This window comes from Ottowia thiooxydans (assembly GCF_040548795.1).
Classification (GTDB): Bacteria; Pseudomonadota; Gammaproteobacteria; order Burkholderiales; family Burkholderiaceae_C; genus Ottowia; species Ottowia thiooxydans_A.
Map to the genome: position 1 here is coordinate 340909 of NZ_JBEPSH010000006.1, position 115343 is coordinate 456251.

At 59.1% G+C, this 115343-nt stretch carries 97 protein-coding genes (2 of these 97 only partly in view); 52 read left to right on the forward strand and 45 right to left on the reverse strand.

Annotated features, from left to right (window positions below; all coding sequences use genetic code 11):
- From ABIE13_RS16310 to ABIE13_RS16345, 8 genes are all read left to right on the forward strand, one after another.
- Nucleotides 1-73, forward strand: partial view of a multicopper oxidase family protein gene (locus ABIE13_RS16310; protein ID WP_354445299.1) — the 3' portion only. It extends 1340 nt beyond the left edge of the window; the window shows 73 of its 1413 coding nt (coding positions 1341-1413); its start codon lies off the left edge, out of view; the stop codon is at nt 71-73.
- 34 nt (nt 74-107) lie between these two features.
- Nucleotides 108-599 (forward strand): cupredoxin domain-containing protein, encoded by a 492-nt coding sequence (locus tag ABIE13_RS16315; protein ID WP_354445301.1) that lies wholly within the window; start codon nt 108-110, stop codon nt 597-599.
- A gap of 90 nt (nt 600-689) precedes the next feature.
- The gene (locus tag ABIE13_RS16320) at nt 690-1031 is read left to right on the forward strand and encodes a copper-binding protein (RefSeq protein WP_354445615.1); all 342 of its coding nucleotides are present in this window, start codon (nt 690-692) and stop codon (nt 1029-1031) included.
- A 137-nt stretch (nt 1032-1168) separates the two neighbouring features.
- Nucleotides 1169-3586 carry a heavy metal translocating P-type ATPase gene (locus ABIE13_RS16325; protein WP_436278427.1) on the forward strand — a complete coding sequence of 806 codons (2418 nt, stop codon included), beginning with the start codon at nt 1169-1171 and terminating at the stop codon, nt 3584-3586.
- A gap of 138 nt (nt 3587-3724) precedes the next feature.
- Nucleotides 3725-4306: a TetR/AcrR family transcriptional regulator gene (locus ABIE13_RS16330; protein ID WP_354445303.1), complete on the forward strand. Its 582-nt coding sequence runs from the start codon at nt 3725-3727 to the stop codon at nt 4304-4306.
- A gap of 90 nt (nt 4307-4396) precedes the next feature.
- Nucleotides 4397-5104 (forward strand): SDR family oxidoreductase, encoded by a 708-nt coding sequence (locus tag ABIE13_RS16335; protein ID WP_354445305.1) that lies wholly within the window; start codon nt 4397-4399, stop codon nt 5102-5104.
- 7 nt (nt 5105-5111) lie between these two features.
- Nucleotides 5112-6521, forward strand: a complete 1410-nt coding sequence (locus ABIE13_RS16340; protein WP_354445307.1) for a DHA2 family efflux MFS transporter permease subunit — start codon at nt 5112-5114, stop codon at nt 6519-6521.
- Between the two features lie 63 nt (nt 6522-6584).
- A complete protein-coding gene (locus ABIE13_RS16345; RefSeq protein ID WP_354445309.1) occupies nt 6585-7718 on the forward strand; it encodes a thiolase family protein in 1134 nt (377 codons plus the stop codon).
- Between the two features lie 208 nt (nt 7719-7926).
- Here the strand turns inward: ABIE13_RS16345 and ABIE13_RS16350 are convergent, their stop codons facing one another.
- The 9 genes from ABIE13_RS16350 to ABIE13_RS16390 all read right to left on the reverse strand — a co-directional run bounded on the left by ABIE13_RS16350 (nt 7927) and on the right by ABIE13_RS16390 (nt 16220).
- A complete protein-coding gene (locus ABIE13_RS16350) occupies nt 7927-8109 on the reverse strand; it encodes a hypothetical protein (protein WP_354445311.1) in 183 nt (60 codons plus the stop codon).
- A gap of 208 nt (nt 8110-8317) precedes the next feature.
- Nucleotides 8318-9319 carry an ABC transporter ATP-binding protein gene (locus ABIE13_RS16355; protein WP_354445313.1) on the reverse strand — a complete coding sequence of 334 codons (1002 nt, stop codon included), beginning with the start codon at nt 9317-9319 and terminating at the stop codon, nt 8318-8320.
- The gene (locus tag ABIE13_RS16360) at nt 9316-10311 is read right to left on the reverse strand and encodes an ABC transporter ATP-binding protein (protein ID WP_354445315.1); all 996 of its coding nucleotides are present in this window, start codon (nt 10309-10311) and stop codon (nt 9316-9318) included. The genes ABIE13_RS16355 and ABIE13_RS16360 overlap by 4 nt, the downstream gene beginning before the upstream one ends.
- Nucleotides 10308-11207 carry an ABC transporter permease gene (locus ABIE13_RS16365; protein WP_354445317.1) on the reverse strand — a complete coding sequence of 300 codons (900 nt, stop codon included), beginning with the start codon at nt 11205-11207 and terminating at the stop codon, nt 10308-10310. The genes ABIE13_RS16360 and ABIE13_RS16365 overlap by 4 nt, the downstream gene beginning before the upstream one ends.
- Nucleotides 11207-12181: an ABC transporter permease gene (locus ABIE13_RS16370; RefSeq protein WP_354445319.1), complete on the reverse strand. Its 975-nt coding sequence runs from the start codon at nt 12179-12181 to the stop codon at nt 11207-11209. Before ABIE13_RS16370 ends, ABIE13_RS16365 begins: the two co-directional genes overlap by 1 nt.
- Nucleotides 12178-12666 carry a RidA family protein gene (locus ABIE13_RS16375; RefSeq protein ID WP_354445321.1) on the reverse strand — a complete coding sequence of 163 codons (489 nt, stop codon included), beginning with the start codon at nt 12664-12666 and terminating at the stop codon, nt 12178-12180. The genes ABIE13_RS16370 and ABIE13_RS16375 overlap by 4 nt, the downstream gene beginning before the upstream one ends.
- Nucleotides 12663-13160, reverse strand: a complete 498-nt coding sequence (locus ABIE13_RS16380; RefSeq protein WP_354445323.1) for an Lrp/AsnC family transcriptional regulator — start codon at nt 13158-13160, stop codon at nt 12663-12665. Before ABIE13_RS16380 ends, ABIE13_RS16375 begins: the two co-directional genes overlap by 4 nt.
- 54 nt (nt 13161-13214) lie before the next feature.
- Entirely contained in the window at nt 13215-14801 is a 1587-nt protein-coding gene (locus ABIE13_RS16385; RefSeq protein WP_354445325.1) for an ABC transporter substrate-binding protein, read from the reverse strand.
- A 168-nt stretch (nt 14802-14969) separates the two neighbouring features.
- On the reverse strand, nt 14970-16220 hold the full coding sequence (locus tag ABIE13_RS16390) for a Zn-dependent hydrolase (protein ID WP_354445327.1): 1251 nt from the start codon (nt 16218-16220) through the stop codon (nt 14970-14972).
- Nucleotides 16221-16418: 198 nt separating this feature from the next.
- Here ABIE13_RS16390 and ABIE13_RS16395 point away from each other — a divergent pair, with 198 nt between their 5' ends.
- From ABIE13_RS16395 to ABIE13_RS16415, 5 genes are all read left to right on the forward strand, one after another.
- Nucleotides 16419-17381, forward strand: coding sequence for a threonine/serine dehydratase (locus ABIE13_RS16395; protein WP_354445329.1), 963 nt, complete (start codon nt 16419-16421; stop codon nt 17379-17381).
- A gap of 24 nt (nt 17382-17405) precedes the next feature.
- Nucleotides 17406-18428 carry a succinylglutamate desuccinylase/aspartoacylase family protein gene (locus tag ABIE13_RS16400; RefSeq protein WP_354445331.1) on the forward strand — a complete coding sequence of 341 codons (1023 nt, stop codon included), beginning with the start codon at nt 17406-17408 and terminating at the stop codon, nt 18426-18428.
- Nucleotides 18429-18450: 22 nt separating this feature from the next.
- A complete protein-coding gene (locus ABIE13_RS16405) occupies nt 18451-19215 on the forward strand; it encodes a 2-keto-4-pentenoate hydratase (protein WP_354445332.1) in 765 nt (254 codons plus the stop codon).
- Between the two features lie 568 nt (nt 19216-19783).
- Nucleotides 19784-20668 carry a metallophosphoesterase gene (locus ABIE13_RS16410; RefSeq protein ID WP_354445334.1) on the forward strand — a complete coding sequence of 295 codons (885 nt, stop codon included), beginning with the start codon at nt 19784-19786 and terminating at the stop codon, nt 20666-20668.
- A gap of 118 nt (nt 20669-20786) precedes the next feature.
- On the forward strand, nt 20787-21212 hold the full coding sequence (locus ABIE13_RS16415) for a universal stress protein (RefSeq protein ID WP_354445336.1): 426 nt from the start codon (nt 20787-20789) through the stop codon (nt 21210-21212).
- A gap of 111 nt (nt 21213-21323) precedes the next feature.
- Here the strand turns inward: ABIE13_RS16415 and ABIE13_RS16420 are convergent, their stop codons facing one another.
- From ABIE13_RS16420 to ABIE13_RS16430, 3 genes are all read right to left on the reverse strand, one after another.
- Nucleotides 21324-23444, reverse strand: coding sequence for a two-component system sensor histidine kinase NtrB (locus tag ABIE13_RS16420; RefSeq protein ID WP_436278428.1), 2121 nt, complete (start codon nt 23442-23444; stop codon nt 21324-21326).
- Between the two features lie 74 nt (nt 23445-23518).
- Complete coding sequence (locus tag ABIE13_RS16425) at nt 23519-24340, reverse strand: carbon-nitrogen hydrolase family protein (protein ID WP_354445338.1); 822 nt, start codon at nt 24338-24340, stop codon at nt 23519-23521.
- Nucleotides 24337-28386 (reverse strand): YhdP family protein, encoded by a 4050-nt coding sequence (locus ABIE13_RS16430; protein ID WP_354445340.1) that lies wholly within the window; start codon nt 28384-28386, stop codon nt 24337-24339. Before ABIE13_RS16430 ends, ABIE13_RS16425 begins: the two co-directional genes overlap by 4 nt.
- Before the next feature lie 132 nt (nt 28387-28518).
- On the opposite strand from ABIE13_RS16430, the gene glnE reads away from it, so the two are divergent.
- Nucleotides 28519-31302 (forward strand): bifunctional [glutamate--ammonia ligase]-adenylyl-L-tyrosine phosphorylase/[glutamate--ammonia-ligase] adenylyltransferase, encoded by a 2784-nt coding sequence (gene glnE, locus ABIE13_RS16435; protein WP_354445342.1) that lies wholly within the window; start codon nt 28519-28521, stop codon nt 31300-31302.
- 69 nt (nt 31303-31371) lie between these two features.
- On the opposite strand, the gene ABIE13_RS16440 is transcribed toward glnE, so the two are convergent.
- Nucleotides 31372-32004, reverse strand: coding sequence for a response regulator transcription factor (locus ABIE13_RS16440; RefSeq protein ID WP_354445344.1), 633 nt, complete (start codon nt 32002-32004; stop codon nt 31372-31374).
- Nucleotides 32001-33647: a PAS domain-containing sensor histidine kinase gene (locus ABIE13_RS16445; protein WP_354445346.1), complete on the reverse strand. Its 1647-nt coding sequence runs from the start codon at nt 33645-33647 to the stop codon at nt 32001-32003. Before ABIE13_RS16445 ends, ABIE13_RS16440 begins: the two co-directional genes overlap by 4 nt.
- A gap of 177 nt (nt 33648-33824) precedes the next feature.
- Here ABIE13_RS16445 and ABIE13_RS16450 point away from each other — a divergent pair, with 177 nt between their 5' ends.
- The 7 genes from ABIE13_RS16450 to ABIE13_RS16480 all read left to right on the forward strand — a co-directional run bounded on the left by ABIE13_RS16450 (nt 33825) and on the right by ABIE13_RS16480 (nt 44619).
- Nucleotides 33825-35201 carry a phenylacetate--CoA ligase family protein gene (locus ABIE13_RS16450; RefSeq protein WP_354445348.1) on the forward strand — a complete coding sequence of 459 codons (1377 nt, stop codon included), beginning with the start codon at nt 33825-33827 and terminating at the stop codon, nt 35199-35201.
- Nucleotides 35198-36385, forward strand: coding sequence for a thiolase family protein (locus tag ABIE13_RS16455; RefSeq protein WP_354445350.1), 1188 nt, complete (start codon nt 35198-35200; stop codon nt 36383-36385). The genes ABIE13_RS16450 and ABIE13_RS16455 overlap by 4 nt, the downstream gene beginning before the upstream one ends.
- A gap of 58 nt (nt 36386-36443) precedes the next feature.
- Nucleotides 36444-37427 (forward strand): Bug family tripartite tricarboxylate transporter substrate binding protein, encoded by a 984-nt coding sequence (locus ABIE13_RS16460; protein ID WP_354445352.1) that lies wholly within the window; start codon nt 36444-36446, stop codon nt 37425-37427.
- Nucleotides 37428-38182: 755 nt separating this feature from the next.
- Complete coding sequence (locus ABIE13_RS16465; RefSeq protein WP_354445354.1) at nt 38183-39613, forward strand: efflux transporter outer membrane subunit; 1431 nt, start codon at nt 38183-38185, stop codon at nt 39611-39613.
- A 61-nt stretch (nt 39614-39674) separates the two neighbouring features.
- Nucleotides 39675-40874, forward strand: a complete 1200-nt coding sequence (locus ABIE13_RS16470; protein ID WP_354445356.1) for an efflux RND transporter periplasmic adaptor subunit — start codon at nt 39675-39677, stop codon at nt 40872-40874.
- Nucleotides 40875-40897: 23 nt separating this feature from the next.
- The gene (locus tag ABIE13_RS16475; protein ID WP_354445358.1) at nt 40898-43993 is read left to right on the forward strand and encodes an efflux RND transporter permease subunit; all 3096 of its coding nucleotides are present in this window, start codon (nt 40898-40900) and stop codon (nt 43991-43993) included.
- Complete coding sequence (locus ABIE13_RS16480; RefSeq protein WP_354445360.1) at nt 43990-44619, forward strand: rhomboid family intramembrane serine protease; 630 nt, start codon at nt 43990-43992, stop codon at nt 44617-44619. Before ABIE13_RS16475 ends, ABIE13_RS16480 begins: the two co-directional genes overlap by 4 nt.
- A 39-nt stretch (nt 44620-44658) precedes the next feature.
- Here ABIE13_RS16480 and ABIE13_RS16485 read toward each other — a convergent pair whose 3' ends face one another.
- The 5 genes from ABIE13_RS16485 to ABIE13_RS16505 all read right to left on the reverse strand — a co-directional run bounded on the left by ABIE13_RS16485 (nt 44659) and on the right by ABIE13_RS16505 (nt 50087).
- The gene (locus ABIE13_RS16485; protein ID WP_354445362.1) at nt 44659-45663 is read right to left on the reverse strand and encodes a D-2-hydroxyacid dehydrogenase family protein; all 1005 of its coding nucleotides are present in this window, start codon (nt 45661-45663) and stop codon (nt 44659-44661) included.
- Nucleotides 45660-47081 carry an MmgE/PrpD family protein gene (locus tag ABIE13_RS16490; RefSeq protein ID WP_354445364.1) on the reverse strand — a complete coding sequence of 474 codons (1422 nt, stop codon included), beginning with the start codon at nt 47079-47081 and terminating at the stop codon, nt 45660-45662. The genes ABIE13_RS16485 and ABIE13_RS16490 overlap by 4 nt, the downstream gene beginning before the upstream one ends.
- 75 nt (nt 47082-47156) lie before the next feature.
- Entirely contained in the window at nt 47157-48137 is a 981-nt protein-coding gene (locus ABIE13_RS16495) for a Bug family tripartite tricarboxylate transporter substrate binding protein (RefSeq protein WP_354445366.1), read from the reverse strand.
- A gap of 117 nt (nt 48138-48254) precedes the next feature.
- Nucleotides 48255-48950: a GntR family transcriptional regulator gene (locus ABIE13_RS16500; protein WP_354445368.1), complete on the reverse strand. Its 696-nt coding sequence runs from the start codon at nt 48948-48950 to the stop codon at nt 48255-48257.
- Between the two features lie 237 nt (nt 48951-49187).
- A complete protein-coding gene (locus ABIE13_RS16505; RefSeq protein ID WP_354445370.1) occupies nt 49188-50087 on the reverse strand; it encodes a LysR family transcriptional regulator in 900 nt (299 codons plus the stop codon).
- 133 nt (nt 50088-50220) lie between these two features.
- On the opposite strand from ABIE13_RS16505, the gene ABIE13_RS16510 reads away from it, so the two are divergent.
- From ABIE13_RS16510 to ABIE13_RS16545, 8 genes are all read left to right on the forward strand, one after another.
- Nucleotides 50221-51810, forward strand: coding sequence for an acyl-CoA carboxylase subunit beta (locus ABIE13_RS16510; protein WP_354445372.1), 1590 nt, complete (start codon nt 50221-50223; stop codon nt 51808-51810).
- 10 nt (nt 51811-51820) lie between these two features.
- Nucleotides 51821-52819 carry a tripartite tricarboxylate transporter substrate binding protein gene (locus tag ABIE13_RS16515; protein WP_354445374.1) on the forward strand — a complete coding sequence of 333 codons (999 nt, stop codon included), beginning with the start codon at nt 51821-51823 and terminating at the stop codon, nt 52817-52819.
- A 5-nt stretch (nt 52820-52824) separates the two neighbouring features.
- On the forward strand, nt 52825-54087 hold the full coding sequence (locus ABIE13_RS16520; protein ID WP_354445376.1) for a CaiB/BaiF CoA transferase family protein: 1263 nt from the start codon (nt 52825-52827) through the stop codon (nt 54085-54087).
- 94 nt (nt 54088-54181) lie between these two features.
- Nucleotides 54182-55657 (forward strand): PglL family O-oligosaccharyltransferase, encoded by a 1476-nt coding sequence (locus ABIE13_RS16525; protein WP_354445378.1) that lies wholly within the window; start codon nt 54182-54184, stop codon nt 55655-55657.
- 1408 nt (nt 55658-57065) lie between these two features.
- Nucleotides 57066-59237 (forward strand): TonB-dependent receptor, encoded by a 2172-nt coding sequence (locus ABIE13_RS16530; protein ID WP_354445380.1) that lies wholly within the window; start codon nt 57066-57068, stop codon nt 59235-59237.
- Nucleotides 59238-59358: 121 nt separating this feature from the next.
- On the forward strand, nt 59359-59625 hold the full coding sequence (locus tag ABIE13_RS16535) for a hypothetical protein (RefSeq protein WP_354445382.1): 267 nt from the start codon (nt 59359-59361) through the stop codon (nt 59623-59625).
- A 152-nt stretch (nt 59626-59777) separates the two neighbouring features.
- Nucleotides 59778-60086 carry a hypothetical protein gene (locus tag ABIE13_RS16540; protein ID WP_354445384.1) on the forward strand — a complete coding sequence of 103 codons (309 nt, stop codon included), beginning with the start codon at nt 59778-59780 and terminating at the stop codon, nt 60084-60086.
- Nucleotides 60083-61720, forward strand: coding sequence for a PepSY-associated TM helix domain-containing protein (locus ABIE13_RS16545; RefSeq protein ID WP_354445386.1), 1638 nt, complete (start codon nt 60083-60085; stop codon nt 61718-61720). Before ABIE13_RS16540 ends, ABIE13_RS16545 begins: the two co-directional genes overlap by 4 nt.
- Here ABIE13_RS16545 and moaC read toward each other — a convergent pair.
- Nucleotides 61687-62205, reverse strand: coding sequence for a cyclic pyranopterin monophosphate synthase MoaC (gene moaC / locus ABIE13_RS16550; RefSeq protein WP_354445388.1), 519 nt, complete (start codon nt 62203-62205; stop codon nt 61687-61689). The genes ABIE13_RS16545 and moaC overlap by 34 nt on opposite strands.
- Before the next feature lie 174 nt (nt 62206-62379).
- Between moaC and ABIE13_RS16555 the strand changes: the two genes are divergently transcribed.
- Complete coding sequence (locus ABIE13_RS16555) at nt 62380-63921, forward strand: M48 family metalloprotease (protein ID WP_436278436.1); 1542 nt, start codon at nt 62380-62382, stop codon at nt 63919-63921.
- A gap of 106 nt (nt 63922-64027) precedes the next feature.
- Here the strand turns inward: ABIE13_RS16555 and ABIE13_RS16560 are convergent, their stop codons facing one another.
- The 3 genes from ABIE13_RS16560 to ABIE13_RS16570 all read right to left on the reverse strand — a co-directional run bounded on the left by ABIE13_RS16560 (nt 64028) and on the right by ABIE13_RS16570 (nt 66046).
- Nucleotides 64028-64369 (reverse strand): phage holin family protein, encoded by a 342-nt coding sequence (locus ABIE13_RS16560; protein WP_354445391.1) that lies wholly within the window; start codon nt 64367-64369, stop codon nt 64028-64030.
- A gap of 31 nt (nt 64370-64400) precedes the next feature.
- Nucleotides 64401-65114 (reverse strand): TerC family protein, encoded by a 714-nt coding sequence (locus tag ABIE13_RS16565; RefSeq protein ID WP_354445393.1) that lies wholly within the window; start codon nt 65112-65114, stop codon nt 64401-64403.
- A gap of 515 nt (nt 65115-65629) precedes the next feature.
- Nucleotides 65630-66046, reverse strand: a complete 417-nt coding sequence (locus tag ABIE13_RS16570; RefSeq protein WP_354445621.1) for a DUF3717 domain-containing protein — start codon at nt 66044-66046, stop codon at nt 65630-65632.
- A gap of 44 nt (nt 66047-66090) precedes the next feature.
- Between ABIE13_RS16570 and ABIE13_RS16575 the strand changes: the two genes are divergently transcribed.
- Nucleotides 66091-66804 (forward strand): hypothetical protein, encoded by a 714-nt coding sequence (locus ABIE13_RS16575; RefSeq protein ID WP_354445395.1) that lies wholly within the window; start codon nt 66091-66093, stop codon nt 66802-66804.
- Nucleotides 66805-67015: 211 nt separating this feature from the next.
- Here the strand turns inward: ABIE13_RS16575 and gap are convergent, their stop codons facing one another.
- The gene (gene gap / locus ABIE13_RS16580; RefSeq protein WP_354445397.1) at nt 67016-68017 is read right to left on the reverse strand and encodes a type I glyceraldehyde-3-phosphate dehydrogenase; all 1002 of its coding nucleotides are present in this window, start codon (nt 68015-68017) and stop codon (nt 67016-67018) included.
- Nucleotides 68018-68223: 206 nt separating this feature from the next.
- Nucleotides 68224-70293, reverse strand: coding sequence for a transketolase (gene tkt, locus ABIE13_RS16585; RefSeq protein WP_354445399.1), 2070 nt, complete (start codon nt 70291-70293; stop codon nt 68224-68226).
- A gap of 225 nt (nt 70294-70518) precedes the next feature.
- Here tkt and murU point away from each other — a divergent pair, with 225 nt between their 5' ends.
- The 19 genes from murU to ABIE13_RS16680 all read left to right on the forward strand — a co-directional run bounded on the left by murU (nt 70519) and on the right by ABIE13_RS16680 (nt 90299).
- Nucleotides 70519-71289, forward strand: a complete 771-nt coding sequence (murU, locus tag ABIE13_RS16590; protein WP_354445401.1) for an N-acetylmuramate alpha-1-phosphate uridylyltransferase MurU — start codon at nt 70519-70521, stop codon at nt 71287-71289.
- Between the two features lie 151 nt (nt 71290-71440).
- A complete protein-coding gene (locus ABIE13_RS16595) occupies nt 71441-72841 on the forward strand; it encodes an aminopeptidase P N-terminal domain-containing protein (protein WP_354445403.1) in 1401 nt (466 codons plus the stop codon).
- A gap of 156 nt (nt 72842-72997) precedes the next feature.
- Nucleotides 72998-74029 carry a UDP-glucose 4-epimerase GalE gene (galE, locus tag ABIE13_RS16600; protein ID WP_354445405.1) on the forward strand — a complete coding sequence of 344 codons (1032 nt, stop codon included), beginning with the start codon at nt 72998-73000 and terminating at the stop codon, nt 74027-74029.
- A gap of 53 nt (nt 74030-74082) precedes the next feature.
- Entirely contained in the window at nt 74083-75414 is a 1332-nt protein-coding gene (locus tag ABIE13_RS16605) for a nucleotide sugar dehydrogenase (RefSeq protein WP_354445407.1), read from the forward strand.
- Entirely contained in the window at nt 75398-75613 is a 216-nt protein-coding gene (locus ABIE13_RS16610; protein ID WP_354445409.1) for a hypothetical protein, read from the forward strand. The genes ABIE13_RS16605 and ABIE13_RS16610 overlap by 17 nt, the downstream gene beginning before the upstream one ends.
- Nucleotides 75598-76338 carry a class I SAM-dependent methyltransferase gene (locus ABIE13_RS16615; protein ID WP_354445411.1) on the forward strand — a complete coding sequence of 247 codons (741 nt, stop codon included), beginning with the start codon at nt 75598-75600 and terminating at the stop codon, nt 76336-76338. Before ABIE13_RS16610 ends, ABIE13_RS16615 begins: the two co-directional genes overlap by 16 nt.
- 70 nt (nt 76339-76408) lie before the next feature.
- Nucleotides 76409-78160: an ABC transporter ATP-binding protein gene (locus ABIE13_RS16620; RefSeq protein WP_354445413.1), complete on the forward strand. Its 1752-nt coding sequence runs from the start codon at nt 76409-76411 to the stop codon at nt 78158-78160.
- On the forward strand, nt 78150-79151 hold the full coding sequence (gene pseB, locus ABIE13_RS16625; protein WP_354445415.1) for a UDP-N-acetylglucosamine 4,6-dehydratase (inverting): 1002 nt from the start codon (nt 78150-78152) through the stop codon (nt 79149-79151). Before ABIE13_RS16620 ends, pseB begins: the two co-directional genes overlap by 11 nt.
- A 3-nt stretch (nt 79152-79154) precedes the next feature.
- On the forward strand, nt 79155-80315 hold the full coding sequence (pseC, locus tag ABIE13_RS16630; protein ID WP_354445417.1) for a UDP-4-amino-4,6-dideoxy-N-acetyl-beta-L-altrosamine transaminase: 1161 nt from the start codon (nt 79155-79157) through the stop codon (nt 80313-80315).
- Nucleotides 80312-81010 carry a pseudaminic acid cytidylyltransferase gene (gene pseF, locus ABIE13_RS16635; RefSeq protein ID WP_354445419.1) on the forward strand — a complete coding sequence of 233 codons (699 nt, stop codon included), beginning with the start codon at nt 80312-80314 and terminating at the stop codon, nt 81008-81010. The genes pseC and pseF overlap by 4 nt, the downstream gene beginning before the upstream one ends.
- The gene (locus tag ABIE13_RS16640) at nt 81007-82347 is read left to right on the forward strand and encodes an NAD(P)-binding protein (protein WP_354445421.1); all 1341 of its coding nucleotides are present in this window, start codon (nt 81007-81009) and stop codon (nt 82345-82347) included. The genes pseF and ABIE13_RS16640 overlap by 4 nt, the downstream gene beginning before the upstream one ends.
- A 225-nt stretch (nt 82348-82572) precedes the next feature.
- Nucleotides 82573-83367, forward strand: a complete 795-nt coding sequence (locus ABIE13_RS16645; RefSeq protein ID WP_354445423.1) for a hypothetical protein — start codon at nt 82573-82575, stop codon at nt 83365-83367.
- A complete protein-coding gene (locus ABIE13_RS16650) occupies nt 83364-83975 on the forward strand; it encodes a class I SAM-dependent methyltransferase (protein ID WP_354445425.1) in 612 nt (203 codons plus the stop codon). Before ABIE13_RS16645 ends, ABIE13_RS16650 begins: the two co-directional genes overlap by 4 nt.
- Before the next feature lie 7 nt (nt 83976-83982).
- On the forward strand, nt 83983-85044 hold the full coding sequence (locus ABIE13_RS16655) for a putative sugar O-methyltransferase (protein WP_354445427.1): 1062 nt from the start codon (nt 83983-83985) through the stop codon (nt 85042-85044).
- Between the two features lie 18 nt (nt 85045-85062).
- Nucleotides 85063-85830 (forward strand): WbqC family protein, encoded by a 768-nt coding sequence (locus ABIE13_RS16660; protein ID WP_354445429.1) that lies wholly within the window; start codon nt 85063-85065, stop codon nt 85828-85830.
- Complete coding sequence (gene pseI / locus ABIE13_RS16665; protein WP_354445431.1) at nt 85817-86887, forward strand: pseudaminic acid synthase; 1071 nt, start codon at nt 85817-85819, stop codon at nt 86885-86887. Before ABIE13_RS16660 ends, pseI begins: the two co-directional genes overlap by 14 nt.
- A gap of 18 nt (nt 86888-86905) precedes the next feature.
- Entirely contained in the window at nt 86906-87952 is a 1047-nt protein-coding gene (locus ABIE13_RS16670; RefSeq protein WP_354445433.1) for a hypothetical protein, read from the forward strand.
- A 93-nt stretch (nt 87953-88045) separates the two neighbouring features.
- Nucleotides 88046-89152 (forward strand): UDP-galactopyranose mutase, encoded by a 1107-nt coding sequence (gene glf / locus ABIE13_RS16675; protein ID WP_436278429.1) that lies wholly within the window; start codon nt 88046-88048, stop codon nt 89150-89152.
- A gap of 19 nt (nt 89153-89171) precedes the next feature.
- A complete protein-coding gene (locus ABIE13_RS16680) occupies nt 89172-90299 on the forward strand; it encodes a glycosyltransferase family 4 protein (RefSeq protein WP_354445437.1) in 1128 nt (375 codons plus the stop codon).
- Nucleotides 90300-90312: 13 nt separating this feature from the next.
- On the opposite strand, the gene ABIE13_RS16685 is transcribed toward ABIE13_RS16680, so the two are convergent.
- The 11 genes from ABIE13_RS16685 to cyoA form a co-directional block, all read right to left on the reverse strand.
- Complete coding sequence (locus ABIE13_RS16685) at nt 90313-91542, reverse strand: glycosyltransferase (protein WP_354445439.1); 1230 nt, start codon at nt 91540-91542, stop codon at nt 90313-90315.
- A 34-nt stretch (nt 91543-91576) separates the two neighbouring features.
- A complete protein-coding gene (locus ABIE13_RS16690; protein WP_354445441.1) occupies nt 91577-92440 on the reverse strand; it encodes a glycosyltransferase family 2 protein in 864 nt (287 codons plus the stop codon).
- A gap of 54 nt (nt 92441-92494) precedes the next feature.
- Nucleotides 92495-94405 carry a hypothetical protein gene (locus ABIE13_RS16695; protein WP_354445443.1) on the reverse strand — a complete coding sequence of 637 codons (1911 nt, stop codon included), beginning with the start codon at nt 94403-94405 and terminating at the stop codon, nt 92495-92497.
- A gap of 60 nt (nt 94406-94465) precedes the next feature.
- On the reverse strand, nt 94466-94888 hold the full coding sequence (locus tag ABIE13_RS16700) for a pilin (protein WP_354445445.1): 423 nt from the start codon (nt 94886-94888) through the stop codon (nt 94466-94468).
- 278 nt (nt 94889-95166) lie between these two features.
- Entirely contained in the window at nt 95167-95715 is a 549-nt protein-coding gene (locus tag ABIE13_RS16705; RefSeq protein WP_436278430.1) for a response regulator transcription factor, read from the reverse strand.
- A complete protein-coding gene (locus ABIE13_RS16710; RefSeq protein ID WP_354445449.1) occupies nt 95699-97057 on the reverse strand; it encodes an ATP-binding protein in 1359 nt (452 codons plus the stop codon). The genes ABIE13_RS16705 and ABIE13_RS16710 overlap by 17 nt, the downstream gene beginning before the upstream one ends.
- A gap of 260 nt (nt 97058-97317) precedes the next feature.
- Nucleotides 97318-98094, reverse strand: a complete 777-nt coding sequence (locus ABIE13_RS16715; protein WP_354445451.1) for an SURF1 family protein — start codon at nt 98092-98094, stop codon at nt 97318-97320.
- Between the two features lie 39 nt (nt 98095-98133).
- Nucleotides 98134-98559: a cytochrome o ubiquinol oxidase subunit IV gene (gene cyoD, locus ABIE13_RS16720; RefSeq protein WP_354445453.1), complete on the reverse strand. Its 426-nt coding sequence runs from the start codon at nt 98557-98559 to the stop codon at nt 98134-98136.
- Nucleotides 98559-99176 (reverse strand): cytochrome o ubiquinol oxidase subunit III, encoded by a 618-nt coding sequence (cyoC, locus tag ABIE13_RS16725; RefSeq protein WP_354445455.1) that lies wholly within the window; start codon nt 99174-99176, stop codon nt 98559-98561. The genes cyoD and cyoC overlap by 1 nt, the downstream gene beginning before the upstream one ends.
- Nucleotides 99169-101178: a cytochrome o ubiquinol oxidase subunit I gene (gene cyoB / locus ABIE13_RS16730; protein WP_354445457.1), complete on the reverse strand. Its 2010-nt coding sequence runs from the start codon at nt 101176-101178 to the stop codon at nt 99169-99171. The genes cyoC and cyoB overlap by 8 nt, the downstream gene beginning before the upstream one ends.
- Nucleotides 101179-101184: 6 nt before the next feature.
- Nucleotides 101185-102186: a ubiquinol oxidase subunit II gene (cyoA, locus tag ABIE13_RS16735; protein WP_354445459.1), complete on the reverse strand. Its 1002-nt coding sequence runs from the start codon at nt 102184-102186 to the stop codon at nt 101185-101187.
- A 261-nt stretch (nt 102187-102447) separates the two neighbouring features.
- Between cyoA and ABIE13_RS16740 the strand changes: the two genes are divergently transcribed.
- Nucleotides 102448-103779 carry an MFS transporter gene (locus ABIE13_RS16740; RefSeq protein WP_354445461.1) on the forward strand — a complete coding sequence of 444 codons (1332 nt, stop codon included), beginning with the start codon at nt 102448-102450 and terminating at the stop codon, nt 103777-103779.
- A gap of 40 nt (nt 103780-103819) precedes the next feature.
- Here the strand turns inward: ABIE13_RS16740 and ABIE13_RS16745 are convergent, their stop codons facing one another.
- From ABIE13_RS16745 to sucC, 7 genes are all read right to left on the reverse strand, one after another.
- Nucleotides 103820-106063, reverse strand: coding sequence for a CHASE2 domain-containing protein (locus ABIE13_RS16745; protein ID WP_354445463.1), 2244 nt, complete (start codon nt 106061-106063; stop codon nt 103820-103822).
- A gap of 105 nt (nt 106064-106168) precedes the next feature.
- Nucleotides 106169-106750 (reverse strand): FHA domain-containing protein, encoded by a 582-nt coding sequence (locus ABIE13_RS16750; RefSeq protein ID WP_354445465.1) that lies wholly within the window; start codon nt 106748-106750, stop codon nt 106169-106171.
- Nucleotides 106751-106811: 61 nt separating this feature from the next.
- Nucleotides 106812-107597 carry a Stp1/IreP family PP2C-type Ser/Thr phosphatase gene (locus ABIE13_RS16755; protein WP_354445467.1) on the reverse strand — a complete coding sequence of 262 codons (786 nt, stop codon included), beginning with the start codon at nt 107595-107597 and terminating at the stop codon, nt 106812-106814.
- A 234-nt stretch (nt 107598-107831) separates the two neighbouring features.
- The gene (locus ABIE13_RS16760; RefSeq protein ID WP_354445469.1) at nt 107832-108512 is read right to left on the reverse strand and encodes a TerC family protein; all 681 of its coding nucleotides are present in this window, start codon (nt 108510-108512) and stop codon (nt 107832-107834) included.
- Nucleotides 108513-108705: 193 nt separating this feature from the next.
- Nucleotides 108706-110088, reverse strand: coding sequence for a D-serine ammonia-lyase (locus tag ABIE13_RS16765; protein ID WP_354445470.1), 1383 nt, complete (start codon nt 110086-110088; stop codon nt 108706-108708).
- Nucleotides 110089-110254: 166 nt separating this feature from the next.
- Entirely contained in the window at nt 110255-111148 is an 894-nt protein-coding gene (gene sucD, locus ABIE13_RS16770) for a succinate--CoA ligase subunit alpha (RefSeq protein ID WP_354445472.1), read from the reverse strand.
- A 41-nt stretch (nt 111149-111189) separates the two neighbouring features.
- The gene (gene sucC / locus ABIE13_RS16775) at nt 111190-112350 is read right to left on the reverse strand and encodes an ADP-forming succinate--CoA ligase subunit beta (protein ID WP_354445474.1); all 1161 of its coding nucleotides are present in this window, start codon (nt 112348-112350) and stop codon (nt 111190-111192) included.
- Nucleotides 112351-112557: 207 nt separating this feature from the next.
- Between sucC and argC the strand changes: the two genes are divergently transcribed.
- Entirely contained in the window at nt 112558-113469 is a 912-nt protein-coding gene (gene argC / locus ABIE13_RS16780; RefSeq protein WP_354445476.1) for an N-acetyl-gamma-glutamyl-phosphate reductase, read from the forward strand.
- 508 nt (nt 113470-113977) lie between these two features.
- Here the strand turns inward: argC and recX are convergent.
- Together recX and recA are read right to left on the reverse strand one after the other, a co-directional pair.
- Nucleotides 113978-114448, reverse strand: a complete 471-nt coding sequence (recX, locus tag ABIE13_RS16785; RefSeq protein WP_436278437.1) for a recombination regulator RecX — start codon at nt 114446-114448, stop codon at nt 113978-113980.
- Between the two features lie 52 nt (nt 114449-114500).
- A protein-coding gene (gene recA / locus ABIE13_RS16790) for a recombinase RecA (RefSeq protein ID WP_354445480.1) crosses the window boundary here: on the reverse strand, nt 114501-115343 show its 3' portion. The gene runs 279 nt beyond the window's last position; the window shows 843 of its 1122 coding nt (coding positions 280-1122); the start codon falls outside the window, past its right edge; its stop codon occupies nt 114501-114503.

Genomic DNA, 115343 nt, shown 5'->3' on the forward strand with positions numbered 1-115343 from the left:
GCCGCGCATGCACAAACCTTCTACGCCGACTGAAGTCAGGGCGCGCAAGCCCGTGCCACACGGCGAGCATTGACTTTTTCCCTTCAATTTTCAACTGGAGATCATCCATGAAGTTCGCGCCATCCATCAACCACCGCTTGCTCGGCGCAGCCTTGTTCGTCGCTTCCGGAGCCGTGGTAGCCAGCGGCAACCATGCAGGAGGTCACGGTGCCGTGGAAGAGACAGCCATCGGTAAACCCGGCATTGCCGCCAAGGTCAGTCGCAGCATCACCATCGAAATGAACGACAACATGCGCTACACGCCATCGAACATTCAGGTCAAACAAGGGGAGACGGTGCGCTTTATTGTCAAGAACGCCGGACAGGTCAAGCACGAACTCAGCCTTGGCACCGAGAAGGAGCTGCTGGAACATCTGGAGCAGATGAAAAAGTTCCCCGACATGGAACACGACGAACCAGGCAAAGTGACCCTACAGCCTGGCAAACAGGGCGAAATCATCTGGCAGTTCACCAAGGCGGGAGGCGTGAACTTTGCCTGCCTGATACCCGGTCACTACGAGGCCGGCATGAAGGGCGTCGTCCAGGTCGGCAAGCAGTAATACGCCCGTCAGAAGCCAACACCCCAAAAATCGTGCTGATCCAGAAGAACGGATCAGCAGATGTTTTCAATTCCTCGACGTGAGGCCATCATGAGCAACTTCAAGCAATTTCTTTCCATTTCCGCTTTCGCCCTGGGCATCTCGCTACCTATGAGCGGCTTTGCCCAGGCAACCACGGAATCAACCAAGGCGGAAGCATCTCAACATGCGTCCCTGACCGAAGGTGAAGTCAAGAAAGTCGATCTCGACAACGACAAGGTCACCATTAAACATGGAGACATCAGGCACTTGGACATGCCTGGAATGACCATGGTCTTTACCGCCAAGGACAAAAACCTGTTGACCAACCTGAAGCCGGGCGATAAGGTGAAGTTCATGGTCATCCATGAAGGCGGAAAAATGATGGTCACTGACATTCAGCCTGCCCGATAAAAGCCCACATGGCATCCCAGCCAGGGAGGCGACGGAAGCTGGTCAAGCGCTGCGATGAGTCCACAACGGTATCAGAAGCTTGACGTTGCCACTATGGGAAGGTCAAGAACTGAATCGACATTTCTAAAGGCAGTGACATGAACCACGATCGGCATCACCCAGGCGAACACGCGGGCTCGGGAAATGAAGCGTCCATGCAGCAGGACACGCTAAAAGATCCCGTATGCGGCATGCAAGTGAGCACCGAATCGCCCCATCATGCAACGCATGATGGCAGGCACTATTGGTTTTGTAGCACGCGTTGCCGAGACAAGTTCACCGCGGATCCCGTGCGCTTTACCGTGAGTGATCCGCAGGCCGAGAATGGTTCTGGCAGCGCCCATCATCCGGCACATTCTGTGCATCATCCGGATCGCCCGACCCACTCAGTACAAACGGCCACGTCGTCGGAAATGCCTGCTGACACGATCTATACCTGCCCCATGCACCCCGAAGTGCGGCAGGGCTTTCCAGGCCATTGCCCTAAGTGCGGCATGGCGCTGGAGCCCATCATTCCGCTGGAGGAGGAAGATGATAGCGAGTTGAAGGATTTTCAGCGGCGCTTTTGGTGGACGCTGCCGCTCACGCTGATCGTTTCCATTCTGGCTATGGCGGGTCATCGTCTAGGCTGGTTCTCCATGGCAACGCAAACCTGGGTCGAGTTGGTGCTTTCGCTTCCCGTGGTGCTGTGGACTGGCTGGCCCTTTTTCGTGCGAGGCTGGCAATCAATCGTACATCGCAGTCCGAACATGTGGACCTTGATTGGCTTAGGCTCAGGTGCGGCCTTCATCTACAGCATTGTTGCCACGGTGGCGCCGGGCGTATTTCCCGACTCGTTCATGTCGATGGGCCGTGTGGCCGTTTACTTTGAAGCGGCAGTGGTCATCATTTCCCTGACCATGCTGGGCCAGATCATCGAGCTGAAGGCGCGTTCCCAGACCTCAGCGGCTATCAAGTCCCTTCTAGGCCTTGTGCCTAAAACCGCGCGTCGCATCAATGCTGACGGCGGCGAAGAGGATGTGCCACTCAATCACGTGCACGTCGGCGACCTGCTGCGCGTGCGCCCGGGCGAGAAAATTCCCGTCGATGGCATCGTCACCGAAGGCGGCAGTGCAGTGGATGAATCCATGCTGACCGGCGAGCCTGTGCCCGTGACCAAGCGTGTCGGTGACCCGGTGATTGGGGCCACGTTGAACACCAGCGGCGCGCTGATCATGCAGTCCGAAAAAGTCGGTGCAGCCACGATGCTTTCGCAGATCGTGCAGATGGTTGCCTCGGCACAGCGATCCAAGGCCCCCATGCAGCGCATGGCCGATGTCGTGGCCGGCAAGTTCGTCATCGTGGTGGTGCTGATCGCCATCGCCACCTTCCTGGTTTGGGGCCTGGTCGGGCCGGAGCCGAGTTGGGTGTTCGGACTGATCAACGCAGTGGCAGTGCTGATCATTGCGTGTCCGTGTGCTCTGGGTCTGGCCACTCCTATGTCGGTCATGGTGGCCACCGGCCGGGCTGCCACGCAGGGTGTCCTGTTCCGCGATGCTGGCGCGATCGAGAAGATGCGCGAAGTGGATACCCTGATTGTGGACAAGACGGGCACGCTCACTGAAGGCAGGCCGGCGTTCGACACGGCCATTGCAGCCGCAGGCTTTACACCCGATGAAGTGCTGCGGCTGGCGGCGAGTCTTGATCAAGGCAGCGAGCACCCGCTGGCCGACGCCATCGTCAGTGCAGCGCGTGCCAAGGGGTTGCCACTGGTGAAGCCCGCCGATTTCGAGTCGGGCAGTGGTATTGGCGTGCGCGGAACGGTGGAGGGGCAGCGCCTGGCATTAGGCAACACGGCATTGATGGATCAGGAAGGTGTAGAGGTTTCGTCACTTCGAGCCGACGGGGAACGCCTGCGCAGCGAGGGGGCTAGCATCATGCACCTAGCCGTCGATGGCCGCTTTGCGGGAATTCTGGTGGTGACCGACCCCATCAAGGCAAGTACTCCGGAGGCTATCCGGACGCTGCACGCCAGCGGTTTGCGGATCGTGATGGCAACCGGCGATGGCCTCACGACCGCCAAGGCCGTGAGCGCCAAGCTGGGTATCGAAGAAGTGTATGGCGAGGTGAAGCCCGCCGACAAACTGGCACTGGTGGACAGGCTTCAAAAGGAAGGCCATGTGGTGGCCATGGCGGGAGACGGCATCAACGACGCTCCTGCATTGGCCAAGGCCGACGTGGGGGTTGCGATGGGAACCGGTACAGATGTGGCCATGAACAGTGGTCAAATCACCCTGATCAAAGGCGACCTGCGCGGCATCGCAGCAGCGCGCGAGGTCTCCATCGATACGGTGCGCAACATGCGGCAGAACCTGTTGTTCGCCTTTGTCTACAACGGCATTGGCATACCGATCGCGGCGGGTGTGCTCTACCCGTTCACCGGCTGGCTGCTGTCGCCCATGATCGCCGCGCTGGCGATGAGCTTGAGTTCAGCGTCAGTCATATTCAATGCGTTGCGCCTGCGTAGTTTGAAGTAAGTCCAGGGCGTGTTAACACGCCGTATTGACGCAGATGGCTGGCACCGTGACCTCAGCCACCCATTTGCCCATGACTCGCGAGTGGTTTATGGCCAATCCAGAAATATGATGGCGATCATAAACTGCTAAAGTTGCGACATGGCCTCCAAACAGTCTCGCAGCGAAACCAGCCACGAACGCATCGTGGAGGTGGCTGCACGTACGCTGCGGCGCAATGGCTACAGCGGGGTGGGCGTCGCTGATGTGATGAAACAGGCAGGCCTGACGCACGGGGGTTTCTATGCCCACTTCAAATCTCGCGACGCCCTCCTGGCAGAGGCGCTCGAACGCGCCGGGCGTGACAGCGCCGCAGTGATGAACAGGCGCATCGATACCAGCCGCGAGCGTGGTCAAAGTCCATTTCGAGCGCTTGTTGAAGGCTATCTTTCCGAGAACCATCTCAGTCGCGTTGAAGAGGGGTGCGTGGTAGCAGCCTTGGGTTCGGAGATGCCTCGCCAATCGCCTGAATTGCTCGCCCTATCGACACGCCGGGTGCACAGTCTTATTGAAATGATCCAGCGCGCGTTGCCAGAAGGCAGCGCACCTGAGCAAGGCATGGTCATAGCCGCCACCATGGTCGGCACCTTGCAGTTGGCACGCACGATGGGGGCCAACGAGCAAGGCAAGGCCATGCTTGCCACCACCCGCCATGCGCTGCTGTCGCAGTACGACTCTGCTTGAGCCCTTGTCACATGTCGCACATGTCCCTTTTTTTTCCCATAAATATGATCACCATCATATTTATGACCCTTTCTCTCAAAGAAGAAACCCATGAAACTAGCTAACGCCACCGTTCTCATTACCGGCGCCAACCGCGGCCTCGGTCTGGCTTTCGCCCGCGAGGCACTGGCTCGCGGCGCTCGCAAGGTCTATGCCGCAGCGCGGGATCCTTCGAGTGTGACGCTGCCCGGCGTGGTGCCCATCCGACTTGATGTGACGAATCCTGAGGACGTTGCCGCTGCTGCGCGCGACTATCCCGACGTGACGCTGCTTATCAACAACGCCGGCATCGCAGCCACCGGTGGATTTCTGGAGGACAGCAGCGTGGAGTCGGCCCAGCGCCACTTCGACACCAACGTCTTCGGCCCCATGCGCCTGACCCAAGCCTTTGCGCCCGTGCTTGCCGCGCATGGTGGTGGTGCCATCCTGAATGTGCTGTCGATCGCCAGCTGGATCAACGCGCCCATGTTGGGCGTCTACGGCATGAGCAAGTCGGCGGCGTGGGCGATGACCAACGGCACACGCATCGAGTTGCAAGACCAGCACACGCAGGTGATGGCACTGCACGTCGGCTTCATAGACACCGATCTGACGCGCGGCATGGATGTTCCCAAACTGGCACCCGATGACGTGGTCCGATCGGCGCTGGATGCGCTGGAAGCTGGTGCCAGCGAAGTGCTTGCCGACGAATTGACGCGGCGCGTTCATGCGGGGCTCTCGGCCAATCCAGCGGTTTACTTGCAAGCGGTGAAACGGTAGGCACGCCATGTCCGCTACGACTGCACCTGGGACGGTAACCCCCAGCACCAGACCACATGCTTCTGCCTGGCCGGTCTTCTGGATCGCAAGCATTGCTGTGTTTCTGGTGTCGCTGGACACCACGATGCTGTTCGCTGCGTTTCGGGCCCTGCAAGCAGGATTTCCCGGGACGTCTGCGGCAGACATGTCATGGGTTCTGAATGCGTATACCGTCGTTTATGCGGCCATGCTGATCCCCGCCGGCGGATTGGCGGATAGCTATGGCCGCAAAAAGGTGTTCATGCTCGGCGTCACGCTGTTTCTCGCAGCATCAGCTGCCTGCGGGCTATCGGGTACCGTGGAGTGGTTGATTGCAGCACGCGTAGCGCAGGCGATTGGCGCTGCGATGTTGACGCCCGCCTCGCTGTCCATCGTGCTCGATGCTTTTCCGGACAGCAAACGTGCCGTTGCAGTCAGTATGTGGGGCGCTGTCGGCGGCCTTGCGGCGGCGATCGGGCCAAGCGTGGGCTCGTTTATTGTCGACGCGATAGGCTGGCAGTGGGCCTTCTACCTGAACCTGCCGCTAGGGGCACTATCCCTCTGGCGTGGTGCTGCGCTGTTGCGGGAAGCAAAGAAACCTGAGAGCCGACGTACTGTCGATACCGTCGGGATGGGTTTGCTGATCGTCGGCGTCGGTGCGCTCGCACTGAGCATCGTGCAGTCGGAATCTCCGCATTGGAGCTCGACCGAGTTGCTGGCCGCTGCCAGCACAGGTGTCATGGCACTGATCGCCTTCGTGCTGTGGGCTCGCGTGGCGCCCGCGCCGCTCGTTGACCTGCGGCTCTTCAAGAACCGTACCTACACCTTCGTGAATCTGGCAACCCTCGCCTTCGGCATCGCCTTCTCGATGATGTTCTTCGGGTTCTTTTTCTATATGACCGAAGTCTGGCACTACACGCTGCCGCAAGCTGGCCTGGCCATTACACCGGGGCCTTTGCTGGTCATTCCGTTTGCGATCATCACCGGCCGCTTGGCGAGCCGGTTCGGGCACAGGCCCTTCCTGGTTGGCGGCGGGTTTATTTATGCCTGCAGCGGGCTGTGGTTTTTGCTCGTTCCGGGCGAACAACCGGCGTACTTGACGCATTGGTTACCTGGATTGTTCCTGTCCGGCATTGGCGTAGGCATGGTGTTGCCATCGCTATCGGCCGCTGCCGTGAACCGCTTGCCAGCTGACCAGTACGCCGTGGGCAGTGCTGTGAACCAGGCGACACGTCAGATTGGCTCGGTCATGGGCGTGGCGATCACTGTGCTGATGCTCGGTCACGCAGGGTTGACCCACCAGAGCTTCGTGCCGCTCTATGTCTGTCACGCATCGCTGGCGCTGTTGACCGCCCTTCTGTGCTTGCCGGTCAATACCAAGCCACAAAAAATCACTTAAGGCGCTGCTCGCCATTCGCCTACGGAAGCCGAGCTTCCCCAGGTTTACCTCCAGGAGTTTTTCATGAAAGCCGTCATCTCCGCCTACGCCCGTTCGCCCTTTCACTTCGCCAAGAAAGGCCGCCTCACTGAAGTACGCCCGGACACCCTGGCCGCCGGGGTCGTTCGCGGCCTCTTACAGCGCGCTCAGCTGGACCCCGCACTGCTCGAGGACCTGATTCTGGGCTGCGCATACCCCGAGGCCTCTCAGGGCAATAACCTGGCGCGCATCGTGGGACTCCTGGCAGGATTGCCACATGAAGTGGGCGGCATGACGGTCAATCGTTTCTGCGGCTCCTCAATGCAGGCGGTGCACATCGCGGCGGCGCAGATCGAAGCCGGTATGGGAGAGGCCTTCCTTTGCGTGGGCGTGGAGTCCATGACCATGGTGCCGCAAGGGGGGTTCAATTTCTCACCGAATCCCGAGCTGCAAAGCCAAACGGACGCCTATATTTCGATGGGCGAGACCGCTGAAAATGTGGCGCAACGCTGGAACGTGAGCCGCGCCGACCAGGAAGCGTTCGCGGTTGATTCGCACCGCAAAGCCGCGCAAGCGCGCGCTGAAGGTCGTCTCGTAGACGAAATCGTGCCAGTGCGCCTGGCGTCGGGTGAAGTGGTGGACGCCGATGGTTGCATTCGGCCGACGACGTCGGCCGAAGCGCTGGCGGGCCTCAAGCCGGCCTTCCGCCCTGACGGCGTGGTAACGGCTGGCACTTCTTCGCCTCTTACCGATGGCGCTGCTGCAGTTCTTGTCACCAGCGATGCCTTTGCCACGAAGTACAAGTTGCAGGCGCTCGCACGCATCCGCTCCTTCGCGACCGTGGGGGTGGATCCGGCCATCATGGGCATAGGCCCCATCCCCGCAACGCGCAAGGCGCTTGCACGTGCCGGGCTGAGCGCAGCAGATCTTGATGTGATCGAGATCAACGAGGCGTTTTCATCGCAGGCCTTGGCCAGTATCCGCGATCTGGGTCTGGACCCTGCCAAAGTCAATCTCGACGGTGGTGGCCTTGCCATTGGTCATCCGCTGGGCGCGACCGGCGCGCGAATAACGGGGAAGGCAGCGTCATTGCTGGCACGCGAGAAAGGCCGCTACGCACTGGCCACTCAATGCATTGGCGGCGGGCAAGGGATCGCGACTATTCTCGAGCGCGTCTGAAACAGACCAAGCTTAGCGAAGGTCGCGCGGCATGGCCCGAGACCGAAGTTTCAAGAAACAAGGCGGCGTCTTCCCGGGCCCAATTGGAGATCCACAACCGGGAATACCGCTCTGCCAGCCCCATGTAAAAAGCCCCCTAGAAGGGGGCTCGTGGACCACACACGGTGGAAGCGCGTAGGCGCTTAGGCCTCTACCGCGTGGACACTCTTTAGCGTACGACGCCGAGCGTCGCCAATGCAGCGCGGCGAAGCTCAAGCGCTTGCACGGGGTCCGATCCAGCAGCAGCGTCAGCGCGCTCCATCAACTGGGCGGTCACACCGTTGGAAGAAACACCGTCCGTGCGCGGTGTGCGCATGACAGCACGCAAGAAATCGGTAACAGAATTAAACATGATGACTTGCCCTATCTAAGGGCACCTTGAAAAGTCGGCTAGGCCGAGGAAACTCTATTGTAAGTATCCAGCAAGGGTTTACCCTAGGGGCGGCACTCTAACCGAGATATCTGATGGCTTTTGGCCACAGGTTTGCTTTTAAGGCAGGCCTGACGAATGCAACATTGAGGAAAGCACCTGCGGGGAACGCTGGTGAAGGGCTCAGTCACTAGATTCCGTTCAGGTGGCATGCCGACACCCGGCCGGGTGCGACGGTCTTCAAGGTCGGAGTCTGCTCGCTACAGACAGGCATCGCATGAGGGCATCTCGGATGGAAATGGCAGCCGGAGGGTGGGTTCAGTGGTGAGGGGATTTCGCCGCGGATAGGCTCAAAAGTCCGCTTTTTCGGCTCCAGCTTGCCCACGTCGGCCAGCAGCGCCCGTGTATAGGGGTGATTCGGCCCCGCAAACAGCTCGTCGACAGGTCCACTCTCGACCACCCGGCCAAGGTACATGATCACGATACGGTCGCTGATGTGCTCGACAACGCTCAGGTCGTGGCTGATGAACAGGTAAGTCAGGTTGAGCGCGTGCCGCAGTTCCATGAAAAGGTTGAGAACCTGCGCCTGGATGGAAACATCCAGTGCTGCAACCGACTCATCACAGACCAGGAACTCGGGCTGCACCGCCAGCGCACGCGCTATCCCCACCCGGGCCCGTTGGCCGCCGGAGAACTGGTGCGGAAAGCGCCGCATCACCGCAGGGTCCAAGCCCACGCGGGCCAGCTGCTCGCTCACGTAGTCAACTTTATCTGCCTTGGGCACCAGGCCATGCACGACAGGCGCCTCCCCGACGATATCCGCCACCCGCATGCGAGGGTTGAGCGACGCATAGGGGTCCTGAAACACCAGCTGCATCTTCAACTGCTGCCGGCGTGCCTCGGCTGAGTCCAGGCCGGCCAGGGATCGCCCCTGCCATAGCCGCTCGCCCTGCGTCAGCGGCAGCAAACCGACGGCCATGCGTCCGAGCGTGGATTTGCCGCAGCCCGACTCGCCAACCAGCCCCACGACTTCCCCGCGGTGGATTTGCAGATCGACCGAATCAACCGCATGCACCACTTCTTCTCGCGCGCGAGCACCCAGCCTGATAGCGATCTTCGCAGCGGTGTCCAGTGTTTTGACAAACCGTTTGGAAACTGACCTCAGCTCCAGCAGGGGCACGGACTCATTCATGCTGGCTCCCCCGGGTGCAGCGGACGGTGGCAACGCACTGATTGCGGATGAACCTCCGCATCGCTGCCAACAATCTGGGTTTCTGGGAGGGTGGCGCAGCGGTCAAAGGCTTGAGAGCAACGGTCTCGAAACGCACAGCCCGGAGAAAGGTTCAATAGTGAGGGCGTCATTCCTGGGATTTGCCGCAACGGTTGGCCTCGCACGTTGCGTGAAGGCACCGAGTCCAGCAGGCCTTGGGTGTAAGGGTGGGCGGAATGGTTCAGCACGGCTTCGGTGGTGCCCTGCTCCACAATGCGGCCCGCATACATCACGCAAATACGGTCCGCCAGGCCAGCCACGACCGACAGGTCGTGCGTGATCCAGATCAGGGCGGTGCCCGAGTCGCGTGCCAGTCGCTGCACCTCCGACAGGATCTGCCCCTGAATCGTGACGTCCAGCGCCGTTGTCGGTTCGTCGGCGATGATCAAATCAGGCCCATTCAACAGAGCGATCGCAATCGCCACGCGTTGCCGCATGCCACCGGAAAACTGATGGGGATAGGAGCGCAGTCGTTCGTCTGGTGAGGCGATCCCCACCTTGGTCAGCACCTCCCTCGCGCGCGCCAGCGCAGCCTGGCGGCTGACCTTCTCGTGCGCGAGCACCGCCTCGATCATCTGCACATCCACTCGCAGCACGGGATTGAGTGTCATCATGGGGTCCTGAAAGACCATGGCGATGCGCCCGCCCCGCAACCGGCGCATCGCCTCAGGCGCCAGCGTCCGCAGGTCACGCCCGTCAAACATGATCCGGCCCGATACGATCCGCCCTGGCGGATCAATCAGGCCCATGATGGAATAGCCGGTCATCGACTTGCCCGAGCCCGATTCGCCCACCAGACCCAGTACTTCGCCCCGGTCAAGACTGAAGGACACATCTTCCACCGCCTTGACCACCCCGGCTTTGGTGAAGAAGTGGGTCGACAGACCCGCAATGTCCAGAAGAGGTGTGCTCATTTCAGCAGGCGCGGGTTAAGCACATCGCGCAGCTGGTCCGCCACGAGATTAATGCTGAAGATGGTCAGCAGCAGGGCGATGCCAGGAAAAAAACTGATCCAGTAGGTACCCGAGAGCAGGTATTGGTATCCGTTGGCTATAAGCAGGCCGAGCGAAGGTTCCGTGATCGGCAGGCCGAGGCCAAGAAACGACAGTGTCGCCTCCAGTGCGATGGCAGCGGCGATCTGCACCGTGGCCACTACCATCATCGGCGGCAGGCAGTTAGGCAGCAGGTGGCGAAGCACGATGCGCCAGGCGGGGAGCGCCAGGCAACGTGCCGCCTCCACATACTCCTTGTCTTTCTCCACCAGCGCCGCGCCGCGTACGGTGCGGGCATAGTAAGCCCATTGCACGATCACCAGCGCGGCGATCACCTTGCCCGTACCCTGCCCCAGCATGGCGATCAGGATCAACGCGATCAAGATGGCGGGGAAGGACAGCTGCATATCCACCAGCCGCATCAGCAGCATGTCGGTGCGACCGCCCACGTAGGCGGCAAGCATGCCAAGCACCAAGCCGATCAGCAACGCCAGCGCCGTGCTGATCACCCCCACGGCCAGGCTGATGCGCAGGCCGTAGAGAATGCCCGAGAGCATGTCGCGGCCTTGATCGTCGGTGCCTAGCCAAAACGTACCACCAGCGGGGTTGGGCGTGCCCGGCGCGAGCCGGCTGGACATCACGTCCAACTGCGCCAGGTCATACGGGTTTTGAGGTGATATGAGGGGCGCGAGCAGCGCCGCAACAATCAACAAAAGCAACAGGCCAGCCCCGAAGAGCGCCAGTCGATTGCCGCAGAAGTCCTGAACGACGCGCATGAATGGCGTTTGCGCGGGAGCAAGTTGGACGGGCGCGTTCATCAGCGGGCCTGTGCCAGGCGAACGCGAGGGTCCAGTGCTGAATAGAGCACGTCCACAAGCAGATTGATCAGGATGAACAGCGCGACAATCACCATCAGGTAGGCCACGATCACCGGCCGGTCCAGTTGGCCGATGGAGTCCAGCAGCAGCTTGCCCATGCCGGGCCAGGCAAAAACGCTCTCAGTGACAATGGCAAACGCGATGACCGAGCCGAACTCCAGTCCGATGACGGTCACGATGGGAATTAGGATGTTGCGCAGTACATGAACGCCTATGACCCGCGTGTTGCGCAAGCCCTTGGCTCTTGCGAACTTCACATAGTCTTGCAACAAGGCCTCGCGTGCCCCGCTGCGTGTGAGGCGAATCAGCAAGGCAATCTTGAAGATGGCCAGATTCAAGGCTGGCAGCAACAGGTGGCTCCACCCCTCCACGGACAGGAAGGAAACCGGCACTCCAAACAGGAGCGTGGTCGGTCCTCTGCCGCTGGAGGGCAGCCAGCCGAGCATCACAGAGAACAGCATGATCAGCATCAGCCCCACCCAGAAAGTAGGTAGCGAGAACCCGAGGATGGAGCCAGCCATGATGCCGCGCCCACTTACGCTGTCTGGCTTCAACCCGGCCCACAGTCCCAGCGGAATCCCGATCACCACGGCAATCAGCATCGCTACCGAGGCCAACTCCAGCGTTGCCGGCAGGCGCTCGAGAATCAGTTGCAGCGCGGGTGATCCGTAGACGAAGGAGTTGCCGAGGTCAGCGCGCCAGATCCCGGACAGGAATGCTCCGTACTGCTCCGGCAGCGACTTGTCAAGGCCAAGCGCTGTGATGGCCAGCTCTCGCTCATTCTGAGTGGCCAGAGGGCTGATCAATGTGTCGATGGGGTTGCCAATGGCATACACGCCCACAAACACGACGAGGGACATGAAGAACAGAACAAAGACGCTCTGGCCTGCGCGCCGCAGGATCAAGGCGATCATGGGAGCGCAGTAGCGGGTGTGATCTCAAAAATGGCATCGACTTCCACCACCGCGTCGAAAGCCAGCGAGGCCACGCCGACGGTCGCCCGGGTATGGCGGCCTTGCTCTCCGAACACTTCGTGCATCAGCTCCGAGCACCCGTTCATGGCGGTCGCATGGTCATAACAATCAGGGACGGTGCTGACAAAACCCGTCATGCGCAGGCAGCGCACCACGCGGTTGAGCGTACCGCCGCAGGCTTGGTGAACATGAGCCAAAACGTTCAGCCCGCACAGACGAGCGGCCGTCTTGCCGTCGTCCAGGCTGGCCGCGCCACCCAGCTTACCCTTGTGCAACAGTTGCCCTTTCCAGAAACCCAGTTGGCCGGAAATAAAAAGCTGATTGCCGGAGATCAGGGTGGGTACGTAACTGAACGAAGGCGCGGCAGGAGCGGGCAGTTCGATCCCCAGTTCAATGAGGCGGCGGTCAAAATCGGTAGTGTTCATCTGTCATCAAGGTGGTAGAGAGGCACGGAGGTGTTCCGTACTACACGCCGAACGGCGAAGCTGGTTTTGATTCGCATCACCCCGGGAATCTGGCTGAGGTTGTCCTGCAAGAACTGTTGGATCGCATCCATGTCTTGCGCCACGACGTGGAGCAGGTAGTCCCAGTCGCCGGTCATGACGTAGCACGCCAGAACTTCAGGAAAACACCTGATGGTGGCTTCCACGGGATCCATCACACTCTTGCCCTGTGCGCTAAGCTGCACGTTGATGAACGCCTCCACGCCGAGGTTGACCTTTCTCTTGTCAACCAGTGCGACGTAGGCCTCAATCACGCCCGCTTTTTCCAGAGCCTGGACCCGACGCAGGCACGGCGCAGGCGACAGGCCGACGGCCTGCGCAAGCTCCACATTGGAGATACGAGAGTTCTTCTGCAATGCCTCCAGGATGTGACGGTCGATCCGGTCGAATATGAGGCGCTTGGCGTTATCCATCATTGGCAGTAGGTACTAATAACAGCCAATCAGCATACCTCGCGCGCCATCAAACACCTATTTAGGCATGAACTGTTGGCTCAGGGTGTACTCGTCCGTTCGAGCAACATAGGCAACGCCCTTGCGAGTAGCCCAACTCGTCGCCTGTTGATGAATCGGCACCACGGCCGTGTCCTTGCGCACCGTCCGGATCATGTCCTTGAGCAGGTCTTCGCGCTTTTTCTCGTCCAGAGTGCGCAGCGCTTCTTCCAGCGCGTTGTCCAGTTGTGCATTGGAGTAGCGGCCCCAGTTGAAAGCGCCCATGCCCTTGTCCTTGTTAAAGGTCGTGATGAGCGCGCGCATAGGTGATGACGCTTCGGCACTGCTGGCGCCCCACCCGAGCATCACCATGCTGAACTCAAGTTTGCTGGCGCGGCCAACATACACCGAGAAGGGCATGGCCTCCACCTTCGACTGGATACCGATCTGCGTGAGCATCTGTGCAACGGCCTGCGTGATTCGCGAGTCATTCACGAATCGGTTGTTGGGCGCGTGCAGTGTGATGCCAAAGCCGTTCGGATAGCCTGCTTCCGCCAGCAGCTTTTTCGCGCCAGCTGGATCATAGGGTTCCACCTGAACGTCGGCTGCGTGGCCGAAGATCGAGGGCGGCACCAGGTTGCCAGTAGGTAAAGAAAGTCCCTCCATCACGCGATCGGAGATAGCCTGACGATTGATTGCCTTGGAGATGGCCAGCCTCACGCGTGCATCCTTCAGGGGATTCTTGGCCAGCGGCTTGCCTGCCTTGTCCGTGACGAAAGGCGAGACATCGCGCTCCTGGTCGAGCAGGAACATGATCGTGCGGTGTGACACCTTGTGGAACACTTCGAAGCTCTTGTTCTGATTCAGCTTGCCATAGTCGGCAGAAGGCACGTTCTCGATCGCATCCACTTCACCCGAAAGCAGTGCGGCCATGCGCGATGCGTCGTTCGTGATGATGCGAATAGTGGCCTTCTCCCAGGCAGGCTTGGTGCCCCAGTAGGCATCATTGCGAGCAAGCATCACTCGGTCACCGCGAGCGAAGCTGACAAACTTGAAGGGGCCCGTTCCAATCATGCCCTTGCCCTGGTCAAAATCCGGCGTCTTGAAGTCGGCTGTAGCTTTCTGCGAAACGATGTAGACAGCGCTCAGGTCGTTCGGCAACAACGGATAGGGGCTCGCGGTCTTGATGCGCACCTTGTCGGCGCCCACTGCCACGGCTTCGGTGATGGCTTTGGTGTAGGTCGTGAACGGGGCCGGGCTGGTGGTCAGCGTAGCAGGCCGTTGCAGAGAGTACACCACGTCCGCAGCGGTGAAGTCGCTGCCGTTATGGAACTTCACACCAGGGCGCAGCGTGAATTCCCAAGTGGTGGCATCCACCGGCTTCCAGGCAGTGGCCAGACCAGGGACCAGCCGAGAATCGGAGTCCTTGGCCACCAGGGTCTCAAACACGTGCTCCATCACGTTGTTGTTCGGAAAGATGTTCCCATAGTGAGGATCCATCGATGTCACCTCCCCACTGACAGCGACCTTGAACTCGGCAGCCTGGCTAGCCAGTGGGCCATAGGCAAGCCCCACCACCACCAACGCGGCGACTCCGGCGCGCAAGCGGGAAAAGATCATGGACATGGGGACGGCTCCTCAGAAGTTTCAGATTGGCTGATCGATGTATCCGAAAAAAATTGTACGTGCTTATCGCTCGCGACAAATTGCGAATTAGGGGAGCGAAAAGTACCCGCACGCAATCATGAAAGGGTTCAGGAATCCGGGCACATGGTTTGTTGCGCGCTCGTGAACTCACGCATAGGCGAGCCGGTACATGGCACCGGCGAGGACCTCGATGCCCATCGCCGCGTGTTCAACCGATGTGAATTCTTCCGGCGTGTGGCTGCGACCGCGGCGACTCTGGACGAAGATCATGGCTGTCTTGGCAATGCCAGCCATGACCTGGGTGTCGTGGCCCGCGCCACTGTGCATTCGCATGGCGCGCACTCCTTGCTCCTGCGCCACGGACATAAGAAGCTCGACCGTCGCGGCGTCCGAGGGAGATGGCGGCTGGTCGAGGGTCACCTGCCAGCTGAGCTCCAGGTTGCGGCGTGCCGCCACCGCACGCAGTGTCGCTTCGTGCATGGCGTACAGATCTCTGAGCGCGTCAGCATCCGGGTGGCGCGCATCGATGGTGAAACGCACTTTCGCCGGGACAATGGCCGGGTAGTTAGGCTCCACTTGCAGCCGACCCACCGTGGTCACCGCGGGACGTCCGATCCCGTTGGCCGTGTCGATCACGCCTGAGATCATCTCCGCCGCACCGGCCATCGGGTCGCGGCGCAGATCCATCGGGAAGGCACCTGCGTGGTTCGCTTCACCTGTTACCTCCACCACGTAGTGGCGCAGCCCAGTGATGCCTGTCACCAAGCCAATCGGAATGTCTGCATGCTCCAGCACAGGGCCCTGCTCCACATGCAGCTCTATGAAAGTGTCGATGTCACTGCGTTGGGCGTCCTTGATGCGAGCCGGATCCAAACCCACGGCTCGCATGGCATCACCGAGAATCACTCCCTCATAATCCTTCAGGCGCTGTGCCTCGCCGTCAGCAATCCGTCCGGTGACGGCACGCGATCCCCAAAGGTTGGCAGCTGGAAAGCGGCTGCCTTCTTCCTCGCAGAAAGCAACTGCTTCGAGCGAGCGACGCGGCGCGCCGAAATGCTCGTGCAGCGTGCGAAGTGCAATGTACGCCGATATGCAACCCAAGGCACCGTCGTAGCGTCCCCCGGGAAGTTGCGTGTCGATGTGCGAGCCTGATGCCACGGATCGGTCTTCTCGCGTTCCTTGGAGTCGACCCCAGACATTGCCCACCGCGTCTTTCCGCACGATCAGCCCCGCATCGGCGCACCAGCTTGCATAGAGATCCGTGGCCTTTACCCACTCGGGTGAATACACGGTGCGCTTCACGCCAGTGCCCGCCGCAGCCCCAATGCTGCCCAGAGTCATCACACAGTGCTCGACCAGATTGCGATCCACGACGATATGCGGCAAGGCAATAGACATGACCATATCCTTACTAAATAACAGACTGTGGCCGACGATTCTAGGAAGGAAGAAACGACTTTGCTTTCATTGCGCCACAGGCCTCGGTGAAGGTGAAATACGCAACAAAAAAGCCGAACGCACATGGTGTAATTCTCGAATCCCGCGCGTTGAATACGCGTCGGCCCGACGCCCTCTCATCTTTACAAGAGACTGTCCATGACGCCCTTGACCACTTCAGATTTCCAGGCCGCCCGAGCGATTGCGCACCCCTACATCCACCGCACCCCGATCCTGACAAGTGCCGCGCTGAGCGAGATCACCGGCGCCAATATCCTTCTGAAAGCGGAACTGTTCCAGCGCACCGGTTCCTACAAGATCCGCGGTCCGCTTAACGTGCTGTCCAAGATGTCGGCAGAGGAAAAATCCAGGGGCATCATCTGCTCATCCGCCGGCAACCATGCCCAAGGCGTAGCCTATGCGGCGCGCGTGCACAACATCCCGGCCACGGTGGTGATGTCCGTCAACGCGCCAGCCGCCAAGGTCAATGCCACACGCGGCTACGGCGCAACGGTCATTCAACACGGCGAGATCTGGGATGACGCCTACGCACACTCCCGCCAGATTCAGGAAGAACAAGGCCTCACCTACATTCACCCTTTCGATGATCCCAGGCTGATCGCCGGACAAGGCGGCGTGGGCCTCGAGATCGCCGAGGACGTGCCGAACGTGGACTACGTCATCGTTCCCATAGGCGGCGGGGGCCTGATTTCCGGCGTAGCAATGGCCATCAAGGCCGCGCATCCGAACGCGAAGGTCATCGGTATCGAATCCAGCGGTGCGCCAGCGATGTCGCGGTCGGTGTCCGAAGGCAAACGGGTGGTGCTGGAAAACGTCACCTCCGTGGTGGATGGTCTGGTAGTGCGCCAGGTCGGCGTGAACAACCTGTGGGTTGTGCAGAACTATGTGGACGACATCGTGCTGGTCGACGATACTGAAATCTTCGACAGCGTCGTGTGGCTGATGGAGCGTTGCAAGCTCGTGGCTGAAGGCGCTGCTGCGGCGACGGTTGCAGCCTTGCGCACCGGCCGACTCACTATTCCCAAGGGCAAAACTGCGGTCTGCGTTCTGAGCGGCGGCAACCTGAAGCTGGAGCAGCTCCAGGGCCTGAAGTGGAACTGAAACTTTTTCGCAGACTCTCGCACCATGGCCGCTCCTGACTCAACGCCTACCCAGGTCACCACCGACATCGATTTCAGTCGTAGCGGAATCCAGACCGGATCCCTGCAGGTTCCTTATTCGCACGACCGCGACGCCTATGGCTTTTTGCCGGTGCCGCTCATGGTGGCTCAGAACGGTGAGGGTCCCACAGTGCTGCTGACGGGCGCCAACCACGGCGACGAGTACGAAGGGTCGGTAGCCATCATGCACCTGATGCGTGAGCTCAAGCTAGACCAATTGCGTGGCCGCCTGATCCTGATTCCCGCACTCAACTTTCCTGCCTACCTGAATGGCACGCGGACATCACCGCTGGACAAGGGCAACCTCAATCGACTGTTCCCGGGTGATGCGAATGGCACCCCCACGCAGATGATTGCGCACTACATCCAGACCGAGCTGATGCCCCTGGCCGACTACATCGTCGATTTTCACGCCGGTGGCACGACCATGGACTATCTGCCGATGTTGTTCGTGAACCGCCCTTTGGATAGCGAGGCCGTCGTCAAAACCGAACAGCTGATCGAGGCCTTCGGCGCGCCGCGCCTGATGTACCTGGACAATTTGGAGAGTGATCTCATGATCGGGTCGGCCGCTCGCAAGAACGGCACGTTTTTCGCCACTGGTGAGTTCGGTGGCAAAGGTGCGGTTGGCCTGGAAGGACTGGCTATCGTAGAGCGAGGCATCAAGGGCCTGCTGCATGCGCTGGGCGTGGTGCCCGCATTCGAACCAAAGGACCGCCCGGCACCTACCAGACGCTATTCATTCCGTAAGGAACACTATATTTTCTCGCCCGTTCCCGGCATCTTCGAGCCCGCATTCAAACTCGGTGATCAGATAAAGACGGGTGACCTGGCGGGCCTGATACACGACCCTTACCGCCCATGGAATGAGCCAGAACACGTGTACTTCCGAGGCAGCGGATTGGCCGTGATGCTTCGCACGCTGGCGCGCGTGGAAGCTGGCACCTGCCTGGGTCACCTGGCAGAAGAAGAGCAGCCGCCAGTCTGAGGCCCTGAAGACAGGAAAGATCATGGACATCGAATATGCCGCGCAAAGCCTTTGGGAGGGCATCCAGCGCAAGCAACACATGCCGGAACAATGGCGCGGTAAGTTCAGCCCTGCGCAGGGCTATGCTGTGCAGCTGGCCGTCATGCGTCGCATGCTGGCCGCAGGCGAAGTACAAGCAGGCTGGAAGGTCGGTCTCACCTCTGCCGCGATGCGGGCACAACAAAAGGTGTCGGAGCCCTGCTTCGGTTACCTGCTGCGCTCCGGCCACCTGCGCTCAGGCGTGCGCTTGGCTATGGACGAACTGATCGCACCTGGAATCGAGAACGAGTTGTGTCTGACTATCGGTGAGCGGCTTCAAGGTCCTCACGTAACCTTTGATCAGGCTCGCCGTTCCATCGCGTTTGTGGAGCCCGCTCTGGAAGTGGCGGAAGTGCGCGGCGACTTCGCGGCCGACCTGAATCTCTCCATGGCCGACAACGCTCAGCAACGGGCATTCATCACAGCGGAGCCCCAGCCTTACGACAGCCGGATCCCCTTGAGCCAAACTGCGCTGGACCTGTGTTTCAATGGAACACACGCGGCCAGCGCCACAGGGGTGGAAGTGATGGATGATCCACTGAACTCGGTGGTGTGGCTGGCCAACAAGCTATCTGAATTCGGATTCGCGCTCGAACCCGGGATGCGGGTGATGTCCGGAAGTTTCACGCGCCAGTACGCGGTCAGCCGAGGCGACTTGGTGCACGCGAGCTTCCAACCCTACGGAGATGTGACCGCGAGCTTTTTCTGAGCTATGTCAGTGCCACGGACATCATGGCCTTGAACTTGCTCAGCATAGGGCTGTTGAACATCAACCCCTGTTGTGGTGAATAACTATTGAACGTGGGCAAGGCACTCGAAGTGCGCCATTCCCAAGCACTTACACCTGCGGGTATGCGCCAAGCCCATGTGGCGCACGAATAAATCACAAAGGCCAAGAAAAGGGTGTGAGTCGCCTGGAGCGCGAAAGCATGAGGCCTTCACTCTGCCCGACGCTCTTTCTTCAGGGTACGGCTTCAAACGTCGCGAGCGCGGCGCGGCAGAGCACGTCTCCAAAGCTGTCGTGAAAGCTTGACGCCAAGCAGAACCCCTTCCCGAACGGGCGTTTGGGCGTCCGCCCTTTGTGAGACATTAGACTAGGGTGTGTTAACACGTCCTTCCTAGTCGTTCGATTGACTCGCCTTTGGCTGCCCCGACGCTGACCAAGCGCTCAACCCAAACGGGTTAGTTCTTGACGAAACCATAGAGCCGCGGCGCGAATTGCGCATGCGGTGCCATCCATCCGAACCCTTTGAACATTTTTTCAAACGCCACCCACCGTGAACATCCAGCTTCTGTCCGATCTGCATCTGGAAACGCAGCCCCATTTCACACCAGAGCCAGCGTCAAACGCCGATCTGCTGGTACTCGCGGGCGACATCGGCTCCTATCAGCAGGGCTCCGCGCTGGCGCAGTTGGGTGATGAGGATTTCGGCCTGGCTCGGTTTTCACCCTTGCCTCAGTACGCGGGCTGGCCCACGCCGGTCGTCTTTCTACCCGGCAACCACGAATACGACAACCTGGATTTTGACGAGACGCATGAACGCCTTCGCGCCACCTGTGACCGCCTGGGGCTGATCTGGCTTGAACGCCAAAGCCTGGAGCTCGATGGGGTGCGTTTTCTGGGCACCACCTTGTGGAGCGACTTCGATGCACTGGCACCGCGCGGACCTACGGCAAAGTTGAGTGAACAACTGAAGGCTCGCGACAAGGCCTTCCGCTCAGCCAACTATTATTTACGCCAGGCAGCTGCCATACGCAACAACGAACTTTTTCTGGCACCGCAGATGCGAGACCAGGCTCTGGCATGTCAGAGCTGGTTGCGCGCTGCCTTGGCAGAACCCTTTGATGGCCCCACCGTGGTGGTCACGCACTTCGCGCCCAGCTTGAGAAGCGCCGACCCCCGCTATGGCATGACGCCAGGCACAGCTGGTTTCTGCAACGCCCTGGACGAGCTGCTGGATCATGCCGATCTTTGGTTGCACGGACATCTGCATTGCCAGTTGGACTATCAGGCGGGGCGATGCCGGGTGGTGGCCAACCCGCTGGGCTATGAATCCAAGGGCGAACAGGCCTCATTTCAACCTCACAAGATTTTGACGATCCAGGCTTCGTCCCAGCTTCTTGCGCCGGTGCAGGGCCCTGCTGACGCAGGCCTTGAATAGCGAAGGCAGGGCTGTCATCAATGCCACCTTTGCCGGACCCACCGCTGGGCCATTGCTGCCCAGCTAGGTGAGGCCGTAGACTCGGGTAGTTCTTTTCACGTAAATCAAGGAGAAAACCATGAAGATTCTTTTGGCTGTAGACGGAAGCGCATATACCAAGAAGATGCTGGCCTACCTCACCACCCATCTGGAAATGTTCGCCAGTGGTGAGCACCAGTTCACCGCGTTGACGGTGCAAGGAGCACTTCCTCCCCGCGCCCGTGCAGCCGTGGGCCGCGAAGCCGTCGAGGGCTACTACGCTGAAGAGGCCGCCAAGGTGCTCGATCCTGTCCTCAAATTCATGACACGCCACGAGCTGAAAGTCAAAAGCGCCTCCAAGGTCGGATCCGCTGGAGAAACCATCGGCAAATTCGCAGACGCGGGCAAATACGACCTGCTCATCATGGGATCACATGGCCACAATGCCCTGGGCAACCTGGTCATGGGCTCCGTCGCCACCAAAGTGCTGGCCAGCAGCAGCGTGCCTGTCTTGTTGGTGCGCTGATCTGCAGTACGAACGGGTCCGAAAGCATTCGTCTTCGGGCTGTTCTTGCCGCGTGCATTCAGGTGGGGTCCAACGTGCGCCCCACCCGCCTAATTCGCCATCTCCCGTTTTTTAACTACCGTTCTGCAATGTCCCGGCTGGAGCCTTTTCGAACCTGGGAATGGTGAAACGAAATACGGTGCCCCGGGGGTGGTTCGGGCCGTAATCCAAGGCGCCACCGTGCTGCTCGATCACCGTACGGCACATGGAAAGACCCAGGCCCATGCCCTCGGCCTTGGTCGTGAAAAAGGGCGTAAACAGCTGGCTTGCGACTTCTTCGCTGATGCCTGCACCGCAGTCGGCCACCGAAAACTCCACCCAGCCCCGGCCTGACGATTTGGGTGGGCGGTACCGCGCCACCACATGCAGCTGCCGCTGATCGACCTCCACCTCAGCCATGGCCTGCATACCATTGCGTGCCAAATTGAGCAAGACTTGTTCGACCAGGGTGCGATCGCACCAAACCTCAGGCAAGTGGTCTTCGCATTGAACCTGTATGCGAATTCCGAGCTTGTGTGCCTGCAGCTGAATGAGCGGAAGCGCCGCATCGATGATGGTTTTAGGCGAGACAGCCTCGCGCGCTTCTCCGCGACGGCGTATGAAATCGTGGACGCTGTTGATGACCCGTCCGGCTCGGTTGGCTTGCTCGGCAATGCGGCCTACGGCCACATTGACGTCCTTCAGAGTATCGGCCTCGCTACCCGGTGCTGGCGCCGGACTCTGCAGCAGATTGAGGCAGCCATTGGCATAGCTGGAAATAGCCGCCAGCGGCTGATTCAACTCATGGCTCAGCAGCGACGCCATTTCACCCACGGCGGACAGGCGCGCCGTGGCCTGCAAACGCTCCTGTCCTGCTCGCTGCAGCTCCTCAATGCGGCGCTGCTCGCTCATATCCAGCACGGCGCTCATCCATCCCGCATGTTTGCCGGCAGCATTGATCAGCGGAGCTTCAATGATGAGCACCGGAAAGCGAGTGCCGTCCTTGCGCTGAAACACGCTCTCCAGGCCTTCGCGCGGAGGAGACTTTCCAGCCACCAAACGCACTGCCTGACGCTCGCGGAAGCCATCGACCATTTCCGGGGGCCAGTAAGGCGCCGGAGCTCCTCGGCCGACGAGTTCTTCCGCAGAAAATCCCACCATGCTGCAAAAGGCAGGGTTGACATAGGTAATGCGCCCCTGCAGATCGCGCGCACGCAATCCGGTGACCAGAGAGTCTTCCATCGCCTGTCGGAATGCCAAAGCATCAGCCAACGCATTCTCCGCCGCCAGCCGGCGCTGAAAATCTCGCGAGAGCAAGATAAGCACAGTCACCAGTGCAATGGTGAGCGTTGTGACCAGTGCCGTCAGCACGTTGGGCAGCATGTCTGGCGCCGCACGCCAGCCATCCATGCGCAAAACCAGAGCCGTTCCCGGCAGATCCAGCAGCAACTGCGATGTGAATATCCGGCTGCCGCGCCGGGACGCCCCATAGGTTGCCAGGCGGGTGCCATCCGGTTCGGCAAACGAAACCTGCTGCCTGCGGGTATAGGCCTCACCCAGCATGCTGGACAGAACGCCACTGAGTGAATAAGTGGCTACCGCGTAGCCCACACGCCGGGTACCGTGGCGAATGGGCAGGCATAGCTCCATGATTTCCAGGCCCCGGCCACCCGGCAGGGGAACAAAGCGCGTTTCTGAGTAAGCACCGCTGTCCAAGCGGCCAGCCATGGAGCAGGCGTGCGTCCTGTCTATGCCCGCTTCACCGAGGCCTTCGGACAAGGGCGCGAAGTACGGGCTGTCGGCTTCAGCCTGAAGTCTGAGCGACGGGTCCCGCCACTCCAGGCGCATCCATTCCCTGTGCTCTCTGAGCAAGGCCAGGGCTTCGCTTGTCCATTCCTTGGGCGTGATGTCGCCAGAATTCAAGCCATGGAGATTCTGCAGGTTGCGCGCCAAACCTGTGCGGATATCCATCAGGGCATCCGCGTTGTCGCGGTCGAGCTCGCGCTGCACCTGCTCCATCTCGTAGCCGCGCGCCAACCAGACCAGAATACCCAGGGCCATGACCACCAGGATCACCAGCAGAGACCAGAGCAACCATCGCCTGTCCGCCCGCCAGAAAATCTGTACCACAGCCCAGGCTTTGCCCTTCCATGCCAGGGCTTTTCTGTGCAATGGGTGATCTTCTTGAGAGAATAGTTCAGCTATTCGGGACATGCCGCCCCCCATCCACGTACGACGTCACGCCCAACGTCAAAAGCGCCGGTGAATCCCTGCGGACGCGGCAGCGGTCACACCACACGATGACCCAGCGCCGGCAATTGCAAACGGTGCTGCGCGAGCGCGCTCGCATCCAGATCGGCGATCACCACGCCAGCACCTTCGGCCAGCACAGAAATCACCTGTCCCCACTGGTTGATGACCATGGAATGCCCCCATGTGGTGCGGCCGTTCTCATGCACACCGCCCTGCGCGGAAGCCACCACAGCGCTCAGGTTCTCAATGGCGCGGGCGCGCAGCAGCACCTCCCAGTGGGCCTGGCCCGTGACGTAAGTGAACGCGCTGGGCACGAGCAGAAGATCGGCACCATCGGCCGCATAGGCGCGGTACAACTCGGGGAAGCGCAAGTCATAGCAGACGCTCAGGCCCACGCGCCATTGATGGCCATCGCGCGAGGGCAAATCGAAACTCACAGGCTTGGTTCCGCGAACCAACACAGCCGCTTCATCGTAGGTGCGCGTGCCGTCGTCGAACTTGAACAGGTGGATCTTGTCGTAGCAAGCGACCAACTCACCCTGCGGGTTGAATACCAGTGAGGCGTTGCGAACGCGCAATTCATCACGCGGCTCGCAAGAAAGGGGCAGCGTGCCAGCGACAATCCACAGCCCCAGCTCCCTGGATGTCTTGGCCAGCCAGTCCTGAATAGGACCTGCACCCAAGGACTCCTGCAGCGCCAGTTTGTCGGTATCACGCCGACCCATGACGCAAAAGTACTCAGGCAACACAGCCAATTCCGCCCCGGCATCCGCGGCCTGTGCCAGCAGCGCGTGGGCGGTGCGCAGATTCTCGTTCACGCGGGTGCATGACACCATCTGGATAGCGGCAACTTTCATTTCTGCTCCGGGGGCACCAGGCGACTTGCCGAGCGCTCGAGTTTCTGTACCGTAGGATTGTCCCAGCTTCCGCCGACATGGAATTCCTGGGTATTGGCCTGGATGAGAGGGCGCTTGAGGATCAATTGCGCCAGAAACGTGCCAAGGCCAATGGCGGGGTTGATGGCAGTCGCCACCAGGGCCGCCGTGCCAGCGTCGATCTCAGGCACCACGAGCACCCGCAGATCCTGCGTTTCCTGATCGATGTCCGCACTGCCATCCATCAAGACAGCGGCATTGACACCCTTCATCTGCAGGTTGTTGGTTTGCGCTACCCCCCTGGCCACCACCACATCGCCGCGCACAAAATCGAAGGCAAAACCGGTGGAAAAAATGTCGCGAAAATCCAGTGTCAGCCGGCGAGGCAAGGCCTGCAGGCTCAGCACTCCCAGCAGTTTGGCCACCCCAGGGTCGGCCTTGAGAAATTGGCCGGCTCCCACATCCACATGCAACTTGCCTGCCATGCTGGGGTAATGGGGGGACATGGGCGCGCCCCGCCAACTCAGATTGCCATCGATCTCGCCCTTGCCGCGTGCCAGCACGCCGGGCATTTCAAAGCGCGTGAGCAAAGCGCCCGCGTCGCGGATATCCAGCTTGAAGGCCAGCGTGGTGCGGCGCGGATCATCGGCAGTTCGGGGCGCTCTCGGGTGGGCAGAAGAGGCCTGACGCCGGGCCAGGGCTTCCCAGCGCCCACTTGCGGTAAATACGGCTTCTGGAGACTGAACAGCCAGCCGAGTCAGCTCCCATGTCTGCAAACCACCTGCCTGGGAGGTGCTCGCGGTGTCATGGTTCACCGCGTTGATCTCCAGCCGGCCGAGTTTCTTGCCTCGCAACTCAAAATCCTCCGCGACGACATCGAGTGCGGGCATGTGCGTGGTGGGCTGGGCCAGTACGCTTTGATCCTCGGTACTGGCAGGAATGGTGAGGTGTGAAAGTCTAGCCACCAACTTGCCTGCACGGCCTTCAGTACCTTCGGTGTAGTCCACGCGGCCGGCCAGCTCACGCGCCTTCACGTTGGCCCGCCAAGTGCTGCCCTGGCGCGTTCCGTTGATATCCACCTCATGCAGCGCACGGTCGTCCAGGAGCAGCTCTCCGGTGCGAAGCGACCAGACCGTAGGCATAAAACCGCCACCGCCCTCCCGCGCATCAGCAGGCTCCTTCTGATTGCTGAACAACGCCTCGAGCGTCGACTCCCAGGCGCCTGCGTCCAGGGTAGGCAGCTGCACTTGTGCATGAACGCCACTGGCCGGTAGAGCCAAGGGTGAAGCCGCGTGCTGGCCTACGCCAATGGCCCCACGCAAGGTTCGTCCGGATTGGGTGTCCCTGTGAAATTCAAGAGCCAGTTGCTCTCCAACGCTCACCCGAAAACGGGACTGGCCCTGCGCGCCAGCCACAGAGCCGCCGTCATAGCGCAGCGGCATGGGGGCTTGCGCGGGCTTGCCCAGGGGAGCTGGCAAATCGAAGGACATCCCACGCAGATCGCTGGTCACGACAATCTCGGGAACGCCCTCTCGAAAGGACATCCGTGCTTCATAGGTCGAGCTGCCTGAAGCCTGGCGCGCCACCTCAGGCACTGGCCCCCAGTCTTTCATCTCGCGCAGTGCGTCGGCGCTGAAAGACCCCATGGCGTGCAACACCACGGCCCCGGCTTTCTCGCCCGCTTTGATGTCTGGCGACCCGGCGACCGATGTACCGCCCGACAGGCGCATTTCCCCGCCCAGCAGTTGGGCCCGGGCATCCTGAATGGAAAAGCCCGTGTCGCTGAACGTGATCGCGCCTTGAGCTTGGCCCAAAAGGGGAGTGTCTGGCGAGATGCGCACATCGTTGCCCGCCAGATTGATACGTCCTTCGGCCTTGGATTGCTCAATGTGCGAGACCGGCAAATTCAGCTTGAGCTGCAAGGCCGCGTCGCCACTGCCGGTGGCGCTGTCAAGCGCATGCCCAATGAATCCCGCGACAGGAGAAGTCCGCACGATGCCCAGAGCAGACTCCAAGGGCCCTCGGCCTTGGGCGTCGACAGTCACGCGAGTTTCTTTGAGGTCGGCAATGCCGGCTTGTATCTGGGTGAACTGCCAGCCCGGGTGGCCTTGCACGCTCCCTTTGGCGTTGTTCACCTGCATACTGTTGTGATCGAAAATGAGCTCACCCGACAGATTTTCCAGGGCAGGCCACGGCGCTTGGCCCTCGGGTTGCAAGGCGCGCGGAACGTAGGCCAGGGTCACGCCGCGCACCTGTCCGGCAAAGCGGAAGGCACCGTCCGGCCCCAGAGATTGCTCACCCACGCGATTCAGATCGCCTTTGACTCGGACCGCGAAATCACGTGCTTCGCCCTTTTGAACAGCGCGCTGGACGTAATCGCGCGCTTCATGCGGAATGCCCAGCGGCAGATAGCGGTACACGCGCGCGCCATTGGCACGGCTGAATGAGCCGGAAAGATCAAGCTCACCAGGAAAGCGGTCATCGCCCTTCTTGCCTGCCGTGGTGTTCCAACGCCCTTTGAAGGCGGCGGTGGCGTCCTGGTTGCGCAGCGTCAATTGATCGACATCTATCGTGAACTGGTCCCCTTTGACGCGCCAGCGCGAAGACGCCTTGAACTCAGCCACGGGAATGCGAGGTTCAGCAAAGACACCCGGGAATTCAAGCGCTCCGCTCTTGACCTCCAACACAGCGCTACCGCTGGCCGGAGTGGCTTCCAGCTGGAGGCTGGCACCCTCGATACCGGGCATACCCTCGGCGTGCACCCCATCGGGACGCCGGGGCGCCGGACGCGCGCCGACGGAGAGCTGGCTGATCCTGGTTTGCACGCGCCAGTCCCGGGGGGCGTCCAGCGGTCCGGCCCAACGCCCTTCTATATGTTCTACCAGGCCCTTCACAGGATGGTCCTTCAGGCGGCGGGCCACATCCGGCGACAGCGGTAGCCGCTGGGCGATCTTGGCCAGCGCCGCAAGATCGAGCCGATCGCCCGCAAAATCACCCCCGGCGGGCGCCCCGGACGCGCCGTCGCGATAGCTCAGGCGCACATTGCCACCCGGCCAGGCCAGTCCATCCGCATCCACGAAACTCAGGTCACGGGTGGTGACTTCCATGCCCGCACCAAGATCGCTCCATCCGAAGCGACCTGCGAGCGATTTGAAGGCCAGCGGCTCCAGTTTGGGGCCAAAGGTGGCGGAAACAGAACCCAGGGCGAGATCTGCCGTCAGGTTGGTGAATTGCCCTTTCCTTACATCCGTCCACAGACGAAGCGCACCCTGCCCTGCCTGAAGATCTACGCCCATATCGGCTTCGAGATCCACGTATTGCCCCAACTGGGAAATATCGGCATGGCTGAAGTTGGCAAACACCTGGCCATCCCATTGCTGCCATTGGCCGGAATGAAGTGAAAGCAGAGGCTGGCGGAACCGGCCAATCAATGTGAAGCGCTCCCCCCATGCAGGCTCGGGCGTCACATCAAGCCGCAATTGATGGCTGCTGTAACCATTTCGTGCAATGAACTGCACGTCCGAAAACGTGACAGGCGGGACATTGCGGCTTTCGTCGATCCAGCGTACGCTACCCTCCCGCACGACGAACTCGGGCTGGGAAAAAAACCAGTCTGCTGCCTCGGTAGAGCCCGACGCATCGCCCGACATGTCCATGCCCCCCACCAAAAGACGCCCATCTGCCGTGCGCCGCAGCTCCAGTTCCGGCCGGTCTATCACCAGTTGCGCCAATTCCTTTTTGCTGAGCGAAAGCACCGAGAACGCGGCAATCACGCGCGGCACCACCAGGCCGGCGCGGCCTGAAACGTCGTGCACGCGCACGTCGCGCAAGGAAATGGAGGGAACCAGACCGTTGGATTCAGCCTCAATGGACCCAATGGTGACGCGCGTGGAAGCTGCCCGCGAGGCCATTTCCTCCAGCCGAGGGCGAAACTCATCGATTCGCGGCACAATGAGCCAATGGAGAACACCCCAGGCTACAAGTATGAGCACCAGTAGAGCGAAAACACCACGCAACACCCATCTCATGAGGGTGGCGGCTAGTTTGATGGGCGATTGAACCAACGGCTTTATCTGGAGCAATACGAGTCCGGTAAATGGTGTGATACCCCGGTTGGGTAATGACCACCGATACCGAGCATCGGAGAAGTGAGAGAAATTATGATCCGTGCCGACGTGGAAGGTTCTTACGGCAAAAGTGAATCTTTGTTAAGCGCCTCGCATGTAGAGCATACCGCTCTTCCAGAGGGAGGCGCCGTTCGTTCACGCCTGGTGCAGCGCCTGCGTCGCCGATATGAAGATGAATTGCCCCTGCTGCAGCCTGGGGCGCCAGCCCGAGAAAGCATTCGCCAGTGCCTGGACGCCCTGTTTGAGCGCGGCTTGGATACCAGCAGTGCATTGCGCGTTTTGCGCCAACTGGTCATAGAGCGACTGGTCGTTCTCGATTGTGAGCAGGCGGTTCCTCTGGAGACCGTTACCCGTGCGGTCACCGAATTGGCAGAGGTCGCGCTGGATGTAGCTTGCCAGCACGCTTATGCGCAACTCGACGAGCGCCACGGCGTGCCGATGACCGCCAGCGGCCAACGCGCCCACATGTGGGTGATCGGCATGGGCAAGTTTGGTGCGCGCGAGCTGAATGTCTCAAGCGATATCGATCTCATCTACATCTATGACGAAGATGGAGAAACGACCGGTGCCGAGGACGGACGCGGCCGCATCTCGGTGCATGAGTATTTCACCCGGGCCGTCAAGTTGATTTACGGCTTGATTGGGGAAACCACCGAGCATGGCTTTGTTTTCCGGGTTGACCTGGCGCTCAGACCGAACGGAAATTCCGGACCCACCGTGTGTTCTCTCGACGCGCTTGAAGAATACATGCTGGTGCAAGGCCGCGAATGGGAGCGCTTTGCCTGGTTGAAAAGCCGGGTGGTCGCGCCGCTCGCATCGATCAAGAGTGGTTCTGCGCAAGCCTTGCGCGGCGTGGTGCTGCCTTTTGTGTTTCGCAAGTACCTGGACTACAGCGTCTTCGACTCATTGCGCGGCTTGCACCAGCAAATTCGAGATCACGCGGCCAAACGCAGTGCAGGCAGGCCTGAGCGGGCCAACGACGTCAAGCTCTCACGCGGCGGCATTCGCGAGATCGAGTTCACAGTGCAGTTGCTGCAAGTGGTGCGGGGCGGGCAATTTCCTGAATTGCGCACCCGCCCCACTCTGGAAGCCCTGCAGCGCGTGGCCCGCGCCGGACTCATGCCGCAGGAGACCGCAGACGAGCTGGCCAAGGCTTATGTATTTCTGCGCCGTGTCGAACACCGCATCCAGTATCTGGACGATCAGCAAACGCACGTTCTTCCCACCGACGATGTGGATCTGGAGTGGATTTCCCGCAGCATGGGCTACTCGGGTTGCTGCGCTTTTCTCTCGGAGCTCGATGGCTACCGTGAGTTTGTGGCGCAGGAATTCGATCGCTTGCTGGGCGCCGATGCACCTTGCAAGAACTGCCAGAAAGCGGGTGCCGGCAGCAACGCCCCGCCGGTAGAGGACTTGGAGGCCGTGCTGGCGCTCTTTCCTGAGAACGTCCAGAAACGCCTGCTCGAATGGCACGACAACCCCCGCATCCTGGCACTTCGCGAACAAGCACGCATGCGCCTGCAGCGCCTGCTTCAGCGCACCGCTGAATGGCTGCGCGAAGGCCGGGTCTCCAGTGACGCCGTCTTGCGCATGGCCGATTGGGTGGAGCCTCTGCTGCGGCGCGAGAGCTACCTGGCCCTTCTGCTGGAACGACCGGCCGTGCACGAGCGCTTGCTGCGCGTGCTGGGCTCTGCACGCTGGCCAGCTCGGTATCTGCTGATGCATCCTGGTGTGATCGACGAACTGGCCGGCCCGGCCATGCTCAGCACCCGGTTCGATTCAGCTGTGTTTGAGCGCGACCTCGAAGAGCGCCGCGCCGCTCTGGGACGCACCAATGAAGATGACGAGGAAAATCTGCTCAATCTGTTGCGCCGTGCGCACCATGCAGAGGTTTTCCGCACGCTGGTCCGAGATCTTGAAAACCAGATCAGCGTTGAACAGGTGGCTGACGATCTCTCCGCGCTGGCCGATTCCATCCTGAGACTCACCACCCATTGGTGCTGGTCGCAGTTGAAGCGGCGCCACCGTGAGACGCCGAGCTTCGGCATCATCGGCTACGGCAAACTGGGCGGCAAGGAGCTGGGCTACGGCAGCGACCTGGACATCGTGTTTGTTTTCGACGACGAAGACGAGTCTGCACCCGAGATTTACTCCGCTTTTGTGCGCAAGCTCATCAACTGGCTCACCGTGAAGACAGGCGAAGGCGATTTGTTCGAGATCGACACCGCCCTACGGCCCAACGGCAATTCTGGCTTGCTGGTGACCAGCTTTGAAGCCTATGCGGACTACCAGGAACAGCGCGGAAGCAACACCGCATGGACCTGGGAACACCAAGCCATGACCCGAGCCCGTTTCATATGCGGCGCAGAGGGCATGGCGAAGCGATTCGATGCTGTCCGTCACGCCGTAGTCACCGCACCCCGCGATAGCCAGGCCCTGAAGGGCGAGATCATCACCATGCGCGAGAAGATGCGCCAGGCACGCCCTGTCAAGAGCGGTCTGTTTGATGTCAAGCACAGCGTGGGCGGTATGGTCGATACTGAATTTACATTGCAGTATCTGGTGCTGGCGCACAGTGCTGAGCACCCTGAAATGGAGCCCAACCTGGGCAATATCGCGCTGCTCAGGCGGGCCGAACAGGCGGGCTTGCTGCCGGCAGGGGTTGGCAGTGCGGCGGCGGATGCTTACCGCCAACTGCGCCGGGTTCAGCACAGGGCTCGGTTGAATGAAGAGCCTACTCAGGTGGCGGCGGAGAGTATGGTGACGGAGCGGGCGGCGATTGGTGCACTGTGGAACGCGGTGTTTGGCAAGGGGTAGGTCACTCGCTCCCCCTCTCGCTCTTAGGAAAGCGAATGCGGGCGCGCCTGCCGATCCAAACCCCAGAAATCAACTGGCGGACGGCAAGCTACAGCCAGACAGTTCGCGTATGACCTGGGCACTGTTAGTAGCATTTAGCTTGCGCACAATATTGGCGCGGTGCACATCCACTGTCTTGGGGCTGATGCTGAGGGTACGCGCAATTTCCTTGCTGGTGTGTCCGGACAGCATGGCTTGAAGCACGCCAGTTTCTCGCGGCGACAGGCTGGCCAAGCGTGCTTGCAGCAGCAGCGCTTGCTGGCGTCGAGCAAAGCGCACGCCGGCTTCTCTCATAGCCTTTCGTACGCTGGATAGAAACCGTTCCGGGTTGAACGGCTTTTGTACAAAGTCCACCGCGCCCATCCGCATGGCATGGACCGCAGCCGAGACGTCGCCATGTGCAGTCAGAAATATCAGAGGCATGTCGCAATCGATTTCGACCAGGTGTTGCTGTAGTTCGAGCCCGCTCATCTCGGGCATGCGCAGATCGACCACAGCACATGCCGCTCCCCCATGCTGGCGGACTGCCAACAAAAACGCCTGCGGCGAGGCAAATGCGCTGGTACGTATCTTGACTGACTCCAGCAGCCAGCCTAACCCATCAGTCACACCCTGGTCGTCATCGACCAGAAATACCAACACGTCCGAGTCCACTGTGCTCATGGGTTTGTGGCCTCTGGCAAGCTGAAAGAAAAACGAGCGCCTCCGCCTGGGCGCCGGGCGTGGCGCAGGGTGCCGCCATGCGACTCGACCAGAGTGCAACTGATCCTCAGCCCCATGCCCAGGCCGTGTGACTTTGTGCTCACGTAAGGGTCAAACAGGTGCTTGAGCAACTCGGCCGGCACTCCTGGGCCGTTGTCAGCGACTGCGCAGTTGAGCCGCCCCGAGGCGCTACGCGACACGCTGATGTCAATTTGACGCGGCCCACCATCGAACCCTTGCAGGGCTTCGACGGCGTTCATGACCAGGTTAACCAGCACCTGCTGTATCTCCACCGGGTGGCAGCGCGCGGGCGGTATTGGGCGTCCACGTAGCCGCGTCCGCACCTGCACCTGTGCTTGGCGCAGAGGTAGTTCCAGGAGACCCAGCGTAGCGTGCAACAGCTGCTCCATATCCACCGCCTGCAGCGCAGGTTCGTGGTGTGACACAAAACCGCGTACATTGCTAATGATCTGCCCCGCTTGATCCAGGTGCGCCATGGCCTTGTCCAACGCTCTCGCGATATCGGGTCGTTGCGCCAGCTCTGGCGCCAATCGGTGTCTTATGCCGGTGAGGTAACTCTGGCAGGCATTGAGCGGCTGGCCCAACTCGTGCGCAAGTGCCGAGTTCATTTGTCCGACCAACGAAAGGCGGGCAGCGTGAGCAAGTTCCTGCTGCTGGCGGTGCTCGCGTTCACGCGAGAGCCGCTGCTCTGTGACATCAGACAAGGTAATTACTGCACCCAGCCCTTGGGTGGACAAGGCCATCGCCACACCTGCAATGTCCCGCCAGTCGGCACCATTGTTTCCTGCCCCGGCATACCAGCGCAGTTCAAAACACTGTGGCTGCGTTACGCTGCCATGGTGCAGGCGGCGCACGATGTCGGCCAGCGATGAGAGTTTGCCGTCGGGCCACCGGACACGAACAGGATCGTCCAGCAAGGTTTGCAGGACCACCTGCGACGGCGCTCCCAGCGTTTGCTCAAGGGTGCGATTGGTCTCCACCACATCGCCAGCAGCGTTAGTCACCAGTACGCCCAACGGGAGGTGACTGAAAAGCGTGCGGTACTTGTCCAAAGCTTCGGCAGACAACACCTGCGCCTCGCGCAGAGTCTCATTGCTGCGGCGCAGGTGCTGGGTGCGTTGCAGCACGGTTTGCTCCAATTGCTGGTTGACGCGACGCAGCTCATCTTCCGCTCGTTTTTTGTCACTGAGGTCCTGTACGACCCAGACGGACACTGCATCGGGCTGGCCGGAGTCCACCACCCGCCCGGAAATGCGGCACCAAATCTGGCCGCCATCCTTACGAACCTGGGCATGTTCGTGGGTGTAGAAAGCGTGCTGCATGAACTGGGCATAGGACTGGCCCACCTCCTCGTACTCGGCCTGCGAGACATAGAGGCATCGCACTGACTGGCCGTCGAGCTCGCCAGGCAAGTAGCCAAGCATCTCGGTCATCCGGGCGTTGGCCCAGATGAACCGCCGGTTTTGGAGGGTAGCAATCCCCACGATGGTGTTGCCCAGCACCGTACGCCATGGCTCATTGGGACCTGCCGATGCGACCAAGGCAACTGCGTCAGAACTTCGTTTTGCGGGCGCTGGTCTCATGTAGATCCGAAGCAAATCACCCGGGAACAGGGCGTCGACAGCTTACACCAACCCCTCCTTGGAACGTCCAATGCTGCAGTGCAATACGTAGTTTGCTTATGCACTAGGGAATCGTTCCCAATGCCCACATCACCCTCGACTAACTACAGTAGTCCGAACCTTATCAACACTATGCCCATGTCGGACCTGAAGAAGTATTGGAACGAAGAGCTAGAGACCCAGTCCTGGGACGCAGTGGAGCGTTGGCAGATGAGTCAAATCGCTCAGGCTTTACCGGGTTTGCGCCAACGCTCTTCCATGTACACAGAGCTGCATAGCAAGCTTCCGGCCGATCTGCAACTGCGCACGTTGTTCGATCTTCAGAAGCTGCCCTTTACCTTCAAGTCAGACATCCGCCAGGCGCAAGATGCAGCCAGCGAAACCGAACCCCTGGGGCGCAACCAGGCTGCGGACACCGCCAATATCGTGCAGTGCATCAGCTCGTCAGGCACCACAGGCCAGCCGCTGTACTACGGCCTGACCCAGGCCGATGTGGAGCGCTTTACCGACGCCATCGCCCACACATGGTTCACCGCCGGCCTGCGTCCTGGTGATGTAGTGGCTCACCTGGTGGGTCTGCCTATGGTAGCCGGCGGTCTGCCCTATGCAGACGGTTTCAGGCGTGTGGGTGCCATGCTGTGCTGGTTAGGCGGGTTCCCGACCGAGCGCATCCTGCGAGAAATGCGCCGCTTGCGCGTGAGCGCGCTGCTGGCAACCACCTCGTTTGGACTCCACCTGGCTGACCAGTGGGACGAGGTAGGGGCTCAGATGGGAATCCCTTCGGCGTTGCGGCTGGTTATGTGCGGCGGCGAGCCAGGCTTGAATCAACCCGAAATCCGCAACCGCATAACCGACGGCCTGGGTATTGCGCATCTGCGCGAAACCATGGGCTTGGGCGACGTCATCTCGAGCATGTGGTCTGAGTGCGAGGCTGAGGATGGCATGCACTTCAATGCTCAGCGTTACGTGGCCATCGAACTGATTGATCCTTCTACCGGAGAACAAAAGCCTTGGCGTGAAGGCGATACCGGCGAGATTGTGTACACCGCCTTTGCCCGTGACGCCACGCCGGTGGTGCGCTACCGCTCGCGCGACCACGCGCTGGTAGTGGGTACGCGCTGCGCCTGTGGCCGAACCAGTCCGCGAATTCGCTGCATCGGTCGCACCGACGACATGCTCATCTACAAGGGCATGAATGTGTTCCCCACAGCGATTCGCGACTTGGTGGCGCAGCGTTTTACCGGCCAGATAGAGCCGATGCTGCGGCTGTGGAAGGAGCAGGCCGACCAGGTCCGTTTTGACCACCCCATTGCGATGGACGTCGAAGCCTCTACCCCATTGAATCTGCCGCAAGCACAACAACTGGGGCTCGCCATTGAGGACGAAGTCAGGGCCCAGCTTCAGGTACGTGTCACCGTGCACGTGCTGCCGCCCGGCACGCTGCCGAAGAGCGCCTACAAAACATCTTTGCTCGCGGTACGCGATCTCACCGAAACCCAACACCCTGTGCCATGAAATTCGAACGAGCTGCGATCAGCCTGCCCCATCTGTGGTCCTCTCCCTTTGTGCGTTGGCAAGGACGCTTGGCAGATCTCGACAGCATAGACCTCGCCCACAGCGTCACAGCAGATGCGCTACAGACCAGAGGCGTTGACCTTGGCATGGTGGACCGTCTGGTGCTGGGCATGACCGTGCCGCAGCCCAAGTCCTTCTACGCTGCGCCCTGGCTGGCTGCTCGCCTGGGCATGCCTGGCATCAGCGGTCCCCTCATCGCTCAGGCTTGTGCTACCTCGGTCGTGGGTTTAGCTCACGGGGCGTGCTCAGTGGAAATGGACGCTCAAGCCATGCCCCTGCTCGTAGTGAGCGACCGCACCAGCAACGGACCGCTCCTGGTTTACCCGAAAACCACTGGCCAGGGTGGCGCGCCCCAAATCGAACACTGGGTGTTGGACAACTTCGCAGCCGACCCAAATACAGGCAAGGCAATGATAGCCACGGCAGAAACCACGGCGCGCGACGGTGCCATGAGCCGCACCGAGCTTGATGACCTGACACTTTTACGCTGGCACCAATACCAACGCGCCCTGGCCGATGACCGTCGGTTCCAGCGCCAATACATGGTGCCGGTACGCTTTGCCCAGGGGCGCAAGAGTTTGAACCTAGACGCCGATGAAGGCTTACATGCGTACAGCGCCGAAAGCCTGGCCGCGTTGCATCCGGTGCTTCCAGGTGGTGTTGTCACGTTTGGTGGCCAGACCCATCCAGCCGACGGGTGTGCCGGTGCGCTGGTATGTGATGTGCGCCGCGCCACTTCCTTATCGGCCGGGCAAGGGGTTGTGCGACTGCTCGCAATAGGTCAGGCGCGCGCAAGCGCCGCTGAAATGCCAAAGGCGGCCACAACCGCCGCACAAAACGCACTGGCCCTGGCCGGTCTTTCCATCTCTGACGTCAAGTTCGTGGTCACCCACAACCCTTTTGCTGTCAACGACATCTGGTTTGCCCGTCAGACCGGGTTTTCGCTGGAACAGATGAACCCCTACGGCTGCAGTCTGATCTATGGCCACCCCCAAGGGCCAACCGGCCTACGTGGAATCATCGAACTCGCCTGGGCGCTGCGTGAGGCGGGGGGGGGCATTGGCATATTCACTGGCTGCGCAGCTGGCGACACCGGTGCAGCCCTGGTGTTGCGGGTCGACTGATCGATCCCCTCATCTTTGCGACCTTCGTAAACCAACGCTTACCACCGGAGAAGCCAACATGACCCTTACTCGCCGCGACCTCATCCTTGGCGCAGCCGCTGCGCCGCTGATCGCTCACCCTATGTCAGCGTTTGCCCAAGGCATTGACGTGGCCAAGATCGTGGTCGGTTTTCCGGCCGGGGGCGGGATTGATCTGGTGGCTCGCCGCATTGCTGACAAGCTGCGCCCGGGCTACGCGAAGACGGTCGTGGTGGACAACCGCCCTGGAGCAGGCGGACAGATCGCTGTCTCTGCGGTCAAAAGTGCCCCCGCAGACGGCACATCGTTGCTCCTCACGCCCATGTCCATTCTGGCCATCTACCCGCACACTTACAAAAAGCTTCCCTACGACCCCGTCACCGACCTCATGCCGGTGTCGAGAGTGGTGGAGTTCGGTTTTGGTGTCGCCGTTGGGCCTTCTGTTCCAGCCAGCGTCACCACTGTGCCTGAGCTGATGGCCTGGTTCCGAGCCCATCCTGCTCAGGCGAACTACGGTACTGCTGCTCCTGCCTCCACAATGAACTTCATCGGCGACCTCCTGGCCCGTGCAGCGAAGACCGACATGCGCCACGTGCCCTATCGCGGCAGCCAATTGGCGATTCAGGACATGATCGGCGGGCAGGTACCAGCGGTGGTAGCACCTCTGGGCGAACTTACACCGCACTTAAAAGGAGACCGTTCCCGCCTACTGGTGACTACTGGTGCGAGCCGCAGCCGCTTCTTTCCCAAAACACCGACTTTAGGCGAGCAGGGCTTTGCGGAATTGGCATTCACGGAGTGGCATGGACTGTTCGCCCCCACAGGCACCCCAGTCGACACCGTGCAAAGGCTCAATGCAGCGGTTCGTGCAGCCCTCGCGCAACCCGATGTGATAGAGGCAATGGCCGTTCAATCTTACGAAGTCGCGCCTTCCACGCCTCAAGAACTGGGCGCACTGATGGCTCGCGACACCCAATTGTGGGGCAAGCTGATAGCTTCCACCGGCTTCAAACCTGAGAACTGACAAGAAGAGCTGACTCAGGTTGCGCCTGAGACCCTGGCTACGGAACGTGCCGCAATGGATGCGAGTGGAATGAATTCTTTAGCACTATCTGCACTCCGCACTTTTCAACGTCTTGCGCACGGGTGATCCCTTTCCCCCTGGGAGAGACTGATGCAGGCGCGTCTGCCGACTTGAGCCCCAGAGCCCGAGGCTGTGGGTTGGTTTGGGCAGAGGCATCTAAACCTTACGTCGCTCTTCTCCGCGGTCATCCGGGGATGACGGAGAGAGATCTGAGGCTCAACTGAAAAGCACAGGCACTTATATTCATTTCGACATGAAAAGTCGGCGCGTTATCAAGGCTCTTGGTTAGGGTGGGGGCGGCCGGTTGCGGCCTGAGGGTAAGCGACGGTTGATTGAACGCTGCAGTTGTTCATTGCCATCTGTTCTTCTCCTGAGGTCGGAGGCCGGGAATTACCCCCGGCGGCACACTTGCTTTTCTTGGACTGACCAACCGGGGGCGGTGCGTCAGAACTCCGTTCGTTCGCTCCGCTATCTACCGTCATACAGCCGCCGTAGGAAACCGGCAAGCTCCAAGTGAATGAACCCACACGTGGAAAGCCGTAGCCCCATCAAATAATTTCCACAAACTAGGCACTTCTGCCGCTAGGCCTATTGTCGCCACGCTTGTGTTGTGGACGACGTACACATATGCTCGCTCCCCTGGCTATTCATCAGTCGTGATGAAATACCCGGGATAACTCATACCGCTGAATCAATTGACTTTTTCACGCTCTGCCCTTTCGCTTGCCGTACTTGGCATCTTCACCGCCCTGCTTGCAGGCTGTGCAAGCCCTCGTCCCGCCACACCAGCGCCTCTGGCTGAATTGGTGCCCGCCGCATGGCAGGCGCCGCTTCCTCATGGTGGGCGCCTGCAAGCCCTGAAGGACTGGTGGCAGGAGCGCGAAGATCCAGCCCTGTCAGCGCTGGTTGAAGCGGCGCTGGCTGACAGCCCGACCCTGGCTGCTGCCCAGGCGCGGGTAGAGCAGGCGCGCGCGCAGACCGCTTCCAATCAGGCTGCGCTCATGCCCAGGCTGGATCTGGGCGCCAACGCCAGCCGGGGCAATAGCCAGAGCGTAGGCTCTGTCAGTTCCGGCTCCGCACCGCCTGTCGTCACCTCCATGCAGGTCGGTCTGCAGGCTGGCTGGGAGATTGACCTGTTTGGTCGTCAGCGCTCGTTGCTGGAGGCCGCCGAACGCCGGCAGGAAGGAGCGGACGCGCTGGCTCATCTGGCGCGGGTCTCTCTGGTAGCGGACGTGGCCAACGCCTACTATGGGCTCAGGCTTTGCCAGTCGCTTTTGACCACTGCTGAAAACGACACCGCTTCGCGCGCCGAAACAGCGCGTCTGGCTGTCATCAGCCGCGATGCCGGCTTTACAGCGCCCGCCACCGCTGCCTTGGCAGAAGCCAGTGCGGCCGACGGGCGGGCACGGACACTTGCGCAGCGGACCGCCTGCGATGTGCAGGTCAAGCAGTTGGTCACATTGACAGGCCTGGATGAGCCCAGGTTGCGGTCCCAAGTGGCTTTGTCCGCTATGCAGCCTGGCCAGAACGCCACCAATTTCAGCGTGTCGTCCATTCCGGCCGAGGCGCTGCGCCAACGCCCTGACCTCTGGGCTGCGGAGCGAGAAGTTCTCGCTGCGCGCGCGGAGGTCGGCTCTGCCGAAGCCGCTCGGCTGCCATCGCTGAGCCTGGGTGGCTCCATCAGTCGCCTGCAGCTGCAGGCCATGGGCACCAGCGGCGGGCTCGGCGTATGGTCCATAGGCCCTCTGGCACTGAATCTCCCTTTGTTCGACGGTGGCCGCATTGCGGCAGGTACTCAAGCTGCCCGGGCGCGCTACGACGAAGCGACGGCCAACTACCGGGCCAAGCTGCGGCAGGCAGTTCAGGAAGTGGAGACCGCTCTGGTTCAAGGTGCGGACGCCGAGGCCCGCAAGACGGACGCTCAGGCCGCGGTGGCCGGTTATCAGCAGTCGTTTGACGCCACGCAAGCGCTTTACCGCCAGGGCATGACCAATCTGGTGCAGCTGGAAGAAGCTCGGCGAAATCTGCTGGGCGCGCAAACGGCATTGGAAAACCTGCGTCGTGACCAGCAAGCAGCCTGGGTGGCGCTGTACCGAGCCGCGGGTGGCGGCTGGCAGGCGCCATAAACCACAAGAGTATGTACTCACTTAAAAATAATCAGTGGCGCAGTGCCTCTTTAAAAAATCAATGAAATCGATTGACCAGACCATGAATTCACCCCAGTTCCTCTTTGTACTGGCCCTGGTGGGCCTCCTGGCAGCCTGCAGTGGTGACCAGAAGTCCGCCGACGCACCTCAAGCCGCAGCCAGCGCGCCGCGCGCGGTGCTGACGGTCACTGCCGAGAAGCCTCGCCGCACCTCCATGACGGACGCTCTGGCCGCCAATGGCAGCATCGCCGCCTGGCAAGAGGCCATCATCGGCGCTGATGTACCCGGCCTGCGGCTGTCCGAAATTCGTGTGAATGTGGGCGACGTGGTTAAAAAGGGCCAGGTACTCGCCACCTTTGATGCCGCGCCCATACAGCAAGACCAGGCTCAGGCGCGAGCCAGCCTGGCAGAAGCTGAAGCCGCCGCCGCCGATGCCGCTGGCAATGCAGAGCGCGCCCGTGCCGTGGCCTCCAGTGGTGCGCTGAGTCAGCAGCAAATCAACCAGTACCTCACCGCAGAAAAAACGGCCCGCGCGCGCGCAGATGCCGCGCGATCCGTGGTGGCCAGCCAGGGCCTGCGCCTGCGCAATACCCAGGTGATAGCGCCAGATGACGGCGTGATATCGGCCAGAACAGCCACCGTAGGACAGGTTGCCGGCTCCGGTGCCGAGCTGTTTCGCCTGGTGCGCCGGGGTCGTCTCGAATGGCGTGCCGAGGTCACTTCGGAAGACTTGACGCGCCTGCGCCCGGGTCAACGCGTACAGATCGAACTGCCCGGCGGCGCCAAGGTCACCGGCACGGCTCGGCAACTGGCTCCTACGGTAGATGCCAAGACACGGTACGGCCTGGTTTACGTGGACCTGCCGGCCGGCTCTCCAGCGCGTGCGGGCATGTTTGCGCGAGGCAATTTCGAGCTGGGCCAGGGAGAAACGCTCACCGTACCGCAGGAAGCTGTGGTGATGCGCGATGGCTACGCCCATGTCCTGCGGGTGGGGACCGATCAGCGGGTACAACTGGCACGCGTTCAGACTGGCCGCATTGCCGACAGCCGCATAGAGATCAAGCAAGGGCTTGACGACAGCCTGCCCGTGGCCGTGCGCGGCGCCGGTTTCCTCAACGACGGCGATCTGGTGCAGGTGTCCGAAGCGCCTGCGCCCGCCGTTAGCGCCTCGGGCAGTACCGCCGCCATAGCTGCGGCCAGCGCACCTGCGAGCGCCCCTGCCAGCGCTCCTGCTAAATAACGCCAGATCAAAGAGCCATTCCAATGAACGTTTCCGCCTGGTCGATCCGCAACCCGGTCCCGACCCTGATGCTGTTCGTGCTGCTCACACTGGGCGGCCTGTTTGCCTTTCACTCCATGAAAGTGCAGAACTTCCCCGATCTGGACCTGCCTACGGTCAACGTGATCGCGGCACTCCCGGGTGCGACCCCCGGCCAGCTCGAAAACGAGGTGGCGCGCAAGATAGAAAACAGCATTGCCACCATCCAGGGGCTCAAGCACATCTACACCACCATCCAGGACGGTTCTGTGTCGTTGATGGTGGAGTTCCGCCTGGAAAAACCCGTGCAGGAAGCGGTGGACGATGTGCGTTCGGCCATCTCCCGCGTACGGGCTGATCTGCCCAGCGATCTGCGTGACCCGATTGTCAGCAAGCTCGATCTGGCGGGCCAGCCGGTGCTGGCCTATACGGTGTCCTCACCGCGCATGAACGATTCCGATCTTTCATGGTTCGTGGACAACGACGTTGCCAAGCGCCTGCTCGCAGTACGCGGTGTGGGCGCTGTCAACCGCGTGGGCGGCGTGGAACGGCGGGTTGAAGTGGCGCTGGATCCTTTGCGGCTTCAGGGACTGGGTGTCACCGCAGCAGATATCTCACGCCAGCTGCGGCAGGTACAGCTCGAGAGCGCGGGTGGCCGCATTGACCTCGGCTCAGGAGAGCAACCGGTTCGCACACTGGCCACCGTAGGCTCGGCCGACGAACTGCGCGCCATGCCCATCGCGCTGCAGGACGGCCGCAGCATCCGGCTTGACCAGGTCGCCACCGTCTCTGACACCATTGCCGAACCGCGTGCCGCGGCGCGGCTGAATGGCCAGAAAGTCGTTGGTTTTGAAGTCGCTCGCAGCCGTGGCGCCAGCGAAGTGGAAGTGGGCGCTGGTGTGCGCCAAGCGCTCAAGGATATGCAGCAGGCCAACCCAGGCCTGAACATCACCGAGGCCTTCGACTTCGTCACGCCGGTGGAAGAGGAATACCACGCTTCATTGCAAATGCTGGGCGAAGGAGCGCTGCTGGCCGTGCTGGTGGTGTGGCTCTTCTTGCGCGACATGAGAGCGACGTTTGTTTCAGCCGTCGCGCTGCCTATGTCCATCTTGCCGGCCTTGATCGGCATGTATTTCTTCGGCTTCACGATCAACGTCGTGACGTTGCTCGCCCTGTCGCTGGTGGTCGGCATTCTGGTGGACGATGCCATCGTGGAGGTGGAGAACATCGTGCGCCATTTGCGCATGGGAAAAACGCCTTACAAGGCTGCCATGGAAGCTGCTGACGAGATCGGCCTGGCCGTGGTCGCCACCACGTTCACCCTGATCGCGGTGTTCCTGCCCACCGCGTTCATGAGCGGCATCGTCGGCAAGTTCTTCAAGCAGTTCGGCTGGACCGCCGCGCTTGCCGTATTTGCCAGTCTGGTGGTGGCCCGCATGCTCACGCCCATGATGGCCGCGTACATGCTCAAGCCCATCGTCACGGCAGAGAAAGATCCCCGCTGGCTCACCATCTATGGCAAATGGGCCAGTTGGTGCGTGCGTCATCGCTACTGGACCATGTTCGCCGCAGGCCTCTTCTTCTTTGGCTCCGTCGCGCTTATTCCGCTGCTTCCTACCGGATTCATTCCCCCGGACGACAATTCGCAAACGCAGGTCTACCTGGAATTGCCGCCCGGCAGCACGCTCTCGCAGACCGAACAGGTGGCTGAACAAGCGCGTCTGCAGCTGGCTCAGAACTCTCACGTCAAGAGCGTCTACACCACCATTGGTGGCGGCTCGGCCGGGGGGGACCCCTTCGCGCCTGGCGGCACAGATATACGCAAGGCCACGCTCACCATACAGCTCAGCCCCCGCGGGGAGCGCCCGCGCAAGCAGGTCATCGAGCGGGAAATCCGAAAAGCCATTCACACACTGCCCGGCGTACGTAGCAAGGTGGGCCTGGGTGGTTCGGGTGAAAAATACATTCTGATGCTGCAAGGCGATGAACCCCAGGCCCTGCTTTCTGCTGCCCGCGCCGTGGAGCGCGATCTGCGCGGCCTGCCGGGCCTGGGCAGTATCACCAGCACCGCCAGCTTGATCAGGCCAGAAATTGCCGTGCAGCCGGATTTCGCCCGCGCGGCAGATCTTGGCGTGACCAGCGCAGCCATGGCCGACACACTGCGCGTGGCGACACTGGGCGACTATGACGCGCAGTTGCCCAAGCTCAATCTGGCGCAGCGCCAGGTGCCCATTGTCGTGAAGCTCGAGGATTCAGCCCGCAAGGATCTGGACCTGCTTTCGCGCCTATCGGTCCCCGGCAGCAAAGGCCCAGTCCCGCTGGGTCAGGTGGCCACGCTGAGCTACAGCGGCGGGCCCGCCATCATCAGCCGCTACGACCGCTCACGCAACGTGAACATGGAGATCGAACTGTCCGGCCAGCCTTTGGGGGATATTGCGACCAAGGCCAAGGAACTGCCCTCTGTGAAGAATCTGCCGCCCGGCGTGCGCGTGGTGGAAGTGGGTGACGCCGAGGTGATGGCCGAGTTGTTTGTGGGCTTTGGCCTGGCCATGCTGACCGGGGTGCTCTGCATCTACATTGTGCTGGTACTCTTGTTCCACCACGTGCTCCACCCGGTGACCATCCTGGCCGCGCTTCCGCTTTCATTGGGCGGTGCATTTGTGGGTCTGCTGATCACACAAAAAGGCTTGTCCATGCCCTCGCTGATCGGCTTGATCATGCTGATGGGCATTGCCACCAAAAACTCCATCTTGCTGGTCGAGTACGCCATCATGGCGCGGCGTGGACACCCTGGGCATGATGGCCAGCCCGCCGCAGAACCCATGAGCCGTTTCGATGCGCTGATGGACGCTTGCCACAAGCGCGCCAGGCCCATCATCATGACCACATTGGCCATGGGTGCGGGCATGTTGCCTGTGGCCATTGGATGGGGCTCTGCTGATTCCAGCTTCCGCTCGCCCATGGCAGTTTCGGTCATCGGCGGACTGATCACCTCCACCTTCCTCAGCCTGTTGGTCATCCCCGCGGTGTTTGTCTGGATTGACGATATCGCGCAGTGGATCGGCCGCAAGGTGAAAGGCGAACGCAAGGCATCGGTTTGAGCGAGCACCCGCGTCCATTGTCATTCACGCATCGCAACGCCTGGCCACTCACCTGTACGTTGCTCGTACTGGCCAGCGCTGGCCTTTGGATAGCCGCAGTCAAAGGTGTGGTCTCGCCGCAGCTTCTGGCCTGGCAACCGGCGCTGTGGAAAAGCGCCCCCTGGACGCTGTGGACCGCGCCGCTGGAGCATTTTGTCTTTGCGCACGCTTTGGCCAATAACCTGGCCCTGGTATTACTGGCCGTGTTGGGGTCGCTGGTTTCAGCGCAACCGCGCGACGCCCTGGCCCTGCTTCTGGCCTGGCCCCTGTCCACACTGGGGCTCCTGCTTTGGCCTGAAGTCGGTGGGTACTACGGTCTGTCAGGCCTGGTGCACGCGGCCGCGGCTGTGCTCACATTACGCGCACTGAGTTCATCGGCCACATCCCGCATCGGCCAATGGATGGCCATCGGCCTGCTGCTGAAGCTGGCACTGGAGCACGGATGGGCCATGCCGGTGGGTTTCGAGAGCAGTTGGGGATTCAACGTTGTCTTCGCTGCGCACCTCACTGGTGCAGTTGCGGGCTCTGCGATGGCGCTGATAGTCCACGCAGCGGACGCTATTCAGACCCGCCCCGGAGATCGCTGAAACGCTCAAGCGGTGACGTACCCCACCGCGAGCGCTTGTTCATTGAAACCCGGCACCAGCGGTTTGATCGCCTCCGACTTCTGAAGGCGCTCCAAGCCATTCTTCCAAATGAGCTTGCACGTTCGTGGCGAAGGTTTGCAAGACTTCCTTGCAGATGAAGCCGTAATGACTGGTCAGCAAAGCATTGTCCAGCGCACGCAATGGATGGGTCAACGGCAGTGGCTCTTGCTCGAAAACATCCAGTCCAGCAAAACCAAGCTGGCCTTGTTGCAATGCCGTCACCAACGCCGGCATGTCGATCAGCTCAGCCCGCGACGTATTCACCAGAATGGCTTGTTGGCCCATCAACGCCAAGGTCTCGGCGTTAAGCACGTGTCGTGTGGCCGGGGAAGGCACAAGGTGCAGACTCACCACATGGGCTTTGCGCAGCAAGTCGTGGAGCGGTACCGATGTGACCCCACAAGCTTGGGCACGTGCTGGTGTCATGTTGGGGCTCCAGGTCACCACTTCCATGCCCAATGCCTGACCGACGGCAGCCACGCGTTGTCCGATCTGCCCCAAGCCAATCAGGCCCAGCGTCTTGCCAGCCAACACCTGGGGCAGGTGGTCCATCGCATCCGCCCGACGCCAATCAGTCTGGGCAGCTCGGATCTGCAGTTGAGGAAGTCGGCGGGCACAAGCCAGAATCAGAGACCAAGTCATCTCGCACGTGCTGGCCTTTGAAGGCCCCCACTCGGTAAACCGAACTTCGATTCCGTGCTCCGCAGCCGCTTGCACGTCCAGCTTCTGGTTGCGGGTGCCGGTTGAGATGATCATCCGCAAGCGGGGTAGCGATGCCAGCAGATCACGGTTGAACGGCGTGCGGTCCCGAAACAGCACGACACACTCGGCATCCTTCAGTGCATGGATGAGGTCCGGTCCTTCCAGGTGCTTGCTGTGGATGGTCACCTCGGCGCGGGACTTGATGGCAGTCCAATCGGTGAACCCAGCCAAAGCGCCCTCCCAGTCGTCCAGAACCACCACGCGCGGGCGGGCTAAAGTCATTGAGCAGCTGCTGCGGTTTGCTGACGGGTATGACCCGAAGACGAGCCTTGCAAGGTGGCCAGTTGGATGACTTCACCCACACTGCCTGCCTTGGCCAGGGACCAGCAGGCATCCATGAGTTGGCGGGTCTGGTCCTTACCCAGAATCTCATCGCTCATGTTGCTGAACTTGGTCTCCAGGTTCGCATCCGTCATCGGACGTTGCAGCGAGCCTATGGCGTGCTCTACACGCAGATGGATCTTGCGCCCATCCTTGAGGACCGCGGTTGCATCTACCGCGGCTTCGTCGATGGTGTTGTCGATCACTGCATTGACTTTGCCACGCGTGGCCACCATGTCAGCACGATTGACGATGTCGTCAGCGTATTGGTCCTCGCTGGCCTGGCCAAATATCAGGCCCGCCGCACAGCCGTGATAGACGCTGAACTTGCCCTCCAGGCCATCTTTGGGCTCTTTCTTGCCTGTCAGCTCCAGCACCAGGGAGTGAACGCGCAGATCCAGACGCTCCAGATTTTCAGCCGTCACTCCCTGCTCGCGCAGCTGGATGCAAGCATCGATGCTGGGATGGATCACGATGCCGCAAGCAAACGGCTTGTAAGTGTTGAAGGAAATCTCAAAGCGCTGGCCCAACTCATCCGTGATTTCATTCCAGGCGTACTTGGTGGAAACCACCTGGGCAAATCCACGCGGCGCTTCCAGCGCCCGGCGACTGGCAGTGAAGCCTTCCTTGGCCAACAACGCAGACATCAGGCCGGCCTTGGCCGCTCCGCCAGGATGGAAGGGTTTCGTCATGGTGCCGAACTGCTCCCTGAGGCCAACCGGCTGTGACGCAGCGATCCCCAGTGCCATCTGCGTCTTGTCTGCATCGAGCTTCAGCAGGCGCGCGCACGCTGCTGCGGCGCCCAGCGTGCCGGTCGAGCCCGTAATATGCCAACCACGGTCGTAGTGCTCCGGGTACATCATGTTGCCTACACGGCAGGATACGTCGATGCCCAGGACCACAGCGTCGATGACTTCACGTCCACTTGAGCCCAGTTTCTCGGCCAAGGCAAGCACAGCGGAACACACAGGACCTGCGGGGTGGATGATGGTCTTCAGGTGGGTGTCATCGAAGTCGAAGGTGTGCGAGCTGATGCCATTGATCAGCGCGGCGTTGCCCATGTCCACACGGATGTTGGAGCCCAGTACCAATGCCTGCGCGGCAGGCTCGAGCACCTGCGTGGCGCGAATGGCCGCTTGTGTGGACTCATGATGGGCCGCACCCACCGCACATCCCAGCCAGTTCATGAACGTTCGATGGGCTTCATGTTCGACCGCATCACTCCATCCTCTGGAAGGGTGACCCGCGACGAACTCCGCCAGGATGCGGGTGATAGGAGGCGCGTTCTTGTCGGCGGAGATAGTGGTGTTCAGTGCCATGGCGGTCTGTCTGTGCAATAAAAATGGAAAACGTAGAAGCGCGCATGGCACCATGCCGCACGCGGTGGTTGGAACTCAGGAATCGAGGCGAATGTTTTGCGCCTTCGCAATCCGTTGCCAGCGCTCAAGGTCAGTGCGCACGTAGGCATCGAACTCAGCCGCCGACATCGGCATGGGCACAATCGCCTCAATAGCGAGCGTTTTTTCAAGCGCGGGGTTCTCCAGGACCTTGTTCAGAGAGGTATTGAGCGTCGTCACGATATCGGCCGGCATGCCGGCCGGCCCCGAAACGCCATACCACTGAAGAACATCGTCAAATCCCTTGACACCCAATTCTTCGAATGTGGGCACGTCCGGGAAACGCTTGCTGCGTTGTTTGCCCGTTACGGCCAGGAGGCGCACCTTGCCACCCATTGCATGGGGGACGGCGGCTGCAAGACCGGGAAAGATGAACTGCGTAGATCCGCCCATGATGTCGTTGAAAGCCGGCGCAATGCCCTTGTACGCGATGTGTTCAGAAGCAAACCCTGCCCTTTGCTTGAGCAACTCCATCAGCAGGTGGGTCAGCGAGCCTGCCCCTGCCGAGCCATAGTTGGTGTGCCGATTGTCCTTGACGTATTTGAGAAACTCGTCGTAGGTGCGAATGGGCAGCTTCGCGTCGACCGCCAGAACATTGGGCGTACCCCCGATCATGCCCACTGAGGTGAAGTGCTTGATCGGGTCATATGGCAGCTGTCGGGTCGCCGGGGCGGTGCCCAACGTGGCGACGTAGCCCTGCATCAGCGTATATCCATCGGGTTTGGCACGCATGGTCTTTTGACAGGCCACCACGCCACCGCCGCCGCCCAGATTTTCCACCACGAACGAAGTTCCAAGAGTCTTGCCCCACTCTGTCGTCGTCGCACGGGCCACGTAGTCACTGCCACCCCCCGCGGCCACCGGCACTACAAAATTGATGGGGCGTGCCGGAAATTTTTCCTGGGCCAAACTCATGCCCGGTGCAGCCAATGCAACAGCGCCCGCACCCGCACCAGCTAGAAATGAACGTCGATCCATGTTTGTCTCCTTTTTTATCGTTGAAACCGGTAGCCGAACCTGCCCGCTTCTCGGGCAGGAACATGACTCTTCGCTGGCCTGTCTGAATGCTCCGGTGACCTCACCAGACTCAGAGCGCTAGATCTGCCTCAAACGCACCAGCGCCTGCTTGACGTGCGCCTCCAACAGGGCCGCGCAAGACTTGGGCACTGCCGGCGTCCCTGCATCACGCAGCGCAGCCACAATCAATTTGTGCTCATCGTTGGATTGCTTTCGATGCGCCAGATCCTGCAAATTCTTGAAACGGGCCAGGTGCAGCTTCTGCGTGATTTCGCGGTAGGTGTTTTCGATTTCTTCATTCCCGAGCACTTCAATGAAAGCCCAGTGAAATCGAAGATTGCTGTGGTAGTACTTTTTGGCATCGTCCTGGGAAATGGCGTCGTCCATCTCACCGCATAAAAGATCCAGCCGCGCCGCCAATGCCGTGCGCTCAGCCGCCCCCCGCAAACTGATCTGCTGTCCGGCAAATCCCTCCAGCAAAGCTCGGAAGGCGTAAAGGTCACTGACCTCCTTATCGGTCAAGGTCCGCACACTGACGCCGCGGTTCTTGCGTGCGACCACCAGACCCATGCTCTCCAGTTGCTTCAGCGCTTCTCGCACCGGGACTCGGGAGACCTGGAGTTCCTCAACAATCTCCGGCTCACGTAAAACCTGGCCCGGCGTGAGGTCCCCGGAAAGAATCTTGGACAGCAGGCGATGCCGCACCAGCGCCCCGAGGGTGGTATCCCTTACCTCGGAGAAATCGGTGCTGAGATGGGGGAGCAGATAGTTCATACGATTGTTTCGACTAATCGTATACGATCTTACGCGCCATATTCATGGGGTAAACCCTGGGACCCTATCGGAAGGCTAGCGCGCTCAGCTTCTCTGCGCAAGGGCCATTGAGTTGGAAACTTGTGGGGGCAAGGGCGGCATCTAGGCTACGAAGAACGCAGGGATGCCTACTGCGTTGCGAAAACTCTTGACGCCGCAGACGGGTGCAAAGGGGCCGCGAGGCGTCATTTAAACCGACTAGGCACCCCGCTTTTTAGCTCCCATCTGTTCAACGAGGAACTCGCGAAACCCTGCGACAGCGGGCGCCAGTGACCTCCGTCTGGACGTATACAGGGCGAACTCCCTGCTCACGATAGGTTCTACCAACGCAATCATCTTCAGACGATGCATCCTGGTCAGGGGCCTCACGTATTCCGCGCAGATGGCGCAGCCCAGGCCGCTGGCGGCAAGAGCCATGGCGGTGCCTGCATGGTCTACCTGGGTAGTGGCCTGCACCCTCAGGCTCTCTGGCAGGACAGCATTGATGCGTTGAGACGTGTCGACGCCCGTGAAAATCAAGGGCTCTCCAACGACCTCAGCCCAGCGCAGACTTTTGCGCCCCGCCCAGGGGTGGCCTGAGTGGCAAACCAGAAAGACAGGGGTCTTGAAAAGCGTTTCAGCCTGCAGTTCGGGACCGGGATCCGTCGGCAAAATGATGGCCAGGTCGGCTCTCCCGCTCTCCAGGGCCGGGAGGATGTCATCAACGGGCAAATCCATGAGTTCCAGCTGCACATCGGGCCGGAGTTTCCGATACGCCAATAGCAAGGGCGGCATGAGAGTCCACGCAATGACCTGACTGGTCGCAATGCGCACGCGACCCGACAGTTGGCTGCGCAACTCTACCGCGACGCGGTTGATCGTCTCCATGCCCCTCAGCAGGTTTTGCGCATAAGGCAAGTACCGCTCCCCCGCTGCCGACAGACTCACTCGGCGCGTAGTGCGGTCCAGCAGCCGAAGGCCAACCGTGTGCTCCAGCTCTGCCATCATCGTACTCAGCGCCGATGCCGTGATATGCATGACGGCTGCTGCCCGCACGAAGCTGCCGAGCTCAGCCACGGTCGCGAAAGCTTGAAGCTGACGCAGGGTCACATTGCTCATTCTTCTGCTTTAACTCATGAATCGGTAGAAAAGTTTAGCTTGTAGCTGAACTTCCCGTATTCGACACTTGATTCGCAAGAAGGCGAGCCCCTCGCGCTGCCTTTCGCAAACGTCCGGATCACACAAGCAAACGATGAGCACGAAACAAGACAACCGCACACCCGATCTGCCAGGCCCCATTGCCGAACTTGATGTGCGACGCGCCGCTGCCATGCAAATGGGAGGCTCTGAAGGAGTCGCCAAGCAGGCCTCTTTGGGCAAGCTGACCGCGCGCGAAAGGATTGACCGCTTGCTCGACCCGGACTCATTCGCAGAAATGGGCACGCTGGCCGGCAAAGGCACTTACGACAAGAGCGGTAGCTTCCTGTCGTTTTCACCCGCGAATTCAGTCATGGGAACCGGGTCCATCCAACAGCGCCGCGTAGTGATTTCTGCTGACGACTTCACCATCCGTGGAGGCTCTTCCGAATCCACGGTGTCGGACAAATGGATCTACGCCGAACGCTATGCGCATCAGATGCGCCTACCCATTGTTCGCCTGGTTGAATCCGCCGGAGGCAGCGTCAAGATACTTGAGCAGAACCAGTCCACCAAGATCCCTGGCTACCCGAACTGGCCCTGGATGCCTCTGTTGGCGCAGGCGCCCGTCGTCGGGGTGGCCCTTGGTGCTTGCGCCGGACTGGGTGCCATCAAGGTATCCATGTCGCATTTCTCAGTGATGGTGCGCGGCATGGCCCAGCTCTTCGCTGGCGGACCACCGGTTGTCAAGCGCGGAATCGGTGAAGACATCCACAAGGAGGCCTTGGGCGGGGCGGAGGTTCACACGCGAATGAGTGGCGTGGTCACGAATGCGGCTGATTCTGAAGAGGACGCCTTTGACCAGGTGCGGCGCTTTCTCTCATTCATGCCGGGCAACGTCTGGAGCGTTCCAGCCCGCGTGCAGGCTAATGATGAACCTCGCCGAGCCGATGCGTCGCTCGATGACGCCATTCCATTGGACACACGCAAGATCTTTGATGTGCGGCGAATTCTCAAGTCGGTCTTTGACACCGGATCGTTGTTCGAGCTGGGCCGAAGCTTCGGCGGATCCACGGTGACCATGCTGGGACGACTGGACGGTTTCGCGGTCGGAATTCTGGCCAACGATCCACGCGTGATGGGCGGGGCGCTGACAGCCCAGGCTGCGCGCAAGCTGGAGCGCTTTGTAGACCTTTGCGACACCTTTCACTTGCCCATCGTCAATTTCGTCGACCAACCCGGTGTGATGTTCGGCAGCGATGCAGAGAAAGCGGGAACACTGGGTGCGGCCATCAGCGCCGTTTCCGCGATTGAGCAGTCTCAAGTCCCTTGGTGCGCCATTATCTTGCGCAGGTCATTTGGCGTGGGCGGCCAAATGCATGGCCCACAGCACGGGCCGGATGGTTATGCCTTGCTGCATCGGTTCGCATGGCCTACAGCACGCTGGGGCTCCATTCCCATTGAGGGAGGGGTCGCAGCCGCCTACAAGCGCGAACTGGACGAATCGGAGAACACCGAGCAGCGTCAAGCCGAACTGGAAGCCTACTACCAGCAACTGAGCTCACCCTTCCGAACCGCTGAGCGCTTCGGTGTCATCGACATTATCAAGCCGCGGGAGACCCGGACCATCTTGAGTGGCTGGATTCAAGACGCCCATGGGGTGACGCTGGGGCAGACCGGCATTCGCACGCGCACATTTCGCTAAGGAGACAACCATGAAGAAAACCATAAAGCTGTTCGCTACAACATTGACTGTGGGCATCTGCACTTTTCTACCACTCGTGCATGCTCACGCACAATCCTGGAAGCCCAGCAAACCCATAGAATTTTCTGTCGGCGCGGGTGCCGGCGGGTCCCTGGACCAGGTCGCGCGAATGCTCAAGAACATCATTGAGCAACAAAACCCCCAATCGCCAGGCATGGTCGTCTACAACCGCCCTGCAGGAGGCGGCCTGATCGCGCTGAACGGACTCACGCAACATCATGGCGATGCACATTACCTGGCATCCTGGTCACAGCAGTGGTTGACCAACTATGTCATCGGGGACTGGAAGGAGTCGCCGACGACCAAGTACACGACATTGGCTTTCCTTGTGAACGAATATGTCGGCCTGGCAGTGCGTTCTGACTCACCGCTCAAGAGCGCGAATGATCTGGTAACCAAGATGCGCGCGGACCCCCGCTCAGTCAGCTTCGCCGTTGCCACAGCGCTGGGAAACCATATCCACATCGGCGCTGCCAAGCCCCTGATGACCGCAGGCGTTGACGTCGCCAACATGACGGTAGCGCCTTTCAAGTCCTCCGCTGAATCGATCACGGCTCTGCTCGGTGGCCATGTGGATGTCGTCGCTGCCACAACGGCCAATCTAGTGGGCCAGCTTGAGGCTGGCAAGATTCGCTTGCTCGCGATTTCATCCCCGCAGCGTCTCGGGGGCGCATTCTCCCAGTCACCCACCTGGAAAGAGCAAGGTATTGATGCGGATTTCGCCTCCATGCAGGGGATTACCGCGCCAGCAGGCCTTAGCTCGGAGCAGCTCGCCTTCTGGGCAGATACGCTAAGCCGCGCGACCAGCACGCCAGAATGGACGGCCTTCGTACAGCGAAATCAATGGACCCCACGCCTGGTCACAGGGCCGGCCGCGCAACAACTGGCAGAAGCGCAACTCATTGAGATGCGCGCAATCCTGCGTCAACTGAAGTTGGCTAAACAATAAGCGCCATGAGCGAGACTACCAACCAAGCCCAGGAAGGCCCTCTTGGCAACCTCAGGGTGGTGGAACTGTGCTCAACGATCGCCGGCCCCGTATGCGCCCGGCTACTCGCTGATTTTGGCGCAGATGTGATCAAGATCGAGTTGCCTGAGGGCGATCCTGGCCGCAACTTCGGGGTTCAGGTGGACGGCGTATCGCTCTATGCGACGTCCATGTACCGCAACAAGCGCGCCATCGTTCTGGATTTGAAGAAACCCGAAGGACGCGACATCGCGCTTCAGTTGCTGGACAAGGCTGACATCCTTGTAGAGAACTTCCGACCTGGTGTGCTCGAGCGACTGGGACTGGGCGAGGACTTGCTGCGAAAACGCAACCCGCGCCTGATCACTGTGCGGATCAGCGGCTATGGACAGACGGGCCCGTACCGCGACCTCCCAGGCTATGGCGCCATCTGCGAAGCCGTGGCCGGTGTACGCCATCTCACGGGTGACACCGATCGACCGCCGGCACGCTGCGCGCTTGCAACGACGGATTACCTGACCGCTGTGTACGCCGCCTTCGGTGCTGTGATGGCTTTGTATGAGCGCACGCAAAGCGGCCTGGGACAGATGATAGACGTGGCGTTGTATGAAAGCGCGTTCTCGCAGATGGAAGAAGCCGTGCCCTCCTATGAACGCACCGGGGTCATCCCTACACGCCAGGGCTCACGCCTGATGAACACCGCGCCTAACAGCCTGTATCCGACCAAGGATGGTCAATGGGTCTTGATTGCTGCCAACAACGACGCCATATTTCAACGTCTGGCAACAGCCATGGGCCATGCCGAATGGGTCTCGGACGTGCGTTATGGGACTCAGCGCGCACGGGGTGCGAGGGTGGAGGAAGTCGATGCATTGGTCACGACCTGGACCTTGGAGCGCAATGCCAATGAGGTACTGAGCCTACTCATGGAAGCCGAAGTACCCACATCGCGTGCGAACACGATCGAAGATATCTTTGAGGACCAACACTATCGAGCACGCGATATGCTGCTGCGCATGCCGCACCCCAAACTGGGGCAAGTCACCATGACGGGCGTGGTCCCCAAAATGTCCCGTACGCCCGGAAAAGTCACGAAGGCGGGCTCAGACATTGGCGGTGACACGCGCGACGTATTGATGCGGGAACTGGGAATGAGCGACATGGAGGTGGCCAAGCTTGCAGCCTCACGTGCCGTCTGGTGCGGGGGAGCGGCCGCCGACCTGGCGCCTGCAACCACCCCAAGCACCTGAGCATCCAAGCGACCGTTGTGTACTCTTTAGCCGGCGGCAACGGGGAAGACGCGAAGAATAAATAAGCATTCTGCGGGCTTGGCACAATCGCTTCATGCCTCTTCGTTTTCTGAGTGCCGTTCTCATTGCCCTGCCTTGGCTCTGGCCTATCACCGCCGGCCCTGCCGCCACCATGGTCCCCTATCTGGCTTCGGCCGGCATGGGTGCCTTGCTTCTGGCCATCTGGCCGGCTCGTGACAGGGCAGATGGGGCCGCCATGGTGGCCTGGAGCTGGTTGGCCGCTGCGCTGCTCAGCAGCCTGATTGCATTGCTTCAGTACTTTGATCTTGAGTTGCCACTCTACCCCGTAGTCAACATTGCCCAACCAGGGCAGGCCTTTGGTAACTTGCGTCAGCCCAACCAGCTTGCCACGTTATTGATCATCGGCCTGCTGGCGCTTCGCTGGTTATTGCAAATGCACCGGTTGGCTGCCCTGAACGCCAGCTGGATGGCGACGCTGCTGCTCGTGGCATTGGCGGCGACTGCATCCCGCGTAGGCCTGGTCGAGTTGGCTGTGCTTGGCGTGGTCGTGCTGTGGTGGTCACGCCATGTGGCGGGCGGACGCCGGCGGCTGTTGGTGGCTATCGCAGCATTGGCTGTTTTCGTGCTTGCTGCTATGGCGCTGCCCGTACTTATCCAGAACGCAGAAGGCGTGGCCGGCCGCGATGTGCTCGATCGCCTGCGCAACGCCGAGTCCACCTGCGGCAGTCGCCTTATCCTGTGGAACAACGTACTGCACCTGATTGGACAGAAACCCTGGTTTGGCTGGGGATGGGGTGAGCTCGATTACGCGCATTACATCACTCTGTACGACGGCCCGCGTTTTTGCCACATTCTGGACAATGCGCACAACTTGCCGCTGCATCTGGCCGTGGAACTGGGCGTGCCTGTGGCTCTGCTGACATGCTCACTGGCGGCCTGGCTGGTGTGGCGCAGCAAGCCGTGGAACGAGTCTGACCCCACCCGGCAACTGGCTTGGGGAGTATTGGGGGCGGTCGCCATCCACAGCATGGTCGAGTATCCGCTGTGGTACGGGCCCTTTCAGATAGCCGCCGCGCTGTGTATCTGGCTGCTATGGAAACCGAAGCAAACCGCCATTCACAACGGGACAGCGAACTGGCGCAACGCGGCGGCCGCAGCCATGATGGTCGCCGTGGTGTACGCAGCATGGGACTACCACCGCATCAGCCAGCTGTTTGTGCCGTTTGAAGAACGGGCCGCAGCCTACCAAGACAACACCCTGGGCCAGGCGCATCGTTCCTGGTTGTTCTCCGGCGTGGTCGGCTTCGCTGAAGTTACCACCCTGCCGCTCACCCGTGAGAGTGCTCCCCGCGTGCTTCACCTGGCTCTTTCATCGCTTCATTTTTCGCCCGAACCGCGCGTGATCACCAAGGTGATCGAGAGTGCGTCCATGCTCGAGCAGGACCAGTTGGCGTTGGCTCATATGGCGCGCTTTCGCGCCGCGTTTCCTGCCCCCTACAAGGCATGGACGGAGATCAACGCGCTGGCTACCGAGATCTTGCCTCCTTAGGACTCTGGGCGGCAGAAGGCTCATCTTTCCCGGCAGGCGCTTAGCCTGAACGCGCTGCCGCCGGGGGGCTCGCCTACTTGGCATTGCAGCGTCAGTGGAGCCTCCAGAATTGCCAAGCTGGAGCTTGGCGCTCCCAGGAAATACCGAACGCCTCCGGCACTTGCGCAGAAGCTGCTGAAGCGCCACCTCGACAAACTCGGTCCTTGATCCCGGCTGTTTCCCCCCTGGGAGCGCCAAGCTCCAGCTTGGCATCGCAGCGTCCGCAGAGCCTCCCGAATTGCCAAGCTGGAGCTTGGCGCTCCCAGGAAATACCGAACGCCTCCGGCACTTGCGCAGAAGCTGCTGAAGCGCCACCCCGACAAACTCGGTCTTGGATCCCGGCTGTTTCCCCCTGGGAGCGCCAAGCTCCAGCTTGGCATCGCAGCGTCCGCAGAGCCCCCCGAATTGCCAAGCTGGAGCTTGGCGCTCCCAGGGAAGACCGGAAAAGCGTTTGCGCTGACGCATCGTCGCGTCACACGTGGATTGCTGAACGAACGACCCAACTCACAAGACCGATGGAACTCTCCTGTCGGCCCCGTTACTTACAAGGTGTGTGGACGGCGAAGGGAAAGTCGGCTGCAACGAATGTAGATACGACCCATTGCGGGCCTCATTGATCACTCGTTTCACCAGCACCCTCAGGCCGCCCGCCAACCTAGGAACGCGTTCATGACTTCAACGAAACACTACCGATCAGCCCGAGGTAACTCCCATGCGTTTAATGTCCCCAGCCCAGCGGGATCGAGAGATTCAGCGACTCATTCTTAACGCCGAACGCGCTTTCACGGAAGCAGAAATCCAGGCAAGACGCGAAGCCAGTGGCCAGCGCCGCGCGGAAGCCCTGCCCCATTTATCTTCCGGATTCTTCGAGAGACCGCAGCCGCAGTCAAGGCACGCGTTCACGCTCAGATGGGTCAAGTAAAACTGCGGTGTTGACCCGCACCTGTCCAGCGCACGGACTCGGCGTTGGCAGCGATTCAGACTTCGCCCGTTGCGCCTTCATCGCTGTCCAGGCAGCACCCCCCGGCGGACATCCGCTCTCAGCCGCCCGCCTGCCGCCGCCCTGGCGGCTTGGCCTTGATGGCTTGACACAGCGCAGGCCATTGCCCTCCTTGCACTGCGTAGAGACCGGTCTGGTCGATAACTGATCCAGTCTCCGCAGCGGACATTCCATCAAAGTCCGTTGCAGGCGTTACACACGCTCAGCATCACCCCTGCTGACTGGGCATCACTAGCGTCCAGCAGAAACTTTACCGCTACTTTTGCGTCTTTTTCGCAACAGGTTGTGTATCGAATCCTCCCAACTCCAATAGAATTGAGAATGATTATCATTAATACCTATTGAGATTAGTAGGGAGGATTGGCTACCATGCAAAAAGCATCTCTCCGCAAGCTGCGGTTCAACTCTATCGTTCTAGCCCTCCTGGCTACCGGCGCAACTTCCAGTGTGACGGCCCAGACGGCGCAAGCGCCAGCGCCTGCCGCACAGGCTGAAGGCCAAGCCACCAGCACACTGCAACAAGTCACCATTCGCGACAAATACGAGCGCGAAGATTTGCCCACACTGGCTCCAGGACGCAAAGCCGCCAAGGGTGCTCGCCTGGGCATTCTAGGTGCGACGTCCATCGTCGATGCCCCTGTGCATGTGAATGCTTACACACGTGAACTGGCAGAAGACTGGTCAGCCCTGTCACTTCAGGATGTGCTGGAAAACGAAGCCGCGGTCGTTTTCACGACCAACAAAGGCCACCTGCTGCAGAACTTCAACCTGCGCGGCCTGGACGTCACGGCGATGGACATTGCCACCAACGGCCTGTACGGAATTGCGCCTGCCAACTCCGTGCCTATCGAGATGTTCGAGCGCGTGGAAGTCATGCGCGGCCCCAACGTGCTGCTATCGGGCATGCCCCCGCTGGCCAGCGTGGCAGGTTCGGTCAACATGGTCACCAAGCGTGCGCTTTCCCAGCCCATTGCCGACCTGACCACGACCTACGTCTCTGGCTCCTATTTCCAGCTGCACGCCGACCTGGCCAAGCGTTTCGGTCCTGAACAGCGCCTGGGTGTGCGCTTCAACGGCGTTTACGGCGACGGCAAGATGGGCGCCAAGGACGAGAGCCAGGGCCGCCGCGTGGCTGCACTCGGCCTCGATTACCTGGGCGACAGGGCCCGCTTTTCTCTGGACGTCTACAACAGCGTCAACAAGATCAGCAACGGCAGCCCCGGCATGTTCAACTTCCTGGGCAATGCATCCATTCCCGGCGTAGGCTATCTGCTTTCACCTCCCAGAGGTGACACCAACATGTTCCGTGAAACCCACGGTAAATATGAAAACAGCGGCCTGCTGGCACGCGCCGAAGTCGACTTCACGCCGAACTGGCAAGGTTATTTCGCATTTGGTGGCTCAGAAGCCGAAGGTCAGGGCCTGCTCTTCGGTACCCGCGCTTTCGTGACCGGCGCCGATGGCACCACCCGGGGCGCCATCTACAACGTGCACACCAAGTCGGAGCGACGCACGGCCGAGGCCGGCATGATTGGCAAGTTCAATACCGGCAGTGTCCAGCACCGCCTGCAGCTGTCGGCCAACGTCCTTCAGCACAAGGAAGGAACTGTGAACACGGCGTGCAACTACTGCACCAACACCAATATGTACAACCCGGTGACACCCACGTTCCCTGCGGCACCGGTCTTCAAAGACTACACGACGGAAAATGAATTCCGCTCGCTGGCCATCGCCGATGTCGTGAGCTTCGCGGACGACAAGGTGCTGTTGACTGGTGGCCTGCGCTACCAGCAAGTCAAGACGCCCAAGGTGAACGGCGTCGATTCGGACTACAGCAAGAGCCGCGTGTCACCCATGCTCGGCGTCGTGGTCCGTCCCTGGGGTAACAACATCTCTCTGTTTGGTAACTACACGCAGGGGCTCGAGCCAGGCAGGACTGTCGGCGTGGGCTTTGCCAACCAGGGCGAAACTCTGGCGCCTATGAACACCAAACAAGGCGAAGTGGGTGTGAAAGTACAACTGGGTGAAACCACCCACACCTTCAGTGCCTTCCAGGTGAAAAAGCCTTCGATCATCACCAACAGCGCCAACCTCCAGGTCATGGACGGCGAGCAACGTCTGCGCGGCTTCGAATGGAGCGCTTTTGGCAAGATTGCTTCGACGATCTCTTTGCTCGGCGGCGTCGAATACATCAAGTCCAGCCAGATCAACACAGGCCTGCAAACCTATGGCGTGCCCAAGCTCCGCGCTCGTATCGGTGTGGATTGGGATACCCCCGTACGCGGTTGGTCCGTGGGCGGCCGCTTGATCCACGTGGGAGCGCAATGGGCTGATTCCGCCAACAAGATCCGCGTGCCCTCATGGAACCGCCTGGATCTGGTCACCAGGTATGAAACCAAGGTGGGCGGGACCCCTGTGCGCCTGAACGCCAGCGTGGAGAACGTGACCAACAAGAAGTACTGGAGCGGCATTTTCAGCGACGGCTTCGTGATGCCAGGCGCACCACGGACGTTCCGGGTATCGGCCACCGTCTCGTTCTGACGCAAAGCTCATGAGCCCGACGCACATTCCATGGGATGTGCGTTTGAGATTGAGCTAACAGCTGCAAATCCAGCCCAGCCGAATGCGAGCTGGGTTTGTCATTTGATGGAGTTGAAGTTTCATGTCCCTATTTACCATTGCCGGCCTGATCTTGAGCACTCTGGCTTGCCTGTGCTTCTATGCAGCCTCACCCCACCAGAAACTGTGGGCCAAGGCTTGGCCTTCCGGGCTGGCGTACACGGCGTGCCTGGGCCTGCTGGTTGCAAGCTGGCTGGCTTTCGCACAGGACATGCGACCTCTAACCACGGCGTTCGCCCTCGTGACGACTTTGATGCTGGCCTTGTCCGTGCTGCCCTACGTTGGGGCCTTGGTGAGTGGCCGAGGTTGAGATGGTCCCCCCTGTGTCGCTATCGCGCGGCCTTCAGGCTTTATCCCCTCTCCCGCCTGCGGGAGAGGGTTAGAGTGAGGGTAAAGGCGTCCAGCGCACAGGCTCGTTTCAGCCTCCACTGACTCGCAGCAACACCTGACTTAAAAGCAAAAATGACCACGTTATCCAAACCAAAACCGAAGCCGACCCAACCTGACTGGATATCCAAGACTCTGGCAGGACTGTTGTTGGGCTTGAGTCTGGCCATCATTTGCAGTGGTGTGCTCATGGCTATTCTGCCCAGCATGTCGTTGGCCGTGAGTGGGCAGCTGGCCATGTGGCTGGTACCCCTGGTGTGGCTGACGGCTCTTTCGCTGGTGTATCTTTTTGCCAGCGGCCTGCGCGCCTGGATAGGGCTGGGAGGGTTGAACCTCCTGGCACTGGGCGTCTGGTGGCTTCTTCGTACAGGAAGCGGATCATGAAAGCCGACACCATTCGAACCTACAAATCTGTCCATACCTGGACAGGCATCGTCAGTGGCATGGCCCTGTTCATCGCGTTCTATGCGGGCGCGTTGACGGTGTTCAAGGAACCGCTGCGGATCTGGTCCACACCGCCTGCCGCCATTGTGCCCACGGTACCGATGGATGAAGTCCAAACACTGATCGCCAAGACGGCGGCCTCTACGCCGGCTGCGGCCAAAGCGTTCACGGTTCGGCTGGAAGGTGACAAGGCCGTTCCTCTCGTGGAATGGAAAGTCAAGGACCCGAATGCAGATGACCACGACGAAAGCGCCGTGCGCCATTTCTCTGCCATGCTGGGGCCAGATGGCAACGTGCAGGTCAATGAGCCCCGCCCATCGCGGCTGGTGGAATTCATAGATGTGCTGCACCGCGTGGTGGGCCTGCCAGTCGATTCAGATCTCAACCGGTGGGTGATGGGCGTGATCTCCGGGCTGTACTTCGTGGCCTTGATATCCGGCCTCATCGTGCTATTGCCTTCGCTGATCAAGGATTTCTTTGCGCTGCGAGTGGGCAAGAACCTCAAGCGCATGTGGCTGGACGCGCACAACGTGGTGGGCATTGTCAGCCTGCCTTTCCACCTTGTCATGGCTTTGAGCGCCGTGGTCTTCGCCTACCATGACCAGATCTACGACGTGCAGGACAAAGTCGTGTTCGATGGCAAATGGAGCGAGATGTACAGCCCGCGCCCAGCCCCGCCTAGCGACGCACCTCCGCTCAATCCAGCGCAGATGCTCACCCCCACCCAATTGACGCAGATCGTCAAACAGGCGTCACCGGGCTTTCTGCCTACTTCGCTCCAGTATGGCCAGGTGACGGGTCCCAAGGCCACAGTACGGATCTGGGGCACCAACCCCGAAGCGGTGTCTCCCCGCGCAGCAGGCGGCTTTGCCGCCCTGGACCCTTACAGCGGCAAGATCCTTTCCATGGATTACCTCACGGGCAAGCAGAGCACGGCCAATCTTTTCATCAGCAGCTTCTTCGCTTTGCACATGGCCTCCTTTGGCGGCCTCGCGGTATGGTGGCTCTATTTCCTTCTGGGGCTGGCGGGCGCATGGCTCTTCTACAGCGGCAATCTGCTGTGGGTGGAAAGCCGGCGAAAGGCCCAGCGCAGGAACGACGGCGACACGCCCGTACAGCGGCGAGACACCGCGTGGATGGCCGCCGCCAGCGTAGGCGTGTGCCTGGGTTGCGTGGCGGGCCTGTCACTGACCATCGCCGCCGCCAAGTGGTTGCCGGGCCGCGTTCAGGACATGGCCGCCTGGCATGTGGGCATCTACTATGTGGTGTTCTTTGGCAGCGTAGCCTGGGCATTTTTGCGCGGTGCGGCGCGCTCGTCTGTTCCGCTGCTGTGGCTGTCTGCCCTGTGCACTGCAGCCATTCCACTTTCGTCCTTGACAGGCTGGCTGCTGCCTGGCTCTGGCCTGTGGGCAGATGGCGCACTGATCAGTGTGGACATCACTGCTCTCGTGGGTGCGCTGGCCTTTCTCTGGATGGCGCGCGCCACCCACCGGCGTGTGCGCAACGGGCCCAAAGACAGCGTCTGGTCAGCCCCAGCGGCTCAACGAACCGAAGGCGGCGAAGTCACCGTGTAACTGCCCGATTTCCCGCCGTGCTTTTCCAGCAGCCGAACACCTTCAATAGTCATGCCTCTATCGGCTGCCTTGCACATGTCGTAGATGGTCAGCAGCGCAATCTGCACGGCTGTAAGGGCTTCCATCTCGACGCCGGTGGGGCCCGTGGTTTCCGCTGTAGCGACACAAGCCACCGCGCCCGTCCCACCGGGTTCAGCGCGGATGTATTCGAACTCGATCGCCACCCGGGTGAGCGCCAGAGGGTGGCAAAGAGGAATCAGATCGCTGGTCCGCTTGGCCGCCATGATGCCGGCAATGCGCGCAATGCCCAGAACATCGCCCTTCTTGGCAGTCCCGGCTTCAATCAAAGCCAGCGTGGCGGGCAGCATTTCGATGCGCCCACCGGCCACCGCTATGCGGTGCGTGGCAGGCTTGGCGCCCACGTCGACCATATGGGCCTGGCCTTGAGCGTCAAAATGAGTAAGAGGTGTGGTTGAGTTGGTCACGGGCGGGAACACAAATGCAGATAGGGCATCATAAGTGGACCTTCGTCATATGGAGTTGGCTTGAAACATAGGAATTCACCGGTTCTTGCTGCCACCCTGGTAAGGTGGAAAGAACAAGAAGCATCGGTGGCAAGACTTGGACGCCTTCTGCCAGGCGCACTGCTGGCGCTTGGCATGCTGACGGCGGCAACCCAGGCACACGCCCAAACGCCCGGTACGACCGCCCCTCCTGCCGCTCAGCGCGGACTGCCGTCATTGGGCGATGCCGGCATGCTGACGCCCCTGGAAGAGCGCAAGCTGGGCGATTCCATCATTCGCGACCTCTACCGAGATCCAGACTACATCGACGACCCCGTGGTGGGCGAGTATGTGGACGGAATTTGGCAAGCCCTGCTCAAAGGTGCGCGGGCGCGGGGTGAATTGCCTGAAGAACTGGAAGAACGCTTTGCCTGGGAAGTGCTGCTTGGGCGAGATCGATCCATCAACGCCTTTGCGCTGCCAGGAGGCTACTTCGGCCTTCATTTGGGGCTGGTGGGCGTGGTGACCACACGGGACGAACTGGCCTCCGTGCTGGCCCACGAGATGACCCACATCACACAGCGGCATATCGCCAGAATGCTCAGCCAGCAGTCGCGGCAGACACCCCTGATGATGGCGGCCATGATCGTGGGCATGATCGCGGCCAGCAAGAACCCGCAGGCGGGCACTGCGATCGCCGTGGGCGGGCAGGCGGCATTGATCCAAGCCCAACTTAACTATTCGCGCGACATGGAGCGGGAAGCCGACCGCATTGGTTACGGCGTGCTCGAACAAGCCGGTTTTGCACCGCGTGGCTTCACGGGCATGTTCGAGAAGCTGCAAAGCGCCTCCCGACTTTCAGACAACGGCGACTGGCCCTACCTGCGCAGCCACCCGCTGACCACGCAGCGTATTGCTGACATGCAACAGCGCCAGCGCAGCCAGGGACTGAATCCCGCCGCCGCGCCACCGCCGGACCTCCAGGCGCAACTGATCGCAGCGCGTTCACGCGTGCTCGGCCGGCCAGGCGTGGATGTGCTTAGGGCGTGGGCCGCAGAACCTGAAGGGCCCGGGTTTTCCGCTCAACCCTTGCCTCGCCGCGTGGGTGTGCTTTATGCCGCCGCTCTCTCGCACGCTCAGTTGCGGGATCTGCCGCGCGCGCAGGCCCTGGCGACGCAACTGGCCTTGGCTGTTGCAGGCGACGTGCCTGCCGCACGTCAAGCGCGCCTGTTGCAAGCCGAACTGGCTCTTCAGGCAGGCCAGCCCGCACGCGTACTGACTCTGTTGCCCCCTGGTTCGCAACCTCCGGCTTCCGCTGACGGAAAAGGCCAGGCCGGACGTCCTGAGCTATTAATGCGGGCTGCCGCCTTGACCCAGACCGGACAGGCCAACGAAGCCAGCTCTTCCTTGCAACCATGGGTCAGCGACAGGCCACGGGACGCTGGTGCATGGCAAGCGTTGGCTGCGGCTTACGCTGCCCAGAATCAAGTCCTGCGATCGTTGCGCGCTGAAGGCGAAGCGCGGGTCGCTCAAAGAGAGCTGGCAGGTGCTGTGGATCGGTTCAGGGCGGCACAGGACTATTCACGCACCAACCCAGGTGGCAACGCCGATCTTATCGAGGCCAGCATCATTGACGCGCGCCTGAGAGAAACGCAAGCAGCGCTCGCACAGCAACGAGCGGACGAAGCCAAGCGTTAAGAGCCCTGTTCTCGCGGGGGCCTGGACGCGAAAAATGGGCTCAAAAAAAAAAGCCGACCTCCATGAGATCGGCTTTTTTTATCCGAACTGGCCCGATAGGGCTGCTTTATATGCGCTCGAGTACCGCGTCTATGAGAAGGCCTAAAGCCGAATAGATCAACGAACCGATCAACGCCGCTCCGAAGCCTGCTACGTGGAAGCCGTTCAAGACGCCAGAGGCAGCCCAGAACATCAGCGCATTGATCACGAACAGAAAAAGCCCGAGCGTGATCAGCGTCACCGGCAGCGTCAGCACCACCAGGACCGGCCGCACAATCATATTGAGCAGTCCGATCACGGCTGCGGCAATCAAAGCAGACGTGAAGCTGTTGACGGCCACGCCGCTGTACAAGTAAGCCACTGCCAGCAGCGCAGCAGCGCTAAGCACCCATTTGAGAATAAGTTTCATGAGGATAGCTTAACGCAGCAGCGACTTGTTGTCAGGCCTGAGGTGCCTGCTCTTCCGCAGCCTTTTCGCGTTTAGACGTCATGAGACGCGCCAATCCCAACACGCCCACGACCGCCACCGCAGCCACAGTCCAGCGAGCCCAGCGCACAGGATCAGCAGCTGTACCGAACCACTGCGAGAGCAATTGCTCGTTCACGATCATCGTCGCCGCTGTATAGGCCAGAACGCCTGCACCCACGTAAATGATGATGGGGAAACGGTCAACCAACTTGAGCACCATGGTGGAGCCAAACACCACGATAGGTACGCTGATCAGCAGGCCGATCACCACCAGATCCATCGCGCCCTTGGCTGCACCAGCCACGCCCAGCACGTTGTCGATACCCATCAGCGCATCGGCCACCACGATGGTCTTCATGGCGCCCATGAAAGTACTTGCGCCAGGCCCATGCTCGCCCTCGTCTCCGCCTTGATCAGCGATAAGCTTGTAGGCAATCCAGAGCAGGCCCAGGCCACCGACCAGCATCAGGCCAGGGATCTTGAGCAGCCAGACGACGACCAGGGTCATCAGCGTACGTACCGCGATGGCACCTACAGTGCCCCAGATGATGGCTTTCTTTTGAAGATGCTTGGGCAGATTGCGAGCGGCCAAGGCAATGACGATGGCGTTGTCGCCAGCCAGCACGAGGTCAATCAGAATGATCGCCAGCAGGGCGGACCACCAGGGGGCTGAGAAAAGTTCCATGAACGAAAAACTCCAGTGAAATTAGGGTCGACACTCGTATTCACCTGCACGCTGAGACACGGCAAGGCATTCGACATCAGATGACACGGGCATGATGCCACGCGACTTCATGGATCGGAATAGACCTCGACCAAGTTTCTCACCTGCGCAGGCGGATTTTGATCGAAGGTCTTGCTCGACAGCCAAGCGCGTGGTTCGGCGGCTGTCCGACGGGCCGGAAAAGCCAGGGGAAACCCCAGTTTTCGTATTGACGACCCATCGATGCCGTGCGCGTGATATCGCACGGCGGGGAGCTACTCCCCTTCGGTTAACCGCGAATTAAATCACCGGAATGCGATTTTGACAAGCCCGGGAAAGCCCTAGTGCACCACCTCAGTCGAATGAATTCGATAGTTTTCTTTTCTTTTAGGCGCACGATGACGGACGGAAGCGATGACTTGGCACAATGATGCGAATCTGGTCTTTGCCAGCACTGACCATCTCGCTTACGAACAACCCGGGCGAGCTAGCACGCCTTAAACGTCTGATGTGGTCCTGACACGTTCCGCATAGCGGTTGAAACGCAAGGCGGTCCCTGCTTTGGTAATACGGCGCCAGACGACGCGCTTCTCGTAGGGACTGAATCCCAACCACTCCTGCACCTCTTGTTCGGTGCGGCCACAGCCCTTGCAAATGGGGTCGCCCTGGCTGGTGGAGCAAATCGCGATGCAGGGCGTGTCAGCGGTGGCGGCATACCAGACCAACCACGCCTCCCGCGCTGCCACCGGCATGGCTTCTACGTCGATTTCTTCTTGCCGACGAAAGACCACCAGCGCATAGACCTCCGCCAGGGCCGCGGCCTCTGGCGCCAAAGCCATGCTGGCGGACGAAGGACTGCGTGAGCGCCAGAAATTGATGGCGGATTCGAGATCGGTGATGTGGATAGCCGGCATGCGTCCCGCATCATAAGATGTGAGCATGGCCCCACGCATCTTCAATGGTTGAAACCCCCAAAAATCCTCCACGCCGACGCCGCTGGTTGCTGGTGGTTCTGCTGGTGAATGCAGTGCTTCTCGCGTGGCTGGTTTGGCGGACTTCGCCCGCTCCACCGTCCATGCCGCTCACCGCAGGAGAATCCGTGGTGCTTCGCACGCCGGGCGGCCGGCTGGAAGTCGCTGAAATTCGCCAGTTGGAAAGCTTTGAGGTCTCGCGAGACCACAGCGTGCTGGGCGTGCCTGTGGGGAGCACGTTTTCACGTATTCGCGTCCCGGCACACTACCGATACCACGTCGATCTTGCGCCTGAATGGACCGTCCGTGTTCAACCGGATGGCAGCGTACGTGTGATCGCACCGCGCGTTCAGCCGAGTCAACCCGTGGCTATTGACACCGGACGCATGGAAAAAGAGTCGCGAGGACTTTGGTCACTCTTCACAGGTCCGGCAGAGATGAAGGAACTGGAAAAATCCATCACTGCAGCGCTTACAAGAAAGGCTGCCAGCGCCCCTATGCTGGACCAGCAACGCGAGGCTGCGCGCGCCACCGTGTCTGAATTTGTCGGCAAGTGGTTGATGACGCAAACGCCCTGGAAACCGCTGTCAGACAAGCCGGTACAAGTGCTGTTTGCGGACGAACCCATTGAGCGCCTGGACGCCGCGTGCGGCGGCAACCCAGGCTGCGCGGCGGCGTGGTTGAATGCCGCAGGGTTGTGAAAGAACACATGAGCAGCCTCTGGGCAAGTCCTGCTATTGGCTGGTAACCGCTGGGACCGCCGAGCTCCTGCTCGGCATCTTCAAGAGCCCTTCGCAAACGCCCCCGGCCAATCACCGGAGTAGCGTTGAAACACCAAAAACCGTGCGACAACTCGGTTCAAGGCAGCCTCAGCGCCAGCGCGCCGTGGCTACCTCCCCTCTGGCCGACTGATTACTTTTTGCTGACCACGCGAACCATGTCGAGGCAACGGTTGGAGTAACCCCATTCGTTGTCGTACCAGCTCACCAGTTTGACGAAGGTGGAGTCAAGGGCAATGCCGGCTTCCATGTCGAAAATGGAGCTGCGCGCATCGCCGCGGAAATCTGTAGCCACCACTTTGTCTTCGGTGTAGCCCAGAATGCCCTTCATCTTGCCTTCGCTCTGCGCCTTCATTTCGGCGCAAATCTCGGCGTAAGTCGCTGGCTTTTCCAGTTCCACAGTCAGGTCAACCACGGAGACATCGGAAGTGGGCACGCGGAATGACATGCCGGTGAGTTTGCCTTTCAAGTCAGGCAACACCACGCCCACAGCCTTGGCTGCACCCGTGCTGGAAGGAATGATGTTTTCCAGAATGCCGCGACCGCCGCGCCAGTCTTTATTGCTGGGGCCGTCCACAGTCTTCTGTGTGGCTGTGGCAGCGTGAACCGTGGTCATCAGACCGCGCTTGATGCCCCACTTGTCATTGAGCACCTTGGCGATAGGAGCCAGGCAGTTGGTGGTGCAGCTGGCGTTGCTGATGATGGGCTCGCCAGCGTACTTGGCGCAGTTCACACCGTGCACGAACATGGGTGTGTCGTCCTTGGAAGGAGCGGACATGATGACCTTCTTGGCACCGGCATCAATATGCTTTTGCGCGGTTTCCTTGGTCAGGAACAAGCCTGTGGATTCGATGACGATATCGGCACCCACTTCATTCCACTTCAGAGCAGCTGGGTCTCTTTCAGCGGTCAGGCGGATTTTCTTGCCATTCACCACCAGGGTGTTGCCTTCGACTTTGATGTCTCCGTCGAAACGGCCATGCACGCTGTCGTATTGCAGCATGTAGGCAAGGTAGTCGGGCTCAAGCAGGTCGTTGATACCCACGACTTCAATGTCCGAGAAATTCTGAACTGCCGCACGAAACACCATGCGCCCGATGCGGCCGAAGCCGTTGATGCCGATCTTGATGGTCATAACTTTCCCCTTTGCTGATGAACCTATCGGCCCCCTTTTCCTATGGAAAAGAGCAGCCACCTGTCTGACTCACTCTCCCCTTGGGAAGAGAGTTGGGGTGAGGGCAAAGCAGCGCCACCTTCACGCGCAGCCTTCCTTCACCCCCTGCCCTCTCCCAAACGGGAGAGGATAAAACCTGTCCATCCTCCTGCACGCAGGAGAACAACCTAGCGACGCAAAGCCGCGCGTACCGTATCCGCCACATTCTCTGGCGTAAAGCCAAAGAACTCGAACAGTTTGCCCGCTGGCGCCGATTCTCCGTAGCGATCAATGCCCACCACGGCAGCACAGCCATACTTCCACCAGCCGTCCGTCACACCCATTTCCACGGCAACACGCGGAAGGCCGGCAGGCAGCACTGATTTCTTGTACGCCGTAGTCTGGCGATCAAACGCATTGGTGCTAGGCATCGAAACCACGCGCACCGCGATCTTGCGGGCAGCCAAAATCTGCTGCGCCTTGAGCGCCAGCTGAACTTCGGAACCAGTGGCAATCAAAACAGCCTGGGGCTTCTTCTTGAGCCCCACATCCGAAGGCTCGCTCAGCACATAGGCGCCACGGCTGATGTCACCCAGGTCGCGTTTGGCTGCATAAGGCAGGTTTTGGCGGCTGAGCAGCAAAGCGGTAGGACGATCGCGATTTTCCAGCGCAACCGCCCAGGCAATGGCCGTCTCAGCAGTGTCAGCAGGACGCCAGACATCTAGGCCCGGAATCAGGCGCAGGCTGGCAGCATGCTCAATACTCTGGTGCGTGGGGCCGTCTTCGCCCAAGCCAATGCTGTCGTGCGTGAACACATGCACCACGCGCTGCTTCATCAGCGCAGCCATGCGAATGGCGTTGCGGCTGTAGTCGCTGAAAGTCAGGAAGGTGCCGCCATAAGGAACGTAGCCGCCATGCAGCGCCAAACCGTTCATGATGGCGGCCATGCCGAATTCGCGCACGCCGTAGTTGATGTGAAAGCGTGCCGCAATAGCCGGGGCAGCTTCACTGCCTGTGGTTTCAGCCGCAGGGCTCTCTGGAAGCACCACGCTGCCATCGTCCGCAAAGCGCAGCGGCATGGTGGAAGTGGTGTTGGTCAGGTTGGAGCCTGTCAAGTCGGCGCTGCCACCGATCAATTCGGGCAGAGCTGCAGTAAAGGCTTCCAAAGCAATCTGGCTGGCCTTGCGGCTGGCGACGGTTTCAGCCCGTTTGTGGGCCTCAACCGCGGCATCTACCGCCACCTGGGCAAAATTCTTGGGCAATTCTCCGGCCATGCGGCGCTTGAAGTCAGCAGCCAGACGTGGATAGGCCTCTGCATAAGCAGCCAGGCGCGCGTCCCAGTCGGCTTCCTGCTGGGCGCCAGCCGCCTTGGCATCCCAATCGCCATAGGCTTCTGCCGGAATCTCGAACGGGCCATAAGGCCAACCCAGTTTTTCCCGGGTCAGCGTGATTTCTGCATCGCCCAGGGGTTCGCCGTGGGCCTTGGCCGTATCTTGGCGGTTGGGCGAGCCTTTGCCGATATTGGTCTTGCAAATGATCAGCGTGGGCTTGTCAGTGCTTTTCTTGGCCTTGGCGATGGCGGCATCCATGGCCTCCACGTCGTGGCCGTCCAGCGGGCCAATGACATTCCACTGGTAGGCGCGGAAACGCTCGGCCGTGTTGTCAATGAACCATGGTGCGACCTTGCCGTCGATACTGATACCGTTGTCGTCGTACAGCGCGATCAGCTTGTTGAGCTTCCAGGCACCCGCCAAGGCGCAGGCTTCGTGGCTGATGCCCTCCATCAGGCAGCCGTCGCCGAGGAAGGCGTACGTGTTGTGGTCAACCAGCTTATGGCTGTCGCGGTTGAACTCAGCGGCCAGCAGCTTTTCTGCCAGGGCCATGCCCACGGCGTTGGCAATACCTTGGCCCAGCGGGCCCGTGGTGGTTTCCACGCCGGGCGTAATGCCGTGTTCGGGGTGGCCAGCCGTCTTGCTGTGCAACTGGCGGAAATTCTTCAATTCCTGCAACGGCAGGTCGTAGCCCGTCAGATGCAGCAGCGCGTACAGCAGCATCGAAGCGTGGCCATTGGAAAGCACAAACCGGTCCCGGTCCATCCACTGCGGGTTGGAGGGGTTGTGCTTGAGATGCCGGCCCCACAGGGCAACAGCCATATCAGCCATGCCCATGGGGGCGCCGGGATGCCCGGAGTTGGCTTGTTGAACGGCGTCCATGGCCAGGGCGCGGATGGCGTTGGCCATGAGAGATGCATTTGCCATGCGAATAAACTCCGGGGGAATTGCGGACAAGAAATGGCCAAACGCTCGCGACATGAGCGTGCCTTTCCTCCGATTTTACCGGCGCTCGAAGCCGCACCTTCAGACCAATCCGTAATACAGTGTCGCCATGCTCGCGCTTTGCACTGAAATTTGCCCTTCGCCGCCCCTTCAGCGGGCTGGTAGAAATGCACGCAAAATGCGCTTCTGCATAGGCAACACCCCCTTATGAGACTAGGCACCCCCCTGACCCCTACGGTGCGCGCCATGATCCTCGCCGCAGGACGTGGCGAGCGTATGAGGCCACTAACAGACCACCAGCCCAAGCCATTGCTGGAAGTACGCGGCAAGCCGCTGATCCAATGGCCCCTGGAAGCTCTCCTGCGAGCCGGGCTGACAGATATCGTCATCAACACGGCCTGGCTGGGTGAACAGATCGAGGAGCGCTTCGGCTCTCTGGCACGGCTGGATTCAGAGCGCGCCACCCTCCGCTACTCTGCGGAAGAACGCGATTTTGGCTACGCGCTTGAAACTGCCGGTGGCATCGCACGGGCTTTGCCCTTGCTGGCGTCGCGTGAAAACGACGTGTTCTGGGTCGTCGCCGGCGACGTGTTCACTCCTGAGTTGACCTTCTCACGTGAAGTGGCCGAACGCTTTGCCGCCAGCGGCAAACTCGCCCATCTTTGGCTAGTACCCAACCCAGCCCACAACGCCAAAGGCGACTTTGCCATTGATCAAGACGGCCTGGCGCTCAATGAGGCCCCGGAAGGTGGCACTCGCTACACCTTCAGTGCCATAGCCCTGTACCGGCGGCAACTCTTTGAGCCGCCCTGGTGCACCATCCTGCCCGGCAACCCGCAAGGCACGGCCGCCCCGCTGGCCCCCCTGCTGCGCAGCGCCATAGAAGCCGGCCACGTCAGCGCCGAACTCTATACCGGCCCCTGGACAGATGTGGGTACGCCAGAGCGACTGGCCCAGCTCAATGCCGGAGCGTCTTGATCTACCATCCCAAGAAACCTCGTTTTCTTACCCTGCCCCCCGGGATAAGGTGGCGGGGATATGGAGTGGCCGTGACAGTGGATGCGCCGCTTACCCTCAGCCCCGCCCTCTCCCCAGAGAAAGAGGGAATTAACACGTCATTTCACACACTATGACACTCACCCCCTACGCCACACGCCGCGCCCGCTTTGCTGCAGAAATGACCCGAATCGGCGGGCCGGACGCGATTGCCATCATTCCCACCGCGCCAGCCTACGCGCGCAACCGCGACACAGACTTTCTGTATCGCCATGACAGCTACTTCTACTACCTGACGGGCTTCACGGAACCCAGCGCCTGGCTGGTGATCACGGGCGATGGCCGAACTACCCTTTTCTGCCAGCCCAAAGACCTGGAAAGAGAAATCTGGGACGGTATTCGCCTGGGTCCTGAAGCAGCGCCTGCTGCTCTGGGTGTCGATGCCGCTTATTCAGTGACCGAACTAGGCCAGCAATTGCCCAAACTGCTGGAAAACAAGGCGACTGTCTGGTTCCCATTTGCTACCCATGCAGGGCTTGAAACTCAGATCGACGGTTGGCTACAGAAAGTGCGCGGACGTACGCGCTACGGTGCCCTGGCCCCCGAAGCACAGCGAGACGCCTGCGCCATTCTGGATGAAATGCGCCTCATCAAGGACGCGCATGAGCAGGACATCATGCGCCGCGCAGCCCAGATCAGCGCCGGCGCCCACATCCGCGCCATGCAGCGCTCTGCCGCCATGCTCCGCGCCGGCCAGGACGTACGCGAATACCACCTGGACGCCGAACTTCTGCACGAATTCCGTCTGCATGGCTCCCAATATCCGGCCTATGGCAGCATCGTCGCCGCTGGCGCCAATGCCTGCGTCTTGCACTACCGGGCCGATGCCGCCCCCATCAACAACGGGGAGCTGGTACTGATAGACGCCGGCTGCGAGCTGGATGGCTATGCCAGCGACATCACCCGCACCTTCCCGGCCAACGGCAAGTTCAGCGGACCGCAACGCGCTCTGTATGACCTGGTGCTGGCCAGCCAGGACGCAGCGGTGGCCGCCACCCGCTCAGGCGCCCGCTTCAACGACCCGCATGAAGCCACGGTCAAAGTCCTGACCCAAGGCATGTTCGATCTGGGCCTGCTGAACAAGAACCAGCATGGCACAGTGGAAGACGCCCTGTCCAACCGGTCCTATTTTGCTTACTACATGCACCGCACCGGCCATTGGCTGGGAATGGACGTGCACGACTGCGGCAGCTATGTAGAACCTACCGAGATCGGAAAAGTCAGCGAACGCAAGGACGCGCTCTCCGGCGAAATCATCAAAGACCGCCCCAGCCGCATCCTCCGCCCGGGCATGGTGCTCACCATTGAGCCAGGCATTTACGTCCGCCCCGGCGAAGGCGTGCCCGAAGAGTTCTGGAACATCGGCATCCGGATTGAGGACGATGCCATCGTCAACGAAGGCGGCTGCGAATTGATCACACGCGGAGTACCTGTGGATCCTGTGGAGATCGAAAAATTGATGACATCCGCCTGAACGCTGCGGTCGGCCCACCCCTCCGGTTTTCGATCGGGGGTTGACCCCTCTCCCAGGGATTGCCTCTCCCCCAGAGGGTTGCCCCCTCTCCCCTCGGGGAGAGGGCGGGGGTGAGGGTCAGCAGCGTCTAAAAAATCCCAGAGCCAGGAACACCCCATGCACGTCCTCATCACCGGCGGCGCCGGCTACATCGGCTCTCACACCTGCCTCAGCCTGCTGCAAAGTGGCATGGATGTCTCCATCATTGACAATTTTTGCAACAGCTCCCCCGAGGCTTTGCGACGAGTTCAGTCACTTACCGGCCGTAGCATCCACGTCCTGGAGGCCGATGTCCGAGACGAAACGGCCCTGGAAAAGATTTTTTCCGGGCCTGCTGTCGACGCCGTCATTCACTTTGCAGGCCTCAAAGCCGTGGGCGAATCCGTCGCCAAGCCCATGCTCTACTACGACAACAACGTGGGGGGCACCTTCGCCCTGCTGCAAGCCATGCAGCGCGCCCATGTCCAGACGTTGGTGTTTTCATCATCCGCTACCGTCTACGGTGACCCTGCGCCCGAGGATCTTCCTCTCAAGGAAACAGCCCCCTGCGGCATCACCCACAGCCCTTACGCCACCAGCAAATGGATGGTGGAGCGCTGCCTGGCGGATCTGCATGCCGCACATCCAGATTGGAAAATTGCCCGCCTGCGCTACTTCAACCCGGTAGGCGCCCACGCCAGCGGCCAGATCGGAGAGAACCCCAGCGGCATCCCCAATAACCTGATGCCGTTCGTCAGCCAGGTGGCCTGCGGCGCCCGCCCCAAACTCGCCATCTTCGGCAATGACTACCCTACCCATGACGGCACCGGGGTGCGCGACTACATCCACGTCATGGACCTCGCCGAAGGCCACGTCGCCACGCTGAAGTACCTGGCGGCCCGCCAGCAGGGCAATCTGCTCACCCTCAACCTAGGAACCGGCCAAGGCTGCTCGGTCCTGGACGTCGTACGCACATTTGAAGCCGCCAGCGGCCGCAAAGTGCCCTTTGATGTAGTCGCCCGCCGCCCCGGTGACGTGCCCGCCTACTATGCGGACCCCTCCCAGGCACAGAATTTGCTGCAATGGCAGGCCAAGCGAAGCCTGCATGACATGTGCGCCGACACATGGCGCTGGCAATCAGCCAACCCTCACGGATACATTAGCGAGTAACCCGCGCCACTCCCTGTTCGGCTTCAGGCGCCCTCGCCCTCCTTCTCTCACCTATGCCTGCTGAAAGCGCAACGAACTCAACTCTTGCTACCCTGCAAGCACGCATTGCAGGCGGCCAGGCGGTCGTAGGCATTTTCGGACTGGGCTATGTGGGCCTTCCACTGGCCTTGCGCTTTGCTGAAGTGGGCTTGAAAGTCATTGGCTTTGACATTGATCCGCGCAAGGTGGAAATGCTCAATGCGGGCCAAAGCTACATAGAGCGTTTGACCCCAGAGCGCATACAAGAAGCTGCCCGGCGAGGCTTTGAGGCCACGGCGGACTTTGCCCGCACAAGCGAGGCAGACGCCCTCATCATTTGCGTGCCCACGCCGCTCAACGCCCACAGAGAGCCGGACCTCAGTTTTATAGTCAACACCATAGAAGCCGCGCTACCCCACATGCGCGCAGGTCAGTTGGTCAGCCTGGAAAGCACCACCTGGCCGGGCACCACCGATGAAGTGTTAGCTCCCCGTTTGCGCGCGCACGGCTTGAACCCCGGCGAAAACTGCGCTCTGGTGTTCTCCCCCGAACGCGAAGACCCAGGCAACCCGCACTACGGCACCAAGGACATTCCCAAGGTCATAGGGGGCACAACTCCAAGCTGTCTGAGCCTGGGTACGGCCCTGTACCAACACGCTATTCAGACCATGGTGCCCGTCAGTTCCACCCGGGCGGCAGAAATGACCAAGCTGCTGGAGAACATTCACCGCAGCGTGAACATCGGCCTGGTCAACGAAATGAAGATCGTGGCCGACAAGATGGGTATCAATATCCACGAAGTCATCGAAGCTGCGGCGACCAAGCCCTTCGGCTTTGTCGCCTACAAGCCCGGCCCAGGCCTGGGTGGCCACTGCATCCCCATTGATCCGTTCTACCTGACCTGGAAAGCGCGCGAATACGGCGTGAACACCCGCTTTATCGAATTGGCGGGAGAAATCAACCACTACATGCCGCACTGGGTGGTGAGCAAAGTGGCTGACGCCCTCAACGACAGAGGCAAAGCCGTCAAGGGCAGCCGCATCCTGGTGCTGGGGTTGGCCTACAAAAAGAACATTGACGACACCCGTGAATCACCCGCCGTGGAGATCATGGACCTCTTGCAGAACAAGGGGGCGCATATCGAATACAGCGACCCCCATGTGCCAGTGTTTCCGCGCAAGCGTGACTACCACTTCGATCTGCAGTCAGTGCAGCTCAACGCCCAGACGCTGGCCAGTTTTGACTGCGTGGTACTGGCGACGGACCACGACGGGTTTGACTACGCGCTGGTGGAAAACCATGCGTCATTGATCGTGGACACTCGGGGACGCCTGAGAGGTGAAAGCGGCCATGTCGTCGCAGCCTGAGGTGCCCAAGCACCTTCATTCAGCTTCTCCGCCTTCCTTCTTCCGCCCGGATATAGAAGGGCTTCGTGCCGTCGCCGTCCTGCTGGTCATCGGTGCACACTTTGCTATCCCGGGGATGTCGGCAGGCTTCATTGGCGTCGACATTTTCTTCGTCATCTTGTGCTATCTGATCACAAGCATCCAATGTACACGTCGCTAATTTTCATTTCGAAGCTTCTTCGTCGTACGCCGTTGCATCCGCAATGGCTGTTGAACGATACCAATGATGTCATCGCCTGGATCAAAGGTCATGCGCACGGCACCGTGCTGGATGTTGGATGTGCCAATCGCTGGATCGAACCTCATCTCCCCACAGGCACCCGATACATCGGCATTGATTATTGGGAAACAGGAAAAAACCTCTATAAAGCGCGGCCAGATCTATTCGCCGACGCCGCCAGCCTACCAATCTCCTCGCAATGTTGTGACACAGTCATACTTCTGGAAGTCTTGGAGCACACGAGGAAACCCCTTGATGCCTTGCATGAAGCTTCACGCGTTCTGCGCCCGGGCGGGCACTTACTGCTCAGTATCCCATTCCTCTATCCCATTCATGATGCGCCTCATGACTATCAGCGCCTAACCAAGCATGGACTTGAGCGAGACTTGAAAGATGCTGGTTTGGATGTTGTGTCCATCGAGGAGAAAAATAGCTCACTAGAGGCTGCTACGGTGTTGGCATGCCTAGCAATGGGTGGATCAGTTGTCCAATCGCTTCGACAACGAAACGCCGCCGTAGTATTTATTCCCCTACTGTTGATATCGATATTCCTCTTCAACATCTTAGGCTGGCTAGGTTCACGCATTTTTTCGAATTGGTCTGCGCTAACTACCGGCTATAGACTCTTGGCATGCAAAGCATCCATCTCCGCCAATCACCCCTAAATTACATCACCACCCCTATTTAGCTTTCCTGATATTGAAGTGCTAAATTCAAAGAAAGTTCGTCTACATCATGCGCGAAACGCTTAAAAAAGTTTGGGCGCTTTTTGCACCGGCAGAACAGCGCAAAGCCATTTTGATGCTGCTGCTGGTAATTCTCATGGCAATAGCAGAAACTGCCGGGGTACTTTCCATTGTGCCGTTTCTTTCTGTATTGGCACGTCCAGCCATCGTGCACGAGAACCAGTGGCTTAGAAGTGCATATGGCACACTGAGCTTCTCCAGCGAAAACTCCTTCATCGTAGCCTTGGGATTAACCACCATGGTGGTGGTCATCGCATCGTCAACCTTCAAGGCGCTGACGTTTCATGTAGTGGGTCGGTTCGTCCATATGCAACGGCAATCGCTTGGCGTGCGCCTGCTGGCGACCTACCTCCGGCAACCCTATGAGTTCTTTCTTGCACGCAACTCTTCCGAACTTAGCAAAGGTGTCCTCTCTGAGGTAGATCTGGTCATTTTCGAACTGTTGCAGCCCCTTTCTATGCTGATTGCCCAAGGCGCAGTGGTGCTCGCAATGATCGTGCTGGTGTTAGCCTATGACCCCTTAATGGCTGTATGTATCGTGACCGCAGTTGGGTTGCTATATGGCGCGATCTACCTGCTCGTAAGAAAGCGGCTCTCGAATATCGGCGCCGCGCGACAAATAGCGAATACATTGCGCTTTAAAAGTTGCAGTGAAGTTCTTGGCGGCATCAAAGACGTCAAGATCACCCATGCTACTGAGACATATTTAACTCGCTTTTCGCACGCCTCTCGGGAATTTTCCCGTCATTCTGCCACCTCTGACACATTAAGTCAGTCTCCGCTGTATATCGTCGAAGCCGTGGGATACACCGGCTTGATCCTCATAGCCTTGGTGCTACTTTGGCGTTCGGGTGATATGGCTCAAGTCCTGCCTGCCCTGGGCCTATACGGTTTTGCCGCCTATCGCTTGTTGCCCGCAGTGCAAATCATGTACCGTGGACTAGCGAGGCTGCGCTTCTCTTCTGCAACTCTAAATAATATTTACAACGATCTCTCTCTACCCCAGCCCTCCAGCGCGAACCTTGCAGGCCCCCCTCTAAATCCAAAGAAAGAAATCCGGCTGCAGGGCATTCAGTATGCCTACCCATCGGCGTCTGACAAACCGGTATTAAATGGCATGGATTTGGTGATTCCGGCCAATACCAGCGTGGGCATCGCAGGCAAAAGCGGAGCCGGCAAAAGCACTCTCATGGATATTATTCTGGGCCTGCTTCAACCACAGGCCGGCAGACTCTTAGTGGATGGCATCCCCATAGATAACAGCAATGTCGCGGCGTGGCAGTGCGCCATTGGCTACGTTCCGCAGCATATCTATCTGGCGGATGCCAGCGTGGCTGAAAACATCGCATTTGGCATACCGAAGAATGAAATCGACATGCAATGCGTGGAGCGAGCCGCCCGAACCGCACAAATTCATGACTTTATTGAGCAAGAACTGGCTGAGGGCTATAGCTCTGTGGTGGGGGATCGGGGCATCCGCCTTTCGGGCGGGCAACGCCAGCGCGTAGGCATTGCCAGGGCTCTTTATCATGATCCCGCCGTGCTGTGCATGGACGAAGCAACGAGTGCGCTGGACACCGAAACCGAAGAAGCACTGAATTCAGCTATTCGCAACCTTTCGGGAAGCAAAACCATTCTGGTGATCGCACACCGGGAAGCTTCACTAAGGGCTTGCGATACCGTTATATCGATGGACGCAACATCCGAAGAACCGAGGGAAGTTAATACACATGTTCGATGACTCATCCATTTTGATCACCGGCGGCACAGGATCGTTCGGCCACAGGTACGTTAAGACCCTGCTCGAACATCACCAGCCCCGCCGGGTCATCGTCTACTCCCGGGACGAACTCAAACAGTACGAAATGCAACAGCGTTTCTCTGCCCCATGCATGCGCTATTTTCTGGGTGACGTACGGGACAAGGATAGGCTGGTACAAGCCATGCGCGGCGTCGACTATGTCATCCATGCTGCAGCCCTCAAGCAGGTCCCGGCAGCAGAGTACAACCCGATGGAGTGCATCAAGACCAACATTTACGGTGCAGAGCACGTCGTACACGCGGCACTCGCAAACAACGTCAAAAAGGTCATAGCGCTCTCAACCGACAAGGCGGCGAACCCGATCAATCTTTACGGAGCAACAAAGCTGGCTTCAGACAAACTGTTTGTCGCAGCAAACAATCTCGCTGGAGGACATGACACCTCCTTCGCCGTCGTGCGCTACGGCAACGTGGTGGGCTCGCGCGGCTCGGTACTTCCTTATTTCCGAAGTCTCCGGACTTCTGGGGCGTCGCATCTGCCAATCACCGATGTGGAAATGACCCGATTCTGGATTTCACTGCAACAGGGTGTCGATTTCGTGTTGCGCAATTTTCAACGCATGCATGGCGGCGAAATTTTTGTTCCGAAGATACCTTCTATCCGCATCACTGACCTGGCTCGCGCAGTCGCCCCAGACCTGCCCCAAAAAGTCGTGGGCATCCGACCGGGTGAGAAGCTTCACGAGACCATGTGCCCTGCCGATGACTCGCGGTTGACGCTGGAGTTTGACGATCACTACGTCATCAGACCATCCATTACTTTCAACAGTCGCGGGAACGATTTCAACGTCAACGGTTTAAGTGAAATAGGTCAACCCGTGTCGCCTGGCTTTCAGTACGAGTCCGGGACCAATTCCCATTTCCTTGACGTCCCAGGTATCTCGGAGTTCAACCGTATTGCTGAGGAGTAGGTCGTGATTCCTTACGGTCGCCAGGAAGTACAGCAAGCCGATATCGATGCAGTCGTAGAGGTACTACGCTCTGACTTTCTCACGCAAGGGCCTATGGTGCCGCGGTTTGAAAAGACCGTGGCAGATTACTGCGCGGTACCCCATGCCGTCGCGGTCAACAGCGCAACTTCGGCACTTCACATCGCCTGCCTGGCGCTCGACCTTGGACCAGGTGACTGGCTATGGACAAGTCCCATCACGTTTCTTGCTTCAGCGAATTGCGGGTTGTATTGCGGCGCCCAAGTTGATTTTGTTGACATTGATCCGCGCACCTACAACTTATGCCCAGAGGCCCTGGAGAAGAAGCTCCTGGAGGCCGAGCGCACCGGCCGCTTGCCCAAGATAGTGGTGCCTGTACACCTTTGTGGCCAGCCCTGTGATATGCGAGCCATACGCGCGCTCGCCAAGCGATTTGGTTTCAAAACCATTGAAGATGCATCACACGCGATCGGCGGACGTTATCTGGATCGACCTATCGGCAATTGCGAGTTCAGTGACATCACAGTGTTCAGTTTCCATCCGGTGAAGATTGTGACCTCCGCTGAAGGTGGAATGGCACTGACCCGAGACCCGGTGCTTGCAAGCCGTCTGGCACGTTTGCGCAGCCATGGAATGACCCGTGAGCCTTCCGAAATGACCCATGAGCCCGACGGCCCGTGGTACTACCAACAGATCGAATTGGGCTACAACTATCGCATGACAGAATTGCAGGGCGCGCTAGGTTGCAGTCAGATGCAACGGGTTGATCTCTACGTCGCGCGCCGCCATGAGCTTGCTCGCCGATATAGCGAACTACTCGGCCACTTACCACTTACCCTCCCCTGGCAGCACCCGGACAGCTACTCAGGCTTGCATTTGTACGTGATCAGGCTCCGGCTCAACCAGATCACGAGAACGCATCGCGAAATATTCGAAGCGCTTCGAGCCGCAGGCATCGGCGTCAATCTGCACTATATCCCGCTACATACTCAACCCTACTACGAGCGCCTGGGATTCAAACATGGCGACTATCCCGAAGCCGAGCAATACTACGCGGAAGCCATCAGCCTGCCAATGTATCCAGGACTAGGCGACGCGCAGCAGGATCAAGTAGTCGCTGCGCTCTCCACCGCATTGAACTCATGAAGCTCGCCATCATTCCAGCCCGTGGCGGCAGCAAGCGCATTCCACGCAAAAACATCAAGCTCTTTTGCGGCAAGCCCATGCTTGCCTGGTCAATCGAGGCGGCTCGAGACAGCGCATGCTTCGACCGCATCATCGTGAGCACCGATGATGCTGAGATCGCAGCGATAGCTCGACAATTCGGCGCAGACGTGCCATTCACTCGATCACCCGCCTTGTCCGACGACCATACGGGGGTTACCCCAGTCATTGCCCATGCGATTGGCTGGATGAATGCGAACGGTCCACAGCCAGTTGAACTTGCATGCTGCATCTATGCAACGGCTCCCTTTGTATCCGCAACCGATCTCCGAAGAGGCCTCGATACTCTCGTTCAAGAAAAATGCGATTACGCCCTCGCCGTCACCAGCTTTCCTTTCCCCATCCAGCGAGCCATCCGCTTGACCGCAAACCGACGCATCGAGATGTTTCGTCCCGAGCACTTCACGACTCGTTCGCAGGATCTCGAAGAAGCGTGGCACGACGCTGGTCAGTTCTGCTGGGGCAAGGCGTCAGCCTGGTTGACGGACGTGCCTGTGTTTGCTCAAGGCGCCGCGCCAGTAGTTCTACCCCGCCATCGGGTACAGGACATTGATACACCAGAAGATTGGCAGCGGGCAGAACTCATGTTTCAACTACTTGCCCGAGGCCCCCAATGAGCACCGCCATTGTGGCTGGCGGCGGCATTGCGGGACTTCTATCCGCCAAGCTCCTCGCCCGCCAGTTTGACGAAGTGCTGCTTGTAGAGCGCGACGCCCACTGCGGGGGCTTGTTAGGTTCGATTTCGAACGATGGCGGAATAGCTTTCGACCACGGCGCGCATATCCTCAGCGACACCGGGCTAGAAGAGATTGACTCCCTGCTATACGATGATCTGAGCGAAGAGAAGTGGCACACTTTCCGTGTGCTGCGCGCTGGCAACTGGTTCGCTGGTGCAATGAACCGAAGCAGCCCTTTCCCCGATGCGCGTCGTGTGGGGCAAAACGCCTTACGCACCGGCCTCGCGGAAATTGCCACTGCCTCAATGGCACAACATGAAGTGCCGCCATCGACTTTGGCGGAAGCGCTAGAGCGCCGCTTCGGGCCAACACTGGCGTCGTTGATTGCTGGCCCGGTGGTCCGCAAGCAGCTCGGTGTAGACCCCGGGCAACTGCACCCACTGACGCCCTTCTCGATTCGCCGAATCATCTGTGCCGATGCTGATGACACCCGCCGTCTCAAACAAGACCCGCGATTCTCCGAACCACTGGCTTTCGCATCTTACGAAGAAGGTGTCGGCTCGACGCGCCATCGCTATCCGCGCACAGGCGGCATAGGCCAATGGGTAGACGGCTTCGTCGACGGACTACGACGTGATGGCGTGGAAATCGCCTGTGGCCGCACCATCGACGCTGTAGCTCACGGCGCAGGCAAAATTACCTCTATTACGCTGGACGATGGGCGCGCCGTCCCATGTTCCATGCTGACATGGACATTGCCCCCCGCTATGCTGTTGCGTGTGGCAGGCATACCATTTGAAGGCCGACCACCACAGCCAAGACCTATCGGGCTCTTCCACCTGGTGTTTGATGTGCCATTTCAGGACCCGAACTACCACGTGACCTGTTACGACGAACCGCTGCATACATTCCGAGTCACGCTGTACCCCAACCTACGCGGTGAGCTGCTACAAGCGCCATATAACTGCACCGTAGAAGTAATTGGAGACACCCATACCGACTTCGAGGCGCTGCTTGTGCAGGTTGTACAAGAGTTGAAGCTTATGGGTATTGTTTCATCGTCGGCAACACTGCTTACGAGCATGGTGAGCGTTGTGCCCACAGGGTTTCCAGCGACTACCCATTCCTTCATGGATTCCAGCGCCAAACAGACTGAACTGGCGGAAAACCATTTGCACAACGCCCTGCTCGTAGGTCGAGCGCGTTGTCCGCCATTCTTCACTACAGATGTACTGGTTGATGTCTTTAACGCCATCAAAGCTTTCGCCCATGCATGAAAATGGTCTCAGCCGCGCATGAAGAAAGCGCGGCGAATTCTATTCCGGTGTGATGGTGGCCAGACTGCGGGTCTAGGCCACCTGTCCCGTTGCATCTCGTTAGCTCGAAGCCTGCACATTGAGGCGCCGGAAGCGCAGGTTATGTTTTGGGGGCGCTACGATACTCTTGCCTCCCAGTTGCTGCGCCAATACGATCTCCGCACGCTACCTCTTCCCGTGCCTCCCATGGACACAAGTGGCATAGCACGTACCCGTGAGGTTTGCAGAAATTTTGATGTTCTGGTGTTGGACAGCTATGAAACCCACCAGAGCTATATCGACGGGCTTAAGCACTTGGCGTGTCGGCTCGCATTGATAGACGATGACCAGCGCCATGATCTCAGCGGGGCCGACATGGTCATCTGCTTTCGAGCTGGTTCGGAAAAGCTGGACTACGGCGCGCGACATCAATTGCTTGGCCCGTCGTACCTTCCTGTCAAACCCGAACTCCACGCCCTGCGAAGCCATAACCTTACTTTGGAAGAAACTCGCCCCATCGAACAAGTCCTGGTGTTTTTGTCTGGCAGCAGCATGGGAGCAAAACATCTCCAATCAGTACTCCAGGCACTCGATTCGACGAGAATTGAAGTTTCATATCTAGCGCAGGGCGAGCTGCCTTTCATGTCTTCATATCGCGCCAAGTACATACCATTCACTCCTGCCATCGAATCGGTATATGCACAGTCTGATTTCGTGATTTCCGGCGGCGGCCTCACCAAGTATGAATGCGCTTACGCCTGCATTACCAATGCTTGCCTCTCCTTGACTGATCTGCAGGATCAGGACACCCGGGAAATGGCCGCGCAAGGCCTTACGCTAGATCTTGGACCCGCAGACACTTCGGACATTGCGCGCATACGCCGCCAGATCCATGAGTTTATTTCTGACCCCAAGGCTTTGAGCGCCCAGCGCAAAGCGTTTGCGTCCAAGCTAGATCCCGAAGGCCCGCGTCGCGTTGCCCAAGCCCTTTCTGCCCTATGAACCCGCTTCAACAACACTATCAGCACCTGTTTCAGGCGCATGGCGACTCCGCGCAAGCGGTGCAATACACAGATTCGCCATCTCAGTTCCGCCGTTTTCAGGTACTGCGCGAGATAGCACCGGAATTAGGCTCAGTGGTCGACCTGGGGTGTGGGTTAGGTCACTTTCGCGACCACCTGAGAGCAACCGGATTCACCGGCAACTATCTTGGCCTGGACTTTGTGCAGGACTTTGTCGACTATGGCAATGCCAAGCACGCCAAAGATCCGCTCACTTCCTTTCAGCACTGCGATCTGCTTGGTGATGACTACCCCCAGGGCCATGATACTTATGTCATTTGCGGCGTCTTCAATAACAAGATGCCCAACAATGCTGGATTCATGCAAGCAGTCATAGAGAAGGCGTTTGCGGCTGCCCAAAGGTACGTGGCCTTCAACGCGATGTCCACGTACGTGGATTTTGAAGCTTCAGATCTTTACTACACAGATCCACGCGAAGTATTCGACTTCTGCAAGAAAAACTTAACGCGTCGTGTGAGCTTGCGCCATGAATATCTTGTTCGAGACGATAGGCCGCCTTTTGAGTACACCGTTTATCTTTATAAATGAGTGACACATGAACCAATCTGATGCCGCATTGGATGTGTTGTTGCATGACATGGATGCAGCAGACGCACTCTACAGGCCAACACCTTTCTGGCGAGCTGCCCTAACTCCATTAGTAGATGAATTGCGTGGAGACAATCTGCGACGATTCCGCTCCCTTCCTGGGCCATTGTCATTCTTCGTACCCACTTACGGATTTGCGGGTTACCGCGCAAACCCTCAAAGTTTCGATGTCTTGCGCAATGCTCTAAATAGCATGCAACTTAGCGATGCTCGGAGTTCCATGCACCTTGAGCGTCTGATATCAGGTGAAGCTCAAGCCGAATCGGACTATCGCACACTGCTAGCCTCCGATACACCTGGCGCGCTTTTCATTGATCGCTTCAGTGAAAGCCGTGTCGCCGATCCCATCGAACAGTTTGAGTTCGAAGGCCGCCGTTTCGGGCGCTCTTCACTGAACTATCTGCTTGGCCTCAGCTTTCTGAAGCGTCACTGCGACTTGTCTACCGTACGCACGGTGCTTGAGATCGGAGGAGGATTCGGCTCCCTGGGTGAGATATTGCTAGCCGATCCACGCAACGATATTTTCTACATCGATGTGGACATTGCTCCAACCATCGCTTGTGCGTATCACTATCTCGCGGCGATTCACGGCGACGCCGTCGTATTGGACTACATGAGTACGCGCAATGTTACCGAGCTTGATATTGCCCAGATGCGTGCCAAGTACCGCGCTGCCACCCTGGCTTCCTGGCAACTGCCAATGGTGCAGGGAAAAATTGATTTGTTCGTGAACTTCATCTCATTTCAGGAGATGGAGCCTGACGTAGTGAAAAATTATCTATCTCACGTCACTCGGCTTGGACCTCGGTTCGTACTTTTACGCAATATCCTCGAAGGCAAGGCCAAAGCCACTGCTCCAGGCACAGTGGGTGTCATAGATCCGATCAAGGGAGAAATGTATGACAGCTACCTGGAGGCCTACCAACTCTTAACCCGCAACACCATACCGTTTGGCTATAGAACAGTAGACGGCTTTCACTCCGAATTGCGACTTTACGAACGGCGATGACCTTGTTCACGACAACCCATGCGCATTGCCATACTGCAACCCACATTCTTGCCCTGGCTGGGCTGGTTCGACATTGCCGACCAAGTAGACTCGCTGGTCATACTAGATGATGTTGCATTTTCCAAGCAATCTTGGCAGCAACGAAACAGGCTGCGCACGCTAAATGGATTGGCGTACGCCACAGTTCCTGTTCTCACGAAAGGTCGCTCAGGGCAAACCATTCTTGATGTCGAAATCGCCGATGCACGATTTGTCAGCAAGCTTGAGCGCACGATCTCCGGAAGTTACGCAGGCGCCCCTTATTACAAGGAATTTTTCCCGGGTTTCTGCGAAGCATTGCGCAAAGCCGCGGCCACCGGCCGCCTATCAGAGCTGAACCTCGGAATGATCGTGTGGTTCTTCTCGGTCATCGGCATCTCCACACCTTGGCAAGCCAGCAGCACCTTACAGGCAACAGGCAAGCGAGGGGAACATGTGGCAGCCCTGTGCGAACTTGTTGGCGCAACTGAGTATCTGTCACCAGCGGGCTCCGAAGAGTATCTGCTACAGGATCGTGACGCCTTCGATCGACGCCATATTCAGGTGCAGTTGCACGAGTACATACATCCGCAGTATCAACAGGCTTTCCAACCTTTCATCCCATTCGCCAGCGTGTTGGATCTACTGCTCAACGAGGGGCCACGTGCGTTGGAAACGATACGCTCCGGCCGTCGCGCACCGCGTGCGCTAGGCAAGACAGAATTTGCAAATCTCCAGTTGCAAGGGAAGCTAGATGAAAACACCTGAAATTCGCATCTCGGGTCGTCCTATCGGTACGGCACATCCTCCTTATGTGATTGCCGAAATGTCCGCCAATCACAACGGCAAACTTGAGACCGCGTTAAAAATCGTTGAAGAAGCAAGCAGAGCCGGAGCTGATGCGGTAAAACTTCAGACCTACACCGCGGACACAATCACTCTCAATAGCGATTCAGAAGAATTTCGGATTCAAGGCGGCTTGTGGCATGGCAAGAATCTCTATGAGCTCTATCAAGAAGCGCACATGCCATGGGATTGGCATAAACCGCTGTTTGACAAAGCGCATAAGTTGGGCATCACGATTTTCAGCTCTCCCTTTGATAATACTGCAGTTGATTTTCTTGAAGACTTGAATGCACCAGCATACAAAATCGCTTCTTTTGAAGCGGTAGATCTACCGTTAATCAGGTATGTCGCAAGCACGGGCAAACCAATGATCATTTCCACGGGCATGGCCGACGCGGAAGAAATCCAAGAAGCCGTCGATGCGGCTCACGAAGGGGGTTGTAAACAAATCGCCATACTTCACTGCGTCAGCGGCTACCCTGCCCCAGCAGAAGATTACAACCTGCGCACAATGGTTGATAAGATTGGACGTTTTGGGCTCGTTACTGGCCTATCGGATCACACAATCGACAATACGACCGCGATTGCCAGCGTTGCACTCGGTGCATCTATCGTCGAAAAGCACGTCACGTTAGATCGTTCTGGAAATGGCCCTGATGACAGCTTTTCCCTTGAACCAGCGGACCTTGCGTCTCTATGCCAAAACGCCAAGGTTGTTTGGAAGGCATTAGGCAGAGTGGATTACGGAAGGAAATCGAGCGAGAGAGGAAATGCAAAGTTCCGTCGATCGCTTTACTTCGTGGAGGATATCCCGCAGGGCAGCACAATCCCCAACTCTGCTGTAAGAAGTATACGACCCGGTTATGGCCTTCATCCAAGATATATGAAAGAATTGATTGGTTCCATTGCTGTGCGTGACGTAAAAGCCAATACACCGACGACGGATCTTGATATCCCTAAGCGCCCAAAAGATTTTTGATTCAAGCATATTGACAAAATGAATCTATTTCTTTGTAATACACCCCTCCATTTGATTATTAGTCTGATGGTAGCTTACGACGAAGAGATGGCCGAAAGGCAGTCGATATTTGTGGTCATGGAGGACTCAGAGAATCTTCATGTCTTCGCCAAAGAAATCATAGACCCGAAAAAGTTCCAACTCATCTGCCTCTCCGGAAGATATAACCAAAATGGAATATTAAGCAAAATAATAAAAATAAAATCTAGCGCATCAGAAATTCGAAATGAGATTTCTCCGCTAATCAGTAATTTTTATATTTTTCACGACATCATCCCTGAGTCTCAAGCCTTTTTGAATCAACAGTACTCTCGAGGCAAAGAACCCATTGTTACTCTATTAGAAGATGGTGTCGCGCTATATGGACCTGGCGGAGTCTACTCTTGGAATCTTATTCAAACATTAAAAAATAAGCTCATTTCCGGATGGCGTTGGAAAGGTCTGAGTAGGGTGGGGACCCATCCTCGCATTTCAAGAATCCAATGCTTTTACCCAAAGCTACTTAGGGAAGATCTTAAGAGTAAATTAGTTTCTTGTTTACCAAAAAATCTCCCTTCGGAATTGAAAAGCCGAATTGATTCAAAGATATTTCTCTTAGATAAAAACTCTACAATAATTGCGCTTCCTTTTATTGATCCACGTCACACCCAGTTGCTCAACGGGCTCATCGAAAGTTCAATCCTATTTTGCATAGAGAATCAAACCAAGCCTGTTTTCAAATTCCATCCAAGAGAGTCAATGCAGAACAGTTTTGCGAAGGAGCGGCTGAAGGAGTTTGCCATTGCACCTCAATGGATTCCGATTGAAGTTCTTTTGTTAGCAAACTCAGAAGTTCACTCATTTATCAGCTCTAGAACCTCTGCCCTGCATATTTCAAAACATCTCTTTCCCAGTATGAGAATTGCTTATTTTGACGATGAAACCGATAGCAAAGGGTTGACCTGGATAGAGTTTCTTAATGCGGCGGGGGTTCCTTCCCTCAAAAGGAAAATCCGATTACCTACCACGTGCCATGCTGAATACTAAGCACAACCAACCTTACTATCACTTGCGGTTCAATGCCATGACCTACTTTGGACCCCTCGGCCTATCTTTTTAGATTCTGATATGCGTGTAGCAGTGCCCCGCACTCTTATTACCGGAGCAGGCTTCGCCGGGAGCGTCGTTGCTCGCGAGTTAGCCGATGCCGGTCGCAAAGTTCATTTGATTGATCGTCGCTCTCACATTGCTGGCAATGCATTCGATGAGCACGACCTGCATGGTGTTCAAATCCATCGCTACGGCCCGCACATCTTTCATACCAACAGCGAGCGAGTATGGACCTACCTTTCGCGCTTCACTGAATGGCACCCTTACGAACATCGCGTACGGGGAGTGGTGAACGGCAAGCATTATCCCTTTCCGATCAATCGTGACACTCTGAACCAACTCTACGGACTGGATCTAGATGAAGAGGGCGCTGCAGCCTTCTTGGATAGGGTGCGCGAGCCTCGCGACCCAGTGCAATCTAGCGAGGATGTCGTTCTCAATAGCGTTGGGCGTGATCTATACGAAAAGTTCTTTCTCAACTACACCCGTAAGCAATGGGGCGTGGAGCCCTCTGAGCTCAAAGCAGGGGTAGCAGCTCGCATTCCGGTTCGCACGAATACCGATGACCGTTATTTCACCGACACGTTCCAGGCCATGCCATTGCATGGCTACACCAAGATGTTCGAGAACATGCTCGACCATCCAAACATCACGGTAGAGCTAGGTGTGGAATTTTCAGAGGTGCGCCAACGCGCCGGGTTTGGCCACGTGGTCTACACAGGTCCGATCGACGCGTACTTTGACTATCGCTTTGGACGCTTGCCTTACCGCTCTTTGCGCTTCGAGCATGAGCACCTGCCGGGCGTAGAACAGTTTCAGCCTGTGGGTACGGTGAACTATCCCAATGACCATGCGTACACGCGCATCACTGAATTTAAGCATCTCAAGGGCCAACAACACTCCGGCACCTCCATAGTGCGCGAGTATCCACAGGCAGAGGGAGACCCTTACTATCCGATTCCCAATGACGAGAACGAAGCACTGTTCAAGCAGTACCAAGCATTGGCTGAAGTTGAGCCCGGGGTAAGCTTCGTAGGACGGTTGGCTGAGTACCGCTACTACAACATGGACCAGGTGGTGGGTGCAGCACTCGTAGCGGCTCAGCGACTGCTCGGGCAGCTTGCGCCTCAGATCTAACCCCCCCACCACAAGGCCTATGCGCATCGCTTTTCTCTGCAAACGCCGGTACATGGGCAAGGATGTCATTCTTGACCGCTATGCCCGTCTTTACGAGATTCCTTCTCAGTTGGCGCGACTGGGTCACGATGTGAGCGGTTACTGTCTTGACTACCATGTAGCAGAAGACGCGGGCGCCCCAGTTCGCTGGGCGCACGAGGCGGGTGGCGGTACCCTGCAATGGGAATCCGTTTCAGTCGCGGGGGCCCGTTTACCGCGTTTGCTGACATATCCTTGGCAGCTACTGCGTCAGCTGCGCGAATTTCAGCCAGATGTGCTGATTGGTGCATCTGATATTCCGCACGTGGCCCTGGCGAGATGGCTGTCTTGCCGCCTGAAGGTGCCGTATGCGGTGGATTTGTACGACAACTTCGAAGGCTTCGGCCAGGCACGCATTCCGGGCTTCGTGCCCGCCTTACGACGTGCCACCCGAGAAGCTTCACTGGTCCTCACTACCAGCGAGCCTTTGCGGCAATTGGTTTTGCAAGAGTATGGAGCTAAGGGGACGGTTATTTCCATGCCAAGCAGCGTGGACCTCCAGGTGTTCCGCTCTGGAGACAAAGCTGCCGCACGCCAAAGCTTGGGCTTGCCAGCCAATGCACAGCTATTCGGTACCGCTGGGGGGCTGTATCGTGACAAGGGGGTCGAGCCGCTTTATCAAGCGTGGGAGGCACTAGCCCAGCAGTATCCAAACCTTCACCTGGTGCTAGCAGGTCCCTACCGTCCCGAACTTCCCCCTCCGCAGGGCAGTCGTGTCCATCATCTCGGGAACTTGAGTCACGCCCAGGTGGCCGAGCTTTTCAGCGCACTGGATGTGGGGGTCATTTCGATTTTGGACACACCCTTTGGAAGGTACTGCTTTCCGCAGAAAGCGTATGAAATGCTGGCTTGCGGGCTTAGAGTGGTTGTGACGAACATTGGAGAAATGCGGCAACTTTTTGCTGGTACACCTCAAATCATGTTTGAAGCTGGGAATGCAGAGGGGCTCGCTGCAGCGGTATCGGAGCAGTTGACCAACCCTGCAGTCCCGTCCATAGCTATCCGTGATTGGCGCACGTTAATTGAACACATAGAGCCCGAGCTGGTTCACGCAGTAGCGAACCGCTAAGGTCACGCCCAAGCTATTTATGGCACGCGTCTTCAAGCAGGCGAGCGTAGCGCGCCGCAACATGGTCCCAACCCAGGTGCTCTCGGAGCGCCACGCGCATCGAGAGTGATCGCTGTGCAGCTTTCTCAGGCTCTCCCAACTGGCCAAGAATAGCTATTGTCAACGCTGCCTTATCGCGGGGATTGACGATGCATGCATCCGCATGAGTGCCAAAAATGTCCTGCAAGCCTGCTACGTCACCCGCGAGAGTTGGGCAACCGCAGGCCACCGCTTCCATCAGCGCGACCGGAAGCCCCTCTTGATCACCCGATTCCGCTTTCACGAACGGCGCTACAAAAAGCGCAGCATGTTGATAGAGGGCGGGCAGTTCCGTTTGCGGTAGCGCACCAACAAACTTGACTGCGCTTTGCACCCCAAGCTCTAGCACCTGGGCTTTGAGCTGATCCTCATCGGGACCGAACCCGGCGATAGTCAGCGTTACGTCCGGACGTTCGCGCAAGACAGCCGGCAACGCATCCAGCAGGAAGCGCAATCCCTTTTTCTCTACCAATCTGCCTACGAACAACAACTCACTGCGAGATCGATTCTGAGTCGCGTCGGGAACAAAGCGGTCAGCCATATCTACGCCCATGGGAATAACCGAGACGGTACTTTCGTTCACTCCCAAATTCCTAACTTCCCCGAGCATGGCGCTGCTGACCACCGTAGAGGCGTGTGCACCGCGAAACACCAGGCGCTTGAGGGTCTGCAACGCGGGCGCCCGCAAGGCATATAAATCGGCGCCATGGGAAGTGACCACAAATGGCGTAGCTCTTCCCGTCAACCGCCTGCACCAAAGAGCGAGCAGACCTTGAGGAATGAGCCAGTGGGCGTGGATGACATCTACTTTTTCACGCTTGCATAGACGCCACGCCCACCACGCCTGCGCGAGCACAAAGCTCGGAACCAGGAGTATTTTCCAGCGATGCAGTCGCAAATTGGTGACGATTCCACCGTCGTTTACCAACGTTTCCAGTTTCTCCGGCCCGTAACGGTAGCGAACGACCTCCACGCCATCAAAAATTTCGCGCGGCTTCGCACCGGGCGCATGCGGTCCAAGCACGATCACGCGAAAACGCCCGCTCAATCGCTTGGCGAGTTCGTGGACGAAACCAGGTTCGGGGTCTCCGTGCCAACGAGGGTAGGTGGAGGCCAACACCAGCAAGGTCTTACGCGGGGCCGCAGACGACTTTATCGAGGGCACTTACACGTCTCCAAGAATCTACCGCAAGCGCCCATTAGCGGCGATCTGAGGACGAGTCTTTGTACATGAGAGCAGTAATCTGCTCTGAGATCAGCCCCATCAGAAAAACCATCACGCTGCCGGTGTAGAGCAGGGCGCTCATATTGGTAAAGCGCCCCTGGTGCCACCACGTCCATCCGTACCACCCTGATGCCAGGGCAAACATGAGCAGGGCAACTGGCGCAAAAATCTTTAACGGTGAAAAAAGTGTGCCGATCTTGAAGATGATGAGCAGGAAACGAGTGCCATCGCGAAGTAAGCGTACATGGCTTTTTCCGATGCGCTTGGCCGCATGAATGGGAACATACGCCACAGAGTAACCAGCGCGAAAGAATGCCATTGTGCTGGTGGTGGGATATGAGAAACCATTAGGCAACAGATAGAGAAACTCTCTGAATTTTTCTGCCCGCGCCGCGCGGAAACCGGATGTCAGGTCTTCCACACTGTTTCCCGTCATCCAGGTGGCTAGGCGGTTGTATAGGCCATTCGCCAATCCTCGGCCCAGGCTCGCCTGAGAGCCTTTTTGTCTTGCGCCGACGACCATGTCGTGGCCATGCTCCAATTTTTGAAGCAAGCGCGGAATGTCTGCTGGGTCGTGCTGTCCGTCTGCGTCCATAAACACCAAGACATTACCGGATGCAGCACGTGCGCCGGTTTTTATAGCAGCACCATTGCCTTTGCTGTAAGGGTGATGCAGCACCCGAGCGCCCGCAGCTTCTGCCACAGCGGCCGTCTGATCGCCGGAACCATCGTTCACCACCAAGATCTCCACGTCCGGCCACAAAGCACGAATGCGGGTGACCGTGGTGCCCACAGCTGCTGCTTCATTTTTGGCGGGGAGAACGATGGAGAGTTTCATGCACATATGAAAGGTTGTCGCTTGAGCATCGTACAGATGGTATTTCTACCATGCCTATCTGGGGTTCGAGCCTTCACTGAACGAAGGGCGCGGATTTTCGATTTCATCCGTTGTTGGATAAGCACTCAATTGATCCTCCACTCGCTTTCGCAAATCTTGCCATTCCAATCGAGTAACTCCGCGTGGAAGCGGTGCATTTTTTAGAAGAGTTCTGAGTTCTTCGATCGCCGCGCGATCCCCCTGTTGGGATGCCAGATCGAGGTAGAAGCTAGCCATGCTGTACGTCGGCGACTCTTTCAGGCCTTTTAAGTAAAAATCCATCGCTGTTTGTACGTCACCATGATCCATAGCGACCAAGCCTAAGATCCAAAGCATGTTGTGAACCGCTGGACGGCTGCATTGATAGGCTGGCTGACTAATGAATGCCGCGGCAATCGCTGCGACCTCGTTAGTTGAAACTCCTTTGCATTCTTTACTTCTCACGGCATCCATGAGTTTCTCGACCAGATCAGTGGCCCACCCCTCATACGGCAACGTGGCAATAGCTCGCTTCACCTCAAGGAGCTGTGCTGAGTGGTCCGTTCCGGGATCTATAGCACATCCACTGACCAATCCTTGCAAGCGCAGCCCGACACTGTCGCGTTCATCCGCAACAAAACGATCCAACAACTTCTGCGCTTGTGCGCCACCTTGCGTGCGTTCCACGTCGTATGCGAGGTTAAGTATTGCCCTCACACTTCGCGGTTGCTCCATGGACCAAATTTCAGATGCCAAACTTCGATTGCCCCATAACGAAGTGTTCATCCAAGTGGTTCCGGCGAGAAAAACTATGTAAGCAACCAAAATGCAGCGCCATAGCGTCGCAGCCTTGCGGACAAGAGAAATTCCATAGACCATCGCAAACATCAACCCCAGCGCTGGTAAATAGTTGCGATGTGCAAAGTAGGGTTCCAAGTTCAGCCAGCCAGACTCCATAAGATGGCCGTAGAAGAACCATGCGAGCACCAGCCCTACCCACCGCCAGCCTACGTGCCAGCGCCCGCCCCACCAGCAAAGCAAGGGGAGCAACATGAGTACACCCCATATAGCCATTCCCCACTGTAGGGCAGGCGTATCCCGCAAAAGGAACTCGAATCGGAAGGGATTGAGGTCTGTCGGGAGGGGCAGCAAGAGCGCTTTCAAGTAACCCGCAAGCAAAATGCCTTGGCTTCCGAGGCGTTGCGATAAATCAAAACCTCGGGTCAGTTCCACGCAGGCGTGCCAGACTGCACGTGGAGTCAAACCAGCTAACAAACAAACGCAAGCTAGCAACAGGAACACAGCAGAAAATGTAAGACGCCTCTCTCGTGCGACGGTCAGCAAAGCTAACTCCAACACAAGTGCGTAGACAACAATCAGTGCACCGTTTTCTTTGGAGAAAAGTCCGAGCAAGCCAAAAAAAGCGAGCGCGGCGAGCGCACCCAACTGCCGCAACCACGACGCATCTATTGCACCCCGAATTTTCAAGTAGGCAACCAGCCCTGCCAGCATAAAAGCGCTTGACAACAGCGCCATGCGTTGCACGATAAACAAAACCGAGGTATTGAGAAAGGGCAGTACAGCCCACGCAAAGGCGACAGCGAATCCGATAAGTATTTGTCTTTTCGCGGTTTCGCCCATTCTTCGTGCCACCAAAACGGCTAGCCAAAACACCAGCAGCGCATTGACGATATGCAGTGCAATATTCCACTGCAAAAATGCCGCAGGTCTAGGCCATTCATAGTGCTGCAACGCAAAGGTTGCCAAGGCCAGTGGCCGGCCGAAAGGCCCCGCTCTTCCTTCCTGAATCCAGCGCCAAGCGGATTCACGATCCACTATAGTAGGTAGCGCAGAAAGGTTGCCTAAGTCGTCAAAGTGAAGAATGCCCGGCAGCGCTGGTCGAAAAATAAACCAGATTCCTGCGATCAAGGCAACTACAGTTGCCACGCAAACAAAAAAAAACCCGCCCTTCCAGGCGGGTTTTGAGGCCCTCAAAACCACTGGCTATTAGCCCTTGCAGCTTGCGGGAAGATATTTCCTAGGAATAGAACCATCGCAAGTCCATGTAACTTGCCCATTGGTATGCTTTGCGCCTCTCAAAGTAATAGTTTTGCCATCGGCTGCAGCGTTACCCACGGTGCGAGCAGTTGCCGTGATTGTGCCGGCACTGTATGCGACGCTGGCCACATATTTTGAGCTCTGAGTCTCGATCGAAACGCCGGAAGGCATAGTAGTCGGATTGACAGTGTCAGTAGCCGCGGCTTCCGAAACCGTCGTACGCGCAGACGAAGCCGCCAACATCACTTCAGACACGCGCGCGCGAATCATGTAATCCTGATAAGCAGGCAGCGCCACAGCAGCCAAAATACCAATGATCGCCACGACGATCATCAATTCGATCAGGGTAAAACCCTTTTGAACCATCTTCATTTGAAATTCCTCTCGATTTAATAGAACGGCTTGGAGACCATTGCATTGAGTGCGGTTTCGCACACGCATCAACTATGCATTCGGCGTGCCAACTCGGTTAGAGGCCTATTTCCGAGAAGTTTTTCACTTTTGCGGGCGGGCCGCCTTTGCGAGGTGACTTTTTTTGGTCGGGCGCCCGACATTTTTTGTCACATCTTCAGTAATAGTGACACACATTGCCTGAAGCGATTTGAGGAAAAAGTCGCTTTGCAACAAAGGTTTAGCCCAGATTTTTACAGTTACTTGACCTGCTGCTTACCCAGTTTGCGCGCCAAAGTACGCCGGTGCATGCCCAGGCGTCGCGCGGTTTCGGAAATATTGAAACCTGTCTCGGCCAAGGTCTGGTGGATGTGTTCCCACTCCAGCGTTTTGATGGAGCTGGTGCGGGCCGTGAGGCTCACGTCGGTAGAGCCGCCTGCCCGGCCGAAGGCGGCTTCTATGTCGTCTGTGTTCGAAGGCTTGGCCAGGTAGTGGCAGGCGCCCAGCTTGATGGCCTCGATGGCGGTGGCAATGCTGGCAAAGCCGGTCAGCACCACGATGAGCATGGCTGGGTCATGCTGGCTGAGGGCTTGCACGCAGGCCAGGCCTGAGGCCTCGCCCTTGAGCTTCAGATCTACGACCGCGTGGGTGGGCGCAAAATCTTGCAGCAACGGCGTCAGGGCGTCCAGGCTGGCCGCCACTCGAACCACGTAGCCCCGCCGCTCAAAGGAGCGGGCCAGCGTTCGGGCAAAGGCCGCGTCGTCTTCGACGATCAGCAGCTGGTTTGCTTCATCAGTCATCTTGGGCATCCTCTTCCAACAAGGCCAGTGAGACCAAAGGCAGGGTAATCCGGACCTCCGCACCACCTTGTGGACGGTTGGTGGCCCGCAGTTTGCCGCCCAGGGCGCGGGCCACGTTCACCACCAGGAAAAGCCCCAGGCCACCGCCGGGTCGCCCCTTGGTTGTACGGTAGGGCTCTCCTAAATAGGGGAGTACTTCTGCCGAAAAGCCAGGCCCGGCGTCGCGCACGACCAGAACCAGGTCGTCGCCCTCGCGCAGCGCCTCAAAATCCATCGAATGGGGTGAGGCCTCAAAAGCGTTGTCCAGCACGTTGTCCATCATCTGCTTGACCGCTGAATCCGACACCATGGGCAAGTCTTGCCCAAAGTGGTTTTGGTACCGCAAGTGGTTGTCAGGGTGTCGATGGCGCCATTCATGCACCACTTCATCCAGAAATTCACTCACCGTGGTGGCCCGTGAGGATTCGCTACGGGCCTCACCTGCGGAAAGCAAAATGCCACTCACAATGGCTTTGCAGTGGCGCACCTGGTTTTGCATTTCCGTGACATCACTGGCCAGCTCGGGGTCTCCACGCAACTGCGGCAAGTGCTTCCAGTCTCCCAAGATGACGTCCAGCGTGGAGAGCGGGGTTCCCAGATTGTGGGCAGCACCGGAGGCCAGCAAGCCCATGCGGACGATCAGCTCTTCTTCTACCGCCCGTTGACGCATGGTGGCCAGGCGTGCGTCACGCTGGCTCAGGTTGGCCATGATGCGGATGATGAAAAGCACCAGCAGTGCTGCGTTCAACACAAAGCAGATCAGCAAGCCCAGCATGTAGGGGCTGGCCAGGCCCCGGGCGTCTTCCAGGGGTAGCGCCAGGGGTATGGCAAACCGTGTCAGCCCCGCAAAGCACAGCGTGCTGACAACCACCATGATCCAGGCTGCGCTGGCTGGTAGCAGCACTGCACCCAGAATCACCTGCAACAGGTACAGGAAGACGAAGGGGTTGGCGGCACCGCCGCTCAAGTACAACTGCGCGGTCAACGCCGCCATGTCTACCAGCAGCACCAACAACATTTCGACGCTGGAGACCTCGCGGCGCATCTGGCCGCGCAACATGCTCAAGAGATTGAATGCAGCCAATGCTGCCAGCACCATCAGCATGGGCTTCACGGGAATATCGATGCCCAGGCTGAGATCCACCACGGTGATCGTGATGACCTGTCCCAGCACGGCCAGCCAGCGCAGCTGTATCAGTTGCTTGAGGTTGTTCAGGCCGACCAGGTCCGAGCCACTGGCTTCGGGTTCGCGTGCGAGCCCCCGTTCGGGTGCAGCCGGGGAAGCAGCGGAAGTGTTGGGCGAAAGGGGCATGCGCGATGATTCTGTAGGGGTCAGGTTTCACAATCCGTTCGCGCTGAGCTTGTCGAGGTGGCGTTGCGCAAGGCTTCGACAAGCTCAGCCCGAACGGTTATTTCTGTCTCAGCCCGAACGGCTATCCCTGTCTCAGGCCCAACGGTTTTTTCTGTTTCAGCGACACTCACCGTTTGACGGAAACCATAGAACCTCAGCTCGAACGGTTATTTCTTTCACAGCCAAAAAACGGGGTCGGGCGTACAAACCCTGCAAGTTCATTATGCTGCGCTCGCCTTCGGCTGGCGACCTCTTCGCCATACCCACACCAGCGCCCCTAGTAAGCCGATGGCCAGGCCATACCAGGTCAGGGCGTAGACGAGATGGTTGTCAGAAAAGCGTACGACGGTCAGGCCCGCCACAGGCCATACCTGGGGCCGGTTCAAACCTTCGGCTTCGGCGTTAAGCCTCATTCCCGAAGCGGCTTCCTGGTCTACAAAAAAGGGAGCTGTTTTGTCCAGCGCCAGGCCACGCGACAAGCTGAGTTCACGTATGTCGCGCGAATGCCAGCGGTCCGATGCGGGGTCATTGGCGCGCAGAAAAGCGCCTTCCGGTTCAGTGATGCGAAGCAGGCCAGTGATGCGCACCTCACCTTCCGGAGCCGGAGCCCCTCGCACTGAAGGATTGCGGGCCGCAGGAGAAACGAATCCTCGGTTGACCCACACTGTGCCTCCTTCAGTGGTCTGCAGGGGCGTCAACACCCAGAACCCGGCACCCAAGGCGGTGGTGGCCTGCACCAGGGCTTCGTGCCGATGCAAGAAGCGACCTGTCAGTACAACACGCTGGTATTCGTGGCTGTCGCGGCTGATTTGCGGCCACTGCGCTGCCACGGGTACGGACACTGGCTCCGCATGTATCCGGGCATCCACGCGGGCTACAAGATCATGCTTCCAGGCCCTGCGCTCCACCTGCCAGTTGCCAAGCGACACCAGCACGAGAAGCACAAGGGCTGCTGCCACCAGCCACGGCCACTTCGACTTGTGGTTGTTCCGGGCCATCAATGCGCTGGCCTGTGCATGCGGACCTGAGATCTCAGGTCAGAGCTTGCCATGGCTGGCATGGTTCACATGCTCCATGTGCCCCGGCATCATGTTGGTGTTCATGTGGAACATCACCCACAGCGTGCCGGCCACGGCAATGGCCACGAAGACCACGGTGAAGATGGTGGAAAGCAAAGTCCATCCGCCTTCAACCTTGCCGTTCATGTGCAGGAAGTAGACCATGTGCACAATGATCTGCACCACTGCCAGGCCGCCCAGCACCAGAATGGCGACTGTGCGGTCGGTGATGACGTTGTTCATCACCAGCCAGAAAGGAATGGCCGTCAGGATGACCGACAGCACAAATCCGATCATGTAGCCCGAGAAGGTGCTGTGTGGCCCGTCTTCGCCTGCATGGTCATGAGCGCCGTCATGGGGCCCCGCGGTATCAGAGCGATGGTGGGTACGGTGGTCTTGGCTCATTACAGCACCCCCATGAGGTAGACAAAGGTAAAGACGCCGATCCAGATGACGTCAAGAAAGTGCCAGAACATGGAAAGGCACATCAGGCGACGGCGGTTCTCACGAATCAGGCCATGTTTCTTAATCTGGATCATGAGCGTGATAAGCCAGATCAAACCAAAGCTCACGTGCAGACCGTGCGTGCCCACCAGCGTGAAAAAGGCAGACAGGAACGCGCTGGAACCCGGCGTGGCACCCACATGGATAAGGTGCATGAACTCATAGATTTCCAGCGCCAGGAAGGCAGCGCCGAACAGACCGGTCACGGCCAGCCAGCCCAGCGTGCCACCCACTTTGCCCTGCTGCTTTTGCAACATGGCAAACCCGAAGGTAATGGAAGACAGCAGCAGGAAGGCGGTGTTGATGGCCACCAGCTTCAGGTCAAACAACTCAGCGCCGCCTGGACCACCCGCGTAGCTTCTGCCTAGCGCGCCATAGGTGGCAAACAGGGCGGCAAAGATGAGGCAGTCGCTCATCAGATAGAGCCAGAAGCCCAGAGAGGTTCCGTTCTCTGGGTGAGGTTCGTGCTCCAGGTGGTAGACGCGCTGGGCGTCTGTGTTCAATGCAAGATCAGACATGGCGAGCTAGCAGTTGGGTACGTACCGCTTCCGTAGCAGCCACGTCGGCTGCCATGATGTGAAAGTCACGGTTGTAGTTGAAGGTGTGGATGATGGATGCGAGCACAACCGATGCAAACGATGCAATCGCCAGTGGCCACATGTGCCAGATCAGGGCGAAACCCAGCACCGTGCACAGCAAGGAGATCACCACGCCTGTTGCCGTGTTTCTAGGCATGTGAATGTCCTGGAAACCCGACAGTGGGCGCTGGTAGCCATGCTTTTTCATGTCAGCCCAGGCGTCCGTGTCGTGAACCACAGGTGTGAAAGCAAAGTTGTAGTCCGGCGGTGGAGAAGACGTGGCCCACTCCAGTGTGCGGCCTCCCCAAGGGTCGCCCGTGGTGTCACGCAGTTGCTCGCGGTTTTTGTAGCTCACCACGATCTGGATGAGGAAACACGCAATGCCCACAGCGATGATGAAGGCCCCGACGGCCGCCACCTGGAACCAGATTTGGTAAGCAGGGTCTTCAAAGTGGTTGACCCGCCGGGTCAGGCCCATCAGGCCCAGCACGTAGAGCGGACCGAACGCCATCCAGAAACCCACCAACCAGCACCAGAACGAACGGCGACCCCAGGTCTCATCCAGCCGATACCCGAATGCCTTGGGGTACCAGTAGTTAATACCAGCCAGCAATCCATAAATCACGCCCCCAATGATGACGTTATGGAAGTGCGCAATCAGGAACAGGCTGTTGTGCAGCACAAAGTCAGCCGGTGGCACAGCCAACAGAACGCCTGTCAGACCGCCGATGGCAAAGGTAGGCAACGCACCCATGACCCACAACATGGGCACGTCAAAGCGGATGCGTCCGCGGTACATGGTGAACAGCCAGTTGAAGATCTTCGCGCCCGTGGGGATAGAGATGATCATCGTGGTGATACCGAAGAACGAATTCACACTCGCCCCCGATCCCATGGTGAAGAAGTGGTGCAGCCACACCAGGTACGACAAGATGGTGATACAGACCGTGGCATACACCATCGAGGCGTAACCGAACAGGCGTTTGCGGCTGAAGGTGGCTACGATTTCGGAGAAGATGCCAAAGCAGGGCAAGATCAGGATGTAGACCTCCGGGTGGCCCCAGATCCAGATCAGGTTCACATACAGCATGGGGTTGCCACCCAGCGTATTGGTGAAAAAGTTGGTGCCTACATAGCGGTCCAGCGACATCAGCACCAAGGCGGCGGTCAGTATCGGGAAAGAAGCCACGATGAGCGCGTTGGTGCACAGGGCAGTCCATGTGAATACGGGCATCTTCATGAGATTCATACCCGGTGCACGCATCTTGATGATGGTCACGATCAGGTTGATGCCTGATAGCGTGGTACCCACCCCCGCTATCTGCAGCGCCCATATGTAGTAGTCAAGCCCCACCCCGGGGTTCTGCGCCCCCAGGTTCGACAAGGCCAGCCAGCCCGAAGTGGAAAACTCGCCCACGAACAAGGACACCATCACCAAAATGGCGCCGGCAGTCGTCATCCAGAAACTGAAGTTGTTCAGAAACGGAAAGGCCACATCCCGCGCGCCAATTTGCAAGGGCACGATGTAGTTCATCAAGCCTGTAACCAGCGGCATGGCGACGAAGAAAATCATGATGACGCCGTGCGCCGTGAAGATCTGGTCGTAGTGGTGCGGCGGCAGGTAGCCCATGTTGTCGCCAATGGCTATGGCCTGCTGCAAGCGCATCATGATGGCGTCGGAAAAGCCGCGCAGCAGCATGACCACACCCAGCACCATGTACATGATGCCGATCTTCTTGTGATCGATGCTGCAGAACCAGTCGCGCCACAGCGGGCCCCACAGGCGGTAGCGGGTCAAGATGGCGAGCAAGCCAATGCCGCCCAGCACCACGGCCACGAATGTCCACAGCAAAATGGGCTCATGGGTCATGGGAATCGAATCCCAGGTGATGCGGCCGAGCAGCCAATGCGCCGGCACGGAAGTAGAGTGTTCAACAGTCATGGGGCACTACTGGAAAAGAGGCGTGTTGGTGGTGCAGATGTCCTGCTCGGACATACGTTCCTGAGCCACGCTGCGCAGATGGGAACGGTTTCGCACGGCGTCGCGGGCCATCATCTCGTCCATGCACATCTGGCCGTCTTCGACGCAGAGGTTCATGATGCGCCGATACAGACCTTCTTCGACGGAGGCAAACCGCTGGACAGGATCACGTGCGGAGGGCTTGGCCAGGGCCAGATAGGCCTCGCGCGTCAGCGGCGCGCCCTCAGATTTGGCCTGGGCCACCCACTTGTCAAAATCCGCCTCGGCCAAGCCATGAAACTTGAAGGTCATGCCAGAAAAACCTTCGCCGCTGTAGTGTGACGACATGCCCCTGTACACGCCCGGCTTGTTGATGACGGCGTTCAGCTCGGTTTGCATGCCAGGCATGGTGTAGATCATGCCGGCCAGGTCTGGCACGTAGAAGGCATTCATGGTGCTGCTGGAGGTCAGCTTGAATCTGATGGGCCGGTTCACCGGCGCCGCCAACTCGTTGACCATGGCAATACCCTGCTCGGGCAGGAAGAACAGCCACTTCCAATCCAGCGAGACCACTTCCACTTCCAGCGGCGTAACGTTTTCCGGCAGAGACATGGTGGCCGAAATCCGGTCAAGGGGACGGTACGGGTCCAGCTTGTGGGTGGAGATCCAGGTCAAGGCCCCCAGGGCAATGATGATCACCAGAGGGGCTGCCCAGATCAGCAGCTCCAGACGAGTGGAGTGGTCCCAGTCTGGGTCATATTCCGTCTCGGCATGCCTGGCCCCTTGTCTGTAACGCCATGCGAACAGAAAGATGAAGAAGATCACCGGCACAACGATCAGCAGCATCAGTACCGTCGCGACGATGATCAGATGCCCTTTCTGGGCCGCCAGGTCACCCGCGGGGTTGAGCAGGACAAGATTGTTGCAACCTGCCAGCAAGCTGGCAAGAATGGCAATGATTGAGGTGCGTGTTAGGCTCGAGGGAAGCATACGGAACCCAGTGAAATTAGCCTCGCCGGGCATCAGGAAGGACCTGAATGCAGGTAAAGCAGCACAAAAAGAAGTGCGTACGGATATCAGTCGTGAAATTTAACTGGCACTAAGAGAAAATCCCATTGGACGTTTTGTCCTATGTCAAAGGACCGGCCTGCTACCGCATACTTAGCGCATGGTTTTTTTAGTGCAATTACCACTTTGCTCCCTGGCCCCCATGTGCGGAAGGGCTACAAATGCAGAGCAGGAACCAATGCCATGACAAGTATCAATACAACTCACTCCCCTGCTTTTCCGGCAGATGCGCCGTCTGGCATCAAGCCCGATGGCCATGATGTCGCGCCAGGCGACATCGCAGTAGGTGTGGTCATAGGGCGAGCCTCCGAATATTTCGACTTCTTCGTCTACGGCATCGCCTCCGCACTGGTGTTCCCCTCGGTGTTTTTTCCGGGTGAGAATGCACTGAACGGCACGCTGTACGCCTTTGCCATCTTCGCGCTGGCCTTTGTGGCGCGCCCCATTGGCACGGTGCTTTCCATGATGGTGCAGCGGCGCTGGGGCCGCAGCACCAAGCTCACACTGGCCATGTTCCTGCTGGGCACCTGTACGGCCGGCATCGCGTTCCTGCCAGGCTATCAGACCCTGGGTACGACAGCCGTCGTCCTGCTGGCCTTGTTCCGCATCGGCCAGGGCATGGCGCTGGGCGGGTCTTGGGATGGCCTGCCTTCCTTGCTCGCGATGAATGCGCCGGCTGGAAAGCGCGGCTGGTACGCCATGCTGGGGCAACTTGGCGCGCCCACTGGCTTTATTCTGGCCAGCGGCCTGTTTGCCTATCTGTATTCCAGCCTGACGCTTGATGAATTTCTGGGATGGGGCTGGCGCTATCCATTCTTCGTAGCCTTTGCCATCAACGTGGTGGCCTTGTTCGCCCGGCTGCGGTTGGTGGTCACTAGCGAATATGAACATCTTCTGGACAAGAACGAGCTCGAGCCCACCCCCATTGGTGAGCTGATGGCCAACCAGGGCAGCAACGTCATCATCGGCGCGTTTGCGGCTTTGGCCAGCTATGCACTGTTTCACCTGGTGACGGTGTTCCCGCTGTCCTGGACCTTGCTGTATGCCCAGCAACCTATCCCCAGCTTCCTGGGTGTGCAGATCGTGGGGGGCTTCCTGTGCGCGATAGCCATCGTCGCCTCGGGCTGGCTGGCTGACCGTTTTGGCCGGCGCAACACACTTGGGGCATTGGCGCTGTTGATCGGCATGTTCAGTGGTTTTGCACCCATTTTGCTGGGCGGCGATACGTTGAGCCAAGACTTGTTCATCTTGATTGGCTTCGTGTTGCTGGGGCTGTCCTACGGCCAGGCGTCTGGAACGGTCACGTCCAACTTTTTGCCCCGTTACCGCTACACAGGTGCAGCCCTGACCAACGATTTTGCGTGGTTGATTGGCGCCGCCTTTGCACCACTGGTGGCGCTTTGGCTGTCTGCCCATTTCGGCCTGGCGTATTTGGGCCTCTACCTGCTTTCAGGCGTTGCCTGCACAGTCGGCGCGTTGCTGATCAACCGCAAGCTGGAGTCCAGTCGCGACTGAGCGAGGGTAGTGAGAACCAAGAGCCCGTTTGATCAGGCTCCTAGTACTTGGCTTCAAAATTCGTGGTGCCGTCCCAGTCTGGGGGTGGTGGCAACTGGCGGTGAGTGATGATTCGCTGCGCATACAGCTGGTAGAGGCCATAGGACGGGTTGAGCTTGCGAAGCGCGTTCACCTTGATCTCACATTCGTCCATATCACCGCTGCGCCAGGCCACCAGCAATTGCTGCCAGAGCGCCATCTCCTGCTCCAGAGCTTGAGGGTCACCGCCCTCTTCTCGCAGTCGTAGAGTATGAATGTGGACGGCTTGTGCCCGTCCCTTGACGCGCACGCGGTCAAGCTCCTGCCACAGGAAGTCTGGCGCCTGGGCCTTGGTGGTGGTGCTGGCCACGATGTCCACACCGTAGACCGCAGAAAGGCCTTCCAGACGGGCCGCCAGGTTAACGGCGTCTCCCACCACGGTGTAAGCCCGGCGAAGGTTGGAGCCCATGTCTCCGACCGACATCTGCCCGGTACTCAGGCCAATACCAATGCTCAAGGCGGGAAGGCCCGCTTCGCTTCTTTCGGCGTTGAGTGCACGCGTGGCCTTCATGATGGCGAACGCAGCTTCTACCGCCAGCCGCGCATGGTCGGGCGCGGGAACAGGGGCTCCCCAAAAAGCCATGACGCAGTCACCGACATATTTATCAATGGTGCCATTGTGGGCGCGGATCACTTCCGTCAGCCGGCTGTGCACCGTGTTGAGCAAGGCCTGTACCTGTCGGGGCTCCATCGTTTCTGACAAGGTCGTAAAGCCACGCATGTCGCAGAACATCACGGTGAGTTCTTCGGTGCGGGCCTGCATGGTGTATTGCTCAGGGCTGCGCAGCATTTGACGCACCAGCTCTGGCGGTACATAGGAGCGAAAAAGCTGAGCCAGCTCTCTTTTGGCCCTGCCCTCTACGCAGTACCCCCAGGCCATATTCAACGCCAGCGCTGCAAGCACCATCACCAGCACGGTCGCTTGCGGAAGAGCCAATCCTGCCCACAGGTAGAGTCCGGTGTTCAACCCCAGCCAGGCCACCGCCGCCAGCAGGCCTAGCACCAACGCCAAAGCCATGGGCAGCATAGGTAGACCGAAGGCCAGAAGCACCCCCACCACGAGAATAGACATCACTTCATAGCCGTTGGCATAGTCTGGCAAGCGAGCCAGGCGACCGTCCAGCATGCCCGAAATGAGGTTGGCGTGTATTTCCACGCCGGGGTAGGCATCACCCACAGGGGTGGTACGCAAATCCATCAACCCCGGCGCCGTGAATCCGAGCAAGGCGACTTTGCCCTTGAGGCTACTGGCCGGAAGACTGCCATCAATGATGTCGGCCGCCGAAATGTACTGAAATGACCCGCCTTTGGGCCCGCCCAGGCCCCGGTACGGCACCAGCGCCGTGGCCCTGCTGTCGACGGGAATGCGAAGATCTTGTGCATCGGTGCGCAACCGGATACCTGCGAGTGGGCTGGTCGCCTCGCCAGGATCCGCACGCTCGAGCTGCAACGGCGGCTGACCAAGGCTCTGGCGCAGCATGGCCAGGGCCAGCGACTCATAAAACGCGCCCTGGAACTCAGCCAGCACGGGTACCGACCTGACCGTGCCATCAGGGTCGCTGATGGCATTGAAGAAACCGGCATGCGGTGCCGCCGCGGCCAAAGGCGCAATACTGGCGCCGTAGCCATCCCAATGCAGAAGGCCGGGCATGCTGACCTCTGCCTCAGAGCGCAGCACGGGGGCCGGCAAGGTGCCCACTCGCCGGCCACCCCGGTCGCTGGTGAAATAGTAGCCTAGCGTGACTGGGCGGTTTTTCAAAGCTGCCGCCAAGATAGCGTCGTTGTCCAGCCGGGGGGTTTCACGCGCCAGCCAATCCTGAAAGCCGCTTTGGTTCGCAAGCTGGGTGCGGGCCAAAGCCTGCAGCTCCCGCAGGCCAGAGGTGTGATCAGGTTCGGCGAACACCACGTCAATGCCGAGCGCGCTTACCTGCTGGCGCTCTATCAATTCGTCCACCAGGGCCGCTGTGCGCTGGCGTCCCCACGGCCATTGCCCCAGGCGATTGAGGCTGAATTCGTCAATGTCGATGATGACGATACGCTCATCCAGTGAGCGCGGCATGGAGAACTGCAGACGCGTGTCGTAGAGCCTTGCGTCCAGGCGTGCCAGACTTTCCACCGGTGCAATGCTGGTGGCGTGCAGCAACGCCAACAGCACCACGACTCCGGTGGCGACGATGCGAATCCAATGGCGTTTGAATGCTCTCACAGCCCTATTGTCCGGGATCAGCAAGCATGACTGATTGAGTCCAGCCAGCGCGGGCGCGATGAGCTATCCAACGAGGTCAATAGAAGACCTCGTTGCCGCATCCCTTCAGGGATCGACAAATTCCAGACGCACGCCCCCAACACTGATGACGTCGTTGTTTTTCAGAACAATGGGACCCCCATCCAGAGTCACGCCATTGACCGAGGGGCTCTCTACGCCATCGAGTTGCCCCAGCTCGAACCCGTAAGACCTGCGTGTAATGGTCGCAACCGAAACCCCGGGTTTGCCGATGGTGGTCAACGTCTTGGTCAACAAAAGCTCACGCCCTGTAGCGGTACCCGAAATCACTTTGACGCGGGGAGCCGCGCGACCGGAGATGAAGCCCTGCTCCGAAGAAGCTATTTCATCGAGGTATTTGACCCGGCATTTGCCAATATCAATCTCGTCGCCGCCCACCAGCACGCGGCGCACGACAGGGGTGCCATTGACATAGGTGCCGTTGGTGCTGCCCAGGTCCTCAAGCACAACCTGACCCGCCTCGGACACGATCACCGCGTGCTCTCCACTGACGGCCAGCTGATCCAGCACGACGTCATTGTGCGGCCTGCGGCCCAGCGTCAAGCGGCTTTGGTTCAGCAGCACTTCTTTGACGACGACTCCGTCGATAGACACGATCAGCCTGGGCATGACATGCTCCAAGAGCAAATTTCAGGAGGGCATAGGGTAGCGCCTGAAGAGCGTTTATAGATCAATGTTTTCGTAACTTCGCAACAAATCCGGACTTTTTAGACATTTCTTCTGCCTGCATCAGCGCGACGGTCACGTTGTCATGACCCCCGTTCGCGTTGGCGCGCTCTACAAGCCGTGTGGCCCGAAGCTCGATTTGCGGCACGCTCTCTAGAACTTCAGCGATCTGCTGGTCTGTCAACATGTCGGTCAGGCCGTCGGAACAAAGCAGATAGGTATCTCCGGGAAGTATCGAGAAGGTCTGAATATCCAGCAGCACCGACTCTTCCACCCCCAGCGCGCGAGTTACCAGATTGCGGTGAGGAGAAACAGCCGCTTCTTCGGGGGTGATGATTCCCGAGTCCAATTGCTCCTGCAGCAGCGAATGATCGCGGGTAAGCTGCATCAGAGCGCCTTCGCGCCAGCGGTAGGCGCGTGAATCGCCAGCATGGCCGATCAGCAGCGAAGTTCCGTGGGCCGCTGCCAGGACCAGCGTGGTGCCCATACCTGCACAATTTTCCTCGGTCCGGGCCGCATCGAATATGGCGCGGTTGGCGTTGCTGACGCAAACTTCCATCGCCCGGCGAAGAGAACGCACGTCGGGAACACCGCCGGTTTTCTCCAGGCTGGGTGTCAATCCGCTGGCGATCAGATCCACCGCCATGGCGCTGGCTACTTCGCCCGCGTTGTATCCACCCATTCCGTCTGCGAGGACGACAAGACCATACTCCGCCGCAACAAGGACAGCGTCTTCGTTATTGCTGCGGTGGCGCCCCACATCTGAAAGAGCACTACATTCAAACTGCATTTTAGTGTGAGGGGTTGGATGGTCCCGGCGGAAACCGCCCGCTGAAATAGGCGGTGAATCAAATACGCGCACCTATCAGACAGCTCGCGAGACGCCGGATTTCCGCGAATTATCCGCGAACTTCCATCCCCACAACCGCAACCCCCGACTTACTTCGAATCAGAAGGGGGCTCGATCCATCAACGCACCACCGCTGCCCGAGTGGATGGCAATGCAGCGATGCGGGTCCAATTGTCAGCCAGCGCTGGCTTTTCGGTGTTTGGACAAGTTGCCAATCAGCAGGACCAGCGCAGCACCCACCGCCGCAGCAACGTAATGCACCCAGGATGCCCCGCTTAGGAAGCCTTTGAGAGCGTTGTCAGCCACAATGGTTTCGCCAGCGACCCAACCAATGAGAGCCGCCCCCAGCACCACAATGATGGGGAAACGCTCCATGAGCTTGATCATCAGAGTGCTGCCGAACACCACAAGCGGAATGCTGATGGCCAGACCCAGGATGAGCAGAACCATGCTGCCTTGCGCTGCTGCCGCCACCGCAATGACGTTGTCCAGGCTCATGACCAGATCTGCGATCAAGATGGTGCGAATGGCCAGCATCAGGCCGCCCTGCTGTTTGCTTTCGCCGTCGCCGTCGTCTTCACCGCCCAGCAGCTGTACGCCGATCCACATCAGCAGCAGCCCGCCAATGATCTGCAGATAGGGCAGTGAGAGCAGTTTGGCCGCCACCACCGTCAGGATGATCCGGAGCACCACAGCCGCGCCGGAGCCAAATAGAACGGCTTTTTTCTGCTGATCGGCCGGGAGCGAGCGTGCTGCCAAAGCAATCACGACGGCGTTGTCGCCGGAGAGGATGATGTTGATCCAGACGATCTTGATAAGACCAATCCAGAAGTCCGGGTGCTGCAACATATCCATTGGAGTTATCTCCTGATCATCTTTTATGGCGACCGCAAACGAATAGTCGGCGCGCACCCTCCGTGCGCGTCCCTCGCGGTTCGGCTGGCGAAAGTCTAGCGGAACAGGGCTTCAAGCGCCTTCGTAAAACTGCGTATGCAGCGCCCAGCCCTCTCCAGCCGCGACCGGTGAGTCCAGCCAGACGTCTTAAGGCTCATCTCGGACCGTTTTTTGATGCTTGGGGATGGGGTGCCCTCAGGGCTCGCCCTCTTTCCTGAAACTTCAAATGTTCGCTTTCGGGCACTAGTGACCCGCCTGTACTCCAGAGGACATGATTGGCCTGATCCATCACGCGCTCCAGACCGTTTTGCTTTTGGTAGAACTTTCCTTCTTCTGAGCCCTGCAGCCAAAGGGGACCACGAAAAGACGCCGCGGCAGAAGGCTCCACCAGCAAGCCCATGGATTGGTGCAGCAGGTAGGTGTCAAGAAAAAGGGTTTCGTCGTCCACAGTGAAGATGCCTGAGAGCATTTCTCGCATCAACGGCGCCACAAGAGGTGAGGCGCTGGGGACTGCGAGTCCGTCGGCTTCAGTCCGGTTGTCGAGCCCAATGTCGTAGACAGAGACCTCTTGCCCAGGCGCAGAAGCCAGCTGCAGCAGCATGCAGGGAGATGCCACCGGCTCTGCAAAGAAACAGTGAACTGCGCGCCCATAGCGCTGCTTCAAACCATACGCAATGCCACCAGGCGCGCCGCCCACGCCGCAGGGAATGTAGACAAAAAGTGGATGCGCCTCATCGACCACCACGCCATGTGCATCTAGTTGCACCGCCAGTTCGTCGGCCGCGGCCGAGTAGCCCAGAAAAAGGGCCACGGAATGTTCATCGTCCACAAAATGAGAAAACGGATCGCCCTCTGACTGCGCACGCCCTGCCGCTACCGCAGCAGCGTAATCTCCCTCGTGCTCCACCACTTGGATGCCGTGGCTTCGAAGCCGCTGCTTTTTCCAGGCCTTGGCATCACTGGACATATGAACCACGGCGCGAAATCCGAGGCGCGCTGCAATCAATCCGATACTCAAACCGAGATTGCCGGTGCTTCCCACAGCTACCGTGTACTGCGAAAAAATGCGACTGGCCTCGGACGAATCCAGTTCGCACTGCACACCATGGCTCGCCAACAGATCCTCCGCAACACTCAACACCTCGTGAAAGCCCCCGCGAGCCTTGACAGACCCGGCCACCGGCAAGGCGTCATCTCGCTTGATCCACCAGTTTCCCCGCGCGGGCTCAAGAAGCGATGCTTGTCGCGAGCAGGGTCCGAATGCACCCGCCAGAACATCCGCCAGCGCATTCGCAGGCTCCAACGCAGAGCTGACTTGGCCGGCTGAAGCTTCCAGCTCTGCAAAGACTCTGCGGAGCACAGGGGCGTGTCGTTTAAATCTTTCAAGGGCTTGTGCTGGTTCCAGGCTTTGCACATCGACCAACGCCAGGGGGGCGTAGTTCGGGTTCACCCACAGAATCGGCTCGCGCTTGCTCAAACTCTCAAGCTGGCTGGCGGGCATGCTGAAACGGTCTGGTTCGTGGGTAGTGGTCTGCATGGCGCACAAGCGGTTGTTCGCGCTGATTATTGCGTTCGTGCTGACAGTGCGGCAAGTGGTGGTGACACTTCTCGTCGTACCCAACGAGCGCCGAGCACAGACAAAAAAAACCGCCAGGTGAACTGGCGGTTTTTTCGGCAAGAGCTCTTAGTGTGTGAACACGCTCTTAGATCAGGCCTTTGAGCAGCTTGCCCATCTCGGAAGGGTTGCGGGTCACTGTGAAACCGCATTCTTCCATGACAGCCAGCTTGGCATCGGCAGTGTCAGCGCCACCGCTGATCAGTGCACCAGCGTGGCCCATGCGCTTGCCGGGAGGAGCTGTGACGCCAGCGATGAAGCCCACGACAGGCTTTTTCATGTTGTCTTTGCACCAACGAGCCGCTTCTGCTTCGTCCGGGCCACCGATTTCACCAATCATGATGACAGCGTCGGTATCAGGATCGTCGTTGAAGGCCTTCATGACGTCGATGTGCTTGAGGCCGTTGATGGGGTCGCCACCAATACCGACAGCGGTCGACTGGCCAATGCCCAGTTCGGTGAGCTGAGCCACGGCTTCATAGGTCAATGTGCCAGAGCGGCTGACCACGCCGATACGGCCCTTCTTGTGGATGTGGCCAGGCATGATGCCGATCTTGATCTCATCGGGCGTGATGATGCCGGGGCAGTTAGGGCCGAGCAGCAGCGTTTTCTTGCCGCCTTTGGCCTCTTTTTCCTTCATCTTGTTACGCACCATGAGCATGTCACGGATTGGAATGCCCTCGGTAATGCAGACCACGAATTCCAGGTCGGCCTCGACGGCTTCCCAGATCGCGGCGGCTGCGCCCGCTGGCGGCACGTAGATCACGCTGCAGGTTGCGCCGGTTTGCTTGGCGGCTTCCTTGACGTTCTCAAAGATTGGAATGTTGAAAATGGTCTCCCCAGCTTTCTTGGGGTTCACGCCGGCGACGAAGCAGTTCTTGCCGTTGGCATATTCCTGGCACTTTTCAGTGTGGAACTGGCCGGTCTTGCCGGTGATGCCCTGGGTGATGACCTTGGTGTTCTTGTTGACGTAAATGCTCATGGTGAATCCTTGGGTTCAGCGTTAGGTGTCGAGCGTCCAGCTCATTGGACGGCGGCGACCACCTTTTGGGCTGCCTCGGCCATGGTGTCGGCACTGATGATAGGAAGACCGCTTTCGGCCAGCATCTTCTTGCCCAGTTCTTCGTTGGTACCCTTCATGCGCACCACCAGCGGCACTTGCAGGTTCACGGCCTTGCAGGCGGTGATCACGCCCGTGGCGATCGTGTCGCACTTCATGATGCCGCCGAAAATGTTCACCAGGATCGCTTTGACCTTGGGGTTCTTCAGCATGATCTTGAACGCTTCGGTCACTTTCTCAGGCGTGGCGCCACCGCCGACGTCGAGGAAGTTGGCCGGCTCAGCGCCGAACAGCTTGATGGTGTCCATGGTGGCCATGGCCAGACCGGCACCGTTGACCAGGCAGCCGATGTTGCCGTCCAGGCTGATGTAGGCCAGGTCAAACTTGCTGGCTTCGATTTCAGCTGGATCTTCCTCGTCGAGATCGCGCAGAGCAACGATTTCGGGGTGACGGAACAAGGCGTTGGTGTCGAAGTTGAACTTGGAGTCCAGGGCAACCACGTTGCCCTTGCCGTCGCGGTTCAGTGGGTTGATCTCGACCAGAGAAGCATCGGTCTCCATGTAGCACTTGTAGAGCTTCTGGCAGATGTCGATGAACTGGGCTTGCGAATCGGCCGGCATGCCGATGCCCTTGGCCAATTGCTCGCCTTGTGCCTGTGTCAGGCCAACAAGGGGATCCACGAACAGCGTGATGATTTTCTCGGGCGTGGAATGAGCCACTTCCTCGATGTCCATACCGCCTTCGCTGGAGGCGATGAACGCCACGTGCTGGGTTGCGCGGTCGGTCACGACGGAAAGGTAATACTCTTTCTGGATGTCCGCACCGTCTTCGATGTACAGGCGGCGCACTTTCTGGCCTTCTGGGCCAGTCTGGTGCGTCTTCAGCTGCATGCCGAGGATTTCGCCGGCCAGCTTTTTCACATCGTCAATGGATTTGGCAACCTTGACGCCGCCACCTTTGCCGCGGCCACCCGCGTGAATCTGGGCCTTGACGACCCACACTGGGCCGCCCAGTTTCTGGGCCGCTTCAACGGCCTCCTGAACGGTGAAGGCCGGAATGCCGCGTGGAACAGGCACGCCGAAGTTGCGCAGGATATCTTTACCCTGGTACTCGTGGATTTTCATGAAGCCCCTCTAAATGAATTCGTCAGGCTGCCGCCACAGTTTTAGTACGGTACAGCCCCAAACACGGTAAACGCCGCCGCGTGCGAATGTATCATGGTGCGATGCACCATTTGGGTGAGCCGTCAGCACACCCTGCACCCGGCGATTATCGCCTCATACGCAAATCGCGTTTTGATGCAACCCTGGTTTTCTCGGAGAATACCCCTCATGGCAAAGATTTTCATTGATGGCGAAGCCGGCACCACAGGCCTGCAAATCCGCGAACGGCTGCAAGGGATGAGCGGCATCGAGCTGCTCTCCATTGCCCCCGAACTCCGCAAAGACCCCGAAGCCAAGAAGGCATTAATGGGTGAGGCCGATCTGGTTGTGCTTTGCCTGCACGACGATGCAGCGCGCGAATCCGTCGCCATGATCGACACCCTTTCTGGCCGTAAACCCAAAATCATTGACGCCTCCACCGCGCACCGGGTGACTGAAGGCTGGGTTTTTGGGTTCCCGGAGCTATCGAAGGATCAGCGCGCCGCTGTTCAAAATGCGGATCGCGTGGCCAATCCTGGCTGTTACGCCACCGGCGCGATCGCCATGCTCCGCCCCTTGGTCGACGCAGGCGTTCTGCCAGCCGATTACCCTGTGTCCTTGCCGTCCGTGAGTGGTTATACGGGTGGGGGCCGGCAGATGATCGAGGCTTATGAGGCTGGCAGCGCGCCGGCTTATGAGCTCTACGCACTGGGCCTGAAGCACAAGCACGTGCCCGAGATCATGAAGTACGGCCGCGTCACGCGCCGGCCCATCTTCATTCCCAGCGTTGGCAATTTTGATCAAGGCATGCTGGTGGAATTGCCCCTGCATCTGGACCTGCTGCCGGGCCGGCCTACGCAGCAGCAACTGCATGACATTTACACCCAGCATTACGCGGGCGCTGAATGGGTGGCAGTGGCAGAGGCGCCCGAATCAGGCAAGCTGGACGCAGTCGCCTTGAAAGACACCAATCAGCTTGAAATCCGTGTATTTGGCAACGCAGATGCACAACAAGCCGTGGTGGTTGCACGGCTGGATAACCTGGGCAAGGGCGCCAGCGGTGCCGCTGTGCAGAACCTGAAGTTGATGCTGGGGTTGTAAACCTGGGCCGTGGCTGATTGGTCAGGTTTAGCCTGTGCGGACTTGGCTAAGCTTTTCCCTCCTGGGAGCGCCAAGCTCCAGCTTGGCATGGCGGCGTTTGCGGAGGTGCAGAAATTGCCAAGCTGGAGCTTGGCGCTCCCAGGGCGTACCGAACTTGGCCCAATGCTGTTCACTTATTGCTCCGGGCCTGTGAATTCTGAAATTTTCCCTTTCGCCACTCCCGTGACAGATCAACGTAAAAACGATGACTTCACAGGGCCTAATCTATGAGCACACAAATACCCGTTCGGGCTGAGCTTGTCGAAGCCGAGTGCGACACTTCGACAAGCTCAGCGCGAACGGGTTTTTGTAAGGTTTAGCCTGGTGCGGACTTGGCTTAGCTTTTCCCTCCTGGGAGCGCCAAGCTCCAGCTTGGCATGGCGGCGTTCGCGGAGGTCCAGAAATTGCCAAGCTGGAGCTTGGCGCTCCCAGGGGATACCGGACTTGGCCGAATGTTCTAACGCCGCATCTAAGAATCGTCGACACCCGCGCTGCGGACCACGCGCTGTACCACCTCGGCGCTGAAACCACGCGCTCCCAGAAAGCGCATCTGTCGAGCGCGCTCGGCGGGGTCTGACAAGGTATCCGTCCTGGCGCCGAATTTCTTTCGCCACACTTCACAAGCCCGCGCGAATTCAGTGGCGCGCAGGTTTTCCGCTGCTTCTGCCAATGCGTCCGCTCCGATGCCTTTGCCGCGAAGCTCCTGCATCACTCGGCCAGCACCCAGCTTGCTCGCCCGTCGATTCAGCACAGATTCCACCACCCGGGCTTCACTGATGAAGCCTTTGGCCGTCAGCTCATCCAAAACGCGCGCTAACTCGCCTGGCTCGCCTTCGTGAGGAGCCAGTTTGCGCTCCAGTTCGGCACGCGAATGCTCTCGCGCCGCCAGGTAGCGCAGCGCACGGCCTTTGAGGGAAATTTGGAAAGAAGGCAAAGCTATTCTCAGAATCTGCCCTCATGCTCTTAGACAGCTCACGAGGGCATTCGGGATATCAAACCTTCAATTCTTTGGCTTCCTTGGCCTCTTTCAGGTCGTTCGCGTCTTTGGCATTTTTGGTCTCTTTAGCCACTTTGACGTCTTCGTCCATGTCGTTCAGCAGAACAATCCCCAACGATTCGCGCACCTTGTTCTCGATTTCACGCGCCAGATCTGGGTTTTCACGCAGGAACTCTCGCGAATTGTCGCGGCCTTGGCCAATTTTTTCACCGTTATAGGCATACCAGGCGCCGCTCTTTTCAACGACGCGCGCCACAACGCCCATATCGATGATCTCGCCTTCTCGCGAAATACCTTCGCCAAAGAGAATGTCGAATTCGGCTGTCTTGAAGGGCGGGCTGACCTTGTTCTTCACCACTTTCACTTTGGTCTCGTTGCCGATGGCCACGTCACCCTTCTTGATGGTGCCGGTACGACGGATGTCCAGGCGCACGCTGGCGTAGAACTTGAGCGCGTTGCCCCCTGTGGTGGTCTCTGGGCTGCCGAACATGACACCGATCTTCATGCGGATCTGGTTGATGAAGATAACCGTGCAGTTGGTTTTCTTGATGGTGGCGGTGAGTTTGCGCAGCGCCTGGCTCATCAAGCGCGCTTGCAGGCCAGGCAGGCTGTCACCCATCTCGCCTTCGATCTCGGCCTTGGGCACCAGGGCAGCAACCGAGTCGATCACGACCAGATCAACAGCGCCTGAACGCACCAGCGAATCGACGATTTCCAGGGCTTGCTCGCCAGTGTCTGGCTGGCTGATGAGCATGTCGTGCAGGTTCACGCCCAGTTTTTCAGCGTAGCCGGTGTCGAGCGCGTGCTCGGCATCGACGAAGGCACAGGTTCCACCCAG

Bases quoted from the DNA above. Each gene is read 5' to 3' on its own strand.
- ABIE13_RS16315 (WP_354445301.1), top strand. From the start codon at position 108: ATGAAGTTCGCGCCATCCATCAACCACCGCTTGCTCGGCGCAGCCTTG.
- ABIE13_RS16320 (WP_354445615.1), top strand. From the start codon at position 690: ATGAGCAACTTCAAGCAATTTCTTTCCATTTCCGCTTTCGCCCTGGGC.
- ABIE13_RS16325 (WP_436278427.1), top strand. From the start codon at position 1,169: ATGAACCACGATCGGCATCACCCAGGCGAACACGCGGGCTCGGGAAAT.
- ABIE13_RS16330 (WP_354445303.1), top strand. From the start codon at position 3,725: ATGGCCTCCAAACAGTCTCGCAGCGAAACCAGCCACGAACGCATCGTG.
- ABIE13_RS16335 (WP_354445305.1), top strand. From the start codon at position 4,397: ATGAAACTAGCTAACGCCACCGTTCTCATTACCGGCGCCAACCGCGGC.
- ABIE13_RS16340 (WP_354445307.1), top strand. From the start codon at position 5,112: ATGTCCGCTACGACTGCACCTGGGACGGTAACCCCCAGCACCAGACCA.
- ABIE13_RS16345 (WP_354445309.1), top strand. From the start codon at position 6,585: ATGAAAGCCGTCATCTCCGCCTACGCCCGTTCGCCCTTTCACTTCGCC.
- ABIE13_RS16350 (WP_354445311.1), bottom strand. From the start codon at position 8,109: ATGTTTAATTCTGTTACCGATTTCTTGCGTGCTGTCATGCGCACACCG.
- ABIE13_RS16355 (WP_354445313.1), bottom strand. From the start codon at position 9,319: ATGAATGAGTCCGTGCCCCTGCTGGAGCTGAGGTCAGTTTCCAAACGG.
- ABIE13_RS16360 (WP_354445315.1), bottom strand. From the start codon at position 10,311: ATGAGCACACCTCTTCTGGACATTGCGGGTCTGTCGACCCACTTCTTC.
- ABIE13_RS16365 (WP_354445317.1), bottom strand. From the start codon at position 11,207: ATGAACGCGCCCGTCCAACTTGCTCCCGCGCAAACGCCATTCATGCGC.
- ABIE13_RS16370 (WP_354445319.1), bottom strand. From the start codon at position 12,181: ATGATCGCCTTGATCCTGCGGCGCGCAGGCCAGAGCGTCTTTGTTCTG.
- ABIE13_RS16375 (WP_354445321.1), bottom strand. From the start codon at position 12,666: ATGAACACTACCGATTTTGACCGCCGCCTCATTGAACTGGGGATCGAA.
- ABIE13_RS16380 (WP_354445323.1), bottom strand. From the start codon at position 13,160: ATGATGGATAACGCCAAGCGCCTCATATTCGACCGGATCGACCGTCAC.
- ABIE13_RS16385 (WP_354445325.1), bottom strand. From the start codon at position 14,801: ATGTCCATGATCTTTTCCCGCTTGCGCGCCGGAGTCGCCGCGTTGGTG.
- ABIE13_RS16390 (WP_354445327.1), bottom strand. From the start codon at position 16,220: ATGTCTATTGCCTTGCCGCATATCGTCGTGGATCGCAATCTGGTCGAG.
- ABIE13_RS16395 (WP_354445329.1), top strand. From the start codon at position 16,419: ATGACGCCCTTGACCACTTCAGATTTCCAGGCCGCCCGAGCGATTGCG.
- ABIE13_RS16400 (WP_354445331.1), top strand. From the start codon at position 17,406: ATGGCCGCTCCTGACTCAACGCCTACCCAGGTCACCACCGACATCGAT.
- ABIE13_RS16405 (WP_354445332.1), top strand. From the start codon at position 18,451: ATGGACATCGAATATGCCGCGCAAAGCCTTTGGGAGGGCATCCAGCGC.
- ABIE13_RS16415 (WP_354445336.1), top strand. From the start codon at position 20,787: ATGAAGATTCTTTTGGCTGTAGACGGAAGCGCATATACCAAGAAGATG.
- ABIE13_RS16420 (WP_436278428.1), bottom strand. From the start codon at position 23,444: ATGTCCCGAATAGCTGAACTATTCTCTCAAGAAGATCACCCATTGCAC.
- ABIE13_RS16425 (WP_354445338.1), bottom strand. From the start codon at position 24,340: ATGAAAGTTGCCGCTATCCAGATGGTGTCATGCACCCGCGTGAACGAG.
- ABIE13_RS16430 (WP_354445340.1), bottom strand. From the start codon at position 28,386: ATGAGATGGGTGTTGCGTGGTGTTTTCGCTCTACTGGTGCTCATACTT.
- glnE (WP_354445342.1), top strand. From the start codon at position 28,519: ATGATCCGTGCCGACGTGGAAGGTTCTTACGGCAAAAGTGAATCTTTG.
- ABIE13_RS16440 (WP_354445344.1), bottom strand. From the start codon at position 32,004: ATGAGCACAGTGGACTCGGACGTGTTGGTATTTCTGGTCGATGACGAC.
- ABIE13_RS16445 (WP_354445346.1), bottom strand. From the start codon at position 33,647: ATGAGACCAGCGCCCGCAAAACGAAGTTCTGACGCAGTTGCCTTGGTC.
- ABIE13_RS16450 (WP_354445348.1), top strand. From the start codon at position 33,825: ATGTCGGACCTGAAGAAGTATTGGAACGAAGAGCTAGAGACCCAGTCC.
- ABIE13_RS16455 (WP_354445350.1), top strand. From the start codon at position 35,198: ATGAAATTCGAACGAGCTGCGATCAGCCTGCCCCATCTGTGGTCCTCT.
- ABIE13_RS16460 (WP_354445352.1), top strand. From the start codon at position 36,444: ATGACCCTTACTCGCCGCGACCTCATCCTTGGCGCAGCCGCTGCGCCG.
- ABIE13_RS16470 (WP_354445356.1), top strand. From the start codon at position 39,675: ATGAAATCGATTGACCAGACCATGAATTCACCCCAGTTCCTCTTTGTA.
- ABIE13_RS16475 (WP_354445358.1), top strand. From the start codon at position 40,898: ATGAACGTTTCCGCCTGGTCGATCCGCAACCCGGTCCCGACCCTGATG.
- ABIE13_RS16485 (WP_354445362.1), bottom strand. From the start codon at position 45,663: ATGACTTTAGCCCGCCCGCGCGTGGTGGTTCTGGACGACTGGGAGGGC.
- ABIE13_RS16490 (WP_354445364.1), bottom strand. From the start codon at position 47,081: ATGGCACTGAACACCACTATCTCCGCCGACAAGAACGCGCCTCCTATC.
- ABIE13_RS16495 (WP_354445366.1), bottom strand. From the start codon at position 48,137: ATGGATCGACGTTCATTTCTAGCTGGTGCGGGTGCGGGCGCTGTTGCA.
- ABIE13_RS16500 (WP_354445368.1), bottom strand. From the start codon at position 48,950: ATGAACTATCTGCTCCCCCATCTCAGCACCGATTTCTCCGAGGTAAGG.
- ABIE13_RS16505 (WP_354445370.1), bottom strand. From the start codon at position 50,087: ATGAGCAATGTGACCCTGCGTCAGCTTCAAGCTTTCGCGACCGTGGCT.
- ABIE13_RS16510 (WP_354445372.1), top strand. From the start codon at position 50,221: ATGAGCACGAAACAAGACAACCGCACACCCGATCTGCCAGGCCCCATT.
- ABIE13_RS16515 (WP_354445374.1), top strand. From the start codon at position 51,821: ATGAAGAAAACCATAAAGCTGTTCGCTACAACATTGACTGTGGGCATC.
- ABIE13_RS16520 (WP_354445376.1), top strand. From the start codon at position 52,825: ATGAGCGAGACTACCAACCAAGCCCAGGAAGGCCCTCTTGGCAACCTC.
- ABIE13_RS16525 (WP_354445378.1), top strand. From the start codon at position 54,182: ATGCCTCTTCGTTTTCTGAGTGCCGTTCTCATTGCCCTGCCTTGGCTC.
- ABIE13_RS16530 (WP_354445380.1), top strand. From the start codon at position 57,066: ATGCAAAAAGCATCTCTCCGCAAGCTGCGGTTCAACTCTATCGTTCTA.
- ABIE13_RS16535 (WP_354445382.1), top strand. From the start codon at position 59,359: ATGTCCCTATTTACCATTGCCGGCCTGATCTTGAGCACTCTGGCTTGC.
- ABIE13_RS16540 (WP_354445384.1), top strand. From the start codon at position 59,778: ATGACCACGTTATCCAAACCAAAACCGAAGCCGACCCAACCTGACTGG.
- ABIE13_RS16545 (WP_354445386.1), top strand. From the start codon at position 60,083: ATGAAAGCCGACACCATTCGAACCTACAAATCTGTCCATACCTGGACA.
- ABIE13_RS16555 (WP_436278436.1), top strand. From the start codon at position 62,380: ATGCTGACGGCGGCAACCCAGGCACACGCCCAAACGCCCGGTACGACC.
- ABIE13_RS16560 (WP_354445391.1), bottom strand. From the start codon at position 64,369: ATGAAACTTATTCTCAAATGGGTGCTTAGCGCTGCTGCGCTGCTGGCA.
- ABIE13_RS16565 (WP_354445393.1), bottom strand. From the start codon at position 65,114: ATGGAACTTTTCTCAGCCCCCTGGTGGTCCGCCCTGCTGGCGATCATT.
- ABIE13_RS16570 (WP_354445621.1), bottom strand. From the start codon at position 66,046: ATGCCGGCTATCCACATCACCGATCTCGAATCCGCCATCAATTTCTGG.
- ABIE13_RS16575 (WP_354445395.1), top strand. From the start codon at position 66,091: ATGGTTGAAACCCCCAAAAATCCTCCACGCCGACGCCGCTGGTTGCTG.
- gap (WP_354445397.1), bottom strand. From the start codon at position 68,017: ATGACCATCAAGATCGGCATCAACGGCTTCGGCCGCATCGGGCGCATG.
- tkt (WP_354445399.1), bottom strand. From the start codon at position 70,293: ATGGCAAATGCATCTCTCATGGCCAACGCCATCCGCGCCCTGGCCATG.
- murU (WP_354445401.1), top strand. From the start codon at position 70,519: ATGAGACTAGGCACCCCCCTGACCCCTACGGTGCGCGCCATGATCCTC.
- ABIE13_RS16595 (WP_354445403.1), top strand. From the start codon at position 71,441: ATGACACTCACCCCCTACGCCACACGCCGCGCCCGCTTTGCTGCAGAA.
- galE (WP_354445405.1), top strand. From the start codon at position 72,998: ATGCACGTCCTCATCACCGGCGGCGCCGGCTACATCGGCTCTCACACC.
- ABIE13_RS16605 (WP_354445407.1), top strand. From the start codon at position 74,083: ATGCCTGCTGAAAGCGCAACGAACTCAACTCTTGCTACCCTGCAAGCA.
- ABIE13_RS16610 (WP_354445409.1), top strand. From the start codon at position 75,398: ATGTCGTCGCAGCCTGAGGTGCCCAAGCACCTTCATTCAGCTTCTCCG.
- ABIE13_RS16615 (WP_354445411.1), top strand. From the start codon at position 75,598: ATGTACACGTCGCTAATTTTCATTTCGAAGCTTCTTCGTCGTACGCCG.
- ABIE13_RS16620 (WP_354445413.1), top strand. From the start codon at position 76,409: ATGCGCGAAACGCTTAAAAAAGTTTGGGCGCTTTTTGCACCGGCAGAA.
- pseB (WP_354445415.1), top strand. From the start codon at position 78,150: ATGTTCGATGACTCATCCATTTTGATCACCGGCGGCACAGGATCGTTC.
- pseF (WP_354445419.1), top strand. From the start codon at position 80,312: ATGAAGCTCGCCATCATTCCAGCCCGTGGCGGCAGCAAGCGCATTCCA.
- ABIE13_RS16640 (WP_354445421.1), top strand. From the start codon at position 81,007: ATGAGCACCGCCATTGTGGCTGGCGGCGGCATTGCGGGACTTCTATCC.
- ABIE13_RS16645 (WP_354445423.1), top strand. From the start codon at position 82,573: ATGGACACAAGTGGCATAGCACGTACCCGTGAGGTTTGCAGAAATTTT.
- ABIE13_RS16650 (WP_354445425.1), top strand. From the start codon at position 83,364: ATGAACCCGCTTCAACAACACTATCAGCACCTGTTTCAGGCGCATGGC.
- ABIE13_RS16655 (WP_354445427.1), top strand. From the start codon at position 83,983: ATGAACCAATCTGATGCCGCATTGGATGTGTTGTTGCATGACATGGAT.
- ABIE13_RS16660 (WP_354445429.1), top strand. From the start codon at position 85,063: ATGCGCATTGCCATACTGCAACCCACATTCTTGCCCTGGCTGGGCTGG.
- pseI (WP_354445431.1), top strand. From the start codon at position 85,817: ATGAAAACACCTGAAATTCGCATCTCGGGTCGTCCTATCGGTACGGCA.
- ABIE13_RS16670 (WP_354445433.1), top strand. From the start codon at position 86,906: ATGAATCTATTTCTTTGTAATACACCCCTCCATTTGATTATTAGTCTG.
- ABIE13_RS16680 (WP_354445437.1), top strand. From the start codon at position 89,172: ATGCGCATCGCTTTTCTCTGCAAACGCCGGTACATGGGCAAGGATGTC.
- ABIE13_RS16690 (WP_354445441.1), bottom strand. From the start codon at position 92,440: ATGAAACTCTCCATCGTTCTCCCCGCCAAAAATGAAGCAGCAGCTGTG.
- ABIE13_RS16700 (WP_354445445.1), bottom strand. From the start codon at position 94,888: ATGAAGATGGTTCAAAAGGGTTTTACCCTGATCGAATTGATGATCGTC.
- ABIE13_RS16705 (WP_436278430.1), bottom strand. From the start codon at position 95,715: ATGCCCAAGATGACTGATGAAGCAAACCAGCTGCTGATCGTCGAAGAC.
- ABIE13_RS16710 (WP_354445449.1), bottom strand. From the start codon at position 97,057: ATGCCCCTTTCGCCCAACACTTCCGCTGCTTCCCCGGCTGCACCCGAA.
- ABIE13_RS16715 (WP_354445451.1), bottom strand. From the start codon at position 98,094: ATGGCCCGGAACAACCACAAGTCGAAGTGGCCGTGGCTGGTGGCAGCA.
- cyoD (WP_354445453.1), bottom strand. From the start codon at position 98,559: ATGAGCCAAGACCACCGTACCCACCATCGCTCTGATACCGCGGGGCCC.
- cyoC (WP_354445455.1), bottom strand. From the start codon at position 99,176: ATGTCTGATCTTGCATTGAACACAGACGCCCAGCGCGTCTACCACCTG.
- cyoB (WP_354445457.1), bottom strand. From the start codon at position 101,178: ATGACTGTTGAACACTCTACTTCCGTGCCGGCGCATTGGCTGCTCGGC.
- cyoA (WP_354445459.1), bottom strand. From the start codon at position 102,186: ATGCTTCCCTCGAGCCTAACACGCACCTCAATCATTGCCATTCTTGCC.
- ABIE13_RS16740 (WP_354445461.1), top strand. From the start codon at position 102,448: ATGACAAGTATCAATACAACTCACTCCCCTGCTTTTCCGGCAGATGCG.
- ABIE13_RS16750 (WP_354445465.1), bottom strand. From the start codon at position 106,750: ATGCCCAGGCTGATCGTGTCTATCGACGGAGTCGTCGTCAAAGAAGTG.
- ABIE13_RS16755 (WP_354445467.1), bottom strand. From the start codon at position 107,597: ATGCAGTTTGAATGTAGTGCTCTTTCAGATGTGGGGCGCCACCGCAGC.
- ABIE13_RS16760 (WP_354445469.1), bottom strand. From the start codon at position 108,512: ATGGATATGTTGCAGCACCCGGACTTCTGGATTGGTCTTATCAAGATC.
- ABIE13_RS16765 (WP_354445470.1), bottom strand. From the start codon at position 110,088: ATGCAGACCACTACCCACGAACCAGACCGTTTCAGCATGCCCGCCAGC.
- sucD (WP_354445472.1), bottom strand. From the start codon at position 111,148: ATGAGCATTTACGTCAACAAGAACACCAAGGTCATCACCCAGGGCATC.
- sucC (WP_354445474.1), bottom strand. From the start codon at position 112,350: ATGAAAATCCACGAGTACCAGGGTAAAGATATCCTGCGCAACTTCGGC.
- argC (WP_354445476.1), top strand. From the start codon at position 112,558: ATGGCAAAGATTTTCATTGATGGCGAAGCCGGCACCACAGGCCTGCAA.